This window comes from Methylotenera mobilis 13 (assembly GCF_000384255.1).
Lineage (GTDB): Bacteria > Pseudomonadota > Gammaproteobacteria > Burkholderiales > Methylophilaceae > Methylotenera > Methylotenera mobilis_B.
Map to the genome: position 1 here is coordinate 2,238,435 of NZ_KB913035.1, position 115,343 is coordinate 2,353,777.

Here is a 115,343-nt window from a genome sequence, read left to right on the forward strand (position 1 = left end):
ACTGCTGTTACGGTTAGCTGAAATTGCTGCAAATAGACCGTACATCACAGCCATTGCACCAATTGCAAAAATAAATGGATGTTGCTGTGCAATCGCAAAATTCATGCTCATGCCGATAAAAGCACCAATCACTGTTGGAATCATTGTCAAACCCAACAGCGCGTATGTATTACGCAAGACTCGATTCGTCGCTAACTGTGCCGACTCTGAACGACCTAATACTGGGGTGTTGTCTAACATTATTTATTTCCTTTATATTAAAAATACTACTAACACTAAGATACCTATTAAGGCTATAAGTTTCAAGTAAAATTTATAGTTGAAACAGTCTAAAACGGGAAACCCATAGCTGAAAGTATGTAAGCCATTAATAACAACATAGCCCATACAAAAACTGTCATTGATATGCTTCTTTCGCTTTCTGAATTTGTATAGAAAAAGTGTCCATATAAAGTTGTAAACCTATTCATACCCAACATAAAACCTATTATTGCAGGCAAGATTATAGACACTAGCAATAAATAATTACCTGGTACGCCATAAAGTAAACGGACAGGATTCTTAAAGTAAAGAATATACTTTCTTGCTCCACTGAATATTAAGGACAGTACGATGATGATGCTAAAATTAAAAGCGATAGGCGCCAATATCGCTGTACCCAACCTATCTAATAGACTAGGTTTTTCGTCATCTTGTAAGTGATTGGCTTTATTTTGCATCACATTATTTTTAATAGCTTATTTCATTGTTGGCTTGGATTAGTCTATTCACCTAAGTAAACAGCTCACCCTCTACAACACCAACCTGTGCGACTTGATGCACTGCCCGAACAAACTCAGCACTTTCATGCAGTGCATCCATCGTTAATGGGTGCCTATGCCCATGCATACGTGCTAATCGGCTCAGGCTTTGTGCGGAGATAGTCCAGTTTAGATTGTCCAACAGCTCATCTGCCATGGCTGGCTGATTGCATAACAACACCATATCACACCCTGCATTAAGTGCTTCTAAAGCACGTGTTGTGACATCACCGCCTGCGGTTGCTGCTTCCATGCTTAAATCGTCACTAAAAATCACACCATTAAAGCCTAAGCGTTCTCGCAATATTTTTTGCAACCAGCGCAGTGAAAATCCAGCAGGTTTATTATCCACTTTAGCGTAAATCACATGGGCAGGCATAATCGCCTGAATACCATCATCAATCAGCATTCTAAACGGTTGCATATCGTGCTGTGCAATCTGGTCAAACTCACGCTCATCCACTGGCATACTCACATGCGAATCTGCGACCACAAAACCGTGCCCTGGAAAGTGCTTACCAACGGCCGCCATGCCGCCTTTTTTTAAACCTTGCATTAGTGCATACGCTAAATCACTAATCGCTTGTGAATTTAGATGAAACGCACGGTCGCCAATGACTAAGCTATCCCCATAATCCATGTCCAGCACTGGCGTGAAGCTAAAATCCACACCATGTGCACGTAGCTCTGCCGCTAAAATCCAACCCGCTTCTGTGGCTAGCTCTTTGGCTTTTTTAGGATTTTTATCCCAAATCTTACCGAACTCGCGCATGGGTGGAATTTTAGTAAAGCCATCTCTGAAACGCTGTACACGTCCGCCTTCATGATCAACTGCAATCAACAAGGGCGGTTGACGTACTGCATGAATACTTGCAGTAAGCGCTTTAAGCTGTGCATTATTTTCATAATTACGTTTAAATAGAATTACACCACCAACGAGTGGGTGCTTTAAACGTCGTATGTCGTCATCGGTTAACTCTGTGCCAACAACATCTAACATGACTGGACCTAAACTCATGCAATCTCTTTTCTTAATCTGGTTTTCTAACATCTAAAGCGTCGCGCAAATAGTCTCCGCCTAGATTAATGGCTAAAATCAAACTCATCAAGCATCCGCCTACAATTAATACATAATGCGGCGCAATTAACATATAGCGCACAGCATCTCGCAACATCGCGCCCCACGACGCATCTGGCGCCTGTATCCCTAAACCAAGAAATGACAAGCTAGCCTCTGCAATCATGACGCTCGCTAAGCTATAAGTGGCTTCTACCACTAAAATAGAAGCTAATAAAGGCAATATATGCCGAAACAGTAATCGCGGCACCCCTGCACCTAATGACTCTGCGGCCTGCACGTGTTGGCGATGACGCAAACTTAAGGTCTGTCCACGCGTTAATCGCGCATAACTGACCCAACCTGTTAGACATAAAGCCATGATTAAGTTGCCAAGCCCAGGGCCAAGCACGGCAGCAAAAGCGATGGCTAATAAAATACCAGGGAACGCTAAAAAAATATCGGTTATTTGCATCAGCACGGCATCTACCCTGCCCCCGTAGAATCCAGCCAGTAAGCCGACAAGCACGCCGATTGTCATCGTCACGCCAGTGACGATGAGCGCGACCAAGAACGATACTTCAACCCCACTTAACACGCGCGCTAAAATATCACGGCCTAAATCATCAGCGCCAAACCAATGCTGGGCAGTAGGTGATTGTAAAATCACCTTGAGATCAATCGCATTAGGGTTAAGCTGAAGTACATTGCCAAGCAACACAGCGATAAGCCAAAACGCTAAAATTGAATAGGAAGTAAATTTCATTGAATAGTCTTACGATTAACGTCCTTAAGCATGGCGAACTCTTGGGTCGGCCAATCGATATAAAACATCCGTAGCCAGATTCACCAGCACATAACTTAAAGCAACAATCAGCACGCAAGCTTGTGTGACAGGATAATCACGTTTTTCTATACTCTCCACCAGTAATCGCCCCACACCATCCCAGCTAAAAATGGTTTCGGTAATTACCGTACCAGCAAGCAAGCTACCCATCTGCAAACCAACAATCGTAATAATCGGCAACAATGCTGCACGCAAGGCATGACGCAATATCACGGTTTGCTCACTTAAGCCTTTAGCGCGTGCAGTACGAATATAATCATCGTTTAACACCTCTAGTAAACTGGTGCGTGTCATCCGCGTAAGAATTGCGCTTAAGCCAAAACCCAAAGTGACGGCGGGTAAAATAATGGATGAGCCTGAGTCCATCCCACTCACTGGCAACCAACCCAACCAGACTGCGAATATGAGCATCAATACTGGCCCAAGCCAGAATGCAGGCATCGCTGACAAACGCACAGAAACGATGGTCACTATAAAATCTTGCCAGTGCCCAGCTTTAAGCGCGGCAAAAATACCTAGTGGCACACCCACCACAATACCAATCAATAAGGATAGCAAGGCCAGTTTCAAAGTGGCAGGATAACGTGCTTGAATCAGATCAATAATCGGGGTTTGCGTATGAATAGATTTGCCAAGGTCACCTTGCGCCAGCTTTGCCAAATAGCTGCCAAACTGCTTAACCAGTGGCTGGTCCAGCCCTAAGTCCGCACGTAACGCTTCTCTATCTGCCATGTTTGCCGACTCGCCCAACATGACATCGACAGGATCGCCTGGTACCAAATGAATCAGCAAGAAAGTAAGTAGCAATACGCCAAAAATGACTGTCAACAAGCTCGTTAAACGTTTGATGATATTCATCGACGTTGCTCACCATATCGATAGTGATGATTGATTAATGACATACACACTAAATAATACTGTTTCAGCACTTGGCATGCTATAGTAACCCTTAAAAAAATCAGCATTACTCAGCAATCATCACAGAAGTGCCTACTGGCACCATATTAAACAACTCAACGATGTCAGTATTGCGCATACGGATGCATCCGTGCGAGTCAGGACTTCCAACGGCAACACTATCAGGCGTGCCATGGATATAAATATAGCGTTGCATCGTGTCTACATTGCCTAATCTATTTTTACCTAGCTCGTTACCAGATAGCCACAAGATGCGGGTCAGTATCCAGTCTCGCTCAGGAAATTCCGCCATCAATTCCGGTGTACAGATTTCACCTGTTGGCCTACGGCCGACAAATACGGCATTGAGTGGCTGCTGATCGCCGATTCTGGCGCGAATGATATGTGCGCCTAGTGGCGTACAACCGCTATTTTTCTCGCAACCTACGCCATTAGCCGCGCTGGATATCGCGTATTGCGCTTTCACCTTACCCGACTCATCAAGCAAGGTTAGTTTCTGTTGCAGAATAGAAATATTAATGTGCATATTTACGTATTGTAGCTAAATCGTCCCAGTTGCCATCTGATTTTGGTAAGTAGTTGCTGATTTCTTTATTAAACACCGCAAACTGCCCCTCATACCATAGTGGAATATAAGGCAATTGTTCATGAATTCTGTCGGTTGCCGCCTGCCAGTCCTCTTTTGCAAGCAAGCTATCTAACTTTGCATCTGAAAACCGACCACGATTAAACCCATTAGGCGGAAAATGATTGGTACTAAATACTTTGGTATAGATTTCAGGTGTTTTGATACCCACCCAAGTGAGCCCAAACAATTGGAAATTGCCTTGTTGGACATCTTCAAAAAATGTACCCCAGTCTAAACTCCGAATCTCCAACTCTATCCCAGCAGGGCGCATTTGCGCTTGCAATATTGTTGCGATACGCACGCGTTGCGCATCTGTAGAAGTTTTATAGACAAGCTTGATTGGCAAACTAAGCCCAGCTTCAGTGAGTAAGCGTTTAGCAAGCTCGGGGTTGTAATCATAAGCTTTTAAATGATGGTTACCAGCATAATGCTCTGGCGGCAAAATGGCACCTGCAATACGCGTGTGATTAACCATGACTTTATCAATTAAAGCTTGTCGATCAATCGCATGTGCAATGGCTTGCCTTACTTTAAGGTTGCTTAGCACAGGGTCTTGCATATTCAGGCCCAAATAGGAGTAATTGGCGCCTAGGCCAGTCTTTACAGTGACCTCAGGCTTGGTTTGCAGGTACTTTACCAGTTCAGCAGGTAGCTCGCCTTGCAACAAATCAGTTTCACCGCGTAATAACTTCAGCACACGCACAGTCGGATCTTTCACTTCACTGAGTGTAATAATTTGCCCATCAGCGACTCTACGCAACACTAACTTGTTATTCTTTTCAACAAAAGCCAGTGGGCCACTCCCTATTGGGTAGCGCGCAAAGTCATGCTGTTGTTCAAGTAACCGTTTCGGCATAATCCCGATAATCAATTTCTCTGCAAAATAGGGGTCTGGCTGTTTAAGATAAAAAGTCAGATGGTCTTGATCGTGCACGGTGATTTTTTGAATATTGGCATACTCAGCGCTGAGTGGTGAATTAGCCAATTGGATAATCGCATCATAAGTCGCTTTTACGTCCTCAGCATTAAGCGGCTGTTCATTGTGAAATAGTGGGCGCGGTGACCTTAAAGAAACAAGATATTCAGTTGCACTGACCATCTGCCATGATGCCAATTTAGGGGTTGGTTTAAAGTGTTGATCAAAATCGACCAGGGGCTGATAAATTAATCGAATCACACGCTCAGATGCTGCATCTGTCGCCACTCTGGGATCTAAACTTAACGGCGCTTGAGATAGCGCAAAGTGAATAGGTGCTAATTGATGCACACTCGCATCTTTACTTGTATCTTCTCTTGCAAAATCACAGGCAGTAAGCTGCAAAAAACAGATTACCAATAAAAAATTCAATACTTTCATGTGCGGTAGTTTACTTGATTTACAAAAGTTAGGATTCAAACTAGCCAATGAAAACAGCCTTTTCTAAAAATTTTTGAGTTCTATTCATCTACATTTAATTTTTTGAATCGCAAACGATTTGATTTGAATCAAATGCCATAAACCAAAGCTGCGACAAAATGCCACGTGTAAACTCGCAATAAATTATTAATGGCATTTTAAAAGCACTTTGGGGGAGAACTAAATGCAAGTCTCGAATTCGCAATCAAACACGTATAACGACTCCGTTATACGGCAATTTTCTATCATGGCCGTGGTTTGGGGCGTGGTCGGCATGTTGGTAGGCGTGATTATCGCCGCCCAACTCGTTTGGCCTGAACTTAACCTAGGCTTACCTTGGACCAGTTTTGGTCGCTTACGTCCACTACATACGAATGCAGTAATTTTTGCATTTGGTGGCTCCACCTTATTTGCTACTTCATATTATGTGGTGCAAAGAACTTGTCATACAACTCTATTCCTACCATCGTTAGCCAAGTTTACATTCTGGGGTTGGCAATTAGTCATTGTCGCCGCTGCTATTTCTTTACCGTTAGGCTTCACACAAGGTAAAGAGTATGCAGAGCTAGAGTGGCCAATTGATTTGCTAATTGCAGTTGTATGGGTGTCTTATGCGATTGTGTTCTTTGGCACGATTGGTACACGTAAAGTAAAGCATATTTATGTTGCAAACTGGTTCTTTGGTGCGTTTATTCTGACCGTTGCTTTATTACACATTGTGAACAGCGCGGCAATGCCAGCTAGCATGATGAAATCATACTCAGCTTACGCTGGTGTACAAGATGCAATGGTGCAGTGGTGGTATGGTCATAACGCGGTTGGTTTCTTCTTAACCGCTGGTTTCTTGGGCATTATGTATTACTTTGTGCCGAAACAAGCAGACCGTCCTGTGTATTCATACAGTTTATCTATTGTGCACTTCTGGGCATTGATTTTTACTTATATGTGGGCGGGTCCTCACCACTTACATTACACCGCTTTGCCTGACTGGACACAGTCATTAGGGATGGCGTTCTCATTGATTTTATTAGCACCAAGCTGGGGCGGCATGATTAACGGCATGATGACCTTATCAGGCGCATGGCACAAATTACGTACAGACCCGATTTTACGTTTCATGATTGTTTCATTGTCTTTTTACGGTATGAGTACGTTTGAAGGCCCAATGATGGCGATTAAAACTGTTAACTCACTTTCACACTACACAGACTGGACAGTTGGTCACGTTCACTCAGGTGCTTTAGGTTGGGTTGGCTTGGTTTCAATGGGTGCAATCTACTACATGATTCCACGCTTATTTGGTCAAAAACAAATGCATAGCATTAAAGCGATTGAGTTGCACTTCTGGCTTGCAACAGTAGGTATTGTGCTTTACATCGCAGCACTTTGGATTTCTGGCGTGATGGAAGGTTTAATGTGGCGCGCTATCAATACAGACGGCACACTTACTTACACATTTGTTGAGTCTGTGAAAGCAAAACAACCTTACTACATCATTCGTATGTTGGGTGGTCTGCTCTATCTAAGCGGTATGACTATCATGTTGTGGAACGTTATTAAAACAGCAACCAGTGGTAAAGCTGCTACAGCCACTATTCCACCAGTTGCTGCTCACGCTTAAGGAAAACAATCATGTCTAATCAAGATAAAAATACTGGCTTCAGCCACGAAAAAATTGAAACCAGCAACTTTCTGATGATTGTGCTGATATTGGTCGTCGTTGCGTTTGGCGGGTTGGTAGAAATCGTACCGTTGTTCTACCAAAAATCAACGACTGAGCCAATTAAAGGTTTAGAGCCATACACACCAGTGCAACTTGCTGGACGAGATATATACATTCGTGAAGGCTGCTATAACTGCCACTCACAAATGATTCGTCCGTTCCGTGCTGAAACATTGCGCTATGGCCATTACTCTGTCGCTGGCGAATTTGTTTACGATCACCCATTCCAATGGGGTAGCAAACGTACTGGACCAGACCTACACCGCGTAGGTGGTAAATATAGTAATGAATGGCAACGTATTCACTTAATTAACCCACGTGATCTTGTACCTGAGTCAATTATGCCAGCTTACCCTTGGTTGGAAACAACCAAAGTAGATGCGGCCTCGCTTGCACCAAATATGCGTGCATTACGTGCAGTTGGTGTGCCATACACAGACGAGCAAATTGCAGGTGCGGCTGAAGAAGCCAAGGATGTATCAGAGTTAGATGCGGTGATTGCTTACTTGCAAGTATTAGGCACACATCTTAAATAACTTATCTTAAATATTAAGGGAGCAATACCATGGATATCAATACACTACGGATTCTTGCCACTATTGCTAGCTTTGTTGTGTTTCTGGGCATCATGGGTTGGGCTTGGAAACGCCGCAATACATCAGACTTTAAAGAAGCAGCTAATCTGCCCTTTACTAATGATTAAAGTTTAAAAGACAAAATAAACACTTTTTAAAACTTCGTTTTAGAAGTTTAGAGGAAAACAAAATGAGCGACTTTACCAGTAGTTTTTGGCCAATATTCATTACGGTGATCTCTTTGGCCGGTGTATTTGGTTGTGCATTGTTACTATGGGTAACTAGCAAAATTAAAGCTAGTAGCCCAAATGGCGACAATACCAACGGCCATGTGTGGGATGAAAACCTACGCGAAATGAACAACCCATTACCGCGTTGGTGGGTATGGATGTTTATTATCACGATTGTGTTCTCATTGTTTTATTTCTTAGCTTACCCGGCACTGGGTGGCTATACTGGCAAGTTGGGCTGGTCACAAGTAGGTCAATATGAGCAAGAAATGGCTGCAGCCAATGCAAAAGTTGCACCGATTTATGCCAAATTTGCGGCAATGCCAATTGAAGAGCTTGCTACAAATAAAGAAGCGCAAGCGATTGGTGAGCGTTTATTTATGAACAACTGTGCGCTATGTCATGGCTCTGATGCACATGGTAGCAAGGGTTTTCCCAATTTGACTGATAACGATTGGATTCACGGCGGTAGCGCTGAGAAAATCAATGAAACCATCACTAATGGTCGAATTGGCATGATGCCTCCAATGGCTGCTGCAGTTGGTAATGAAGAAGATGTGAAAAATGTAGCTAACTACGTACTTAGTCTTTCATCCAGCAAACATGACACTGCACGCGCTGCGCTCGGTAAAGAGAAGTTTGCAGCCTGTGCAGCCTGCCATGGTGCAGATGGAACAGGTAATCAAGCAGTAGGTGCACTTAACTTAAGTGACAACATCTGGTTACATGGTGCTGGCGAAGAAGCGATTATTAAACGCATCAATCTTGGCGTAACAAACCAAATGCCTGCACAGTCAACTAAATTCTCACCTGAGCAAATTCATGTATTAACTGCTTATGTATGGAGTTTATCTAACAACGCTAGTCAACAATAAAGGTATTCACATTTAATATGAGCAATACTAAAGACCCGAAGGCCTCAACAAGTGCATTAAATGCGCCTAGCGAGACAACTGTGATTAATTTGTACGCTGCTGCTGAGAAAATATATCCGCGCAGCACCTTCGGGTTCTTTACTAAATGGCGCTGGGTCATGATATGGCTCACGCAAATAGTTTTTTACGGCATTCCTTGGATTGAATGGGGTAGCCGCCAAGCTTTATTATTTGATTTAGAAGCGAAACGCTTTTATATCTTTAACTTAGTCTTATATCCGCAAGATCTGATTTACCTCACTGCAATTCTCATCATTTCTGCCTTATCATTATTTTTATTCACAGCGATTGCTGGTCGGTTATGGTGCGGCTATACATGCCCACAAACGGTCTATACCGAAATATTTCTTTGGATTGAAGCAAAAATAGAAGGTGACCGCGCCGCGCGAATGAAGTTAGATGGTGCTGGAATGTCCAGCAAGAAACTCATTAAAAAAGGGGCGAAGCATTTTGTATGGATTGCTTTTGCCTTATGGACTGGCTTTACATTTGTAGGCTACTTCACACCAATTCGTGAATTAAGCACTTCAGTAATGAATATGAGCCTTGGGCCATGGGAAACATTCTGGATTGGATTTTACGGGTTCGCAACATACGGTAACGCAGGATTCATGCGTGAACAAGTATGTAAGTATATGTGTCCTTACGCACGGTTCCAAAGTGCAATGTTCGACGATGATACGCTAATCGTCACTTATGATGAAGCACGCGGTGAACCTCGCGGTAGCCGTTCACGGAAGGCTGATTTAACCAATCAAAACTTAGGTTCCTGTATCGATTGCAGCATGTGTGTGCAAGTGTGCCCTACTGGCATTGATATCCGTAAGGGATTGCAATATGAGTGTATTGGTTGTGGCGCATGTGCCGACGTTTGCGACACCGTCATGGATAAAATGGGCTATGCACGTGGATTAGTTAAATACTCAACACAAACCGCAATGACCAATGGTTGGTCACATGCTCAAATGTTAAAACGTATTTTACGCCCGCGTGTGATGATTTATGCAACCGTACTGGTTTTACTAGTGGTCACTTTATTAACGAGTTTATGGTTACGCTCTCCATTTAAAGTAGATGTCATTCGTGACCGTGGTGTCATGGCGCGTTTAGCTGAAGGTGGAATGTTGGAAAATGTATATCGACTACAGATTATGAATGCAACAGAATCTACTCAGCATTACCAACTCAATGCTACGGGCCTTGATCAACTCGTGATTCAGTCAGATGTGTTAGACATCAATCATACGGTAGCAGTTAATCCTGCTGAGTCCCGTGGGGTTCCTGTCAGGTTGCAGATTCCAGATGGATCAATGAAGTCTGGCTCACATACAGTCACATTTGAAATAAAAGCCACAGAGAGCGATGATGTTGTCACTGAGAAATCTATATTTCTAGTGCCAAGATAATCAGTATTAAATAATCAGTCCCTAAGTATCAATATTTAGATAAAAATTATTTAGGCCAACAGCACTTAGAAAAGCAGCATTTAGATAAATAGGCATAAAGTGAATATTTTCATCACGTCAGTGATGTCAATCAAACAATATAAACTGTTTTAATTAGAGGTAAATATGCGCAATATAAACAGCAGTGAGTTAAGTACCGAGATCGCATCAAAAGCATGGTGGCATTACGGTCACATGTGGCTGGTGGTTGGCGGCCCACTCACGGTGGTTGTGGCATCATTTATCACGCTCTACTTTGCGATCAAAGTACCAGATCCAGTAGTTGATGTAGATTACTACCGCAAAGGTATTGAAATTAACAAAACATTAGAAGGTAGACACGATGGTTTAGTGCCTGCCATTCAGGGGCGAAACCATGCTGCTACGGGGATAAAACCTAGTCAGCCTTAGCTATCAATGCTAATCGCAAAGGTAGCGAAGAGAATTAAATTTAAAGTTACATGACTTCCTAAATTTCAGACTAGCCTTGCAAACCTACCCATGAAACTATGCCTACACAGCAGTAGGCGCAGTTAGCATCCAAGTTAAGCTCATGTTTATATTTAGTATTTAATACTTTTATAAAATTGATGCCATCAAAAACCTGCTAATATTATCGGTAAGTGATAAGCATTAGGTTGATGACGCCAGTAGATACATTTAGTTGATAACAGGCTTAAAGGAGAATGACCGATGAGCGAAAAAGCAAACACCAATGTACTATCTACACAAGAACTGACACTCATCCATCGCTACTGGTCAGCATGTAATTACCTCGCGGCAGGCATGATTTACCTACGAGACAACCCCCTTCTAAAGCAGCCGCTCAAGCCAGAACATATCAAGCAACGCTTACTTGGACATTGGGGCTCTAGTCCAGGACTAAGTTTTGCTTATGTACATATCAACCGCTTAATCAAGAAGTTTGATCTGAACGCCGTCTTTTTAGCAGGTCCAGGGCATGGTGCGCCTGGTGTGTTAGGCCCAATTTACTTAGAGGGCACTTATAGTGAGGTTTACCCAAACAAAAGTGAAGATGAAGAAGGCCTAAAGCACTTTTTTAAAGAGTTCTCATTTCCAGGTGGTATCGGTAGCCACTGCACCCCAGAAATGCCGGGCTCAATTCATGAAGGTGGCGAGCTAGGGTAATCCCCCCATTTTTAGCATTGACTAAAAGTAGAGTTAAGCGGCCATAGCCAACCGCTGTATTGGTGTTATCCCGCCCAAGGCCATGTTTGGACGTTCGTGATTGTAACGCCACATCCATTGAGTGGCGTATAGTCTTACCTCATCTAAATCTTGCCAGTGATATTGCGATAGCCATTCATAACGCACTGTACGGTTAAATCGTTCAATATAAGCATTCTGTTGTGGCTTGCCTGGTTGGATATAACTAATTTCAATCCCACGTCTTGCAGCCCAAGCTTGAATAACACCACTGATATTCTCAGGGCCGTTATCACAGCGCAACGTACTTGGCTTACCCCGCCATTCAATGATCTGATTTAATGCGCGAATGACTCTTTCAGAAGGTAAGGATAGGTCAATTTCAATACCCAGTGACTCCCGATTGAAATCATCAATCACATTGAACAATCTAAAGCTCCTGCCATCTTGCAATTGGTCGTGCATGAAATCCATCGACCATACCTGATTCATGCCCATCGGTACAATCAGCGCATCTGGTTTCTCGCGCTTGAGGCGCTTTCTTGGCTTGATACGTAAATTAAGCTCCAACGTCTTGTAAATGCGATAAACGCGCTTATGATTCCAGCTGTATCCCTTGACGTTACGTAGATATAAAAAACACAGACCAAAGCCCCAGTTGCGATTATTGTCAGTTAACTTTAGCAGCCAGTCGCTGATGTACTGGTTCTCAGCAGAAAGCTTTGGTTGATAACGGTAGCAGTTCACGCTGATATTAAACATCGCACAAGCCAATCGAATGGATACCGTCTTTTCTGTGACCGCTTTAACTGCCATCTCACGACGCAGAGATGGCTTTACCACTTTTTTGTGATGGCTTCTTGCAGAATCTCTGACTTTAATCTTTCTTCAGCGTACATCTTCTTCAACCGAGCATTCTCAAGTTCAAGCTCTTTCATGCGCGACATCATGGATACTTCCATCCCGCCATATTTTGCACGCCATTTGTAAAAAGTAGCTGAGCTTATACCAACCTCTCTACATAGCTCAGGAACAGGTAAACCACCCTCCACACGTTTTAATGCATCAATAATCTGACTGTCTGTAAATTTCGAGTGCTTCATTTCGTAAATCTCCCATTAGTGGAAATTCTACTTTTAATCGTTACTTTTTGCTGGGGGGATTACCCTAGGCTATAGTATTTCACATGCATTTGGCGCAGCTTATGACAACCCAGACCTGCTAGTTACCGTCATGGTTGGGGATGGCGAATCTGAAACAGGCCCACTTGCCACTTCTTGGCATTCTAATAAGTTTCTTAACCCCATTCGTGATGGCGCTGTATTGCCAATACTGCACCTCAATGGCTATAAAATTAACAACCCCAGTATTCTTTCCCGTATTTCACACGATGAAATTAAACATCTCTTCATGGGGTACGGATGGACGCCGCATTTTGTAGAGGGTAGCGACCCGAACACCATGCATCAAAAAATGGCTGCCACACTAGACCAATGCATTAAAGAGATTAAAGCAATACAAAAAACAGCACGCGATACTAACAATCCCAAACGTCCACTGTGGCCAATGATCGTGTTACGCAGCCCTAAGGGCTGGACAGGTCCCCAAGAAGTTGACGGGCACAAAGTAGAAGGTTTCTGGCGGGCGCATCAAGTACCGATGAGCAACATTAAGGATAACCCTCAACATCTAACGCAACTAGAAACTTGGTTACGGAGCTATCAACCAGAAGAGTTATTTGATGAAAATGGTCAATTAAATGCCGAGCTAAAATCCCTTGCCCCGCAAAAAGAACGCCGTATGAGTGCGAACCCTCACGGCAACGGCGGCTTGTTGCGCAAAGCATTACGTATGCCTAACTTTAACGACCACGCACTTGCATTAGAAGCGCCCGGAAAGATTTCCGCACCCAATACAAAGCCACTGGGTAAATTTCTACGCGATATCATGCAAAAAAATATGCAAAACTTTCGCGTATTTGGCCCAGATGAAAATAGCTCAAATAAACTTGATGACATCTATGAGGTAAGTAAAAAAACTTGGCTAGCCGACTACTTGCCAGAAGATGCCGATGGCGGCGAGCTATCTCCAGATGGTCGTGTCATGGAGATGCTATCTGAGCATACTGTTGAAGGCTGGTTAGAAGGCTATTTACTCACGGGTCGCCACGGTTTCTTCTCAACTTATGAGTCTTTTGTACACGTCATTGACTCGATGTTTAACCAACATGCAAAATGGCTAGCCATGTCTAAAGATGTGCCATGGCGCGCACCTATTTCATCTTTAAATTTACTCATCACCTCTACAGTATGGCGGCAAGATCACAACGGCTTCACGCATCAAGACCCAGGTTTTTTAGACATTGTGGTGAACAAAAGCCCAGAAGTCACACGTATTTACCTACCACCCGATGTGAACTGCTTACTGTCAGTGGCAAACCACTGTCTTAATAGCACAGACTACATCAATGTCATTGTTTGCGACAAACAAAAGCATCTGCAATACTTAAATATAGACGCGGCCATTGAGCACTGCACAAAAGGTCTAGGTATATGGGATTGGGCAAGTAACGACCAAGGTGAAGAGCCAGACTTAGTGATGGCGTGTGCGGGCGATATACCCACCAAAGAGGCGCTGGCGGCAACTTCGTTATTACGTGAGCATTTTCCACAAATTAAAGTACGCTTCATTAACGTCGTAGACCTGTACAAATTGTCACCACAAGTTGAGCACCCCCATGGCTTATCTGATCGTGAGTTTGATAGCCTGTTTACTACGAACAAGCCTATCATCTTCAACTTCCATGGCTATCCATATCTGATACATCGCCTTGCCTACCGCAGAACCAACCACGGCAATTTGCATGTTCGTGGCTATAAAGAGAAAGGCAGTATCAACACCCCATTAGAACTCGCTATACAAAATCAGATTGATCGATTTAGCTTAGCGATTGATGCAATTAATCGCATCCCGTCCCTACAAAAAATTGGCGGGCATGTTCAAGAAAAACTACGCAACAGACAAATTGAATGTTGCCGATACGCCTATGAACATGGCGTTGATCTACCAGAAGAAGACGAGTGGACATGGAAACACTAAATACACTCACCATCAATTGTGGCTCATCCAGCCTCAAGGCCAGCTTGTTTCTGGCAGATGGTCAACGTATTAATTATTGCTACAGGCAAACCCCAGATCAGAAGCATGGTAACTATCACGCCAAAGCGTTTGAGCAATTACTAGACGACCTGAAAATATCTCTTAGGATAGATGCCAAGTCATCAAAAAGGCAGACGCTGTTAATTGGTCACCGCTTTGTGCATGGCGGTGACATTGCCGAAGCTGCCAGACTGATTGATGCCAATGAACGTAGCAGGCTTGAGAGCATCACTCACTTAGCACCGCTCCACATGCCAAGTAACCTGCAAGGTGTGGATATTTGTACGCAAGCGTTTGCACATCAATTTAAATTAATTCAAGTCGCCTGTTTTGATACAGCCTTTCATCACACCCTTTCAGAACTAGCCTATCGCCTCCCAATACCCAAAGCACTCGATTATCGGCGCTATGGCTTTCATGGGCTTAATTACGCAAACATTGCACAACAACTAACCCAGCACCTTGGTGCAACTGCCAATGGCCATATTGTGATTGCGCATCTTGGCAATGGTGCCAGTTTATGCCTGATTAAGAATTTACGCTCTATTGATACCAGCATGGGCTACTCCCCTGCGGGTGGCATTCCAATGGCAACACGTAGCGGAGATATTGACCCTGGGGTGATGTTAGAGTTGGCAAAAGACCACGACTATCATGCACTTTCAGAACTTGTTTATCAAAAAATGGGCTTATTGGCACTATCAAATGGTGAAAGTAGCGATATGTCAGCTCTAATTGAAAGTAATAGCGCTCACGCCAAGTTTGCAATTGCTTTTTTTACAAGGCAAGTTAGGGCTACAATAGGCGCATACGCAGCAAAAGTGGGTGGGCTTGATGCCATTGTCTTTACAGGTGGCATTGGAGAACACTCTGCATTAGTACGCGCGATGATTTGTGATCATCTTGAGTTTATGGGATTCAAATTAAATATTGAAAAAAACCAACAACATGCCACAGTGTTAAGCAACATGGATTCAAAACCTATTTTGATGATTCCAGCCGATGAGGAAGCAGAAATTGCTAGATTAGCCTATAGTTTCAGTCATCTATAGTTTTAGTGATTAGGCAACGCTTGATTGAGGAGAGTAACATGCAACCCATTACCCATGTAGTCGCAGGTACTGATTTTTCAGCAGAAGCAGATTTGGCAGTCAATCGTGCCGCCTTAATTAGTAAAGCACTTGGTGCAAAACTGCATCTGATCCATGTAGTACATCCGCTTGATCTATACGCGGGCTCAGAGCTTTCCTTCAGTTTTCAAACACACTACCAACAAGCACAGCAAGAAATAGTCAAAACGCAAATAGACACCATGGCATTTAAACTACGGGAGCAATTTAACATTTCCGTAGAAGCAGCAACCCGCATAGGACGTGCGCATACAGAAATCTCTCATTATGCTGAGCAAGTCCATGCTGGGCTGATTGTAGCAGGCGCTCAAGGTGAGCATACCTTACTTGAAAAGCTCCTAGGCTCGACCTGCTCTAGGCTGATGGCAGTGTCCAAAAGCTCAATTCTGATTGTTAAAAACAAAGACATCACAACGCCGCCATATAGGCACGTCATCGCGGCAGTTAACTTCACAGCTGGCGCGGAGAAAGTGCCTGCACTCACACGGACAATCGCGCCAGATGCACAAATCGAAGGTTTGCTGATATTTGATACCAATCAGGAAGCGCATATGTACAAGGCCGGCATGAATGAAGCATTATTACAACAGTACCGCACTCAAGCGTTAGCAGATGCAGATAGCAGACTCAGTGCAATTTTTAATGAGCAGGCCCTTGGTACAAAAGTATCGAGAACAATACTGTCTGGCTACCCGTCACAAAGTATTTGTAATCATGCAAAAACGCAGCGCGCTGATTTAATCACGATAGGTAAAAATGAGAAAAGCGGGATTGAAAACTGGTTACTTGGTAGTGTAAGTAAAGGTGTGGCCTATTCTGCAACCTGTGATGTACTTTTAACCAACTAAGAATACTGATTTAAAAACTACAACGATGACGACAATTAATTAAACAAGCCGCTCCACAGAAACAGGATGCACAACACTACCAGAAAGCTCATATGCAGAAATATTGGCAATGGTAGTACCGGCAATCTCTGTTAATGCCTCATTAGTAAAGAATGCCTGATGTCCAGTAATGACTACGTTGGGAAACGTCAATAAGCGCGCAAATACATCATCATGAATAACGGTACTGGATAAATCCCTGAAAAATAGATACTCTTCCTCTTCGTACACATCCAGCCCTAAACTACCAATCACACCAGACTTTAATCCACGAATAATCGCACGAGTATCAATGACAGCTCCGCGACTAATATTAATCAGCATTACCCCAGCCCGCATCTGCTTAATCGCTTTTTCATCAATTAAATGATGAGTTTCAGGCGTTAATGGGCAATGCAAGCTGACAATATCACTATTACTTAATAGCGTTTGTAGTGCCACATAAGTTGCACCTGCCTCTATACACTTTTGGTTGGGATATGGGTCAAACGCTAATACCCTACATCCAAATCCCGACATGATTTTTGCCACGCACTGACCAATTTTACCTGTGCCGATGACACCAACAGTTTTGCCATGCATGTCAAAACCGAGCAATCCATCTAATGAAAAATTAGCCTCTCGTACACGTGCGCTAGCACGGTGAATCTTACGATTCAGCGTCAACATTAAGGCAACAGCATGTTCAGCTACTGAATGTGGTGAATATTCTGGTACGCGTGCCACAGTAATACCATGTAGTTTTGCGGCCTCTAAATCGACATGATTAAAACCTGCACAGCGCAAAGTGATTAACTGCACACGCTGTTTTGCTAGAATTGCAATCACTTCAGCATCAAGTACGTCATTCACAAAGACACACACAGCTTGCGCACCCTCGGCAGCAAAGGCAGTCGTTGAGTCGAGTCTAGGCTCTAAGTAAACCAGTTGATGCTGACCCGCATTGGCTGAATCAAGATAAGTTTTGTCGTAAGATTTAGTGCTAAATACAGCAACGCGCATTTTTACTCACCATCATGAAATAAACCAACCAAAAACGCCAGCAACGCCTCAACGCAGTCCAATATGATGTATTAACCAAGCAACATCATCATGGGCTAATATGCACAGTGATACCATGCGCGCGAATACGCTGCCCCATTGCTTCAAGCCACTCAGCAGGTAAGCGTGACAATCTATCCACTTCAACTTGCTCTGAGCGACGTGCAAGCCCATAAAGATGCACACCTTTAATGACATCCTTTGCTTGACTAACCAGAGTAAGGTAATCATTGATATCAGCGTCACTTGGCGGCAATCCATCTAAGGAAAACATGCAGGTTTGTATATAGGTTGGGCAAGCGATCGCACACTGTCTTAAGCGTTGTAGATGACTCTCTGGATTTAAATTCACATCGTTCACACGTGCAATCGCATCCTTAGAGCCACCATCTACTTTAAACCAAACCTCGCCATTCAGCTTTGCCAGATGCTTCATGCTCTCAAGTACCAAGGGTTTATCCATCAAGCTCCCATTGGTGATAAGCCTGACTTTAATCTTTCCAAGTAGGTCAAAATCACGCAATACCTGTTCTACTAGTGTCAGCACTTGTGGAAACTCTTTTGCACTGGTTGGCTCACCATTACCTGAAAATGCAATGTCTTTAAGCTGACGATCCTCTTCATTCACGTGCTGTTGCATAAAATCACCATGCAACACGTCATGAAGAAACGCTCGCAACTCTTGCTCTAGGACATCTAACTCAATAGCGGGAGGCGATCCTCTAGTAAGATTAGGCACATTGCAATAGATACAACGCCAATTACACGCGTTATTGACATTAAGATTAATGCCAACAGACACACCACCAGCACGCCGTGAAATCACTGGATAAATATACTTAAGCCCGATTACATCTCGGTTATGGTCTGTAGTGGTAAGATGAATTTTTGTGGTCATGCAGGAATTATTACTTTTAAGTCTTAGATTTTAAGTCGTAGGTTGACGTGAAAATACGCCATTAAAATGTGTAAAACTCTAGAGCTATCCACTAAAAGTAAGTTTGTGGATTGAATATTTTTTTTAACGCCTCTGGTGCCAATATTTTAACGTAACGCTGTTTTACCTCAATAATACCTTCTTCGCTAAACTTAGAAAAAGCGCGACTGACTGTTTCTAATTTAAGACCGAGATAGCTCCCGATTTCTTCGCGCGTCATCCTTAATACCAATTCAGACTGAGATAAGCCTCTGGCATGCAAGCGCTGCAAAAGATTCAGCAAGAATGCAGCTAAACGCTCTTCAGCGCGCATATTACCTAACAACATCATCACACTATTTTCACGCACAATTTCACGGCTCATAATTTTATGTACGTGTCTTTGTAATGCAGGTAATTCACGGGAAAGGTCTTCCACTGTTGCAAAAGGCATGACGCAAACTTCTGCGTCTTCCAATGCCACAGCATTACAGTTATGGCGGTCACTGACAATACCATCCATACCAATGATTTCACCGGCCATTTGGAAGCCAGTTACTTGCTCTCTGCCATCCTCGCTGGTCACACAGGTTTTAAAAAAGCCAGTACGAATTGCATAGAGAGAAGTAAAGGTATCTCCACTATTAAATAGTAGCTCCCCCTGTTTCACGCGGCGGCGCTTTTCAACGACTTCATCAAGTCTTTTCATTTCGTCGACGTTAAAACCGACAGGCATACAAAGCTCGCGCAGATTACAGTTTGAGCAAGCGACTTTAATGGCTTCTGGATTTAAAACAGGTTGCATGATGTGCCCATTGATACGATTTTAATAAGGATACCGCTTTCAGCAGTTTGCCGCCAGTGAATTAAATAATCATTATTCATAATTATCTTTTGATGTGTATCAAAGTTCTTTTGTGGCAACAGTGGCAAAGTAGAGTCCTGTAGTTTGCCCTGTAATTTTAGATATTGGAAATAACAATAATGATGCTCTGTAGCTAGGCGAACTACACCAAAAACCTAGCTTAAGCTAGGAAGATGTCGCCATATTACAGAGTGTATTTTATATTTACAGGATAAACCAAACGGTTTAGGAGTCACAATTATGGTTGCCAACAATACAATCAACTTTCCTAGTCATCAACCAAGTAACACTAAGGTTGAAGAAAAAAGTATCGCACCGACGCTCACACCAGAAACCTTACAAAAATTTGACGTTTCAGGGCCTAGATACACCTCCTACCCAACGGCAGATCGATTTGTTGAAGCATTTACTGAAGAGTCTTATAAGCAAACCTTAGCGCAACGTCGTATTGGTGGCTTAACACTACCTTTATCTATTTATGTACATATCCCATTTTGTGAGTCACTCTGCTTTTTCTGCGCTTGCAACAAAATCGTCACTAAACATCACGAACGTAGCGCCGAATACTTAAGGTATCTAAGTCGTGAGATTGATTTGCACGTTGAGCACTTAGGGGCTGGTCAAACCATCTCACAATTACACCTGGGTGGTGGCTCACCCACATTCTTCAGCGATGACGAGTTAAGCGAATTGATGGCAATGATACGTCGTAGCTTTGTGTTGGCGCCTCATGGAGAATACTCGATAGAGGTTGACCCACGCACGGTTAACGAACAACGCTTGGAGCATTTAGCATCACTTGGATTTAACCGCCTCAGTTTTGGTGTTCAAGACTTTGATCCAGAGGTACAAAAAGCAGTGCATCGCATTCAGCCTGCAGAACAAGTATTCTCGTTAGTGGAAGCCGCACGGCGCTTCAAGTTTGATTCAGTCAACGTGGATTTGATTTACGGATTACCTAAGCAATCACCAGAATCATTCTCAAAAACTTTATCGCAAATTGTGGAACTGAGACCTGAAAGAATCGCACTATATGCGTATGCACACCTGCCAGAGCGCTTCAAACCTCAACGCAGAATTGATGCTTACGAGCTACCAGCCGCATCAGCAAAAATTGCGATGCTTTCCAACGCGATTTCTACATTCCTTAACGCAGGTTATGTGTATGTAGGCATGGACCACTTTGCCCTACCTACAGACGCGCTAGCCATCGCCAAACGTCAAGGCCGACTACATCGCAACTTCCAAGGCTATAGCACACAACCAGATTGTGACTTAATTAGCCTAGGCGTTTCTGCTATTGGTCGTGTGGGGGCAACTTATAGTCAAAACGCTAAAACACTAGAAGAATATTACGACTTTCTTAATCAAGGTCGATTCCCAATCGTACGTGGCTTAGCATTAACAAGGGATGACCTTGTACGCCGTGCCGTGATTATGGCAATTATGTGCCAAGGTGAGTTGCAATATGAATCTATTGAGCTTGCTTACATGATTAACTTTAAAGAATACTTTGCCTCAGAGCTAGAATCACTTAAAGAGCTAGAAAAAACCGGCATGATTATCTTAGAAAAATCAGGCCTGCAAGTCACCGATTTTGGCTGGTTCTTTGTCCGTGCGGTAGGCATGATTTTTGATCGCTATCTACAAACCGATCGCAATCGTGCACGATTTTCTAAAATCATCTAAACGACAACTTAAGCACTAACACGCCACTTGTACTTAATTTGCAATGGATGCTGATTAAGTGCATCCGAGCACCAGTAAGTCCTTATATTCTCAGCGTGGCTGCCTGCTCACCAGTTAAACATAGCATCAATGACTAATCATTGCCCACGACAAACACAACTTAATTTAATATCAACGCCACATCAAGCCAAGTAGCCTCCATGATGCGTTAACGCCGCTCTAGTATTAATTGGACAATTTAATTTTAGTACTAGGCATAGTTGCGACTAGATTAAGTTTCACACAACCCACAGAGGCTTAATTGAAAACCAATCTGCATAAAATATAGATAAAAAAAGCCCCTGCTTCTAGGACAACAGGGGCAAATGTGGAGCCTTAAAATCTTTGATTAAATTGTTATTGTTTTAACGCATTGCAAAATTAGCAATTAGAATTTTTTACCAATACCGATACCGACAACCCATGGATTGATATCTAGTGAGTCAATTTTTTCCCAAGCACCAGTATTATTAGCGCCCAGTCTAGCTTTAACATCCGTATCTATCGTTACATATTTAACATCAGCATTAATTAACCAACCGTCTTTCAAGTTAATATCAACACCAGCTTGCAATGCGTAACCCCAGCTATCTGAATCAATTTTGATTGAGTTGCCAGCACGAGCACCGCTAGAAAATTTTAATTTCTTGTCAAGCATATTCGTATAATTAATACCAGCACCTACGTATGGGTCAATCATTTGGTCTGGATTAAAGTGCCATTGCAAAGTTAATGTAGGTGGCAAAAGATTAACGCTTCCTAAGTCTTGGTTGCCTACCGCACCTGCTGAATCATCTTCAATACTAACGTTATGGCGTGTACCTAAAGCCAAAATCAATTCTGCTGCAATGTTTTTTGTGATGTAGTAAGAGATATCTAACTCAGGAATTACTTTGTCACTAACAGTTAACTCTGCACCAGGAGATAAAACAGTACCGAGACTAGCTTGATTAGTTTTCGTGCCTAAACGGCTATCTTCATTTGGGCTAACATTGACAGCACGCGCACGTACTACCCAATCACCCGCTTCAGCTTGCGCTAACATTGGGGCAAAAGCTGCAGCGATTGCCAACACTAATACTGACTTATTCATTTTTCACTCTCCACTTAAAAATAAATTAACTAATGCAAATTCGATGGACGAATTATATTGAGCTAATTTCAGATGCAATTTGATTTGCATCAAGTGAAGCCATGCTAAATTTAAGATGTTGCTTTTTTACAACAACTAGTGATTCAGCGTGAATAATGCAATAGACTCGACATGAGAAGTATGTGGAAACATATTAATCACACCGGCAGCCTTTAACTGATAACCTTTTTCATTTACTAACACACCAGCATCACGTGCTAGCGTGGCAGGGTTACAAGAAACATATACGATAGACTCAGGCTGATTGTTAGCATCTAGTGATTTAACCAACTCAAACGCCCCATCACGTGGTGGATCAACCAACCATTTATTAAAACGCCCTAGGCCAGTTAAGGATTCAGGTGTCATTTTAAACAAATCAGCCACGCCAAATTTGACGTGATTAATTTCATTTAACTGTGCGCTTTCGTTTGCACGGTCAACTAAGTTTGCTAGCCCTTCTAGACCCAACACCTGCGCACCACTGCGTGCGATAGGCAATGTGAAATTACCAATGCCACAGAAAAAATCGGCAATTTTTTCGCCAGCCTTAGGCGAAAGTAATTGCATTGCGCGCCGAATCATCACCTGATTAATTTGCGGGTTAACTTGTGTAAACTCATTAGGTTTAAATGGGTACTTCAAATCAAACTCTGGCAGACTGTAACTGAGTACAGAGCCATTTAAAGGGTAAAAAGGCTTAATGGTATCTGGCCCTTTGGTTTGCGTCCAAACCTGAACCCCATGATCATCGGCAAATGCTTTGAGTAGAACTTCATCTTGCGCTGTTAACGGCCCCATAATCCGCAGAATCAAAACAATGACAGACTTACCAGCTTGCACACTGTCATTTGGCTCAGTAGCATCAGGCTCACCCACCGCTAATTCGATTTGAGGTAACTTATCTCGAATACTTAGCTGGACTATCAAATCCTGTAGTGGTGCAATCAGCACAGAAACTTCTGGTACCAAGACTTCACAGCTATTCATGTCCGCCACAAAGCGCGTTGATTTTTCGTTAAATCCAACCAATACACGCTGCTTTTTCTCTACATACTTAACACTTAGGCGCGCCTTATGGCGATAACCCCAAGTAGGCCCATAAAGTGGAGGTAACATATTTTCAGCTTTTACTTTGCCGATATGCCACAAATCACTCTCTAGCAAACGCTGCTTTGTTGCTACCTGCGCTGCAAAATCTAAATGCTGCAGTTTACACCCGCCACACAGACCAAAATGCGGACATTTTGGCGTGACGCGTTGATTGGACTGTTTTAACACCTCCACCACGTTAGCCACTTCATAGCTCGGTTTAATCCGGTGCGACTGAAAAGTAACCTTTTCACCTGGCAATGCGCCGTCAACAAAAATCGTTTTACCTTCATAATGGGTAACACCACGACCCTCTTGGTCTAATGATTCAATCACAGCCGTTAAAATTGGGGCCGGTATATTTTCAGCTTGTGCTTTACTTCGTCTTTTTCTCATAGGTTAAATTTTACCGCAGAGCTTGTATTAGAGGAAATTATCTTATTTTGATAAACTGGATATCAACACATTAATTTCAACCAAACCTCAACAATAAGAAATGACTTTTCTCATGAATATAAAAAACTTTTTTGTCTCAATTGCTTTCATTGGGATAGCTCTATTTCAAGTGGTCTATGCAGCCGAACAACAATCTCGCACCACAAAAAATGGCATTCAGTATCTAACAGGCGGCATTGGTCATGAAGAAGTGGTTGAAATGCGGGCACATGCAAAAAAATTCACGCTAAACTTAATATTCTCAGAAGGTGAAGATGGGCACTCGGCTACTGCGATTAACGTCAATATTTACAATGCTCAGAATGAGTTAGTCTTTAGACTAAAGAATGCTAAACCAATGCTATACGTCAATTTACCAGTAGGGACTTATACGATTCTGGCAACGAACAATGGTGAAAAGCTGCGTTATAAATTAACGATTGAGGCTAATAACAATCAGAAAGTCATTCTTAACTGGAAAGAAGCAAACCCAAGCAACATGCCTGAAGAAACACTTTAATCAAACAACATCGTGATTGTTGACTGCTAGGCAAAACAAAAATTAAACTTCTTTATCAAAAAAATCAATAAAAACCATCAGGAAATCAACGTGCTGCTGACCAAATCACCACTGTTCATCGTAACCTTACTTCTTGCTGCATGCGCGGCACCACAAACTCGCACACCTAATATTAATAACGAAACCACCAACGCTGAGGCGAAGAAACAACAAGAACTTGTAGTTGAAGATTACATGAGTAACTATAAGAAACTACAAAATGTTTCTTCACGAATTATTACTAATGGCAGCGACTTATGCGGTGATAAAACTGCTGGCTATTATGGATTTAACTACTGGAATCAAGATGGTTTTAAACCCGCTTGGAAAGAGGTCACTAAGTCTAAATTTAATTTAGATGAGCGTTTTAAGATTCTGCATGTCGTTGAAAAATCTCCTGCTGAAAAAGCAGCGCTAAAAGAAGGCGATATTTTAGTGTCAATCAATCACTGGCTAGTACCGATTGGCAAAGAGGCAGATAAGCAATTAGCACAAAAACTAGCAGAACAAGCGAAGAGTCTATCCCCTGTAGAAATGTCAGTATTAAGGGATGGTAAAGAACATAAAGTATCTATCACACCAGTAAAATCCTGTGATTTTCAAGTACATCTAGCGCCAGACGACACTAAAAATGCTTATGCGGATGGTAAAAATATTGTGGTTTATAAGGGGCTAATGGACTTCTTTAAAACTGATGAAGAGATGGCACTAGTCGTTAGCCATGAACTTGCACACAACGCAATGCATCATATCGATGCAAAAAAGAAGAACGCTACCGCTGGTGGAATATTTGGCTTATTACTGGATATAGCCGCAGCCACTGCTGGCGTTAACACAAATGGTGACTTTAGCAGATTGGGCGCTGGTATTGCTGGCAATGCATATTCTGTTGAGTTTGAACAAGAAGCCGACTATGTTGGCTTATATGTCATGCAAAAAGCTGGCTTTAATATCGACAACGCTGCTGGCTTTTGGAGAAGAATGGCGATTAATAACTCACAAGCAATCACCACAAAATCCTCTCATCCTACAACACCTGAGCGGTTTGTCGCGATTGAAGAAACCGTAAAAGAAATTAAAGGGAAGCTTGAAAAAGGGGCTCCGCTGAATCCTGAGTTAAAGAAATAGGTCCTGAGTTAAAAAACAGCCAGTTTGCTTATTGCACTTTCCCATCATGCGCTATTTCCACGCCGCAAGGAACTCTGTCCAATGCGGCGCGGTATAGCCTGATAAAGTATCCCGCACTAAATTAATTTCTGCTTCGTAAGCCTCAGGTGTCAAGTGGCCGCGCATCAGTTGGAATCTCAAGTAAACCAGATGCGTATTAGCTACGTCTGTTTCACAATAATCTCTAATTTCCGCAATCTGTCCTGCCTTGTAAGCATCCCACACTTTACTGCCGTCCATCCCTAACTTCCCAGGAAAACCACACAGCTTGGCCAAATCATCTAATGGCGCATTGGCACGCGCATTAAACATCGCCATCACATCCATCAAATCTAAATGACGGCTGTGATAACGGCTAATATAGTTGTTCCACTTAAACTCCTTGTCGTCTTCACCTAAATCCCAATAACGGCTCGCGTTAATCCCATGGATTAGCCCGCGATAATGCAGCACAGGCAAATCAAACCCACTTCCATTCCAAGAGATAATCTGTGGAGTGTACTTTTCTATCCCATCAAAAAAACGCTGGATAATTTCAGCCTCAGATGAATCTGGGTCGCCTAGCGTCCATACTTTAAACTGCTTACCTTCACGCAGCGCACATGAAATAGCGCAGATTCTGTGCTGGTGTAGCGGCAAAAACTCGGTACCATTTTGCTGGCGCCGTTGATGTAGGGCAATATTGGCAACATCTTCATCAGAGGTGTTCACAGGTAAGTCTAGTAAAGTACGCAAACCATCTGTATCTGGAATGGTTTCAATATCAAAAACTAAAGTAGGGGTCATGGTTAGGGCTTTATTAAAATCTCAGGAGACGCGGAGTAAATGAATCTCAACTATTTTTTTGTCCAACCACCTGCACCCTGCACCCACCATCCACCTTGTGCTTTATCAATCCAACGGGTTGCAAAAGTGCTTTGAATTTCAGCCTGCCACTCTGGATGACCATTGGCTGTGGCAATTTCTTTATAAAGCTTGGCACGGTCTGCATTTTCAGCAGTTACTACGCCATTGAGTGAAGCCCGATCTTTTAACGGCACTGCGTTAGCGTCACGTACAGCAACCATACCGTCTTTGGTTAAGCCAACAGCCCCGCTTGCATAATGTGGCGCAAGCTGTGCGTGGCGAGATTGCATACTGCCCTTAATGGCTGAAATCGCTGGCGTGTTAACTTCTAGGTCTGCCGCTGCAACCACCATCTGACTTGCAAACATTGCGCCTATTAACAACAAACTGAATAACATTTTTTTCATGATCATTCCTTTAACTGGATTATTTATTTTGCTTAAACTCATGTTTAAAGTGAGTTTTTAAAGCTAATCTGCAACTGACTACAGGCTCTAAAACCTACTAAGGCTCTAGATATTACTGAGGCTCTACCGTATTAGTGCTTGGTTTCTCTGCACCATTTTTAAGTTGCCATACATCATCAATAATTTTGTCTGCGGCTTTTTCTGCCGCAGCTGCGGGAAAATAAATATTAATAGTGACACAAGCAGGTAAGGCGCATGCCAACACCAAAGCGATCGACCAATTTTTCATTACTAAATCCTTTATGATTTAATGTGTTACTTTAAAACGAATAAAAACTAGAAAACTATAAATCCTAGTGAGTAATTAAACACTGCCAGACTTAAATTAAACGAAGCCCAGAATTCACCTCGCACTAGCGATTACTAAAGCGCCAGACCTATTTAACTTAATAAATTACTTAATTACAGCCTTACTATTGCCATCAGTCACACGCTTCACCCGCGCTAATAGCTCACTCCAGCCTACTGTTTGATTGTACCCCATCACTGTAATGGCAGGGATACCACTTCCTTTAACGATGATATACCCATGTGCGGTTGACTCAATGCCGCCCATTTCACAAATATCGTTGCGCAATCGACAGCTTAATCCCATTTTCCCATAATTAAATTGCTCAAAAAATCGCAAAAAACTGCGTTGTACAGCTGCCGCTGCGCCACTGCCGCCTAAAGCCGAAATATTTTCTACCGCACGTTGTGATATCTTTTTCGGGTATTTGCCTGGGCTGCTTTGCAACATGGCATCAAAGGTCACGGGCTTCCAGTTCTGTAGCGCTAAGGCTTTAATATCACCATCTAACTTACCTTCAATCGCGCCAAACGAGAATGTTCTCGTCAGCTCACCTAAATCCAGATTCCTGAGAGCAATTTCTGCATTTAGCTTTGGGGCGATTCCCAATGGGGTATCCATCGTCAGCTGGGTTACTGTTGCTGTACCGTTAAACACATTCAGCACCACACTACCATCCGTGGTCAATATGCCACCGCTATACGTCACTAGGGGAATTTCAGCAGAGGCTTTACCTAACATACGCGGCAACTTGAGCTGTGCTGTAAAGTCTGACATCGATATCGGTTCTAATTTTGCACTGAGATGCCAATACCACTCATCACGGATACGTGCTGCGGATACATTAGATAAACTCAAGGCGCCATCCAGCAACGGCAACCGGATATTAGGCGACGTCAACGAAAAACGATTTACCTCAGCATTCATCTCAGTTTTGCCTAAAGGTAAGTTGAGTAAGCTTCCGTGGTCATAACTTAACTGAACAGGGTTAGACGCCTCATAGCTCCATGGAATATTGGCATTTAGCTGATAAAACGCAAATTTATTGTTGATATCAACAATATCGACATGATTGAGTTTCAATGCAAATGACTGTAACTCTGCATTTTTCATTTTAAGCGCCAAGGCTGCATCACCTTCAATCGTGGCGTTATTGAAAGCAGTGTTGCCTAACAATGGCTTAAACAGCAAAGGATAAGCTGCACTTAGATTTAGTTTAGGGAGCGTGGCGTTTAAATCAAGTAATTTAGCATCACTTAGGCGTATCACCCCGTCTAGGTCTAACTCGCCCACCCGATTAATTTTCAAATGCGCATGGTTAACATGCAGCAAGTCATCTTTCAGGATGCCGTTAGCCGCTACAGTATGGCCGCCACTTTCTATATAAAACGGCTGCCAAAACACTTCGCCAGCTTGCCAATCCAAAGAGGTTTGCCATTGCCAACCTTGTGCTTCCTGCTTTAGCGCAATACTAAGCGTGCCATTCAGCTTTTCTGCTGCATGCAATCCCGCCTCATCACTAAAACTCCCGTTTTTTAAATTAAAAACCGCATTTAAATCCAACTGATGATGAGTAAATAAGCGATTGATTTCTAAATTAAAAGGCAAATCCACACGTTTACCTTTTAATCGTCCATTGATGCAACGCGCTTCTACTGTATTAAGACTTTTGGGTAGATCACAAGTTAAATCAAACTGCACCCAATCTTCAGGTTTACTCTGTGCATCAGCCTTTGCAGGCTTTAACGCAGCATGCAAAGTGACCGTAGGTTTAGGCTGATTAAGGCTAACTTTTAAGGCGATATTTTTTGCATCTCCCATCGCATGCTCAACATGTGCTGCGCTGATGGAAATTTCAGAAACCGCCTGTGCAAAAACGCTATAACAACCTAAACAAAGGAAACTAACAAGGCGGCTTAGAGCGTTCATCTAACGATTAAGTTACGATGGGTAAACACCAGTAGAAAGGTAGCGATCACCTCGGTCACACACAATGCTAACAATCACAGCATTCTCTACTCGCTTAGATAATTGCAAGGCCGCATATAAAGCACCTCCAGATGAAATACCTGCAAATATTCCTTCCATGGTGGCTAACTTGCGTGTTGTATTTTCTGCATCTTTCTGACCTACATAAATCAATTCATCTACCGCGTTAGCATTGTAAATTTTAGGCATGTATTCTTCTGGCCATTTACGAATACCAGGGATTTGTGCACCCTCTTCAGGTTGCACCCCTACAATTTTGATATCAGGATTTTGCTCTTTCAAAAAACGCGAGGTACCCATAATCGTACCTGTCGTCCCCATACTAGATACAAAGTGTGTTACTTTACCCTCAGTATCACGCCATATCTCAGGGCCTGTGCCTTCATAATGTGCTAAGGGGTTATCAGCATTACCAAACTGGTCCAGCACAATGCCCTCACCTTCTGCCTGCATTTTCATGGCAACATCGCGAGCTAACTCCATACTGCCATCCTTGGGTGTTAGCACTAACTCTGCACCATACGCTTTCATACTTTGGCGACGCTCTATGCTTTGGTTCTCAGGCATCACCAACACCATTTTATAGCCACGCATTGCAGCAACCATTGCAAGCGCAATACCAGTGTTACCGCTCGTTGCCTCAATTAAGGTGTCACCAGGCTTAATATCCCCACGGGCTTCTGCACGCGTAATCATCGAATAGGCAGGTCTATCTTTCACTGAACCAGCTGGATTGTTACCCTCAAGTTTCAATAAAATAGTGTTAGTGGTATTGCCAGCCATTCGTTGCAACTTAACTAACGGAGTATTGCCAACAAAGTCGTCTATCGTTTTATACATTAAATAATTTCTCTAACTTTTGATGTTATTGATGATTCATTGCAGTTATTTTTTGGTAGCTAGCTTTTTATTACTGTTTAACTTTGCTAAAAACACTGCATATAGCCCAAAACCGATAAATGCAATCAGCGACATTTGTGGAATGGTCAACCCTAAAAATGTCCAATCAATGGCGGCGCAATCGCCAGTGCCTTTAAAAACCAGCGTCAATGCTTTTTCTAAGGGAAAGTTCTCAAACATATAATCAAAACCCACACCGCAGTCTGCAATCATTTCGTCTTTATGTGCTTGTATCCACCAATGACGCACAGCAACACCTGCGCCGCCCAATGCCGTAATCACTTGCAATAGCGACTGTAGCTTTAAGCACTTAGGCAACAACGCTGCTAACAAGAACAGTACGCCTAAAGACATAAACACAATACGCTGTGAGATACACAAAGGACATGGCTCCAGACCGTATTGTGTCTGTATCCACAATGCCAGCCCAACCAATCCAAAGCATCCGACAAAACCGAGTAAATAACCTGTGCGACCTATAAGAATTTTATTTAGCATGTTGTCCATCACGATATAATCTTAAAAAATCATTTTAACGGATTAAGCCCATTTTGACTGACTTCGCTACAAATTTATCTCAGGAAAACGCACTCAATACTAAAGTACTGACTGTTAGCGAGCTGAATCGTTTGGCAAAAAATATTCTTGAGCAAAGCTTCCCTCTGTTTTGGGTATCAGGTGAGGTATCCAACTTTACACGCGCAGCGAGTGGGCATTGGTATTTCTCATTAAAAGATGCAGGCGCACAGGTGCGCTGTGTGATGTTTAAAGGTCGCAACAGCTATGTAGACTTTACGCCGCGCGAAGGCGATAAAATTGAAGCTCGTTGTACTGTTACCTTATATGAAGCACGGGGTGACTTTCAGCTTACCGTAGAGTTTGTACAGCGTGCTGGCTTAGGTGCTTTGTTTGAAGCATTTGAAAAACTTAAAAGAAAACTCAGCAGTGAAGGCTTGTTTGATACGAATATCAAACGTGCGATTCCTAAAAACCCTCAACAAATTGGGATTGTAACCTCAGCTGATGCCGCCGCATTAAGAGACGTGCTGGCCACGCTCAAACGCCGCATGCCTAATATCCCGATTATTATCTACCCTACCCCAGTGCAAGGCAAAGGCGTTGCTCAACTCATCGCCAATGCCATCAACACCGCCAATGAGCGGGCAGAATGCGACGTACTGATTATTTGTCGCGGGGGTGGCAGTATTGAGGATTTATGGCAATTTAATGAAGAAGTGGTCGCACGTGCCATTGCAGGCTGCACAATTCCAACCATTAGTGGGGTTGGCCATGAAACAGATTTCACCATTTGTGACTTTGTGGCGGATATTCGTGCAGCAACGCCAACAGCGGCTGCCGAGCTTGCAACGCCCTCACGCAGCGACATGCTTAACCGTATCAATCAGTTAAAATTACAACTAACAAAAAACATGCAATTTTTGCTTAACCAGAAAAATCAAGCACTGGACTATTTAGCACGCAGATTAATCTCGCCAGCGCAACAAATAGCACAACAAAAAGCCCAAGTCACACAAATAGCTTACCGTTTAAATAACAGCATCCATCAACATTTGCGAAGCAAACAACAAACTTTATTACGTCTACAGCAGAATCTGCAACATTTAAATCCTAAAGCGGTACTTACTAGAGGTTATGCCTTAGTGCAAACTAAATCTGGGGGAGTCATCAGCGCTGCATCACAATTAAAAAGTGGAGATGAAGTGACACTAACCTTAGGTATTGGCTCCGCGGATGCAACGGTTAATGCTATTAGGAATGAGTAAACTACTTGTTCAATACATAGTATAAACGCACAAAGTTTCACCCATGTGCGTTATAAATTTTCGCCAGAATTTAGCGATATTCTCTAGATTACTTACCTATTTGATTACCGATCACACCACCTACCGCCGCGCCACCAACCGTACCTAACGCACTACCACCTGTCAACACCGCCCCAGCAACGCCGCCAACTCCGGCACCGATTGCAGTATTTTTATCACGTGCGGACATGCTACTACAGCCAACCACGCTTAATAAAACAAAGGTCATCATTACATTGGTTACATACTTATTTGTCGTGTTCATCACTTAGCCTCTTTTCTTACATTTATAACAAGAATTATTGTTATATAAAACCATTTCCATCTGCGACTAAATGAGACTTCACTCAGTGAGAGTCACTAAAATCTTAATTAAATCAAACAGTCACTGACATGAAATTCATCTTCGACCATGTCAGTATAATCATTATTCATGATTAACTAATCACTGTCTGTGCGGTACAACACATTGCGAAAAAAATAATTTGTGCAATCCAAAAATCAAAGTATGCTTTGTCATAGCATGACCAAATAATCCGCTATACTGAGCATTATTCGTTGCGCTGTCATGGCGATCGTTTGAGCACTAGTCGATTATTGGCGATTCAATGATCGTGTTAACATCGTGGAGATTATTCAAATTACGTCAGACCCTCACCAAAACCATCTGTTAGCCGCTTTACTTGAAGTTGACTACAACAGGCTGGCACCAAATCTTGAGCTGGTAGAAATGCCACTAGGCAAAGTGTTATATGAGTCCGGTGAAAAGCTAAAATATGTGTACTTCCCCACCACCTCTATCGTATCTTTACTCTATATTCTAGAAAATGCTGCATCTGCAGAAATCGCCATGATAGGCAACGAAGGCATTCTTGGTATTTCTATCTTTATGGGCGGAGACACCACTCCCAGTCAGGCGGTTGTTCAAAGTGCTGGTTATAGTTATAGAATGCAAGCGCAGTTACTAAAAAATGAGTTTAACCGCGCAGGGCCTGTCATGCGGCTTTTATTACGCTACACTCAAGCGCTCATTACTCAAATGACTCAAACAGCAGTCTGCAACCGACACCACACAATAGAACAACAATTATGCCGATGGCTATTACTTAGCCTAGATCGGTTATCTGCCAATGAACTCATTATGACGCAAGAGTTGATTGCTAATATGTTAGGCGTTCGCCGCGAAGGGGTGACAGATGCTGCAGGAAAATTACAACATGCAGGTCTAATTAAATATAGTCGAGGTAGAATACTTGTATTAGACAGACCAAGCTTAGAGGAACGAGCTTGCGAGTGCTATCAAGTTGTTAAAAGTGAGTTTGACCGACTACTTCCCTCTATACATGCCATAGCAAAATAAAGGGGATGATTGGTTAAATAAGGGTTACTCACCTTGTTTTAATTAACGACGCCCTATCAACAAACCAATCACGATACCTACACTAGCCGCGAACCCCATCGCACGCCAAGGATTTTCATGCACATAGGCGTCAGTCGCTTTAGTAGCAGCTTTTGCACTTAACAAAAGCTCAGTTTGCAGACCATCCAATCTAGCACGTACTCGACTTATTGATTTCTCTGATTTTGCACGCACTTCTGCTAGCTTTTTGTCGCCAGTATCTATTGTTGCAGCCAATAAAGCTTCTGCATCAAGCATCACCTCTTTAATCTCACCGACCAATTGATTTGAATGAAACTGATTAGAAATATTATCCATGTATAACTCCATTAATTTTAAAGATTATTTGCGCGTTATCAGCAGTGCAACACCAGCAACCATCGCCAAAACGCCTGCCCATACTGGGATATTGACGGTTTCTGACTCTTTTACTGATAACTCTATCGGGCCAACTTTCGCTTCATGTGTATCTTTAGTATAGGTAAAACTACCATAAGCTAAACCTAAGCCACCTGCCACAAGCAGAATAACTCCTAACCATTTGACTGTATTCATTGAACCACCACCTTTAAACATTATTACCATCTTGTGCTACGATAAATCAAAAATAGGCTTAAATGACAAGCCTAAATCTAATAGTCTGCGCTTAAACTACAGTCGCCGACCTTGAATCAAACGCACCAATATAACCACCACTGCAATCACCAATAGCAGGTGAATTAAACCACCCATGGTATAAGCAGACACCAAGCCTAACACCCAAAGAATAATTAGGATTATTGCAATTGTTTCAAGCATTTTCATCCCCTTAATTACAACTAGATTTAATCGCTAATCTAATCAAAGCGTTGATCCAAGTTAATCATTTATTTTTTAAGATGCATGTCATTTTTTACTGATTTCACACCATTAATTTTGCTTGCTACATCCACGGCCTTGCCAATGTCAGATTCAGAATTAACAAAACCACTTAACTGAACAACACCTTTAAAGGTTTCAACATTAATCTCTGATGATTTTAGATTTTCATCATTTAATACTGCGGCTTTTACCTTAGCAGTAATCACGCTATCATCAATGTACTCTCCCGTACCTTCACTTTTACTTGTTGATGCACAACCTACCAACACCGCTAGTGTTGCAGCAAGAAAAATGTTCACTATATATTTCAGTTGTTTCATCGTAATCTCTCCATATCAATTAAATATCGTCATACAAACCTTATTGAATCAACTAAAAATTGATAGCCAAAGATTGATAACTTAGTATGTTGACATTCAACGCTGACAATTAAGAGTGAAGTTACTCTCTCAACTTACCAAGCTTTTGAATTCACCAAACTTACCCTATCATCCGCCTAAAACTAACTGAGCTCTGTGCGATATCGCACATAAGGCTGCATTACATGATTGATATGATCTCTTCACTAAAAACAGTAACACTTCACACATAATCATTGGTTTAGTAAGAAAATTGGCTGATAATAGCCAACTTAATTATTAATGCTCATTAACACCATAATGTCATCAACCCCTAGCAGCAACACCAAACGCTCAGCACTCACACTTGCCGCACTTGGCGTGGTGTTTGGCGATATCGGCACAAGTCCTCTGTATACACTTAAAGAAGTCTTTTCAGTCGGGGTGCACCCAGTTCCGCTGACCGAAATCAATATGTTCGGTATTTTGTCGCTCATTGTTTGGGCGCTTATTCTGGTTGTGTCTATTAAATATGTCGCGTTTATTATGCGAGCAGATAACCGCGGTGAAGGTGGCATCATGGCGCTGCTAGCGCTCGCCAGCCGCAACGTGGCGGACGACGCAAAAAAACAGCGCAATATTATGTTGCTAGGGATTCTAGGCGCCTGTATGTTTTATGCCGATGGCATTATTACACCGGCCATTTCTGTGTTATCAGCTGTCGAGGGATTAGAAGTCGCAGCCCCTATTCTGCACCCGCTGATACTCCCCATTACATTAGTTGTGCTCTTCCTATTATTTTGGGCGCAAAGCAAAGGCACTGCCCTGGTTGGCGCTTTTTTTGGGCCTATTATGCTACTTTGGTTTAGCACATTAGCCATACTGGGTATTAATGGCATCATGCAATACCCGACGATACTGAACGCCCTTAATCCAATTTATGCCATTCACTTCTTTCAATTAAGCCCATGGATCGCTTTTGTCGCGTTAGGTGCTGTGGTGTTAGCTGTTACGGGCGCGGAGGCACTGTATGCAGACATGGGACACTTTGGACGCTCCCCCATCCGATTGGCCTGGTTTGGTTTTGTCTTACCTGCATTAATCCTCAACTACTTTGGGCAAGGTGCTTTAATACTAAAAAACCCAGAAACCGTTAAAAACCCATTTTATTTACTTGCACCAGAGTGGATGTTATTTCCACTCATCATCTTAGCAACATTGGCCGCAGTGATCGCCTCTCAAGCAGTCATTACTGGTGCATTTTCTGTGTCACGCCAAGCATTACAACTGGGCTTTTTGCCGCGTATGCATGTGTCACACACATCTGAAAGCCAGCAAGGTCAAATCTACATGCCACGAGTCAATTGGGGGCTCATGCTCGCAGTCATGGTGCTAGTGATTGGATTTGGCTCATCTGGTGATCTAGCAGCAGCTTATGGGATCGCGGTCACAGGCGATATGATTATCACCACACTACTAGCAGGCATTGTGTTCCACAATCTTTGGGGCTGGAGCAAACTACGCACTGGCGCGTTAATCGCCATATTTTTAACTGTTGATATTGCATTCTTTAGTGCAAACGTACTTAAAATTCCAGATGGTGGATGGGTTCCTCTTATCATTGGTGTCATTATTTTCACTTTGATGATTACTTGGAAAACTGGTAGAACCATGCTTTACAAGCATCTTAAAAATGAAGCGATGGCCCTAGACCCATTTATTGAAGCAATCAGCGCACACCCTCCCGCACGCGTATCGGGTACCGCGTTATTTATGACACCAAATCCAGAGGGTGTGCCACATGCCATGCTTCACAATTTAAAGCACAATAAAGTACTGCATGAAAAAGTCGTCATATTGACGGTTAAGTTTTTAGATTTCCCACGTATTCCTGTGGAAGATCGGGTGACGGTTGAAGTGTTACCGCACGAGTTTTACCGTGTCACAGTGCATTACGGATTTAAAGACGAACCAGACTTACCAAGAGATTTGGCTTTATGTGCAGAAAAAGGTCTAGTATTAGAAGCAATGGATACTTCTTACTTTATTGGTAAAGAAATTTTAATTGCACATGAATCATCCGAAATGGCTTACTGGCGTAAAAAAATATTTATCGGCCTATTTAGAAGCGCAGAAACGATTACCAACCAATTCAAACTTCCGCCTAACCGCGTCGTTGAACTTGGCACACAGGTGACCTTCTAAGCTGATAAGATTAAATGTAAAGTTTGTTTAATTACCGCACAGCATTAAACCAAAACAGATATAGCGCGTTAACACTTAAATAAATCATACGGATTAATAAAAATGACTCATCTATTTACAACCAAAAAGTTTAGCATACTGATCGCAGCTATTTTAATAGGGCATTTAAGTAGCTGCGCTACTACTACAAAAGACAGCGTATCTGGGGTAAGCCGCTCACAGTTGCTACTGTTACCAGAATCACAAGTCACAGACATGTCAACACAGGCGTACACCCAAACACTGCAAGAGGCTGAAAAGAAAAAAACCCTCAATGCCAACAAAGCACAGCTTGATCGCGTGCGCAAAATCTCTAACAGACTCATTGCGCAAGTCGGCGTATTTAGACCAGATGCTACCCAATGGAAATGGGAAGTGAATGTAGAAAAGAACGATGAGCTTAACGCCTACTGCATGCCGGGCGGAAAAATCATGGTGTATACAGGCCTAATTGATAAATTAAAAACCACTGATGATGAGCTAGCGGCGGTCATCGGGCATGAAATCGCTCATGCACTGCGTGAGCATGGGCGTGAACGCATGTCTCAAGCGTATGTTCAGCAATTTGGCTTGCAAGCACTAGGCGTAGTGCTATCCTCAAGCACTAGCGCTGCTATTGGTAATGCTTCAGTACAAGCCGCAAGTATGGGCTCACAATTATTCTTTGCGCTTCCTAATGGGCGTGAGCAAGAGCGAGAGTCTGACAGAATCGGCCTAGAACTCGCTGCACGTGCAGGTTATAACCCTGATGCAGCGGTAACACTATGGCAAAAAATGGAGGCACAAGGTGGTGCAAAACCACCTGAATTTTTAAGCACTCACCCGGCTAGTGCAAGTCGTATTGCAGAATTGCGCGCACTTGCGCCTAAAGTAAGACCACTGTACGACGCTGCAAAAAAATAATCCCGATTGAAAGGTATTCGTTAAAGCGCACAGCGTAAGTTGTGCGCTTTATTTTTGGGCTATTGCCCTGTTTGAGTTAAAATGTCGCATTGTTCAATTTACCAACTTATTCAAAATTAATAGAGACTTTTATGGACCCACGTCAAAGCATTATCGAAGCCGCGTTTGAAGACCGCGCAAACATTAATCCTAGCAACGCATCTGCTGAAATAAAATCAACAGTAGCCTCTGTGATTGCAGATTTAGATAGCGGAAAACTACGTGTTGCTAGCCGTGTTGCTGATACGCAACAATGGGAAACACACCAATGGTTGAAAAAAGCAGTATTGCTTTCATTCCGCTTGGATGACAACGTATTGATGGATGATGGTGTTACTAAATATTTTGACAAAGTTCCACCAAAATTTGCAGATTACTCAGAAGAAGACTTCAAAGCAGGCGGTTTCCGCGTAGTACCTAACGCTATTGTACGTCGCGGCTCATTTATCGGTAAAAATGCGGTATTAATGCCTTCATACGTTAACATTGGTGCTTATGTAGGCGAAGGCACAATGGTAGACACATGGGCTACAGTAGGCTCATGTGCTCAAATCGGTAAAAATGTACACTTGAGCGGCGGCGTAGGCATTGGTGGCGTATTAGAGCCAGTACAAGCCGGCCCAACTATTATTGGTGACAACTGTTTTATCGGCGCTCGCTCTGAAGTGGTTGAAGGCGTGATTGTTGAAGACAACTGCGTGATTTCAATGGGTGTTTACATTGGTCAATCTACCAAAATCTACGACCGCGAAACAGGTGAAGTATTCTACGGCCGTGTACCAGCTGGCTCTGTTGTAGTGTCAGGTAACTTGCCATCAAAAGATGGCAGCTACAGCCTTTACTGTGCAGTGATCGTGAAAAAAGTAGATGCTAAAACATTAGGTAAAGTAGGCATTAACGAATTACTTCGTGGTATTTAAGCTTTAAGAAAAGCCCAAAATATAATGCTTACCCTTTATGGCATTCCCAATTGCAACACCGTTAAAAAAGCCCGCACTTGGCTTGATGAAAATGGTGTTGCCTATACTTTTCATGATTTCAAAAAATCAGGCATTGATGCAGTAACGATTCAACAGTGGCTGACCCAATACCCCTGGGAAAAACTGATCAACCGTGCTGGCCTTACTTGGCGAGGTCTTGATGACGCCACCAAATCCAGCATTGCAGATAACGCATCTGCCACAGCACTCATGCAAGCGAAAGCCTCAGTCATCAAACGTCCAGTACTTGTGAAAGAGAGCAACGTCATTTGCTTGGGCTTCGATGAAAACATATACAGAGAAACCTTTAAATCATGAGCTCAACTTTAGCGTTAGCAATCGACCTTCTACAACGTCAATCTAACACGCCACTAGATGCTGGCTGCCAAGAGCTGATGATTTCACGTTTGGAACCATTGGGCTTCAAAATCGAGCGCATGCGCTTTGGTGACGTTGATAACTTTTATGCTCGCCGTGGCACATCCGCTCCACTACTCGTATTTGCAGGCCATACAGACGTGGTGCCAACAGGCCCATTAGATAAATGGCACACCCCTCCGTTTGAACCAACCATTAAAGACGGCATGCTCTACGCGCGCGGTGCAGCAGACATGAAAACCTCTTTGGCTGCGTTTATCACCAGTATTGAAGCGTTTGTGGCTGAAAATCCAAATCATCAAGGTTCTATTGGCTTATTAATCACTTCAGATGAAGAAGGTATCGCGGTTAACGGTACCGTCAAAGTGGTTGAAGCACTAAAAGCACGTGGTGAATTGATTGATTACTGTATCGTTGGTGAACCAACCAGTAATAAAAAAGTGGGTGACATGATTAAAAATGGTCGTCGCGGCTCACTTTCTGGCAATTTGGTGGTTAAAGGGATACAAGGCCACATTGCTTATCCGCACTTAGTCAAGAACCCGATTCACCTAGTGGCTCCCGCTATTAAAGATATGGTGGAGACTGTATGGGACAACGGCAACGAGTATTTTCCACCTACCTCTTGGCAAATATCCAACATGAACGGTGGCACTGGCGCGACTAATGTTGTGCCAGGTGAAGTAGAGATTCTATTCAACTTTAGATTCTGCCCGGAACTTGATGGCGCAGGTAGCACTGAACAAAACCTTAGAAGCCGCGTGCACGCAATTTTAGACAAGCATGCACTGGAGTACAGCCTAGAATGGGAATACTCCCCTCCTTACATCACGCCACGCGGCAATCTTGTAGAGGCCATTTCTGGTGCAATTGAGCAGGCTTACGGCATTACGCCAGAACTCTCTACAACGGGTGGCACCTCTGACGGCCGCTTTATCGCAGACATTTGCAAACAAGTGATTGAGTTTGGTCCGCTCAATGCAACCATCCATAAACTAAATGAATGTGTAGGCGTTGCAGATATAGAACCACTCAAACAAACCTATCAATTAACCATGGAAAAGCTTTTAAAATAGGTCGTTAAAATATATAGCGCTGTTCAATAAGAACAGCCGCACATTTTAGACGCTCAATACAATCGCTGACAAGAAACAATGACCTACAATCAAGAAACCACCGAACTACTGACAATCCGTGATTGGCTCAGATTTGCAGTAAGTCAATTTGAAGCCTCTGACATTTTTTACGGGCACGGCACTGATAACAGTTATGATGAAGCGGTGTGGCTAGTGATGGGGGCGTTGCATCTACCTCATGACACACTGAACAATTTTTTAGACGCAAAACTCACCAATAGCGAACGCAATAAACTTGCCAGCTTTATTGAACAACGTATCACTAAACATACACCAACCGCCTATCTGCTGAAAGAGTCTTGGCTGCAAGGCTTTAAGTTTTTCGTTGATGAGCGCGTACTAATTCCACGCTCATTTATTGCTGAACTGCTGGTTAATGATGGTTTACAACCTTGGATTGAATTCCCAGAACTAATTAATAGCGCTGCCGATATTTGCACTGGTAGCGGATGTTTAGGTGTGTTGCTGGCTGATGCATACCCAGAAGCGAGTGTGGATGTTATTGATATTTCTCAAGATGCAATTGATGTATGCAATATCAATATCAAAAATTATGGCTTAGAAGACCGTATCACGGCAATCAAGTCTGACATGTTTAGCCAACTTAAAGGTAAACAATACGACTTAATTATTAGCAATCCACCATACGTAGATGCACCATCTATGGCAGCGTTACCTGCAGAATATCGCAATGAGCCACAACTAGCACTTGGCAGTGGTGATGCCGGCTTAGATCATACACATACCATTTTGCGTGAAGCAGCAAACCACCTTACCGACGATGGTGTGCTAATCGTTGAAATTGGCCACAATCGTGATGCGCTTTTAGAGGCATATCCAGACCTACCATTTACTTGGTTAGAGGTATCTTCGGGTGATGAGTTTGTATTTTTACTCACTCGCGATCAGCTGCAATCGATATAGCAATCAGCTGTATGTTCAAAAGCCTGCATAACCTGCATCAGGCAGAAGGTAAGTTTTTGCTTTCTGCAATGCTGGTATTTCACTCGCTACTCCCAATAGCGGCTCAGGCAGAGCACGCCCATACAGACCAACCGGATTTAACACAAGCATCGCTCGAGCATTTACTTCAACTGGAAGTCACTACAGCGTCGAAAATTGCTCGCCAAGTCAGTGATGCACGTTCCGCTGTGAGCATTGTCACTGCAGACGATATCAAAACTTACGGCTATCGTACATTGGCAGAAATTTTAAGTAGTATGCGCGGACTTAACATTACCAATGACCGTTCCTATGACTTTCTTGGTGGCCGAGGCTATAGCAGCCCTGGCGACTATAGTGGCCGTATCATGTTGCTGGTAGATGGTATACAAATGAATGACAATGTATACAACCAGTCTTACCTAGGCAACGATGGCATCGTCGATACTGAACTAATAGAGCGGGTAGAGTATGTGTCAGGACCAGGCTCTGTTGCTTATGGTAACAATGCGTTTTTTGGCATCATTAACATTATCACTAAAAATGGAAATGATTTTAATGGTGGCCAAACTGCACTCTCAACAGGAAGCTATAACACGCAAAAAGCGAGAGCTACTTATGGAAAGCGACTAAACAATGGTATAGATTTAGTCGTTTCTGCATCAGGACTTAATAGCGAAGGCCAGTCACTTCGCTTTCCCGAAACTAACAATGGGGTTGCTCGACACTTAGATTCGCAGCAAAACCAACGTCTATTTACCAAAATACAAGATGACTCTTGGTCAGTTAATGCAGGCTATAGTAGCCGTTATAAGGAAATTCCTACTGCACCCTATGGTGCAGATTTTAATCGTAGATACGCTTATGATGATACAACTAAGTTCATATCAGGCCAGTATCACAGCAACCTGTCAAACCATCTTAAAATTTCTCTACAAACAGATTACAGCGACTACTTCTATGACGGAAGATCTACCTTTAGCGGTGAGAAGGTATTAGAAAATGCAACTGGTAGAAAATGGGGAACAGAAGCAAAATTTTTCGCCAGCTGGTTTACAGGTCACCAACTCATTTTTGGTGCTGCATATCGTGACGATTATGAAAGAAAAATCTCTACCCCTGCGATATCATCTAATCGTGGGCGCCAAAGCACAAGCCTATATCTGCAAGATGAAATCACCTTACGCAACAATCTGTGGCTTAACTTAGGCACACGATATGATTACTTCACAGATGATGGCGATGCTATCTCACCTAGTATTGCTATTATTTACGAGCCAATTCCATCATACACATTACGCTTATCGCATAACGTAGGTCATCGCACACCTACCGCATATGAAAAGTATTTTGCTGATGGTCACGCTCAAACACCTAATTACGATCTTAAAATGGAAAAAGTATCAGCGACAGAACTGATTGCAGAGCGTCGTTGGAGTAATCGTTCACGTCTGCTTGCTACAATATATCAACAATCTACTGACAACATGATTAGTAGTACGGCTTATAACAACATCCAATACTTTAATGCAAGCGGCACTTACACGCACGGCATCGAGTTTGAGTTTGAGCACCATGCGGAAATGGGCACCCATGTGCGCACAAGCTATGCTTACCAAAACTCCAGAGATGCTGAAGGTGAATGGGCAGCAAACTCACCGCACCACCTGGCTAAATTAAACCTATCCGCACCGCTATTTCACAGCGCACTAAGAGTAGGTCTAGAATTACAGGCAGTCTCCAGACGAACATCTGCACTGAATCAAAATGCTAGCGGCTATGCTATTAGCAACATCACCATCAGTGCCAACCAAGTATTGCCTCATCTGGATGCAGCGTTAACAGTACGCAACGTATTTAACAAACGTTATGACCATATTGCACCAGACTACATTTCACCCATCGCTTTTGTAGCACAAGATGGTAGAAACCTCTGGCTACAATTAACTTACGGGTTTCAATAACAATGCGTCGGCTAGCTTGCTTGATAGTCGCACTGGTTGGCCTACCGTTTGTATCCATTGGCATTGCTGGGCCCTTACCTGAATACGCCATGAAAGCGGCGTTTGTTTATAATTTCACGCTTTTTACTGAATGGCCAACGCTGCCGAACAACACACTAAAAATCTGCACCCTAGAGTCAGATGCATTAAAACATGAGCTCGAAAAATTTAGAATCCATCAACCGCATGGTGCAACACTACTCATCAGTAAAATATCCAATATTGAAGCAATCAAAGATTGTCAGGCACTTTATCTCTCTGAAGAAGATAAACAGCGGATTCCAGTGATATTGTCGCTATTAGAGAACACACCAGTACTCACAATTACCGACGTACCTGAACTGATGGGCAAAGGTGTGATGATTGGCATCAAAACCGACAATAAACGTATTGTTTTTGAAGTAAATACTCTGGCTGCAAAAAAATCCAATTTATACTTAAGCTCAAAATTACTGAGCCTAGCAAAAGTGGTTTATTAAGGCATAATCAGTTTACTAGCTAATTTAATCATTCATGTTGCTACAAGATTTAAAAATTGGAAATAAACTACTGCTGATTAACCTGATTGCGGCGAGCATTTCAATGATGATGCTCGTCATTTGTATTGCAATTATCGCTTTCCATAGCAACCGAACCAATTTGATTCACGACCTTAATGCAGAAGCGCATATTCTCAGTGAAAATTTAACGGCGTCGCTTGCTTTCAACGACACAAAATCGGCACAAACACTACTAGAGGCTTTGCGCTGGTCGCCCCATATTAAACAAGTAGTGATATTAGACAACCAAGGTATTCTATTCTCTAAATATCCATCAGACAGCACTCTGACATTGAATGAGGCTGATACATTATCAAGCTACCTGTCTAGCGTCTCCATCCAGCAACCCATTAAAATAGGTAAGCAAGAAGTTGGCCGAATTCAGATGAATGCAACACTAGAACATGTCTACAGCCAACTACAAAAATTCCTACTACTCACCATGTTCTCAATGTTGCTAGCGGGAATACTAGGTGCGTTTATGATTCGACGTTTACAAAAGTATTTAACAAAACCAATTATTGGTCTGACTAAGTCCATGCGGCTCGTTTCCAGCACTGACAATTACGCATTACGTTTTAACTTAGAGAGTAAAGATGAGCTAGGTGAATTAGCTACTGGTTTTAACACCATGTTAAGCACTATCCAGTCACATGAAGCTGAGTTAGATTCAGAGCTAGCTTTACGCATGCAGGCTGAAAACCGTCTTCAGCAACTTGCTTATTATGATGAAGTCACCAAGCTTCCTAATCGCCATCATTTCAATGAGAGAATGGCAAAAGTAGTCGCATCGTCCTTAGAAAACAAGGTACTTTGCTGCATCATGGTGATAGATCTTGATGACTTCAAAATAGTGAACGACACGCTAGGACACCATATCGGCGATGATTTGCTTTATGCTGTTGGTGAACGACTAAGCCATGATCTGCGCGTAGAAGATATACTCTGCCGTATTGGCGGTGATGAGTTTGCTTTAATCTTGGACAATCTACCCAGCATCAAGCACGCCCAACACGTTGCACAAAAAATCATTCGGCTAATGGCACTTCCTTTTATATTAGAGGACAGAGAAGTATTTATCGGCGCCAGTATTGGTATCAGCTTTTGCCCTAATGACGCAACCAGCATCCCGGTTTTGCTACGTAATGCAGATACAGCAATGTACAACGCTAAAAAGCTTGGGAAGAACTATTGTCAGATGTATCTACCAGAAATGGAAGCCAAAAATATCCGACGCTTTGCACTGGAGAGCGCATTGCACCGCGCATTAGATAACAAAGAGCTGTTTTTGCACTACCAACCACAAATTGATATCAAAACTAATCAAGTCACTGGCTTTGAGGCATTATTACGCTGGAACAATCCAGAACTTGGCCTCATCAGTCCCGTGGACTTTATCCCACTCGCTGAAGATATTGGTCTGATTATTCCAATCGGTGAATTTGTTTTATATCAAGCATGTCTACAATCTCAGCAATGGCGGGAGCGTTATCAAATTGATACCGCCATGAGTGTTAATTTGTCTGGTCGCCAATTAATACAAACCAATATTGTTGAGCGCATCATTAGTATTGTGAACTCAACCAGACTGCCCTCTCATCTAGTGACTATCGAGTTAACAGAAAGTATCCTGATGGATCACTCAAAAGAAACGCTTAGTAAGCTTGAAAAGCTATCGGCATCTGGCTTTACAATTTCTATTGATGACTTCGGTACTGGATACTCCTCAATGAGCTACCTCAAACGCTACCCGATTGATATTCTAAAAATTGACCGTAGCTTTGTGTCTGACCTCCCTGATGACGCTAATGACGTGGCAATTACTCAGGCGATTATTGCACTAGGTAAAAACTTAGGGATGAAATTGGTGGCTGAAGGTGTTGAAACTGAAGCACAACTTGCATTTCTAAAAATACATCACTGCGACACTGCGCAGGGCTACCTACACAGCCGCCCTATTCCTGCAAATGAAGCTGAACATTACCTGATTGCGCTCAGCGAAGCTAAACATGACGTCGCAATAGAAAAGAATCTAATTTAAAACACTACCAAAAATTTAATTTTCTGACGACTTTTGCGCCCTTCATGACATGATTACTGCTCATCACTAAAAATGCTCTCTCATACTAAAATAATCTAAATAATCACATTGCGCCTATAATTCAACCTTATATCGAGGCTAATTCGCATAAATAGCAGAAAGTGCACTAAAGTCAGTCATAATCACGACTCAACAAGCAGTAAATTGTATTTATACACAACTAACACCAAGGCTATACCATTTTGAACAACACCCCAACCATTAGCTGGCAAGAAGCTGGCAAAACTAAAACCAGTATCTGGCACTCTGAAAATGAAACACCCGCACCTAAAAAAGTACAAATTGCGGATGACACAATCAAAGCAGATGCCGCATATAAACTATGCTGTGAAGGTACTGCGCTTTTATGGCGAGGGGACTTTCAAAATGCAAAACAGCTGATGCAGGCCATTTCCCGCAGAATAGACCGCCCAGGTAAAAAACCTAAAAAAGCGCCTGCCAATATGACCGAGGCCTTCCATTTACACCGCCAAGCCCAGTCTCAAAAGGCTAGAATTTTAGGGATGCTATTATTGGAAGTGAGCGTCGGCTACCACATCAACCTACGCCGTGCACCAGATATCAAAGCCGCCTGTGAGCATGCTTATGGTAAAAGTACACAATCATTTATCGTGTCTTTACGTGAAATCTTAGGTTTAATCGGCGCTTATGAGTGGAGCAAAAATGGCGTAGAAATTAGCGTCATCAACAATAAAATTCACCCAAGCTACGGTGTGTTTTCACCGATACGTGGTGAGTACTTAACGCTAGTTGATACAGCACCATTACCTACCACTTGCACGACGGCGTTTGACATTGGTACCGGCACCGGCGTGCTGGCAGCGATACTGGCAAACCGGGGCGTAAAAACGGTCATCGCAACCGACAACTCGCAACGTGCTTTAGACTGCGCGCAAAAGAACATCAATCAGCTTGTCATGAAAAATGCAGTGACAGTTCTCAATGCTAACTTATTTCCAGATGATTCCTATGGCAAAGCTGACCTGATTGTATGCAACCCGCCATGGTTGCCAGCAAGACCAAGCTCAGTGCTAGAATCTGCAATCTATGATGAAAATAGCCAAATGTTAAAAGGCTTCTTAACGGGCCTTCAAGCACATTTAAACGACACTGGTGAAGGCTGGTTAATACTTTCAGACTTTGCTGAACACTTAGGCTTAAGAACACGCGACGAACTACTAGCGTGGATAAGCGCAGCAGATTTAAAAGTGATTGATAAAATGGATACAAAGGCATCGCATAACAAAACACTTGATGCTAGCGATCCACTACATGCCGCAAGAAAAGCTGAAGTCACTTCATTGTGGCGACTAGGTAAAGCTTAACCCTCGTATTTAAAATGCAAATGCGGCGCATGGAGAATCCTTGATCTAATCGAAAAAAGGGCTAAAGAATAAACCTTTAGCCCTTTTTTACGAATAGACCCAAACCAGACACAACTCTTATATAAACTTATCAACTGAACAGAGTCATAGTCTCTAGTTTTTTTTAAAAATCAGCAATACAAACTAACCACGCCCACGATTTCTATCACTCTTCTTCTGCATCTGTGGCGCACTTAAATCACTCGTCTGGCGCACGCGTCGATTTGCAGCGGGTCTTCTTGGTGCTGGTTTCTTAGTAGCAGGACTACGTTTAGCCTCTGATTTCCCACGATAACCTTTAGTCTCACCTTCAGCAGCGTCACGAGGTGGTCTGTCTAATGCACTAATACGCTGTTTACGTACTTTAGGCGTAAATACCGCCGTTGACTTCAATTTCTCGCGTTGTGTTAATTGCCTTAACGGCGCCTTAGGTACTGGTAGATCTGCCCACTCTAATAAACCAACGACTTCTTTTTGTTCTAATTTAAGCATTTTTCCGCGTTTAACGCGTGGCGGCAAGTTCACTGGGCCAAAGCGTACGCGCATTAATCGACTTACTGGCAATTGGAACGCTTCAAACAATCTACGCACCTCACGGTTACGGCCTTCACGCAAAATTACTTGATACCAGTGATTAGCGCCCTCACCACCTTGTGGAATGATACTGTCGAAATTAGCGGGTCCATCCTCAAGCTCAATGCCTTCTTTAAGTTGCGCAATTTGACCTTCTGTCAGTTCACCAAAAATACGTACCGCATATTCACGCTCAACCTCATAACGCGGGTGCATAAAACGATTAGCCAACTCGCCGGAAGTGGTAAATATTAGCAGACCGCTCGTGTTCATGTCTAAACGACCAATCGCAATCCACTTGCCATTTTTCACTTTTGGCAACTTATCAAACACGCTGGCTCGGCCCTCGGGGTCATCCTGACTAACAATTTCCCCCTCTGGTTTATGGTAAATCAAGACTTGTGGTAATTCAGCCTCAAACGGCAAACGTAATGGACGACTATCCAAACGCACCACATCATGCTCAGTCACACCCGCACCTACTGTGGCTACCTGACCGTTAACAGTCACACGTCCGCTAGCAATCAACTCTTCCATATCGCGGCGCGAACCCAAGCCAGCAAGCGCCAACAGCTTATGTAATCTTTGTGTTGGTACCGCTGGCGCATTTGGATCAACTGGTAGTGGCGTGAAGTTTGTAGTTGGTCTGCGTACGGGACGTTGCGGATCGCGTTGTTGCTTAAAAGGACGTGCCATGATAATTCGCTAATTTGATTGAATGTTGCAATTTTACCGCAGATAAAGTGAATCGCAGTAGATAAAATGGATTAATCACGACTTCTAGTGATTTGACAGATGCTTAAGCTTATTTACATCATTTCAGCGATGTTAAAGATGCTCACTTACGTTAAAGAAACGTACTATATTTCGCCCTGCACGAAAGCATCCATCGGGGGCAACTCTGCTAAAGAGCGCAAGTTAAAATCATCTAAAAAATGTTTGGTTGTTGCGTATAAAGATGGGCGCCCAGGCACTTCGCGCTGACCGACCACATCAACCCAATCACGCTCTTGTAGCTGCCGCATGACGTTTGGGTTGACCGTCACTCCGCGAATCTCTTCAATATCCCCACGCGTGACTGGCTGACGATAAGCAATAATGGCTAGGGTTTCCATCACTGCACGGGAATACTTAGCCTGCTTTTCAGGATTAAGTCGTGTGAGATAAATCGAATATTCTTCTCGTGCCTGAAATCGATACCCAGAAGCAACCTGCACTAACTCCATGGTACGCTCTGTCCAGTCCTGCCTTAACTCATCAAGTAGCATACGCAGGGTTGCACGTTCCATACGCTCAGCAAACAAACGTAACATATCATCTAAAGACAAGGGCTGATGCGAGGTAAGCAATGCTACCTCGAGTACATTTTTCAATTCACGAATATTACTGGTTTCACTCATCGCCGTTTATTTGCACATAAATAGGTGAAAAAGCCTGTTGCTGTGTAATTCGTAATAACCCCTCACGAGCAAGCTCTAATATTGCCAAAAAACATACAACCAACTTCGGTATACCGTCATTCACCACATCAAACAGTTGAGTAAACTCAAGCATGCGGTCAGATTTAAGGCGCCGTAATATCATACTCATATGCTCACGCACTGAAAGTTCAGCACGCCCAACTTTGTGATGCTGAAAATGGCTAGCCCGTTTTAGGACATTACGCCATGCTTCGGCAAGGTCATCTAAACTTACTTCTGGTGGTTTTACCAAACTGATATGCTGGAAATAAACACTAGCTACATGAATGCCATCACCGACTTTAGGCATTTCATCTAATCGCTGCGCAACAAGCTTAATTGCTTCATACTCCATCAAGCGCCTCACCAATTCAGCACGTGGGTCATCCTCTTCCAAGACTTCTGTAGGCTTGGGTAATAACATGCGTGACTTAATTTCAATCAGCATCGCTGACATGAGTAAATAGTCACCAGCCAGCTCTAGCTTAATGGCACGCATTTTCTCTACATACACCATGTATTGGCGAGTTAAATCCGCCATTGGAATATCAAGAATATCTAAATTGTGCTTGCGAATTAAATACAGCAGTAAATCCAGAGGCCCTTCAAAGGCGTCTAAATACACCTCTAATGCATCAGGTGGAATATACAAATCCTTGGGTAAGGTCGTAAATTCCTCACCCTTGATTTTTGCATTGAGTGGGGTATCTATCAAAGCAGTATGCGCTAGTTGTAATTTAAACCCATAGCATCACGCACATCACGCATGGTTTCGCGTGCAAGCTTTCTGGCACGCTCACAACCATCAGCAACGATATTTTTCACCAGTGTTGGGTCTTCAGCGTATTCCGCAGCGCGCTCTTGAATCGGTTTCAACTCTTTTAACACGCCTTCAATCACTGGCCCCTTACATTCAATACAACCGATGCTAGCGCCTTTGCAGCCGGTTTGCACCCAATCCTGGGTAGACTTATCTGAGTAAATTTCATGCAGTTGCCAAACAGGACATTTTGCAGGGTCACCTGGATCCGTACGGCGAATACGTGCAGGGTCAGTCGGCATGGTTTTGATTTTCTTAGCAACACTATCTACATCTTCACGTAATGAAATCGTGTTGTTGTAAGATTTAGACATTTTCTGACCGTCTAACCCTGGCATTTTTGATGCAGGGGTCAGTTTGTAATCAGGTTCAATCAGAATCATCTTGCCGCCACCCTCAAGGTAACCAAGCAAACGCTCTTTATCGCCCATGCTCATGCCTTGTTGTTCTTGAATCATGGCACGTGCCGTCTCTAACGCCTCTTCATCACCGCTTTGTTGGTAGGCGGTACGCATTTCCTGATAGAGCGAACCACGTTTGCTGCCAAGTTTTTTAATAGCAGCTTCTGCTTTCTCTTCAAAACCTTTTTCTTTGCCATAAATATGATTAAAACGACGTGCAATCTCACGTGTAAATTCAATATGCGGGATTTGGTCTTCACCCACAGGCACTTGTGTTGCCTTATAGATCAAGATATCTGCACTTTGCAGTAATGGATAACCTAAAAAGCCATAGGTTGATAAATCTTTGCTTGATAATTTCTCTTGCTGATCTTTATAGGTAGGTACGCGCTCTAGCCAGCTCAATGGGGTAATCATTGAGAGCAATGTATGCAGCTCAGCATGCTCAGGCACGCGAGATTGAATAAAAATAGTTGCACTGGCAGGGTCAACCCCAGCAGCTAACCAGTCAATCACCATTTCCCACACGCTCTCTTCAATCACTTCAGGGGTATCGTAGTGCGTAGTTAAAGCATGCCAATCGGCAACAAAAAACAAACATTCATGTTCATGCTGCAAGCGTATCCAGTTTTTCAACACACCGTTATAGTGCCCTAAATGCAGATTTCCTGTAGGGCGCATGCCCGATAAAACGCGTTCTATTGCCATGTGATGAAAAACCCTAAAATAAATATGTGCTTATTATACTAACTATGCTTGTAAAACAATCATACAAAACCTACAAAATACTCACCAGCAAGCCATTAACAATAGCGATCAATGGTTGCAATATGCTCCCTAGTACACCAGTAAATAAAAGTACAATCAAAATAACAAAACCATACGGCTCAATATTAGCGAAAGGTCGCGCATAACGATAGGGGAGCAAGCTCACCGCAATTCTACCGCCATCCAGCGGCGGCAAAGGTAGTAAATTAAGCACCATGAGGATGACATTAATCGCAACACCAGCTTTAGCCATGAGCGCTAAAGGGTTAGCAATTGCTTCTGGCGCAAACACAGAATACTTAAGCGCCAACACCCAAAACACAGCCATTACAAAGTTTGAGGCTGGCCCTGCTGCTGCAACCCAAAGCATATCTTTTTTAGGATTACGTAAGCGGCCAAAATCAACAGGAACAGGTTTTGCCCAACCGAATAAAATACCACCCAGCATAATGGTGAGGGCCGGTAGCAAAATCGTACCAAAAGGATCAATATGTTTAATCGGATTAAGGGTAATCCTCCCTGCATTAAAGGCAGTCATATCTCCGAAATGCTTTGCCACGTAGCCATGTGCGGCTTCGTGCACCGTGATGGCAAAAATCACGGGTAACGCATAAATCGCTATTTTTTGTATTATCGTTAATTCCATCAACGGCTCTATCTTTAATTGTTAAGCAGGCATTTATCAGCTAGAGCGATTAACGCCAACAAGCTAATGCCTAATCAATCCATTTTAAAAAGAAAATGGGCTTAGGTCGCCCAAACCTTCACGAATCAGCACAGGACTATCCCCTGTTAAATCAATCACCGTAGTCGCGCCAGCTTCACAATGCTCGACTTCAATCACCAAATCCACGACATGCTCCAGACGTTCACGAATCTCCCATGGCACCATCATCGAGGTGTCTTCCTCGTTTGGCAGGCTTAGCGTCATGCTTAGCATCGGTGTATCTATCGCCTCTAACAAAGCTTGCACTACATGATGGTCAGGCACACGGATGCCTATTGTACTGCGCTTAGGATGCTGCAATTTACGGGGCACTTCACGTGTAGCATTTAAAATAAACGTATAAGCACCTGGCGTATTCGCTTTCAAGAGGCGAAACTGACTATTGCTTACCACCGCATAATTACCTAGCTCACTTAAGTTTCGGCACATTAAGGTAAATAAATGTTTATCATCTACCGCACGAATTTGACGTATACGCATTTGCGCATCCGCATGCCCAAGCATACATCCTAGCGCATAACCAGAATCTGTAGGGTAAACAATCACACCGCCTTTACGCAAAATATCAGCAGTTTGTGCAATTAAACGTGGCTGAGGGTTACTCAAATTAATATTAAAAAATTGCGACATGTATCCCTATTTTCTATCTGTTTATTCGTTACGATTACTGTACATTTGGCAATTTTTGAACACTAGTCAAACTCTGAATATCCGCCCAATCATGCCATACAGGAACACAGCCACTTGGCAAGGCTGGCAGACGACCCATTTCCATAAAGCTAATGCCTTTACCATGATAATCTGAACCTTGTGATGCTTTCAAACCAAATAATTGCGCATATTTTGCATACTCAACATACTGTGCGGCAGTGTGGCTTCCAGTCACTACCTCAATGGCCGAGCCACCAAGTGCTCTGAACTCTTCAAGCAACAATAACATATTAGTTCGCCGTATATCATAGCGCCCAGGGTGGGCCAACACAGCAACACCTCCAGCGTTTACAATCAAACTAACGGCTGATTCTAAATCCATCCATTGGTGATCTACAAAGCCAGGCTTGCCTTTTACCAGATATTTTTTAAATACAGACTTAGGGTCTTTAGCGTACTTATGTTCCACTAGAAAACGTGCAAAATGCATACGTGTCAGTATGCTTTGTTTAGCATATGCTGAAGCCCCTTCAAAACTGCCATGAATCCCAGATTTTTCTAAACCCGAAGCCATCTGTCTTGCTCTATCTAGCCTACTTTGCCGCACTGAAGCTAATTCCGTCTTTAGCGCCTCATTATCCACATCAATATTTAATCCTACGATATGCAACGTGCGTTTCTTCCAAGTAACAGAAATCTCCACACCGTTAATCAACTGGATACCATGCAAGCGAGCAGCTTGACTTGCCTCAGACAAGCCACTGATGTCATCATGATCCGTCAACGCTAACACATTAACGCCATGTTCTGCCGCATGCGCAACTAGCTCGGTTGGAGAAAATAAACCATCAGAAATATTGGAGTGTGAATGTAAATCTATCATTAAACGATTAGTAATAAACGACTTGCGCCAGCTCAACCCCTAAGAAAGCATCTACCACTAAGACGTATCTAGCATTTTAATCAATTAAAATTACGCCTTGCAGATGAGTAACTATAATAGCAAAATAGCACATTCGGCTAAAGTATTGTTTTTAGATTTGTTTTAGCGTCTAGCTTAGCAACTAGGCATGCTAAATTTTCATTTATTTAAGTTATCTTTTATTTAAGCCATCCTTTATTAAAGAGTGAATATGAAGTTTCTGTTTGATTTATTTCCCGTTATTTTGTTTTTTGTTGCTTTCAAATTTTTTGGTATTTTCACTGCAACGGCAGTGGCAATTGTTGCAACACTCGCACAAATTATTTATGTCAAAATCAAACATGGCGTTGTTGAAAAAATGCTATTACTCAGTGGTGTCATCATCACCGTGTTTGGCGGCGCAACGTTGCTACTTAAAGACCCGACATTTATTCAATGGAAACCAAGCATCTTATATTGGTTGTTTGCAGCGGGATTACTCGCGTCTCAATTTATCTTTAACAAGAATCCAATGCGTAGCCTAATGGAAAAACAAGTCAAACTACCAGACAATGTCTGGTCTAATCTCAACATCGCTTGGTCACTACTCTTCACTGCACTTGGTTTTATTAACCTATATGTAGCATTTAACTACTCGCAAGATACATGGGTAAACTTTAAGCTTTTCGGCATTACCGGCATCATGTTTGGCTTTATTATTGTGCAAACCATCATGATAAGTAAATACCTACCAAAAGAGGACAGCTCAATAGAGAACAAAAATGGAGATGCTGAATAATGTGGTATGCCATCATTGCTGAAGACACTCCCAACAGCTTAGAAAAAAGATTAGCCGCTAGGCCAGAACATCTTAGTAGATTGCAGACACTGCAAAATGCAGGTCGATTGCTTCTCGCAGGTCCTTTTCCAAGTATTGATAGCAACGACCCAGGCCCTGCAGGGTTCTCAGGAAGTTTGATCGTCGCTGAATTTGCAAGCATTGAAGAGGCAACCACATGGGCAAACAACGACCCGTTCGTGGCTACTGGCGTTTACGGCAAAGTAACAGTGAAACCTTTTAGAAAAACACTACCCTAACTAACTAGATTGAACATAACTTATCCACAATGATTGATGAAATTAAAAACCGCCTACAGGCTTTAGCGCCTACCTCTGTTGATTTAATAGATGAAAGTGCTCAGCACGCAGGCCACAAAGGCAATGGCGGGGGCGGTCACTACAAACTCAATATCACAAGCTCGCATTTTTGTGGTAAATCACAGATAATGCGTCATCGCCTTGTTTATCAGGCGCTTGCTGACTTAATACCACACAAGGTTCATGCACTGAGTATTCATGCAATTGCAACAGATGAAATTTAGAATACGTGACTAGTTTGTTAACTAAATTTAATACTCTAAAATTTAATACTTAAGGATTCTTTACTAATGAAATTCACCCAAACATTAATTGCCGTTGCTATTCTATCAATGACTCCATCAGCTTTCGCAGCAGATGCAGTCGCAACAGTAAATGGTAAGCAAGTTAAACAATCACTCTATGACGTTATCGTAAAAGACGTCACTGCAAACGGCCAAAAAGTTGATGCAAATACCAAAGCCGCCATTATTGATGAACTTGTCAGCTCTGAACTTGTGTATCAAGAAGCCCAAAGACTAGGCTTAGATAAACAAGCTGATTATATTGCACGCGAAGAACTAGCAAGCCGCAAATTACTTACTAGCGTTTTTTTACAAGACTATGTTAAAAAACACCCTATTTCTGATGCTGACACAAAAGCCGCTTACGAAAAATACAAAACTGCTTATGGCGACAAAGAATACAGTGCTCGTCATATTCTAGTGAAAACAGAAACAGAAGCTAAAGATATTATTGCGCAACTTGGTAAGGGTGGCGACTTTGCAAAAATTGCAAAAGAAAAATCTTTGGATCCAGGCTCAAAAGAAAAAGGTGGTGACTTAGGTTGGTTCTCTCCAGCTACGATGGTTAAGCCATTCAGCGACGTGGTTGCTAACTTGCAAAAAGGGGCGACTTCAAACACGCCTGTGCAAACTCAATTTGGCTGGCATGTTATCAAACTGGTTGATACTCGCGCAGCTCAACCGCTAGCTTATGACAAACTAAAAGACGGTTTACAAAAAAACCTGCAGCAACGCAACTTAGAAAAACTCATGAGCGACTTACGTAGCAAAGCAAAAATAGACGTTAGCAAATAAATCTAAGCTTAATTGAAAGGCTCCAGTGATGGGGCCTTTATTTCTTAGATAACACTCGCTATTTTTTGGTCGTCACCTGCACTTTCCTTTAAATTATGCGATAATAAGAATTGTTATCATCTACAAAATGCATCATTATCACTATATGCAATTTTTATCACAACTAAAAGCCGGACAACGAGCTATTATCTCTGCCATAGAAGCTGATGAATCTTTGTTTCATCGCCTATCGGCGCTGGGTTTTCGCGTAGGAAAACCTTTAAGCATCATGCGCCGCGCCAGCTTCAACGGCCCACTACATGTGCGCCTTGGCACTACAGATGTCATACTGCGTGTCAAAGAAGCCGACCGCATTCAAATCAACGCAATATAAAGTTAAAAAGATGAAGCGTATTGCGCTACTCGGCATGCCGAACACTGGAAAATCCACGCTATTTAATCGCATCAGCGGTGCTTCTGCACGCGTAGGCAATTGGCCTGGCATCACCGTTGATTTAATGAGCGCAAAAATATTGCTAGGCGGCAATATTGTCGAACTGATTGATTTACCTGGCATTTATGATCTTCACGGCTTTTCAGAGGATGAACAAGTAGTCAGGCACTTCATCACAAACAATCCAGTCAATTTATTGGTGGTATTGCTTAATAGTACGCAAATTGATCGTCAGCTATCACTGTTATTACAAATTAAAAAACTGGGCTTTCCAATTGTGCTAGCGCTAAATATGGCGGATGAAGCCAAGCGCGCGGGCATTACGATTGATACAGAAAGTTTAAGTCAAACCCTAGGTTTGCCGGTTATCCAGATTAGTGCAAAATATGGTGATGGTTTACCAAAAGCATTAGAAGCTGCCACGTCTATTATCAATCAGCAAAGTACGACGACTAACCCACAAAGCATTAGTTTGCTACTTCAAGAAGACCATGATATTGAGCATGAAATGCATGAGCTTATTCAGCAGCATGTTCAAATTCCAGCAACACTGACTGATGATACAACCGACAAGATAGATAAAGTGCTATTGCATAAATGGTTCGGTTTACCACTCTTTTTTGTTGCCATGTTTTTACTGTTTCAGTTTATCTTTACAGTAGGTGCACCTATACAAGATGGCCTAGCTTGGTTGTTAGACTTGATTCGTGCTGACTTGCTAGATCCTCTCTTTGCCAATTCACCTAAGTGGTTAAGTGGGCTGATGTTAGATGGTGTTTATAATGGTGTAGCTACCGTGGCAGCATTCGTGCCCATCATTATTTTATTTTTCTTAGTGATGTCCATGGTAGAAGACAGTGGTTACTTATCTCGCGCGGCTTTTCTAATGGATGCAATTATGGCAAAAATGGGCTTAGATGGCCGTGGTTTTGTCATGATGCTCATGGGCTTCGGATGTAACGTGCCAGCCATCATGGGCACAAGAATCATGCGCTCTCGTAGCATGCGCTTACTCACCATGCTCGTTATCCCGCTTTCATTGTGCTCAGCCAGAATGCAAGTATTTATCTTTATGATCGCAGCGTTATTTAGCCCAAGCTATGCACCATTAGTACTATTTTCACTATACGTGATGAGCTTCTTCACCATGTTTTTAACGGCGGTCTTATTCCAGAATCAATATAAAAATACAGAGCCTTTTATTTTAGAATTGCCGCCTTATCGCTTCCCAACCCCTCGCCAGATTGTGCTAAGAGGCTGGCATGAAGTGAAGCACTTCCTTAATAGAGCGAGCAAATTTATCGTATTTGGCGTTGTGCTAGTATGGTTGCTGACTAACTTCCCTAGCAACGTGGCTCCCGCAAGCGTAGAGACCTATGCTGGACAAATCGGCGTATTCTTTGCCCCAATACTTGACCCAATCGGCATTAATCATGAACTTGCGATTGCACTAATTTTTGGCTTTGTTGCTAAAGAAATTGTGGTGGGTGCACTTGCCGTCATATATGGTTTGCAAGGTGATGCACTGATGGCACAAATGGCAACGCAAATCGACTGGGTTCAGGCGATGAGCTTTATGCTATTCACGTTGATTTATACGCCGTGTCTATCTACGATTGCAACGATTAAAAATGAATCCAAAAGCGCTGCCTTTATGTGGCTATCCATCGTTTGGTCTTTAGGCCTCGCGTGGATTATCAGCTTTGCTTTTTACCAAAGCGCGCGTTTACTCGGGTTTTAAGGCCGCTACAATCAGGATTAGCCATCAACATGATGGCTAATCCTGAGACTGTCTCGTCATAAAATCTAGCTCTAGTCATGACATAGCTTTACAATGTGGCATGAGTAATCAAGCCTAAGCCGCATTAAATCGTGACCAACCCATCTCATATTATTTACCCTGCTAAAGTTGCCATCATCGGCGGCGGTCCTGCTGGTTTAATGGCAGCAGAAACCTTAAGCCTCGCAGGTATCCACGTAGATCTATACGATGCGATGCCTACCGTGGGGCGTAAATTTCTGATGGCTGGTAAAGGTGGTATGAATATCACTCATTCAGAAGCTTCAACTCCTTTCCTGTCACGCTATGGCACCCGCCAAGCGCATATTGCCCCACTCCTTAACGTCATGGAGCCACAGGCACTACGTCAGTGGATACATGCGCTTGGAATTAACACGTTTGTGGGCTCCTCTGGTCGTGTTTTTCCAACGGACATGAAAGCCGCTCCGCTATTGCGCGCTTGGTTACATCGTTTACGTGAAGCTGGTGTTAATTTTCATATGCGCCACCGCTGGATCGGTTGGGACAATCGTAAACTAAAGTTCAGCGCTCCAAATGGAGAAGTAACGTATGAAGCCGATGCGGTTGTATTCGCTTTAGGTGGTGGTAGCTGGGCACGGTTAGGCTCAGACGGCGCTTGGGTCAAGTTATTTAATCAGCATGGGATAGCAGTATCAGCATTAAAACCTGCTAATTGTGGCTTCAATACCAATTGGAGTGAACACTTCACCTCTCGTTATGCTGGATCACCGCTTAAGACTATCGCAGTATCAACGATTGATGAGCACGGTCAGTATCACCGTAAACCAGGTGAATGTATGGTGACAGCACATGGTATTGAAGGTAGCTTAATTTATGCACTCTCTGCGAACATTCGTAACACAATAGATAATTATGGCGAAGCGACCATCTATTTAGATCTACTACCTGACAGACCATTAGAGCAGGTACTTGCTGATGTGAGTCACCCTCGCGGCTCACGCTCGCTATCAAGCCACCTCCAAAGCAGGCTTGGTGTCAAAGGCATTAAAGCAGGCATACTAAGAGAGCTGGTATCAGCTGAGGACTATACGAACCCGGTTAAGCTAGGCAACGCAATTAAATCCCTTCCACTAAAGCTAACTTCAGCACGCCCCATTGACGAAGCGATTAGCAGTGCTGGCGGTGTTGATTTTGAATGCTTAAATGAGCAACTAATGATAAAAGCATTACCAGGTGTATTCTGTGCTGGAGAAATGTTAGATTGGGAAGCCCCCACTGGTGGCTATTTACTGACGGCGTGCTTCGCATCTGGGCGCAGCGCTGGCTTGGGCGTAATAGACTGGTTAAAAACTAACAATTAGCCTTGTACATTATGCGCAGCTAACAGTTATGTTCGAAACATAAAATAAACAGCGGCCATCAAACAAAGCCCCGCCCATAAGAAATCAAGCTTCATTGGCGCTTGCATATAAAAGACTGCAAATGGAACAAATACGCTGAGAGTAATCACCTCTTGCAATATCTTAAGCTGCGCGAGCGACATGACAGTAAAACCTATACGGTTTGCCGGCACCTGAAACAAATACTCAAGGAGGGCAACACCCCAACTAACGAGTGCAGCAATTATCCAAGGTTTATTATTCAGGTTTTTTAGATGGGCATACCATGCAAACGTCATAAATACGTTAGAAATGGTGAGGAGTAGGATTGTTTTTAAAATAACGGGCATAAGCTAGCAGTACCTAGATTTCAGTTAGCCTAAGCAGGGCATGTTTACTCACGTTGGTGCAGCATAGTCGCATCTTAAACGTGTCCATGCCCAATCAATCACTAAACTGCAGCTTCGCCTGTTTCGCCTGTTCTGATACGCACAACTTGCTCTATGTTACTCACAAAAATCTTGCCATCGCCAATTTTACCGGTATGGGCTGCAGTAATAATAGCGTCAACCGCAGGCTCAACAATGGCATCTGCTACCACTAGCTCAAGTTTGATTTTAGGTAAAAAATCAACCACATACTCAGCACCACGGTACAGTTCAGTATGACCCTTTTGGCGACCAAAGCCTTTTACCTCTGTTACTGTTAAGCCATTTACACCAATTTCAGAAAGCGCCTCACGCACTTCATCCAACTTAAACGGCTTAATAATCGCTTCGATTTTTTTCATACCAGCAAACTCCTAAAAGTATTTAGTTTCTATAATTGTATTAATTTATCACTTACAATGCTCTTACTTTATATAGTAGATAATTGCTAACTATATTAATCTTTATTAAATCTATACGCTTAGTTTAATCTAGTTTTCCAATATTCGCTTAGCTTAGCGGTAATCGGGTAACGCCTGTCTTTACCAAAACCTTTGTCAGTAATACGCACCCCTACAGGCGATTGCCTGCGCTTGTACTCATTTCTATCAATCATCGCTATCACCCGATTAACATCTTCAATCGGGTAGCCTAACGCCACAATGTCTTTGCGAGACAAGTCGTCTTCAACATAGGCTTCAATAATGGCATCTAGTACATCGTATGGGGGCAAGCTATCTTGATCAACTTGGTTGGCTCTTAGTTCTGCAGACGGCGGACGTGTGATGATGCGTTCAGGAATAACGCTTGAAAGCTGATTACGATACGCACATAGCTGGTATACCAAAGTTTTAGGCACATCCTTTAGTAGCGCAAAGCCACCTGCCATGTCGCCATATAATGTACAGTAACCGACAGCCATTTCACTCTTGTTACCTGTGGTGACGACAATACTGCCAAATTTGTTTGATATTGCCATCAACAACATGCCACGTATACGCGCTTGCAGATTTTCCTCAGTAGCATCGAATGGCATATCCCCGAATTGTGGGGACAATGCTGTTAGATACATGTCATATAAGGGTTTAATTGCAATCTCACTATACTCAACGCCCACAATATCAGCCATTTCACGCGCATCATTCACACTGATATCAGCGGTAAATTCCGATGGCATCATCACTGCATGTACTTTATCTGCGCCAATAGCATCTACCGCTATTGCTAACGTTAAAGCAGAGTCAACACCGCCAGACAACCCAATCACTACGCCAGGAAAACCATTCTTATTCACATAATCAGCAAGCCCTAGCTTCAATGCATGATAGACAGTCGCCTCAAGTGGTAAATTTTTTGTCATGTTGCCATGCAATGGCTGAGCATGCTCAAAATCAACAACTTCCAACTGAGACTCAAATGCAGGCAACTCACACATCAACTCGCCTTGAGCATTTAATACAAAAGAAGCACCATCAAACACAAGCTCATCCTGCCCACCGACCATGTTGACATAGACGATAGGTAAACTATTCTCGACAGCCCGTTGCTTTAATACCTCAAGCCGAGTGTTCTGCTTTTTCATATGGAATGGTGAGCCATTCATGGCGACTAATAACTCTGCGCCTGCCATTTTTGCAAGCAAAGCAGGTTTTGACTCCCACACATCAGCGCAAATCAGCACACCAAGCTTAACACCACAGTGATTAAATACTAACGCCTCAGACCCAGAAACAAAGTAGCGCTCTTCATCAAACACACCATAGTTTGGTAATACCTGTTTATGATAAGTAGCAACAACATGGCCACCTTCTAACACTGAGGCTGCATTAAAACATTGCTCTCCTTGTTGGTGCGGATGGCCGACAATCACAGTAATGTCTGGCAGTTGCTTGGCTAGTACAAGTAATGCATCTTCACAAGCTAGCAAAAAATCTGGTCGTAATAATAAATCTTCAGGAGAGTAACCACATAATGAAAGCTCTGGAGTCACCACTAAGGTTGCGCCCTGCTCTTTTGCTAAAGTAGCACTAGTGACGATTTTTTTCGCATTGCCAGCTATATCTCCGACAATACAGTTCATTTGCGCGATTGCAATTTTCATTGATAAATAGCTACTTTAAATTGATAGAAACAATACAGTTGATACGTTTAATAACTACCACCCGCGTCTTTAATCAACTTGATTATTTCTGTGTGCTGCCCTTTAAGGGCATACACTAAAGCGGTTAATCCGTACTGGTCTTTGGCCTTCACTTTTGCCTTATTCTCTAGCAACAACTTCACCAGCTCAGTGTCTCCGTTATCTACAGCAACATGGAGTAAAGGCGTACCTTGTGAATCAAGATTGTTCACGTTAGCACCGGCGCTTACCAACACACGAACAACTTCTATCTGCTTCTTTTTGACAGCCCACGTAAGCGCTGTCCATTTTGATGAATCTTTTTGATTAACCTGTGCACCGCGCTTTAATAGAAAATCTACGACTGGGGCATGCCCTTCACGCGCAGCGATCATCAGTGCAGTAACCCCAAAGCCATCTTGCTTATGTAAATCAACTTTGTTATCGACCAACACTTTAACCGTTTCAACATCACCACTTTTAGCAGCGTGCATGAGTACCGTTTTACCATCATCGCTTTTAATGTTGACATCAGCGCCATGCTTTACAAGCAATGCAACTGTTTCTGCATAGCCAGATGAAGCAGCTAGACCAAATGCACTCCAGCCTGCACCATCTCTCGCAGAGGAGTCAGCCCCCAACTCTAATAGTTTTTTCACACTCGCTACATGATTTTTTTTGGCGGCAAACATTAAAGCGGTCCATGCATCATTATCCTTAGCATTAATGTCTGCGCCTTTTGCGACGAGCGCAGCAACCACATCGGCATTATCTTTACGAGCAGCATACATTAATGCCGAAATACCCTCATCGTCTTTAATATTAGGATTAGCGCCACTTGCCAACATTGCATTGACCGTTGCGACATCACCTTTTGAAGCTGCCGTGAGCAGATAAGCGACATCTTCTGCACCATACGCAAGCGAAACTGACATCAGTGTTGCTAGTAGTAAGGTAAATAAACGTGTGACCAAAGTTTGCATAGATTTCACTCAGTTATCGCTCTCTAAATCAAAGATTTTTCTGACGCATTGCAGCGAGAACGGCTTCGCCCAAGCCTGCTGGTGAACTCGCAACGACAGCACCAGCTACTTCTAATGCTCGAATTTTATCCGCCGCTTTACCACTACCACCAGAGATAATCGCACCAGCATGTCCCATACGTTTACCAGCCGGCGCTGTTTGGCCTGCAATGTAAGCGGCAACAGGTTTGCTCACGTTACTTTTAATGAATTCAGCTGCAGCCTCTTCGTCAGAACCACCGATTTCACCCACCATAATAATAGCTTCGGTTTCAGGGTCAGCCTCAAACATTTCTAAACACTCAATAAAGTTGAGTCCTTTAATAGGGTCGCCACCAATGCCGACACAAGTGCTTTGCCCCAGATTTAATGCAGTTGTCTGATGCACCGCCTCATAGGTGAGCGTGCCTGAACGAGACACCACACCGACCTTTCCGCGTAAGTGAATGCTACCAGGCATAATACCGATTTTGCACTCATCTGGCGTAATCACACCTGGGCAGTTTGGCCCAATTAAACGCGTGCCATTGGCTTTCAATGCTGCCTTCACATTGAGCATATCTAATACAGGGATGCCTTCAGTAATACAAATAATCAGCTCAATCCCTGCATCGCTTGCTTCTAAAATAGAGTCTGCGGCAAATGCTGGCGGCACATAAATAACACTGGCATTTGCACCTGTTGTACGCACAGCATCGCGCATAGTATTAAACACTGGCAGATCCAAATGTAATTGACCACCCTTACCTGGAGTGACTCCGCCGACCATTTTCGTGCCATAAGCAAGTGCTTGCTCAGAGTGGAAAGTCCCTTGTTTACCAGTAAAGCCTTGGCATAATACTTTGGTGTTTTTATTGACTAAGATACTCATGCCACCACCGCCTTTACTGCTTGCTGTGCTGCATCTGTTAGCCCCTCGGCAGAAATAATATTAAGCCCGCTTGTTTGCAACATTTTTTTACCTAAATCCACATTAGTACCTTCTAAACGCACAATCACAGGAATTTGCATACCCACTTCACGCACCGCAGTAATAATGCCTTCTGCGATAATATCGCAACGCATAATACCGCCAAAAATATTCACTAAAATTGCTTTCACATTGCTATCAGCTAAAATAATTTTGAACGCCTTAGCGACAGTTTCCGCTGTTGCACCACCGCCTACATCCAAAAAGTTAGCAGGCATGCCGCCATGTAACTTGATCAAGTCCATAGTCGCCATCGCAAGACCAGCACCGTTGACCATACAGCCAATATTACCGTTAAGCGCGATATAGTTTAAACCTGCATGATGCGCAACGGCTTCTTTGCTATCTTCCTGACTCCAGTCACGTTGCTCAGCGAGTGCTTTTTGACGATACAAGGCATTGTCATCGACGCTCATTTTGCAATCTAGCGCAAAAAGCTTGCCGTCAGTGGTCACCACCAACGGGTTAATTTCCAGCAAAGCCAGATCATTGTCTTTAAACAAACGGTATAAGCCTTTTAACAATTTAGTAAAAGCGCCTATCTGATCACCACTTAAATCAAGCTTGAAAGCTAAATTTCGTGCTTGAAAATCAACCAAACCATTCAGTGGATCACAAACTTCTTGCAGAATTTTATCTGGGCTAGTCTGTGCAATCTCTTCAATATCCATGCCGCCAGCGACCGACGCCACCACTACGACACGCTCTAATGTTCTATCCACGAGCATCGATAAATAAAGTTCACGAGCAATAGGTAACGTTTCTTCAATCAACACTTGATTAACTGGCTGACCATCAGGCGCATTTTGATAAGTGACTAGCGTTTTACCTAATAACTCATTTGCTACATTTTGAGCCTCGGTAGCAGATTTCACCACTTTAACACCACCCGCTTTACCGCGACCGCCAGCGTGCACTTGCGCTTTAACTACCCAACCGTCACTAGCGATTTCGGTTGTGACGCCTACCGCTTCTTTCGCAACTGCGACGACTTGCCCACGAGGCACTGGAATACCATATTTTTGAAGCAACGTTTTGGCTTGATACTCATGCAAATTCATAAAAATAGCTCTATTTAAAGGTTATGCACATTTTCTCGCAATTCAGAGAAATGCGCTAGAGAAACAAGGAATAAGTGAGCGAGCGGGATGAAGTGCTAGGCGCACGGAACACAGAAACCGAGATAGTATGTAGTATACAGCGAGGTTGCGAGTACCGCGCAACGAAGCAATTCGCCTGCGTAGCCATTTACTCCGTGTTTCTTTAGCAAAGTAATGTAAATTGATGCCATTAATGAAGTGGATAGTCGAGTGTATAATAAAACTTTACGTTTTGATTGTTTACTTATGCGTTTAGTTGTTCAAGGCTCAGCCATTACTTTTGCACATTTAGCTCATATTCACCAACTCTGTGCCTCTAGTGTCCAGTTTGTTCAAATTGCACAACATGGCTACTATTTAGCCAATCAGTCTGAAACAAACCCATCCGTTCAGCAGTTTTGTGCTGATCAAAAAATTGACTGCGCTTACGTAGAAAACAATCAATTTATTCAAAACTTTGGCCTATGTGTAATGGATATGGATTCAACACTCATCAGTATTGAGTGCATCGATGAAATTGCAGATATGGTCGGCTTAAAACCCCAAGTGGCTGCCATTACAGAGCGCGCCATGCAAGGTGAGTTGGATTTTGCGCAAAGCCTACGCGAGCGTGTGGCATTGCTGAAAGGCCTGCAAGAATCGGACTTGATGCGTGTGCTTAACGAACGCCTTAAACTGAATCCAGGTGCGCAACAATGGATAGATACCTGCAAAGCGAACAATATCACTACCTTGCTGGTTTCTGGTGGCTTTAACTTTTTTGCTGACCGTGTGAAAGCCATGTTAGGGCTAGATTACGCAGTAGCGAATACATTAGAAATTATTGACGGCAAACTAACAGGTAAAATTTTAGGCAATATTGTTGACGCGCAAACAAAAGCAGATGAGTTAGTTAAACTGTGCGAGCGCTTAGGCTTGAACGCATCACAAACCATTGCAATTGGTGATGGCGCAAATGACCTAAAGATGATGTCAGTTGCTGCGGTGGGCGTTGCTTACCATGCAAAACCAGTGGTGCAAGCACAAGCAACTTATGCGCTCAATTTTGTTGGGTTGGATGGCGTTATCAACTTATTTGCAAGCTAACTCCAATTCTAAATCATTCGTGTCGTTGTTGCCTTTGGCTCGCCTAGACACGAAGATTTATAAAGGGATAAGGCATTACAGCAGCGCCAGCTCTGCTTCAGTAAATCCAGCTTTGCGCCTAGCCTCTAAATTAAAAGGCTTACGTAAGGTTGGCGCACTATACCGCTGAGCCAATTCTGCATAAGCTGAAATAGGCTCAAACCCACGTTGAACACATAACCAATTAAACCAAGTATTACCTATCAATACATGCCCGATTTCATCGCGCAGGATAATATCTAAAATCGCCGCAACTTCGGCATCACCGACTTGCGCAAACTTATTACGTAATGCAGGGCTGGCGTCTAAACCACGCGCTTCCATCGTACGTGGAACCAGCGCCATCCTTGCCAGCACATCACCCTTAGTCCGCTCAGTCATTTCCCATAGGCTATTATGTCCGTTAAAATCACCATATTGGTAACCTATTGTTTTTAAATAAGCATTCAGCATACCAAAATGATAAGCCTCTTCGGCCGCCACTTTTAGCCAATCTGCGTAATACTCACTAGGCATATCAGCAAACCGCCATATAGCATCTAGCGCCAAATTAATTGCATTAAACTCAATATGTGCCAACGCATGAATCAGCGCCGCACGGCCCTCAACTGTTCGCATAGAGCGTTTACCGACTTCTAATGGTGAAACCAGCGTAGGTTTTTCGGGGTGGCCAGGGATTGTTTGTATGCAAACCAACTCGGCCTCAGTATCAAGTTGCAATAGGCCCGACTGCCAAGACTGGTAGAGCGCTGATACTTTTTCAACTTTTTGGTCTAGGCTACATTCAGCTAAGCAACTTAACGCTTGTAGCCTTAGTTCTTGCATCTATTTATTCCGCCCTTCAAAACCTGATACCTTTATACGTTTGACTGCTAAAAAACTGGTCGAACATTCCTATTTGTTGTTAATTACGTGATGAGGAAAGTGGGATAAAATCCAGTTCGCCAGCTTTCATATCTGGCACCAATAGATACCGTTCATCCTTTGTGATTGCAATATCTGCAGCAGCCTGATAGCCAGACCTCACCAAAGTAACATCACCCATCATATTCACACTAAAGACTTTGCCATTTTTCCAGTCACTCACATACATGACGCCACTGGAGTGATGCACGACACCATCACCGCCACCAAAACCCTCAGCCAGATCAGACAGTGCGCCTGTTAACGTATTTAAGCTATACAACACGCCTGATGTAAAATCCACATAAATCAAATGATTACCTGTATCGTCTGCAAGTAAACCATTAGGGGCTTTTACACGTGCATCTTGTATGTCTTTAATTAACAGCTTAACTTCACCACTCGGCGCAACTTTATAAATAGCAGCCCCTTTACCAGTATTAAATAGATCACCGCTATCACTCACATATAAGTTACCTTGCAAGTCTGACTCTAAATCGTTTAAAAAATATGGCACATTTGGAAACGCTGTCGCAGGGACAAACACACTGACCTGACCGTTGGGTGTAATTTTAAGCACTTTGGTTTTATCAGCGACATACAGGTAATCACCAATAATAACCAAACCTTTAGGGTCATCTAAGCCACTCGCAAAAACAGCCACGCTTCCATCGTTATTCACAACCCTAATTTGCCCATCGCCATCTTTACCAAACTCGTTAATTTCTGAGATGAAAATTCTGCCATCTTTTGCTTGAACCACAGACTCTGGTGTTTTTAAGCCTGTGATTTTTTTGGATGCATAATTCATCGGCTTTGTAGTTTGACACCCAACAATTAGGGCAGCAGCCATGATCATCGCGCTGAATTTGATATATGTTGTTAGCATGATTACCTCTATTAAAAGTGTTGCCCTACTGTCGGGGTTGGCCTAACTAGCACCGACATCAAACAAGGTCTAAAAGGACATTGCTCTGATTTTTTTCGTCGGGAACAAAGTCACCATACCACAAGGTGTGCTTTCTGCCGAGCTGGATTGAGCTTGACTACTCATACGTGCTTGTAAAGCAGCATCAGCTTGCATCTTAGCCACCACATCAGCGATAGCAACCGCGTAAGCTTCTTCTATAGAAGCCTCTGTCTGCATACTTAAAAAGCCTCGCACTTGGGACTTACCTACATACTCACCCAGATGCTCGCCTATGCCTTTATAAACATCGGCAGTCACTTCACCATAAAACAACTGCACTTGTGGGTTATAAAATAATTTAGGCTGTAACCAAACTAAGGCTTTACCAGACTGATTGACCTCACACATGGCAACATCCCCATACGCATCACTGAGTTTTGCCATGGCTAGCTTTTCAACAATAGGGCCTTGATATAACCAATAATCATGGTACGGGTGCCAAAGTTTGATTGGATTTGTATAATCCACTGGCTGAATATACATCAGCAGTTTTGATGACGACTGACGATCAACTTCTGCAGCCGCGTATGTGTTAATACTGGCACCCATTGCTAACAAGGTGATTAATTTAATAACATTTAATTTCATTCAGTTTCCCTACTTACTTTTATAACTAACACGATAAATAATATTGGCTTTGTCATCAGACACGTAAAGCGCGCCATCAGCACCTACGGCAACATCAACAGGTCGACCCCATGCCTGCTGGTTTTTTAACCATCCTGTTGCAAAATCTTCCACCTCAGTCGGCTCATTGGCCTTAAACTTCACTCTCATCAACTGATAACCTGCTGGCTGTTTGCGGTTCCATGACCCATGCAAAGCCAAAATCGCATCAGCTCTATAGGCAGACGGCCAATTAGTTTTATCTAAAAAGCTAATGCCTATAGGTGTTGTATGTGACTTAAAACTGACAACTGGTGCTTGTGTCGTTTCACAAAAGCCAACAGACCCCTTAAAGTTAGGATCTTCAATCTGCGTACCAGTTTCCTTGCTACCACCCCAACAATGAGGCCACCCATAATGCTTGCCAGCCTCTATCTTATTTAGATGCTCCGGTGGCACCTCATCATTAACAGCACCGCCAAGGGTATTACTCCGATTATCAGCACCATTGTTTGTTGCATACATCGCACCTGTGACAGGGTGCCATGCAAAACCCTGTGAGTTACGTAATCCACGTGCAAAAATCGCTGACTGCTGATGTCGCCCTAAGGTTACTAACGCGCCAGCAGGCTTGCCTTCTATTGTATATCTGAGAATCGTTGCGCGCATAGGTTCATTTTCTAAACATACATTACAACTAGAGCCCACATTGATATACAAAAAACCATCTGGACCTAATTTAACATTCTTGAGTGTATGCCCACCTGTCGGTAGGTTAGAAATAAAGGCTTGAGGTTTAGTCCAGCTTCCTTGCGTTTGGTTGACTTTCACCACCCCATCTTGATTGGCAATTAATAAAGTATCGCCAACAAAAGCAATTCCTTGTGGTGCATTCAAATCATGAGCGACAGTTACTATCTCATCCGCAACCCCATCACGATTATGATCAGGCAACATGACAACACGATGGCTAGCAACTGCAGACACATAAAGATTCCCTTTTGCATCAAAAGCCATCATCCTTGGGCCAGATAACTGCTCACCATTTTTGGTGTTTATGTCTGCAAATACCTCAATTTTGAAGCCCGCAGGAAGTTGAATATCAGCTACCCCGTTAGCCCAAGCAGGCTGCATAGCGAGCAAGACAAAAATCGTTACTAGCCTTACGTGGATTTTTGATTTAGACATGAAAAGATTGAGGGCATGGTGCATTTTAATGGTCGCGGTCTTTACAATACTTGATTAACAAAAGCCAAGATTTCCAATATTTAAGATGACAAAAACTCACGATACTTAAAGCCCATGATCGCTAGAAGACAATACGCTACGCCATACTAAATTAAGTCAAAATATCTGACCATATATTGTGTGCCCAGGCTTTAGCGTATGCGCCCTCTTTATCAGACGGTACCAATGAGACACCGCCGCCTTCCGCTGACACCATAATTTTTTTTGCGGCATCGTATCGATAAACATTCGCTACATGCATGGCTTGTTTATCATCAACAAAACTATAGCAAGTGTTCGCGAATACTGGCATAGGGTCAGGCGCTCGGCCTTGCATCAACTCAACAACAGCACTAGCACACACACGAGCCTGTGAAGTTGCCATGTGTGCTGACTTTGGTAACCCAGACGCAACACTATCACCGATCACATGCACATTCTTTATTTTTTCAGATTCATAACTTAAAAAATCAACCTCACACCACGGATAATCAGATTCCAGTAAATCTGCCATTTGCGCCGGCTTACCAGCACGCTGCGGGGGAATCACATTCAACACATCCGCTTTCACCTGCTCAAACTCGGTACTCACAGTTTTAGTGGGCACATCCACGGAGACAACTGCACTATCGTGACGATAGTCAATCATACCGCTGTAAGTACTGGCCCAAACTTTGGTAAATAGCCCTTTTTTAGACACAATCTCAGCATTAGCATCCAGCACAATAATCTTACTATTTGGCTTATGGTTTTTAAGATAATGAGCTACTTGGCAAACACGCTCATATGGGCCTGGCGGACATCGATACGGTGCTTTAGGAATTGTCATCACAAACACACCACCGTCGGGCATTGACTCTAGCTGTTGTCGCAAGTAAACCGTTTGCCAGCCAGCTTTCCATGCATGCGGGATTTGCTTCTGCGCTTCAGTCGTTTGCAACTGCGGCATGCTGTCATAGATAAAATCTACGCCAGGCGCAATAATCAAGCGGTCATAAGTGATATCGCCTCGCTGCATGGTCACTTTTCTAGCGCCAGTGTCGATTGCAATCACACTATCTTGCACCCACTGAATCCCATGATTTTTTTTCAGCAAGTCGTAGCCAAAGGTCAAGTCGTTAATCTGCTGACTGCCGCCCAATACCAAATTACTTAATGGGCACGAAACAAACTGCGGTGACCTCTCAATGACAACCACCTCGATACCACCCATACTCCACATACGAATATACTTAGCTGCACTTGTGCCTGCATAGCCGCCACCAATGATCACCACGCGCCCGATTGGTGACCTTTTACCCATGGCACCTGCATATGGAGCGAACGATAGCGCGCCCAACGCTGCAGCTGACTTGATAAAATCACGGCGATTAAAACCATTAAAGCTACTCATCTTGCACCGCCTTGAGCGTTTGGGTTGCTGGCATCTGACGCTTTATTTTTTTCTGATGCGAGAAATAATCTGCCAACTGATTAATCTCCTCAAGACTTAAACCACTAGCATGTCGGTGCATCACTGTCGCTTGGCGCGCACCACTTCTAAAATCAGTGAGTCGCTGAACAATATAAGCTTTATCCAACCCAGCCAGTGTGGTGGCATCAAACTCAGCATTGAAGGTCACCGCATTACCCTGCGTGCCATGGCACGCGGCACAAGACGCTGCTAACGTTCTAGTATGTAATGCCTGCCCCACATAAACAAAACCCTCAGTTGCTTTACCCTGACTAGGCAAAATAACTGAGGATATAAGCATGAGATTTAAAAGAAATTTGTTCATGGGATCTTAATTAGTTGATAAACTCCACTACGAACCATTCTATCTAATCATAATTCAATAGACTCATGATTTAATCTCATTCAAATGACTAAATCACGTGCCTAATCAATTTTAAAGACTAGAAACATTTATCTTCTAAACAGCCATCATCTTTAACACCAAGTGAAGTTAACAACTCGACCATTTTAGTGTTACCTTCATCACGTACTGCGCGAATAATCGAAACATCTGCACGCATTTTAATATTGATATCAGCGCCTTTAGTTGCTAAAAACTTCACAACTTGATCATGACCGCCAAATGCTGCCATATGAAAAGCCGTATTTTTGCTGATTGGGTGTTGGTAATCTAACTCTGCACCGCGCTCAACTAATAACTGAACCACTTTAAGCTGACCTTTAGTTGCTGCAATTTGTAATGCAGACCAACCAAAAAACTTGTCATTCGGTTTAGCATCGCCATCTAAATATTTCTTCACTAATTTAACGTCACCATCACGTAGAGCTTCTGTGTAACGCATATGGTCATCGTCTGTTAATTGCGCCATTGATGCCAATGGAAAACTAAAGGCTAATGCTAAAACAAGTGTTCTAAAAAAATTCATGCTGCTTTTCTCCAAAATCATTTATTAAAATTTATTTCTGTCGCTATCAAACAGTACTGATTAAAACAATTACTTTTCAAGCTTATTTAAAGCCATGATTAACAAAGCCTTAGCTAACAAATCATATGTTTAAGCAATGTATTTTCTTGCATTGCGGAACATACGAATCCAAGCACTATCCTCAGTGTCGTCAGAACGTTGCCATGTGTTTTGCACATTGCGAATCACACGTTCAGGATGTGGCATCATAATACTAAAACGCCCATCTGTGCTGGTTAATCCAGTGACACCCTGCGGTGAACCGTTTGGATTAAACGGATACATCTCAGTGGCTGTCGATGCATGATCAATAAAGCGCATCGTCACTAATTTCTGTGCTAACAGTTCATTGACAGCGTTAGTCTGAGAAAATTCCGCAAAACCTTCACCATGTGCAACCGCGATTGGCATTTTGCTGCCAGCCATGCCGTTAAAGAAGATAGAAGGAGACGCTAAAACCTCTACCATGCTTAAGCGCGCTTCAAATTGCTCTGATTTATTTTTCACAAAGTGTGGCCAATGTGCCGCACCAGGAATCAACTCGCGCAGATTGCTCATCATTTGACAGCCGTTACATACACCCAACGCAAAACTATCTTGGCGATCAAAAAACGCAGAGAACTCATCACGCGCACGTGCATTAAATAAAATAGATTTAGCCCAGCCCTCACCCGCACCAAGCACATCACCATAAGAGAAGCCACCACAGGCAACTACACCTGCAAAGTCTTTCAGTGATACACGGCCTGCAATAATATCGCTCATATGTACGTCATAAGCGGCAAAACCAGCACGGTCAAATGAAGCGGCCATTTCCACATGGCCATTCACACCTTGCTCACGCAGGATTGCCATTTTAGGACGCGCACCTGTTGCAATGTAAGGCGCAGCAATATTTTCACTTGGGTTGTAAGTGAGTTCTGCAAACAAACCACGATCTGCATCATTCAGCAGACGGTCGTATTCTTGTTGCGCACTCACTGGGTTATCACGCAGTTTTTGCATTTGGTAGGTGGTTTCAGACCACATACGATGCAAGTTAACGCGCGTATCAGCAAATACTACCTGCCCATTTTGTTTAATCTCAATTTGGTTCGCGGTGGTCACTTCAGCCACCACATGAGCCAACCCATTGAACTGCGCAACAATCGCTGGTGCATCTTCTGCACGCACTTGAATCACCGCACCTAGCTCTTCGTTATACAGCGCATCAACAACACTGCCTTGCAAGCTAGAAACATCCACATTTAAACCACAGTGCCCAGCAAACGCCATCTCAACCAAGGTGGTAAATAAACCACCATCAGAACGGTCATGGTAGGCCAAAATCTTGCCTGATTTATTCAACTGCTGAATCGTATTGAAAAAGTGTTTTAATTGCTTAGCATCATCAACATCTGGTGCTACATTGCCAATTTCACCATATACCTGCGCAAGGCTTGAGCCACCCATGCGATTTTTGCCTGCGCCTAAGTCAATCAGAATCAACTTAGAAGCAACATTGGTTTGCAATTGTGGCGTGAGTGTTTTACGTGCATCAGGTGTCGCGGCAAATGCTGTCACCACTAATGAAATGGGTGAGGTTACAGACTTGTTCTGACCATCATCATTCCATACCGTCTTCATGCTCATCGAGTCTTTACCAACGGGGATACTGACGCCCAATTGTGGGCATAGCTCCATCCCCACTGCTTTCACTGTTTCAAACAGAGCAGCATCTTCGCCAGCATGGCCAGCTGGTGCCATCCAGTTGGCTGAAAGTTTTAAGTCGCTGATGTCATCAATCAAGCTTGCTGCAATGTTAGTAATAGATTCACCAATTGCCATACGGCCAGATGCTGGTGCATTGACCAATGCGAGCGGTGCTTTTTCGCCAATGGCAAACGCTTCGCCACAGTAAGTTTCATAGCCAGCCAACGTCACGCCAACGTCAGCCACTGGCACTTGCCATGGACCAACCATTTGCTCACGCGCCACCAAGCCAGTCACAGAGCGGTCACCAATGGTAATCAAGAATGTTTTATCTGCAACGCCTGGTAAACGCAACACACGCGCTGCCGCGTCTTTCAAGTCGATTTTGCTGGTATCAAAGGCTTTAAGTGTTTGCACCGTGCGTTTCACGTCACGCGTCATTTTTGGTGGTTTACCTAGCAATACAGATAAATCCATATCGACTGGCTTGTTGTCAAAATGACTATCAGCGACCGTTAAGTGGCGCTCTTCTGTAGCGTAACCCACCACTGCATAAGGACAGCGCTCACGCTCACAAATCTCTTTAAAACGCGGTAAGTCTTCCTGTGCAATCGCCATGACATAGCGCTCTTGCGCCTCGTTACTCCATAGTTCGCGTGGAGACATGCCAGGCTCTTCGTTATTCACATCGCGCAATTGGAACATGGCACCTACGCCAGCATCGTTCACTAACTCTGGGAATGCATTTGAAATACCGCCTGCACCTACGTCATGAATACTTAAAATCGGGTTGTTTGCACCCAACTGCCAGCAACGGTCAATCACCTCTTGCGCTCTGCGCTCCAACTCAGGGTTACCGCGTTGTACAGAATCAAAGTCTAAGTTTTCAACGTTGCTGCCTGTATCCATACTAGATGCAGCACCGCCACCCAAGCCAATCAGCATTGCTGGGCCGCCTAGTTGAATCAGTGCGGCACCCGCTGGGATTGGGTTCTTTTTAGAGTGTTGTGCAGAGATATTACCAATACCCCCCGCCAACATAATTGGCTTATGGTAGCCACGCACTTCAGTATTGCCATTTGCACTTGGTGCTTCAATTTCCAAGGTACGGAAATAGCCAGTAATGTTAGGGCGACCAAACTCGTTGTTATAAGCCGCACCACCTAATGGGCCATCCACCATAATTTGTAATGGTGAAGCAATACGGTTTGGTTTACCGTAAGCGGCTGATTCCCAAGGTTGCGTGAAATTTGGAATATTCAAGTTAGACACTGAGAAGCCAGCCAACCCTGCTTTAGGTTTAGAGCCGCTACCTGTTGCACCTTCATCACGAATCTCACCACCCGCGCCAGTTGCAGCACCTGCAAATGGAGAAATTGCGGTTGGGTGGTTGTGTGTTTCCACTTTCATCAAGAAGTGCATGTCTTCTTCAATAAAGCGATATGCGCCATCTTCAGCTGGATAAAAACGTTTGGTTGGCTCGTTCGCTTGCTGACCTGCCACAATTGAAGCGTTATCAGAGTACGCGACCACTGTTTTACCTGGGTTTAATTTGTGCGTATTGCGAATCATCGCAAATAGAGACATCTCTTGTTGCGCGCCATCAATCACCCAATCTGCATTAAAGATTTTATGACGGCAATGCTCAGAGTTTGCCTGTGCAAACATCATCAACTCAACGTCAGTTGGGTTACGCTGCATTCTAGTGAAGTTATCAAACAGATAATCCACTTCATCAGGCGACAATGCCAAACCCATCTCGTTATTGGCTTGATCAAGTGCTGCCTTACCGCCTTGCAACACATCGATGGTGCTTAAAGGTTTAGGCGTATCGGTATGGAACAACTTGCCAGCATCTTGCTTGTTATCAAACACTGATTCTGTCATACGGTCATGCAACAACGGCAACAACAACTTACGTTCATCTGCTGTTAATGCTTGACCATTTTTTGTTTGTACATAGTAAGCAATGCCGCGCTCTACGCGCTGAGTAGCTGGCAACCCACAATGCTGCACAATGTCTGTGGCGCGTGAAGCCCAAGGAGAAATCGTACCAACGCGCGGCAAGACTAAAATGAATTCACCGCTAGGCTCTTCCGCCTGCATGCTAGGGCCGTACGTTAAAATTTGGTTCAGCGTATTTTCTTGCTGGGCTGATAGCTCACCATGCACCCATATAAAATGCCAAAATTCAGCGTAAACATGCCCAATATTCGGGCAAATTTCACTTAGTTTATTTTGAATTTTTTCAATTCTGAAAGGTGATAAAGCAGCACTGCCACGCAGGCTAATCATTTGTAGGTTTGGATTAGATTGGCTCATTAAACTCAGCTAAATATCAAGGACATAAATAAACCAAGATTTTAACAGATTAGCGCCTGTTAAGTCGCTAATCTGGCAGGCAAATTAATGAAGATATTTTCAATCTCAATCACATGTAGAGGTACGGTCAACCACCTAAGCGCAAAAACTGGAAAATGCTTTGGGCATCAGTAAACATATTAAACGCATGAAACTAGCAGCACTTTACTCATCGCACAAAGCGTTAAAACTTGATTCTAAGGTTGCGTTTGGCTAGTGAGCCACTGCCTGCGCCAGAAAATCAACAACATCACCAAGGCAATACCACCCATGATTGCCAACGCCCACCAAAAGCCATTTGGCTCGGCAATCCACGGCATATATTGAAAGTTCATGCCAAAAATACCAGCAATCAGCGTGGCTGGCATAAACAGCATAGCCACCACCGTTAATGCGCGTAATTCCAGATTCACACGGTTACTGACGCTCGTCATGTAAATATCCATCAGCCCGCCCAACCCGTCACGAATAGACTCTAAAGACTCAATAAAGTTAACAGTATGGTCGTACACATCGCGCAAATAAGGGATTGTCGTTACGCTAAAAAACCCGCTTTCATTGCGAGTAAGGTGATTAATCACTTCTCTTAGCGGCCAGACGACACGGCGCAACTCAATACTGGCACGTTTTAATTGATGAATACTGTGCAATTGCGTAATACTGGGTTTTGCTAACAAAGCGTCTTCAAGCTGCTCGCTATCGTCGCTCATTTCTTCTAGTACGTTAAAGTATTTATCAACAATACTATCCAGTAGTGAATAAGCCAGATAATCGATACCTAGCGCACACATGGGTGAATGCTCGGCGCGCAAACGCTCACGCACAGGCGCAAACGCACCAGTAGAACGCTCTTGAAAAGTAAGTAGGAAGTTACGTCCGAGCACAAAGCTAATTTGCTCGGAGCTAACAGACATTGTGGCTTGTTCGTAATAAAAATGACGCGTTTCGAAAAACAAATAATCGCTAAACTCATCAAGCTTAGGGCGTTGCTCGGTATTCAGAATATCTTCCAACACCAATGGATGCAAATTAAACACAAGGCCAATCTGCTTAATCAGCTCAACATCATGAATCCCATGGACATTTAACCACAGCTTTTTTGAGGTATCGGCATTTAAACCTGCTAAGGCATCCACAGTAATCGTCTGCTCTTGCATGCCAGATTCGTCATAACTCATCAGCGTAAGCTTAGGCACACCTAAGCTTGCAATATCCTCATCACCTTGCCCAACATAGACTAACGACCCTGGTGGCAAACCAATCTTTTTGGCATGCTGTTTTTTTCGCTTATGTAGTCGTGGCTTTTTCATCAGTCGCTATCTATGCAAAGTGAATACAGCTACCGTAACAAAATTTAACCTTCATGACCAGCTTGATGGCTTTCACCCGTAGCAAAAAAGTGACCGCCTGCAACATGGTGAATCGTGCGCAAATCAGGATACCCCTCAAAATGCCACTTGCCATTTGAAAACACCCGCTCATCCGCATAAGCTGCCACCACTTCGGCAACAAATAAATCATAAGTGTTTTGAATATGCGGCTCTGGGATGATTTTACACTCCAGCCATGCCACACAGCCTTGAAGCAACGGCGCGGTGATGTGCGTTGAAGCAAAAGTATCTAAACCATACTCAGCAAACTTATCTGTACCATGTAAATCTCGCCCAGAGTTAGTACCCACTTTTTGCACCACCTCAATTTGCGCAACACACGGCACATTAATCGCAAAAGTACCTGAAGCCTCAATCAACTCGCGGGTATAGGTGTTTTTATCAATCACTACAGTGACTTTAGGTGGGTCGAAATCTAGCGGCGTTACCCATGCGGCCGCCATGATGTTTTGTTTGCCATTGTGAGCAGAGGAAATAAGGACAGTGGGGCCGTGATTTAGGAGGCGGTAGACGAGACTGAGATTAATAGATTTAATCATATTTATTACTATGGAAGGTTAACACCAACCATCAAAGCTGCAGACTTTAAAACCTCATAAGCTGGTTTGAGGTCTGCGGTCAAACTTATCGAATCACCTACAGCAGAAATAAAAGATTTAATTTTCGAAATATTAGGTTTTACTTTTTTTAACTCATTAATTCCATCATCAACAATTTCAATAACTTCTGATTTGTCGCTACTAGGCAAAGACTCAATAGAAAGTAACTTCTCTTGGATAAGTGTAAAAGCTCTTAAAACTTCCGGAACAGATTGAGGATTTACTTGCTGAGTTACATTTGCTGTTGAACCGCTTCCAGTTTGAATTGCCCCAATATTGGAGTTGTGGAAATTGTAAACTTGGGAGGGTGAATAAGGAGTTGCTTTGGGAGTAGAATGTTTTAGTTGCACGAGAAAAAGCTCAATTTCTGTATAAATTTTATTTAACACAGCACCCCTTGCTTTACCAACCTCATCTGGCAAAGATGCCAAATTTTGCATTCGAGCCTGTTTTGCAGCCTCTAAAACTAGAGAACTCAAACTTTCAACTTGCTCAGGTAAATGTTTGCTAACAATAGATTTTAATTGTTGTTCTAGATTTTTATCATATTCAATTTCAATAGTTTGAATACATCGAAACAAAATTTCCCAAATGAACTCGCCTCGCTCTGAAATAGCTTGTGCGCATGCTTTTTGAACCATTAAAACAAGAGTGCTACCCCTAAGCATGCCTCTTTTAGATAACTCTACACGTATTTTAGCAATATCTTCACTAAGTTTATCTTCTTGTTGCTCACTTGCAAGCTGTATTTGCCTATCAGCAATACTAATTAATTCATCCTCTAGCAATTAACACTCCTTTGAGTTATTTTTGCCAAGCATCCCGTAAAGTCACCGTCCTATTAAACACAGGCTTACCCGCCACGCTATCTTTTTTATCCGCAACAAAATAGCCATGACGCTCAAACTGGAAGCTTTCTTCTGGTTGTGCGTCTTTCAAGCTCAGCTCTAACTGCGTGGTAATCACTTGTACTGAGTCTTGATTGATATCAGCCAAGAAATCACGGTCGCCTTCGCCTGGATGTGCTTCTTTAAACAGGCGGTCATATAAACGTACTTCTGCTTCGTATGCATGCGCCACGCTCACCCAGTGAATATTGCCTTTTACTTTCACGGAATCAGACCCTGGTGTACCTGATTTGGTATCTGGCAGATATTCGCAATGGACAACGGTCACGTTGCCATCGGCATCTTTTTCGCAGCCTGTACATTTCACGACATAGCCGTAACGCAGGCGCACCATGCCATCTGGCGTTAACCTAAAGAAGCCTTTGCTTGGCACTTCCATAAAGTCTTCACGCTCAATCCAAAGTTCTTTAGTGAGTTGTACCGTACGTTTACCCAACTCTGGTTTGAGTGGGTGGTTAGGGGCAAAGCAGTCTTCACTTTGAGACTTTCCATCAGAATCTAGTGGGTAGTTATCAATCACTAGTTTGATTGGGTCTAACACCGCAATACGGCGCTCTGCATCCACGTTTAACACTTCGCGCATGCAATCTTCCAAAATCGTGTATTCAATCCATGAATCTGCCTTGCTGACTCCGATACGATCAGTAAATAATTTAAAGCCAGCTGGTGTATAGCCACGGCGACGCGCACCCGCAAGCGTTGGTAAACGTGGGTCATCCCAGCCGCTTACGTGTTTTTCTTCTACTAATTGAATCAATTTACGTTTTGAAAGCACCACATAGGTGAGGTTTAAACGTGCAAATTCATATTGTTTCGGCAGTGGATGTGCTAATAAACCAGCTTCTGCTAAGCGCTCTAATAACCAATCGTAAAATGGACGTTGGTCTTCAAACTCTAGCGTACAAATAGAATGGGTAATGCGCTCGAGTGCATCTTCAATTGGGTGAGCAAAAGTGTACATTGGGTAAATGCACCATTGATCGCCAGTGTTATGGTGATGAGCACGTCTTACACGGTAAATGGCAGGGTCCCGCATGTTGATGTTAGGTGATGCCATGTCAATTTTAGCGCGTAGCACCATGCTACCATCCGCATGTTTACCATCACGCATCTCACGGAAGCGTGCCAAATTGTCGGCAACACTGCGGCTGCGATAAGGTGAATCTTTACCCGCTTCAGTTAACGTACCGCGATTAATACGCATCTCGTCTGCACTTTGCTCATCTACATAAGCATGGCCAGTTTCAATTAGGCTTTCAGCCGCGCGGTACATTAAGTCAAAGTAGTTGCTGGCAAAGTACAAGTTTGTTTCGTTGGCATTATCCCAACCAAAACCTAACCATTTCACTGCGTCTGAAATGCTATCGACGTACTCTTGGCTTTCTTTCTCTGGGTTGGTGTCATCAAAACGCAAATGACAAATGCCGTCAAAATCACGCGCTAAGCCAAAGTTTAAGAAAATAGACTTCGCATGCCCAATATGCAAATAGCCATTAGGCTCTGGCGGAAAGCGCGTGCGGATTTTAGCAACATCGACAACACCCGTGTCTTGATGTGCCGCATCGCCTGGGCTACCTGCCCATTTTTTGGTGGCGTATTTATTTTGAGAAAGGTCTTTTTCAATAATCGCGCGGATAAAGTTAGAGCCAGCAGGAATCGGTGTTTTTTCAGATGACATAGCAACAAATTCAATTTAAGTTGCCTCTATTTTACACCAGCTTACTCGCTTGTATGAGCACCTGTAGAAATTGATTCGATGCACGTCAATTCAAACCATTTTCGCCACATCAATCCTCAAGGATTCTTGAATAAATCAGCGTTAAATATCGTCAAACGAGGCTTATCAACATGCCTATGCTAAACTTAGCCCATGATGAACAGCTTAACTTTCCCTATTTTAAAATTGCTCGCAGATGGTAAATTTCATTCGGGTGAGGCCATTGCACAACATTTTAATGTAAGCCGTGCCACTATTTGGAATGCATTACAACATGCAGAGAGCTTAGGTATTGAGGTTTTTTCAGTGCGTGGTCGAGGTTACAAGTTACCGCAAGCGCTCACGTTGCTAGACAAGCAAGCCATCGTCAACAATATGAGCCCACAGAACGCATGGCTGAATGTAGAGGTCTTTGACACGCTACCTTCTACCAATAGTTATTTGATGCAAAACATGAGCGCAAAAACGCATGGCACTTGCGTAGTCACCAATTTACAAACCAGCGGGCGGGGCAGACGTGGCCGTGAATGGCAAGCCAGCCTTGGCGCAAGCTTAACTTTCTCACTGTTATGGCGCTTTCAATGTGGTGCAGCAGCGCTCTCTGGTTTGAGCCTAGCAGTGGGTGTAGCACTCATTCGTGGACTACATGAAATAGGCGCAACAGAAGCCAAGCTTAAATGGCCTAACGATATACTGGTCAATCAGCAAAAATTAGCAGGCATACTCATTGAGCTGCAAGGCGATATGGAAGGCCCAAGCACAGCGGTTATCGGCGTAGGTATCAACTTACAATTACCCGAAAGCGTGTTACAAAAAATAGACCAGCCAGCCACCGATTTACACCAAATATTAGCGCACACCATCAACCCTAACTCAGTCATGGCAATTCTACTGAAACACTTGGTAGATGTGTTATTCACATTTGAGAGCACTGGTTTTGACGAACTGCGTGATGAGTGGGCCAAGCATCATGCTTACCATCAACAAGCTGTACGCATGCTGATGCCAGATGGCAGCGAAGTGAATGGTGTCGTGCAAGCAATTAGCGAAAACGGCTCGCTTATTGTTGAAACAGCCAATGGCCTGCAAAAATTCATGTCGGGGGAAATTAGCTTGCGTAGCTATACCGCCACGCAAGCCTGAAGAACTTACTACAAACTTAATATTTAAGTGTAAGCCCTACGTTCACAGAGCGCCCCATACCTGGCACTGATACACCATGAACAACTCCCGTCCCCATGGTTGCTCCCTGGCCAAGATATGCGCCACCAAGTGGATCGTAGTAATGTTTGTCGAAAATATTCTCCACACCTAAATCCAATCGTGTGCTTTTCCAATCATAACTTGTATAAAAATTAAGCAATGTAAAGCCTGCAGTCTTTAGCTCTTTACGAACGGATTGAACATTGTCTTTACTATCCACTAACTTCGCTTGAATCTTGTTAGACCATTGACCAAACTGATGCTCTAAAGTCAAAGTGGCATTCAATGGCATGATGTTATACAAATCATCATCTGTTGTATTGTTCTTACCGCGTAAATAACTTAAAGACCCTGTCGCATCAAACCTGCCCACACCAGTGTTCTGCGCTAAAAGCATTTTCACTGACACATCTATACCGTATGTTCGTGCAGACTGATTATCCAGACTTAAATTCACAAAACCATCTGTTCTGGTAGCGCAGGCTTTGCCAACTTGGGCACATGCCACAGCATCAATATAATCATCAATATAAGTGAAATGTGGCGTTATCTTTAGATGCCAATTCTGTTGAGTTGCATCATGCCAGTTGCCTGAAACACTTAATTTATGAGCAGTTTCTGGCTTTAAATTCAAATGACCAACATAGCCATTGCCATCGCCATACAGGTTATTCATGTTCATCACCATGGTATTGCTGTTCGACCATGCAAATCGCTCATACACATTGGGTGAGCGAGTCTTCATTGCGTAGCCTGCCTCAAAGGTTTTTTCTGCATCTGGTGTAAAACGTGTCATCGCTGTTATATCAATATTGTTGTCAGTTTTTGAGCGGTCTGCGGCATTAAATGCTCCTGGAATAGTTGCTGGATTGCTGGGATCACCATAACCCACCATGCCGCCCACATTGTTATAGCCCTGCACCTTACCAGCGTCCATCTTCACTGTACTACTGCGCAAACCTAGTTGAGAAAACCACTGCTCAGTCCATTTTGCATCCCACTCTGCAAACACATCATAGCGATCCCGTTGACCATTACTAATATTCCAAAAAGCATTTGGCCCCATCATGGTGTTCGTGCCAATAGTTGCAGGGCTTTGAGATGGATTCCACCAGTCATCTAATCGATATCGTTGAAGCTCTGCCCCCACACGCAAAGTATCACGCTTTGAAAGATTAAAATCACCCTTGATAGTCAACCCTGTGGTTTTGCCTTCAGTGTCCATTGGCATACCCGGTGCGCCGCTATAAAAATATTGTTTATCATCACCGAACTGCATGCTATGACGTGTTCTTTCATGGTATGCACGCGCTTCTAACCTACCCCATTCATATTTACCCTGATAGCTTAAATTGTACTGCTCACTCTCATTACCTGTCATATCCATACGCTGATTTACAAAGCCTTGATATGGGATATCTTGCAAGCCTAGTTTAAACTCAAGCAAGTGATTTTCATGTTGCAGACCAAAAGCTAAAGCATGATTGCGTGACTCATAGGCAGTTGAACCAACTTCACTGCCACTTAACGACCCTCTTAATAAAGCAGATTGACCAGCGGGTTTAAACTTACGTCCTGCTTTGTAATTATCAGCCTCAACCGTAGAGCCTGTATATCGCATATAAGCTTGATCATTGGCGACACTGGTAGATATGTTCATACCACGCGCATGATTATTACTGCGGTAAAAAGTATTAACCTTACCTTCTATCAACAACCCATGCCCAGGCTCTGCAAACTCTGCAGATTTTGAATCAACCTTTATTGTGCCAGCGATGCTATCACCCCCCATACTCACTGGCGTAATGCCAGCAAGCACTTCTATTGCGGCTACATTAGCAGGGTCTATATATGAAAGTGCTGGATTCATATGATTTGCGCAACTGGAGATTAAATCCATCCCATCTACTTTGATGCGAATACGATCATCTGCCAAACCGTGAATGACAGGCAAGCTGGAAACACCGCCTGCACGATACAAACTTACACTAGGCTCAATCCGCAACAAGGCGGCAGTGTCACTTGTATTCAGTACATGAGATTTATCTTTTGGCAACCTCTCAGCAACAACATCAACACTAGGCAAATCCAAATGCTCTGCATATGCTGCCAACGGATAAATGCCGATTAAGCATGATGTTAAAACACTAGGGACAAAAACACTTGGTGTTAAAATAGTAGAAATTATCGTTTTTTTCTTTAACAAACATTGCCTCATATCCTCGCCCCTAATTAATATGTGGCGCGGATTATACGCTTTGGATAAATTACTGGAATGTGGCATATTGTCGCATCAGCGTGCGTAAAAATGGTGTTAACAATAGATGCTGGCAATACAAAAACAAAATGGGCTTTGTTTGATGAGGACAGAAAAATCATCCATCAAGGCGCATGTTTCAACGCACAAATCCTCACTGCCAACATACTGCCTGACTCGCTAACTTGTGACCAGATTGTGATTTCAAATGTCGCAGGTGAAGCCCATGCGGAACGCTTACAGCAACGCATAAGCACTTACCCAGCAACAACCTTCTGGCTGACTGCTAGCAAACAATTAGGCCATGTGATTAACAACTACAACATGCCAAAGTTACTAGGAAGCGATCGTTGGGCTGGGTTAATTGCCGCGTGGTACATGCAACATGAAACATGTGTAGTGGTGAATGCTGGCACGGCAACCACAATAGACGCAGTAGTCAGCACTGAAATGAATGGTGAAACTTTTGGCGTGTTCATTGGCGGCATGATATTGCCAGGCATAGATCTGATGCAGCAAGGCTTAGGTGCCGCAACAGCTCAACTACCAACATCCACAGTTGATGCAAAGACTAACCCGCAAGTAATGATTAGTCCATTTGCTACAAGTACCGCCAATGCAATTTACAGTGGTGCGGTGAATGCAACAATAGGTGCAATTAAACAAATGACGCAATCATTAGAAAAAGAATATCTGCATACACCTAAACTAATCATTAGTGGTGGAAATGCAATGGTATTACAACAAAATCTCGCAGATGAAAATTCAACTGACGTCGCTATCCCACAAAAAGAAAAAACTGTTACGATTGTAGATAACTTAGTATTGCAGGGCTTATATCTGCTTACAATACCGGCAATCCAACAAACCACGCAAAGCGCACTGTAATGAAATATATTTTTTGGCTATTGGCATTAATCAACATTGGCTTGTTTGGCTACTTCAATATTGATGTTGTTTTACCAAAATCAGCTCAAACTCAACAAGCAGAAATCTCCCCAGAAAAAATAAAAATCTTGTCGCAACAAGAAATTGACGCGATCAAAACTACTAAGAAGGCCGAAATTGCTCAGCCGCTACCAGTGGTTGATGTCTGTTTTGAATGGAGCGTTTTCTCGGATACCAACCTAACTAATGCACAAACGGCATTAGAAAGCTTAGCGCTGCAATCAATAGTCAAAGAGCAATCGACACAAGAAGCAAAGCGTTTTTGGGTATATAGGCCACCTTTTAAATCAAGCACAGAGGCACTAAAAAAAGCAGCTGAATTAAGGGATAGTGGAATAACAGATGTTTTTGTAGTACAAGAGCCTAGATGGAAAAATGCTATTTCGTTTGGGATTTTCAGTGATGAGAAATTGGCGATTAACTTGCAAAAGGAACTGCAAGCCAAAGGAGTTAAGAACGTTGAAAAAGCCTTGCGCACCCAGGGCAAAAGTTATTCCAGCTTATTGCTGAAAAACCTGACTGAAAATGAAATTGCTGAAATCAAAAAACTAAAACCAAACTTCCCAGCAGCTGAGCTTAAAGAAGTTAGCTGCGACGCACTTTAAAGCATTGACTAAACTCACCCAGCTTAAATCAACTAAGCCAAATTCATGAATCCTGGTTAATCTGGAAATAACTTACCTGGATTTAGGACATTATTTGGATCAAAAGTTAATTTGAGTGACTTCATTAAACTCATTGTGGTCGCATCAATCTCGCGTGGCACAAATGGGCGTTTTGCCATACCAACGCCATGCTCACCAGATAAGGTGCCCTGCAAAGAGAGCACCAAACTAAACACCTCATCTAAACACTGATAAGCACGTTTCATTTCATCAGTATTATCTGGATTTACCAGCAAATTCACGTGAATATTTCCATTACCTGCATGGCCGAAATTCACATTCGAGATTTGGTGAAGCGCAGCAAGCTTCTCTAAACCAGTCAGCAACGCAGGCAGATGAGAAACTGGCACTGCAATATCTTCATTAATCTTCTTAGGCGCAATATCTTTTAGCAATGCAATGGAGACAATGCCTTACGTGCAGCCCACAAGGCTTTAGTATCATGCGCCGGTTTTGCTTCAATCAGTCCTGCCACTTGGCATGCTAGCAAAATGGCATCGGTTGCTTCAACAATCTCCTGTTGCGAGCCGTCCACCTCAATCATTAAATAAGCACGTGCATTTTCAGGTAGTAAATTTTGATGACGGCTGCGAATCAGTGTAAGCGCCCCATTATCTAAAAACTCTAAAGCACTAGGCGTATAAGGTTGCGCCATAATGGCCGCAATCGCTTTGGCGCAACTTTCTGTGTCAACAAATTCGGCCGTGATTCCGCCCGTATGCTTGGGTAAAGGTGTCAATTTGAGCGTGGCCTCACAAATCACGGCTAATGTACCTTCAGAGCCAACCAACAAGCGGGTTAAATCATACCCCACCACCCCCTTACTAGTGTAGCAGCCGGTTTTAATGATTTCACCCTTACCGGTCACCGCTTTTAAGCCAAGAATATGGTCGCGTGCCACACCGTACTTCACTGCGTGCGGTCCTGCCGCACAAGTCGCCAAATTACCGCCAATGCTACAATAGGCAGCACTTGAAGGGTCCGGCGGCCAAAAGAAACCGACAGGTTTAATCTCATCTTGCAATACTTGGTTCAATACGCCAGGCTCAACAATCGCCATACGATTATCAGGGTCAATACTGATAATTTTATCCATGCGCTCTAACGAAAGAGCAACGCCGCCCGCTTCAGGGACACTACCACCAGCAGTACCAGTGCCACGCCCACGCGGCACCACAGGTACTTTATGTGCATTGCAAAGCAAGATGACACTTTGTACCTCTTCTATCGTGAGCGGAAAAACAACAGCAATAGGGCTATGATAATTACGGGAGTTATCGTAAGCGTAGGCATAGCAATCTACGGGGTCGGTATAAACTCGATTATGAGGGAGTAAGCGATTAAGTTCAGCTAAGAAACTCTTGTGCACAGCGTTAATCATGGAAGAAAGTTTCGAATATTATCTACGATTGTTGTTTTATCGCTTGATGAGGGTGGTTCTACAGCAGGTTTACCAAGCACCACTTGGCCACTTTTACTTCCCCAACGATCAAACACTAAGTTTTCACCCATAATGATTCTTATCCAATCAGGGTAACTATAAGCGTTGCCATTGTGATGATCTAACAATGCACCAACACCTCCTCCAAAAAACACATTACCGATCATCCCATCGTTAGCACGAGAAATAACTGTCGCATATCCAGTTAACTCACCGTCTTTTTCGCAAGTAACTAATAAATTCTGATCTGAGCGATGTATGGTAAGTGTCCCCGAAGTAAATGCAACCCAATCACCATACTCATTTTTAGCTCTGCATTTAGCATTACTAACAAACGAATTGTCTTTTGAATAAGTCTCAATCTGCATACGCTGATAAGTATCTTTAGTGAGTGATGCACAGCCACTAAATATCATTAGAATCAGCACTAAAGAACTATATTGAAATAACTTCTTCATTGGCACAGCCTTATTGAGTTAAAACTAGCCTGCATATTTTAGGTATATCAGGCTAGTTAGGCGTTGAAACAGCTTAGGGACAAAATTACTAGAGTAAGATTAGTATCTTAGCACTTAATATCCTAGCGTTTTTTAATATACAAATCGGTGATGGTGCCCTCTTTCATCTCTGCCGCAAAACACACAGTTTCAGATAAAGTTGGGTGTGCATGAATCGTTAACCCTAAATCATGTGCGTCTGCGCCCATTTCAATTGCCAACACCGCCTCTGCTAACAGCTCACCAGCATTAACACCCACGATACCAGCACCAATCAAACGATGTGTTTCTTTATCAAAAATCAGCTTAGTAGCACCCTCAGTGCGCGCAATCGATAAAGCACGACCGCTAGCCGCCCATGGGAAGCTAGCTTTTTCGATGGCGATACCTTTGGCCTTGGCTTCAATTTCGGTCACACCCACCCAGGCCACTTCAGGGTCTGTATAAGCAACTGATGGAATCACAGAAGCAACAAACTCTACTTTTTCACCAGCAATCACTTCTGCTGCTACTTTAGCTTCATGCGTTGCTTTATGTGCAAGCATAGGCTGACCTACGATATCGCCAATCGCAAAAATGTGCGGTACATTGGTACGCATTTGTTTATCTACGTTGATAAAGCCGTAATCATCAACAGCCACACCTGCATTTTCTGCGCCAATGTTTTTACCATTTGGACGGCGACCTATCGACACTAAGACGCGGTCATATACTTCAACGCCTTTTGGTGCGTCTGCATTGCCATTCACGCCTTCAAAGGTGACATGAATACCATCTTTCTTAGGCTCCATCTTTGCCACTTTGGTATTGAGCATAATCGCTTCAAAACGTTTTTCCATACGCTTTTGTAATGGACGAACAAGGTCACGGTCACAACCTTGAATCAGTCCATCAGTAAACTCAACAACGCTTACCTTTGAACCTAATGCATCGTATACTGTACCCATTTCAAGGCCAATAATCCCACCGCCAATCACTAACATTCGCTTAGGCACATCCGCCAGAGCCAAAGCACCTGTAGAATCCATAATGCGTTCATCTGCATCAACACCCGGGAATTTAGTCGCTTGTGAACCGGCTGCAATGATTGCATTTTCAAAACCTATTGTTGTCACTTTGCCATCTGCTGCTGTCACAGCAATTTGGTTGGCGCTCGTAAACTTGCCTACGCCTTGTACGACAGTGACATTTCGTTGTTTCGCCATTGCGGCCAATCCACCAGTCAACTTGCCAACTACATCGTTGGCTTTCCAATTGCGCAACTGTTCTAAATCTACTTGCGGCGCACCGAAACTAACACCATGGTGACTAGACTCTTCAGCTTCAGTAATGACTTTTGCAGTATGTAGCAAAGCTTTAGATGGGATGCAGCCTACATTCAAACAAACACCGCCCAATGTTGCATAGCGCTCAACCAACACGACTTGCTTACCTAAATCTGCCGCGCGGAAAGCCGCCGTGTAACCGCCAGGACCACTACCTAACACCACCACTTGTGTATTGATATCGCTAGCGCCGACTGCAACAGTTACAACTGGAGCAACAGCAGCTACAGTTGGTGCCACCGTTGGAGCCGTAGCAGGTACTGGCGCCTCAACCTTCGCTGATGCCACAACTTCAGCAGCTTCTACTAATAACATCAGTGACCCTTTTGCTACCTTGTCACCTACTTTAACTTTAATTTCTTTTACAACACCAGCATGTGAAGATGGAATATCCATAGAAGCTTTGTCAGATTCCACAGTAATCAAAGAATCCTCTTTAGCAATTGTGTCACCAGTTTTGATCAGTACTTCAATCACGTCAACACTATCAAAGTTACCGATATCCGGCACCAATACTTCAACTAAATTACTCATGCATACCCTTTGTAAACTTTGGTTATTTTTTGCAATTTTAACATCAAACCTCTCATTTTATCGCGTACTAACATGCAATAACCTTGCTGCAACACAGCAATATCGACAGCTAATTACACTAATGCCGAGCAAAAAACCTAAAGCGTAGTGAGTACCTTAGCCAAAATTTGAATAACTAGCCTAACGAGGCTCAATCGCATAGGCTAAAGTTTATGTGTGCGATTGAGCGTTGACAACACTAAGCAAAAATCAACGATTAGTTAATAGAAAATTGAAACTGATCGATAGGCACAGGTTTACCAAACAAATAGCCCTGATAAAGCCTACAACCATAATCTTTCAAAATGGCCAATTCAAGCTCAGTTTCCACACCTTCAGCAATCACATTAATACGGAAGTTGTTCGCCAAATCGATAATCGTCTTGACCATAATTGCATCGTTAGGGTCATATGCCAAATCTCGTACAAAGCTCTGATCAATCTTCACCTGATCAAGCGGTAATTTTTTCAGATAAGAAAGCGAAGAATATCCCGTACCAAAATCATCCAATGACAACCTGACGCCTAGCGCTTTAAGGGCATGCATTTTCGCAATCACCTCATCAACATCTTCCAAAATCACACTTTCGGTCAACTCAAGCTTCAAACGAGAGGCATTAACCTCATGCTTCATAATCGCCTGATGGACAGATTCTACAAAGTCTAGCGACCTGAATTGATGAGCACTCACATTTACCGCAATAATTAAATGATTTTTCTCAAAACTTTTTGCCCACTCAGCAAGTTGAGAACAAGCCGTATCAATCACCCAATGTCCGATATCAAGAATTAACGTAGTCTCCTCTGCAATTGGAATAAACTCCACTGGAGAAACAATACCTCGTTCAGGGTGTATCCACCGAATCAAAGCCTCAGCACCAATCGGACGGTTATTATCATCTACTTGTACTTGGTAATATAGTGCTAGCTGTTGCTTGTCGATTGCATATCTCAACTCAGCCTCCAAACTAGCGCGGATACTTAATTTTTCCTGCATAACCGGATCGAAGAATCGTAATGTGTTCCTACCAGCTTTCTTTGCCTGATACATTGCAATATCAGCTTGCTTCAACAGCTCTTCAATTTCGTACTCTTCACCGCCGAATAAAGTAATTCCTATACTAGAAGTACTCTGATATTGGTGAGCCCCGAAGACACAAGACTCATGTAAAGCCAACAAAATCTTATTAGCAATCTGCTCAGCAATAGCTGCAGCCTCTGAAGCAGACTCCTCCAAGGCCTCAAGTACAACAACAAACTCGTCACCACCAAAGCGGGCTACCGTATCGCCTGCACGTACTGCACTACTGAGCCTATCAGCTTGAAGCTTAAGCAACAAATCACCGGTACTATGCCCTAAGGTATCATTCAGCACTTTAAAGTGATCTAAATCAATGAACAACAATGCCCCTTTTTTACCAGAACGACTACTTACAGAAAGCGCCTGACGCATACGATCTAATAGTAATAGTCGATTAGGTAAATTAGTGAGTGGATCATAAAATGCCAAATGCTCGATTTTCTCAGAAGATGCCTTACTTTCACTGATATCAGTAAAGACAGAAACGTAGTTAGTTACCTTAGCATCTGTATCTTTAACTGCTGATATAGTCATGCGCTCGGGATAAATCTGCCCGTTTTTGCGTCGATTCCAAATCTCACCACACCACATACCGGCTGCATTAATTTTTTCCCACATCGCTTCATAGTATTTATCATCATGGCGACCTGAACTTAGCACACTTGGCTTCTTACCAACCACATCATCAGCACTGTAGCCAGTAATTTCAGTAAATGCTGAGTTAACCTGAAGAATTAAACAGTCAGCATCTGTTATTAAAATACCATCTGATGATTCAAAAGCCGTTGCAGCGATACGCAAAGATGACTCAGCCTTTTTAAGATCAGTAATATCTGTAGAAATCCCACACAAACCCCAAACAGGAGATTCAGGACCACCCTCATAAATCGGTGTCTTAATTTGCCAAAAAATATGTTTCTGTTGATCATGTGAGATTGCTTCAATTTCTTCGTAAGCATCTTGCCTATCTTCAATCACTCGCTTATCAACGTCTTTGACTTTAGCAAGCGTCTTTATTGAAAAATACAAGCGCTCATCTATCGAAGGTAACTCATCCAACGAACAATTAAAAAAATCCAACGTCATGCGATTAGCATAGGCATACTTTCCGTTGATATCTTTAATATAAACAAAAGCGGGAATATGATCCAAAGCTTCACTTAATCGATGACTTTCATTTAAAGCTGATGTTAACTCAGCGGTTCTCTGCTCCACCCGACTTTCTAGCTCAGCATGCGAGCGGGCTAATGCCTGATTGAGAAGTTGTAAACTTTGTGCAGACGGTGCTTTAAGTGCCAAAGGCATAATGCGCCAAAGCGCGACAGCAGTGGTAAAAGAGATGACGGCAGTAAAAGCTTTGGCATACGCACTAGCCCAGTATGAAGGTTGCCAAATATTGAGAATGTCAAAGATGTGCGTTACACCACAAGCGACAATAAACATCCCAAAAACAACCATTAACCACCTGTATGGAATATCTGGCCGTTTTTTAGCAAAGTACCATAATGCAAATGGAATGGAAAAATAAGAAAGCGCAATCACTGCATCTGAAACCACTAAAGTCCAAAGTAACGCTGGATTCCAAGTCAAACAAAAACCATGTGGAAGCAATGACTGCCCACCTAACGTCTGACCAATCCAATCCATATTGTCTCCAAGTTATTGGTTTTTCACAGTAAGTGAATTTACTAAAAAGTCGTTTCTACTAAAGACCGCCACTAGAGGTAGTTTGTTCAGATTAAAATGAAAACGACTATTTCAAATTAACTTTAGTCCATAATCCGTTTATCAGCAATCTCAAATAAGTAAATTAGATTGTTATTAAGTTTATTTTTTCGTCAAACTGAATCTACCTTGTCATCAATCTGACCTCAAAACAAAAAGGACTGATTTGTATGTTCACAAATCAGTCCTTTAGTCGGTCAATCCAAAACGAACCAGGCAATGTCTCACTAACTTAGAGCAACAACCTACGTACATCACTCAGCATCATACGCATATGGCTTGTAAATCGTGCTCCATCTGCACCATCAATCACACGATGGTCATATGACAATGACATCGGCAAAATCAAACGTGGTTCAAAACCGTTCGTATCTTTGTTATACACTGGCTGCATAGATGAACGTGAAACGCCCAAAATAGCAACTTCAGGGCAATTGATAATGGGTGTAAACATGGTGCCACCGATACCGCCTAAGCTAGAAATAGTAAAGCATCCACCCTGCATCTCTTCCACTTTCAATTTGCGCTCACGTGCTTTTGCAGATAAGTCCATTAAGTCACGCGCAATATCTAGCACGTCTTTTTGGTGCACATCACGTACTACTGGCACTACCAAACCATCTGGCGTATCGCAAGCAAAACCGATATTGAAGTAATTCTTCAATATCAAATTATCGCCATCAGGAGAAAGTGAAGCATTAAAGTTAGGGTATGCTTTCAACGCATTCACTGAAGCTTTAATTAAGAACGCAAGCATCGTAAGTTTAACGCCACGTTTTTCAGCATCAGCCTGCATAGACTTACGGAAATCTTCCAAATCAGTAATGTCAGCTTCATCAAATTGGGTCACATGCGGTGCAGTCACCCAATTGCGGTGTAAATTTGCCCCTGAAAGTTTTTTGATTCTTGATAGCGGCTTAGTTTCCACTGCACCAAACTTACTAAAATCAATCACGGGCATTGGCAATGCAGCTAATCCACTTACACCAGCCCCCATATTCTCAGTACGAGGTTTTGCTAACTCACCTTTCACATAAGACTGTACATCACTTTGTAAAATACGGTTTTTAGCCCCAGACCCAATGACCAATGCTAAATTGACGCCTAATTCACGCGCAAATTTACGAATCGAAGGGCTAGCATGCGACAACTTGCCAGATACGACAACAGCGCTCTCACCGACAGGTGCTGGTTGCTGCGTTGGTTGTACAGGCTTAGGTGGCTCAGGTGCGGGCCTTGTAGGCTCTGGAATTGCCACCTGAGGCGCCTCTTCAACAGCAACTGCAGTAGGCTTAGCCTCGATGACAGGTGCAGCAACCGTTTCAGTCACATCCATCGTCATTAGCAAGGTACCCTGAGCAGCCTTGTCACCAACCTTGATTTTCACTTCCTTCACAACGCCAGCAAAAGGCGCAGGAATATCCATAGAAGCTTTATCAGACTCAACCGTGATTAGCGAGTCATCTTTAGCAATCACGTCGCCAGCCTTAATTAATACTTCAATTACATCCACACTATCGAAGTTACCGATATCAGGGACAAAAATATCTTGAACTGCCATCTATGTATATCCTTAAACTGTCGTTGGGTTTGGCTTATTAGCGTCCAAACTGTATTTTTTAACCGCTTCAGCCACTTTAGCAACTGGGAACTTACCTTCATCACTCAAAGCTTTTAACGCAGCAACAACCACATAGTAGCGGTTCACTTCAAAGAAATCACGTAAAGCTTCACGGCTATCTGAGCGACCAAAACCATCTGTACCAAGTGCTACAAACTTATTTTGTACAAAACGTTGAATCTGCTCTGCAAAACTCTTCATGTAGTCAGTAGAGGCAACAACAGGTCCCTTAGCATCTTTCAAACAAGACGCAATATAACTGACTTTTTGCGTTTTCTCTGGATTCAACATATTCCAACGGTCACATTCCAAGCCTTCACGACGAAGCTCAGTAAAGCTAGGTACACTCCACACGTCCGCAGAGATACCCCAGTCTTTTTCCAACAACTCCGCAGCGGCAATCACTTCGCGAAGAATCACACCACTACCCATCAGCTGTACTTTTTCACCCTTAGCTTTAGATTTACTAAAGCTGTACATCCCTTTAAGAATGCCTTCAGCACTGCCTTCTGGCATCGCTGGGTGGGTATAGTTTTCATTCATCAATGTAATGTAGTAGTACACATCTTCTTGATTTTGCACCATACGACGCAAACCTTCTTGAATAATCACAGCTAATTCATAAGCAAAGGTTGGGTCATAAGAAATGCAGTTTGGAATAGTTGCAGACATCAGATGACTATGGCCGTCTTCGTGCTGTAAACCTTCACCGTTTAAAGTAGTACGGCCAGCCGTTGCACCTAACAAGAAACCTCGTGCACGAGAGTCACCTGCCATCCACGCTAAGTCACCAACACGTTGGAAACCAAACATTGAGTAGTAGATGTAGAAAGGAATCATTTGTACACCAGTTACAGAGTATGACGTTGCCGCAGCTAACCAGCTAGAGAATGAACCCGCCTCGTTAATACCCTCTTCCAAAATCTGACCATCTTTCGACTCTTTGTAGTACATCACTTGATCAGAATCTTGCGGCTCATACAATTGACCTTGGCTCGCGTAGATACCCAATTGGCGGAACATACCTTCCATACCAAAAGTTCGGGCTTCATCCGGCACGATAGGCACAACATACTTACCAATTTGCTTGTCACGCACCAATGTAGACAAGATACGTACAAACGCCATGGTCGTAGAAATTTCACGATCGCCTGTTGCTGTCAGCATGTTTTCAAATGCAGACAATGGCGGAACAGTTAGCTCATTACCTTTACGACGGCGTTGTGGCACGAAACCACCCATGGCTTCACGGCGTGATGCCATATATTTCATTTCAGGTGAATCTTCGGCTGGCTTGTAGAAACTCAAACTTTCGACTTGTTCGTCTGTTAATGGTAAGTCAAAGCGATCACGGAATTTCTTAAGTGATTCGATATCCATACTTTTTTGTTGGTGTGTGGTGTTTTGACCTTCACCAGCGTCACCCATGCCATAACCTTTAACAGTTTTAGCCAAAATAACAGTTGGTTGACCTTTATGATTTACTGCAGCATTGTAAGCAGCAAACACTTTATGTGGATCATGACCACCACGGTTTAAGCGCCAAATATCTTGGTCACTCATTGCCGCCACCATTTCTTTCAGTTCTGGATACTTTCCAAAGAAATGCTCACGTGTATATGCGCCACCTTTTTGCTTAAAGTTTTGATACTCACCGTCAACACACTCCTCCATGCGTTTTTTCAGCAAGCCATCCTTATCCATCGCCAACAATGGGTCCCAATAAGAACCCCAGACCACTTTCAATACATTCCAGCCAGAACCACGGAAGTCAGACTCTAACTCCTGAATGATTTTGCCATTACCACGTACTGGGCCATCTAAACGCTGTAAGTTACAGTTGATGACGAAAATCAAGTTATCAAGTTTTTCACGGCTCGCTAATGAAATCGCTCCTAATGACTCAGGCTCGTCCATTTCACCGTCACCACAGAACACCCACACCTTACGATCACTCGTATCTGCAATACCACGGTCATGAATATACTTCAGGAAACGCGCTTGATAAATACCGGCTAAAGGTCCTAAACCCATCGACACTGTTGGGAACTGCCAAAAATCTGGCATCAACCAAGGATGAGGATAGCTAGGTAAACCATTGCCACCAGTTTCCTGACGGAAGTTATCCATTTGCTCCTCGGTAATGCGGCCTTCTAAAAACGCACGGGCATAAACACCAGGTGATGAGTGTCCTTGGAAATACACACAGTCGCCACCAAAGTTCTCATTCGGTGCACGGAAGAAGTAATTAAACCCTGTGTCATACAAAGTAGCCGCTGATTGGAAGCTTGCAATATGCCCACCAACACCAGGCGACTTCTCATTCGCACGCAACACTGTCATTACCGCATTCCAGCGCACTAATGCGCGCACTCTGCGCTCCATTTCAGGGTCACCAGGTAACTTTGCCTGCAAATGGGTTGGAATGGTATTTAAATATGCAGTAGTTGCTTTGTAAGGTAAGTTACTACCTGAGCGACGCGCTTTATCAATCATCGCCTCTAATAAAAAATGTGCACGTTCCGTGCCTTCATTTTCAATAACGGCCATTAGTGCATCAAGCCACTCTTGAGTTTCTTGACTATCAATATCGGGATTATTCAAAGGTGTGTTCAATGACATTCAGTTGTAGCTCCGTGTAACCATACCTGCTAATTCATTTAATCTTATTGCACTTATTAATCTTAATTCCACTTAGCTAGAGAAAATCATCAGTAAGCATAATGTTCAATCGAATAATGAAACAAAAACAGATACAGCGTGTCTGAAATACCCCGCATTTAAAATGCGTTGCAATTTAATTTTTTGTAAAACAGTAGTGTGGCTTTTTTAGTGGTTTTGGTCAAGTTTACTAGCGTTTTTTAAACATTTCGCACATGTATCTTATATATAATCACTACATTTACTATAAGACTACAAGGACAAACAATGTCAGCTAAATTACGACAAAATTCAGCTATTGCAAACGAAAATACATTAAAAGATAGCAAACATATGCTTTTTGTGCTCTCTAGTATTGATGAAAAAAACATTCCATTTAAAGAAAATTTAGATACAAAACTCAAACGCATTAAATCCAAGCTTAATGACTTAAATAAAACACCTCTAGTGATAGACCTACCTAACGGTGGAATCGCTAGTTACGTCATATTAGATAGTCAATTAAATATGTTTCAGCGCCACAGTTTACTGCGCAAGGCAATTAAACCTATTATTGCGGAACAGGCAGAGAAAATCGACATTTGCGTCTTTGGAGAGGAAACTGTAAAAGAAGCCCATGCATGTGCGGCTTATTATGTTGCAACAGTCAATGCCACCGAATTACCCTCTAGAAAAAAAGAACACAAACAACATATCCTAAAATGTGTAACTATTCATGGATATAAAGCTGCACATGACTATACCTACGTTAATGCGCGTGTGGCAGGCAATACATTGTGCCGCGAACTTACCGTTACACCTCCAAATGAATTAACACCTACACTATATCGTCAAAAGATTGCCAAACTAGCCTTGGATTATGGCTGGCATCACAAAGAGTACGATATAAATACGCTTAAGAAACTAGGCGCAGGCGCTTTTATTACTGTAGCACAAGGGTCAGACCAGCAGGATGCTGCAATCGTACATTTAACGTACAACCCAGCTAATGCAAAAAAGCATATAGCAATTGTCGGCAAAGGTATTTGTTTTGACACCGGTGGACATAACCTCAAACCAGCAAAATACATGCTGGGGATGCACGAAGACATGAATGGCTCTGCAGTAGGTCTTGGTATCTTGCTAGCCGTAACGCAAATGCAATTACCTATCAAGCTAGACTGTTGGCTGGCTATCGCAGAAAACCATATTGGCCCTAATGCTTTTAAACAAAATGATGTCATTACCGCATTAAACGGTATGACGATAGAAGTGGTACATACTGATGCAGAGGGCAGAATGGTCTTAGCTGACACATTAACACTCGCATCTCGCAAGAATCCAGATCTAATCATTGATTTCGCAACACTAACAGGTAGCATGATAACTGCGCTTAGCAATCGAATGAGTGGGGTAATTACAAATAGACCAGAATTAATCAACATGATAACTAATGCTGGCATGGTAGCTGGAGAGCGTGTTGTTTCATTTCCATATGATGACGACTTTGACAGTGAGCTAGATAGCGATATTGCAGATATTAAACAATGTACACTAGATGGCGAAGCTGATCACATTCATGCCGCACGCTTACTAGGAAAATTTATTGAAAATGATACTCCATGGATACACACAGATCTTTCATCAGCAAACCGTAAAGGTGGATTAGGCGCTGTAGAATCAGACACAAATGGATTCGGAGTGGGATTTGGCTTAGAACTTATTAAACACTTGATGGATTGATTAGATTTTTGATTACAACACTAATGACTAACGACCAAATCATCAAGACTAATTTGATATATACATTAACCATTACATAAGCGTATATTGAACATATTATTCATAACACTAAAGCTGTAGAAAATCAGCTCTGATCATATCGACGGGAAGGTTAAACCTATATGAGCGAATCTAGACGATTTACACGCATTCATTTCGATGCAGAAGTACAGCTACATATACATTTAATAGATGATATACATATAGCGCACTTAATAGATATATCGCTTAAAGGTGCGCTCGTTGAAACAGATCGACCGATAACAACCTATATCAAAGAGCGCAGCTGCATTATGACGCTCACTCTTGACGCGCATCAACAAAAAATCACTATGCAAGGAAAAATAATTCATCATGAAGGGTCACTGATAGGTTTAGAGTCTCTACATATCGATTTAGATAGTATTACAAACCTACGAACGCTTATTCAGCTGAATACAAGTGATGATAAGCGCTTAGAAACAGAACTTAGTCACATGCTAACAAACTATGAGAATCTTAATATATCGAGGAACAAAAATTAAGCACTCCCAGCGCAATCCACGGTAAATCGCTATATTTTTCGGACATAAAAAAACCCCACTACATGCGTAATGGGGTTTTTGGTATAAATAGCTTGGCAGTGACCTACTTTCGCATGCAAAAAGCATACTATCATTGGCGCTGGTTCGTTTCACGGCCCTGTTCGAGATGGGAAGGGGTGGTTCCAAACCGCTATGGCCGCCAAGCATAACTGGTGTCTCGCATGTTTAAACTTCAAACACACAAGCGATTATGCTGTGTTGCCGTCTCATTTTCATGAGGCGTCTGTAACAAATTGGAAGAAGTAAAGTCTTCATACCTTTAGGTATGGTGTCAAACGGGGTATTGATTACATTATCTTACTTTAGTACAACCATAGACTCGAACATGTTCAAGTTTTAAGGTTATAGGATCAAGCCTCACGAGCAATTAGTAACGGTCAGCTTAACGCATTACTGCGCTTCCACATCCGTCCTATCAACGTCCTGGTCTCGAACGACTCTTTAGGGGGGTTAAACCCCCAGGGAAATCTCATCTCAAGGCGAGTTTCACGCTTAGATGCTTTCAGCGTTTATCTCTTCCAGATTTAGCTACCCGGCTATACCACTGGCGTGATAACCGGTCCACCAGAGATCTGTCCACTCCGGTCCTCTCGTACTAGGAGCAGGTCCCTTCAAATTTCCAACGCCCACGGCAGATAGGGACCAAACTGTCTCACGACGTTTTAAACCCAGCTCACGTACCACTTTAAATGGCGAACAGCCATACCCTTGGGACCGGCTACAGCCCCAGGATGTGATGAGCCGACATCGAGGTGCCAAACTCCCCCGTCGATATGAACTCTTGGGAGGAATCAGCCTGTTATCCCCAGAGTACCTTTTATCCGTTGAGCGATGGCCCTTCCATACAGAACCACCGGATCACTATGACCTGCTTTCGCACCTGCTCGACCTGTCCGTCTCGCAGTCAAGCAACCTTATGCCATTGCACTATCAGTACGATTTCCGACCGTACCTAGGTTACCTTCGCACTCCTCCGTTACTCTTTGGGAGGAGACCGCCCCAGTCAAACTGCCCACCATACACGGTCCCCAGTCCGGATTACGGACCTAGGTTAGAACCTCAACAACATCAGGGTGGTATTTCAAGGTTGACTCCACGATATCTAGCGACACCGCTTCATAGTCTCCCACCTATCCTACACAAATCTTGTCAAAGTCCAATGTAAAGCTACAGTAAAGGTTCATGGGGTCTTTCCGTCTAGCCGCGGGTAGATTGCATCTTCACAAACATTTCAACTTCGCTGAGTCCCGAGAGGAGACAGTGTGGCCATCGTTACGCCATTCGTGCGGGTCGGAACTTACCCGACAAGGAATTTCGCTACCTTAGGACCGTTATAGTTACGGCCGCCGTTTACTGGGACTTCAATCAAGAGCTTGCACCCCATCATTTAATCTTCCAGCACCGGGCAGGCGTCACACCCTATACGTCCACTTTCGTGTTTGCAGAGTGCTGTGTTTTTATTAAACAGTCGCAGCCACCTTTTCACTGCAACCCCATCGGCCTTCGAGAGTAAATCTCTACAACCTACCGGGGCGCACCTTCTCCCGAAGTTACGGTGCTAATTTGCCGAGTTCCTTCTCCCGGGTTCTCTCAAGCGCCTTAGAATTCTCATCCTACCCACCTGTGTCGGTTTGCGGTACGGTCTCTATACAACTGAAGCTTAGTGGCTTTTCTTGGAAGCATGGTATCAATCACTTCACGTACAAGTACGCTCGTTATCACGCCTCAGCATTGACTCTCCGGATTTGCCTAAAGAATCTGCCTACACGCTTGAACCGGGACATCCAACACCCGGCTGACCTAACCTTCTCCGTCCCCACATCGCATTGTATACAGGTACAGGAATATTAACCTGTTTCCCATCAGCTACGCATCTCTGCCTCACCTTAGGGGCCGACTCACCCTGCGCCGATGAACGTTGCGCAGGAAACCTTGGGTTTTCGGCGAGGGAGCTTTTCACTCCCTTTATCGCTACTCATGTCAGCATTCGCACTTCTGATACCTCCAGCATTCCTCACAGAACACCTTCGCAGGCCTACAGAACGCTCTCCTACCATGCATACATTCCGAAGAATGCAGCATCCGAAGCTTCGGTTACGTGCTTAGCCCCGTTACATCTTCCGCGCAGGACGACTCGACCAGTGAGCTATTACGCTTTCTTTAAATGATGGCTGCTTCTAAGCCAACATCCTGGCTGTCTATGCCTTCCCACTTCGTTTTCCACTTAGCACGTCATTTGGGACCTTAGCTGTCGGTCTGGGTTGTTTCCCTCTTGACCACGGACGTTAGCACCCATGGTCTGTCTCCCGTAATTGCATTTCTCAGTATTCGGAGTTTGCAATGGTTTGGTAAGTTCTTATGAACCCCCTAGCCATAACAGTGCTCTACCCCCGAGAATGATATACGAGGCACTACCTAAATAGTTTTCGGAGAGAACCAGCTATTTCCAAGTTTGTTTAGCCTTTCACCCCTATCCACAGCTCATCCCCAAATTTTTCAACATTTGTGGGTTCGGACCTCCAGTACCTGTTACGGCACCTTCATCCTGGCCATGGATAGATCACTTGGTTTCGGGTCTACACCCAGCAACTAGACGCCCTATTCGGACTCGCTTTCGCTACGCCTCCCCTATCGGTTAAGCTTGCTACTGAATGTAAGTCGCTGACCCATTATACAAAAGGTACGCAGTCACGGAACAAGTCCGCTCCCACTGTTTGTATGCATACGGTTTCAGGATCTATTTCACTCCCCTCCCGGGGTTCTTTTCGCCTTTCCCTCACGGTACTGGTTCACTATCGGTCGATTACGAGTATTTAGCCTTGGAGGATGGTCCCCCCATGTTCAGACAAGGTTTCTCGTGCCCCGCCCTACTTGTCGTTACCCTAGTTCCACACACGGGATTTCGTATAAGGGGCTATCACCCTCTATGGCCGGACTTTCCATTCCGTTCTACTATCGCATGTGCTAAAAATAACAGGCTATTCCATGTTCGCTCGCCACTACTTACGGAATCTCGGTTGATTTCTTTTCCTCGAGCTACTTAGATGTTTCAGTTCACTCGGTTTGCCACCATCTCCCTATATATTCAGGAGCGGTTACCCTTGCGGGTGGGTTTCCCCATTCGGACATTTCCGGATCAAAGCTTATTTGCCAGCTCCCCGAAACTTTACGCAGGCTATCACGTCCTTCATCGCCTGTAATCGCCAAGGCATCCACCATATGCACTTATTCGCTTGATCCTATAACGTTAAAACCTGAACCCTTTTTAAATTCAAATTCCATGATGCATGAGACATCCGTCATAGGTGTTTCTAAAGCAACTTCGTCATTATTCCAAGGTTATAGAATAATGACTGGTTTATCTTACTTCGCTTGTTTTGCTTAATTTAATAAGCTTAAGAACTTTCATTCTTGAAACTGAGCAGAAGCAAAATGTTTCGATTTTGCAATCAATTACTACCCATTTTGAATACACACATATCATCACAATAATGTGTATTCACTTTACTTCTTCCATTTTGTTAAAGAACAGTCTAGTTAAAAACTAGAAGCAAAGATTGTTTTTACAAACAACACTTGCTTCTAATTTCTTACTTACAACATCAATACTTGGTGGAGGATAACGGGATCGAACCGTTGACCCCCTGCTTGCAAAGCAGGTGCTCTCCCAGCTGAGCTAATCCCCCATTTTCAGGTGAATCTGGTGGGTCTGGATGGACTCGAACCATCGACCCCCGCCTTATCAAGACGGTGCTCTAACCAGCTGAGCTACAGACCCTCAAGGTTTACTAGCGTTTCCGCCAATGTTTGGTCAATCATTGATGCTGCTGACTACTAACAACTGATAAGTGTGAATGCTTGCAAAGTAAAGACGTCTCTAGAAAGGAGGTGATCCAGCCGCACCTTCCGATACGGCTACCTTGTTACGACTTCACCCCAGTCATGAATACTACCGTGGTAATCGTCCTCCTTGCGGTTAGACTAACTACTTCTGGTAAAACCCACTCCCATGGTGTGACGGGCGGTGTGTACAAGGCCCGGGAACGTATTCACCGCGACATGCTGATCCGCGATTACTAGCGATTCCGACTTCATGTAGTCGAGTTGCAGACTACAATCCGGACTACGATCGGCTTTCTGAGATTGGCTCCCCCTCGCGGGTTGGCAACTCTCTGTACCGACCATTGTATTACGTGTGAAGCCCTGGCCATAAGGGCCATGAGGACTTGACGTCATCCCCACCTTCCTCCGGTTTGTCACCGGCAGTCCCATTAAAGTGCCCAACTAAATGATGGCAATTAATGGCAAGGGTTGCGCTCGTTGCGGGACTTAACCCAACATCTCACGACACGAGCTGACGACAGCCATGCAGCACCTGTGTTAACGTTCTCTTTCGAGCACCAATCCATCTCTGGAAAGTTCGTTACATGTCAAGGCCAGGTAAGGTTTTTCGCGTTGCATCGAATTAATCCACATAATCCACCGCTTGTGCGGGCCCCCGTCAATTCCTTTGAGTTTTAATCTTGCGACCGTACTCCCCAGGCGGTCTACTTCACGCGTTAGCTGCGTTACTCATGGATTTTACTCCACCAACAACTAGTAGACATCGTTTAGGGCGTGGACTACCAGGGTATCTAATCCTGTTTGCTCCCCACGCTTTCGTGCATGAGCGTCAATATTATCCCAGGGGGCTGCCTTCGCCATTGGTATTCCTCCACATCTCTACGCATTTCACTGCTACACGTGGAATTCTACCCCCCTCTGACATATTCTAGTCTTGTAGTTTCAAACGCAGTTCCCAAGTTGAGCTCGGGGATTTCACATCTGACTTACAAAACCGCCTGCGCACGCTTTACGCCCAGTAATTCCGATTAACGCTTGCACCCTACGTATTACCGCGGCTGCTGGCACGTAGTTAGCCGGTGCTTCTTATCAAGGTACCGTCATTAACACAGTTTATTCGACTGCATCGTTTCTTCCCTTGCGAAAGAGCTTTACAACCCGAAGGCCTTCTTCACTCACGCGGAATGGCTGGATCAGGCTTTCGCCCATTGTCCAAAATTCCCCACTGCTGCCTCCCGTAGGAGTCTGGACCGTGTCTCAGTTCCAGTGTGGCTGGTCGTCCTCTCAGACCAGCTACTGATCGTCGCCTTGGTGAGCTTTTACCTCACCAACTAGCTAATCAGATATCGGCCGCTCCATTAACGCAAGGTCCGAAGATCCCCTGCTTTCCCCCGTAGGGCGTATGCGGTATTAGCCAACCTTTCGATTAGTTATCCCCCATTATTGGATACGTTCCGATACATTACTCACCCGTTCGCCACTAATCATTCTAGCAAGCTAGAAATCATCGTTCGACTTGCATGTGTAAAGCATTCCGCCAGCGTTCAATCTGAGCCAGGATCAAACTCTTCAGTTTAATTTCTGACTATTACTTTTTCCTCTTGCGAGGTGGTTATTTCGCTTTTGCTTTATTACTTAAGATAATTAAGTAATGACTCAAATTCATTTCAAGGTCTGTGTGATTCTTGTTACCAAGAACCGTTACATATTTGTCATAAATTTAAGTGTAAGCACTTGTTTTTCTGAGTCTGAACTTAATGCCAATCAACTAAGTTAAATTTTAATGTAAACACTAAAACAAGTTAGTTGCGATTAAGTCAGCTGCTTTATTCACAAGCACCCACACTTATCAGTTGTTATATTGTTAAAGAACTTTTTGTTTCCGTCGTTACGCTTTGCGTTAACGAGGTGCGCATTATACAGAGCTTTTAACGCTCGTCAACCTTAATTTCGTAATATTTACTAATTAAAATTAACCGTACTTTTTACTACGCCTTCTACTACATTCTACTTTTCGCTAACGTTGTTTCGTCAGCGAGGTGCGCATTCTACAGCGCTTTAAACTTTGGTCAACCCCTATTTTGAATCTGTTACATAATTGTTACATTTTAAAAATCAGGGCTTACACAAATAGAAACGCCCCGTCATTTACATGACAGGGCGTTTGGTATAAATAGCTTGGCAGTGACCTACTTTCGCATGCAAAAAGCATACTATCATTGGCGCTGGTTCGTTTCACGGCCCTGTTCGAGATGGGAAGGGGTGGTTCCAAACCGCTATGGCCGCCAAGCATAACTGGTGTCTCGCATGTTTAAACTTCAAACACACAAGCGATTATGCTGTGTTGCCGTCTCATTTTCATGAGGCGTCTGTAACAAATTGGAAGAAGTAAAGTCTTCATACCTTTAGGTATGGTGTCAAACGGGGTATTGATTACATTATCTTACTTTAGTACAACCATAGACTCGAACATGTTCAAGTTTTAAGGTTATAGGATCAAGCCTCACGAGCAATTAGTAACGGTCAGCTTAACGCATTACTGCGCTTCCACATCCGTCCTATCAACGTCCTGGTCTCGAACGACTCTTTAGGGGGGTTAAACCCCCAGGGAAATCTCATCTCAAGGCGAGTTTCACGCTTAGATGCTTTCAGCGTTTATCTCTTCCAGATTTAGCTACCCGGCTATACCACTGGCGTGATAACCGGTCCACCAGAGATCTGTCCACTCCGGTCCTCTCGTACTAGGAGCAGGTCCCTTCAAATTTCCAACGCCCACGGCAGATAGGGACCAAACTGTCTCACGACGTTTTAAACCCAGCTCACGTACCACTTTAAATGGCGAACAGCCATACCCTTGGGACCGGCTACAGCCCCAGGATGTGATGAGCCGACATCGAGGTGCCAAACTCCCCCGTCGATATGAACTCTTGGGAGGAATCAGCCTGTTATCCCCAGAGTACCTTTTATCCGTTGAGCGATGGCCCTTCCATACAGAACCACCGGATCACTATGACCTGCTTTCGCACCTGCTCGACCTGTCCGTCTCGCAGTCAAGCAACCTTATGCCATTGCACTATCAGTACGATTTCCGACCGTACCTAGGTTACCTTCGCACTCCTCCGTTACTCTTTGGGAGGAGACCGCCCCAGTCAAACTGCCCACCATACACGGTCCCCAGTCCGGATTACGGACCTAGGTTAGAACCTCAACAACATCAGGGTGGTATTTCAAGGTTGACTCCACGATATCTAGCGACACCGCTTCATAGTCTCCCACCTATCCTACACAAATCTTGTCAAAGTCCAATGTAAAGCTACAGTAAAGGTTCATGGGGTCTTTCCGTCTAGCCGCGGGTAGATTGCATCTTCACAAACATTTCAACTTCGCTGAGTCCCGAGAGGAGACAGTGTGGCCATCGTTACGCCATTCGTGCGGGTCGGAACTTACCCGACAAGGAATTTCGCTACCTTAGGACCGTTATAGTTACGGCCGCCGTTTACTGGGACTTCAATCAAGAGCTTGCACCCCATCATTTAATCTTCCAGCACCGGGCAGGCGTCACACCCTATACGTCCACTTTCGTGTTTGCAGAGTGCTGTGTTTTTATTAAACAGTCGCAGCCACCTTTTCACTGCAACCCCATCGGCCTTCGAGAGTAAATCTCTACAACCTACCGGGGCGCACCTTCTCCCGAAGTTACGGTGCTAATTTGCCGAGTTCCTTCTCCCGGGTTCTCTCAAGCGCCTTAGAATTCTCATCCTACCCACCTGTGTCGGTTTGCGGTACGGTCTCTATACAACTGAAGCTTAGTGGCTTTTCTTGGAAGCATGGTATCAATCACTTCACGTACAAGTACGCTCGTTATCACGCCTCAGCATTGACTCTCCGGATTTGCCTAAAGAATCTGCCTACACGCTTGAACCGGGACATCCAACACCCGGCTGACCTAACCTTCTCCGTCCCCACATCGCATTGTATACAGGTACAGGAATATTAACCTGTTTCCCATCAGCTACGCATCTCTGCCTCACCTTAGGGGCCGACTCACCCTGCGCCGATGAACGTTGCGCAGGAAACCTTGGGTTTTCGGCGAGGGAGCTTTTCACTCCCTTTATCGCTACTCATGTCAGCATTCGCACTTCTGATACCTCCAGCATTCCTCACAGAACACCTTCGCAGGCCTACAGAACGCTCTCCTACCATGCATACATTCCGAAGAATGCAGCATCCGAAGCTTCGGTTACGTGCTTAGCCCCGTTACATCTTCCGCGCAGGACGACTCGACCAGTGAGCTATTACGCTTTCTTTAAATGATGGCTGCTTCTAAGCCAACATCCTGGCTGTCTATGCCTTCCCACTTCGTTTTCCACTTAGCACGTCATTTGGGACCTTAGCTGTCGGTCTGGGTTGTTTCCCTCTTGACCACGGACGTTAGCACCCATGGTCTGTCTCCCGTAATTGCATTTCTCAGTATTCGGAGTTTGCAATGGTTTGGTAAGTTCTTATGAACCCCCTAGCCATAACAGTGCTCTACCCCCGAGAATGATATACGAGGCACTACCTAAATAGTTTTCGGAGAGAACCAGCTATTTCCAAGTTTGTTTAGCCTTTCACCCCTATCCACAGCTCATCCCCAAATTTTTCAACATTTGTGGGTTCGGACCTCCAGTACCTGTTACGGCACCTTCATCCTGGCCATGGATAGATCACTTGGTTTCGGGTCTACACCCAGCAACTAGACGCCCTATTCGGACTCGCTTTCGCTACGCCTCCCCTATCGGTTAAGCTTGCTACTGAATGTAAGTCGCTGACCCATTATACAAAAGGTACGCAGTCACGGAACAAGTCCGCTCCCACTGTTTGTATGCATACGGTTTCAGGATCTATTTCACTCCCCTCCCGGGGTTCTTTTCGCCTTTCCCTCACGGTACTGGTTCACTATCGGTCGATTACGAGTATTTAGCCTTGGAGGATGGTCCCCCCATGTTCAGACAAGGTTTCTCGTGCCCCGCCCTACTTGTCGTTACCCTAGTTCCACACACGGGATTTCGTATAAGGGGCTATCACCCTCTATGGCCGGACTTTCCATTCCGTTCTACTATCGCATGTGCTAAAAATAACAGGCTATTCCATGTTCGCTCGCCACTACTTACGGAATCTCGGTTGATTTCTTTTCCTCGAGCTACTTAGATGTTTCAGTTCACTCGGTTTGCCACCATCTCCCTATATATTCAGGAGCGGTTACCCTTGCGGGTGGGTTTCCCCATTCGGACATTTCCGGATCAAAGCTTATTTGCCAGCTCCCCGAAACTTTACGCAGGCTATCACGTCCTTCATCGCCTGTAATCGCCAAGGCATCCACCATATGCACTTATTCGCTTGATCCTATAACGTTAAAACCTGAACCCTTTTTAAATTCAAATTCCATGATGCATGAGACATCCGTCATAGGTGTTTCTAAAGCAACTTCGTCATTATTCCAAGGTTATAGAATAATGACTGGTTTATCTTACTTCGCTTGTTTTGCTTAATTTAATAAGCTTAAGAACTTTCATTCTTGAAACTGAGCAGAAGCAAAATGTTTCGATTTTGCAATCAATTACTACCCATTTTGAATACACACATATCATCACAATAATGTGTATTCACTTTACTTCTTCCATTTTGTTAAAGAACAGTCTAGTTAAAAACTAGAAGCAAAGATTGTTTTTACAAACAACACTTGCTTCTAATTTCTTACTTACAACATCAATACTTGGTGGAGGATAACGGGATCGAACCGTTGACCCCCTGCTTGCAAAGCAGGTGCTCTCCCAGCTGAGCTAATCCCCCATTTTCAGGTGAATCTGGTGGGTCTGGATGGACTCGAACCATCGACCCCCGCCTTATCAAGACGGTGCTCTAACCAGCTGAGCTACAGACCCTCAAGGTTTACTAGCGTTTCCGCCAATGTTTGGTCAATCATTGATGCTGCTGACTACTAACAACTGATAAGTGTGAATGCTTGCAAAGTAAAGACGTCTCTAGAAAGGAGGTGATCCAGCCGCACCTTCCGATACGGCTACCTTGTTACGACTTCACCCCAGTCATGAATACTACCGTGGTAATCGTCCTCCTTGCGGTTAGACTAACTACTTCTGGTAAAACCCACTCCCATGGTGTGACGGGCGGTGTGTACAAGGCCCGGGAACGTATTCACCGCGACATGCTGATCCGCGATTACTAGCGATTCCGACTTCATGTAGTCGAGTTGCAGACTACAATCCGGACTACGATCGGCTTTCTGAGATTGGCTCCCCCTCGCGGGTTGGCAACTCTCTGTACCGACCATTGTATTACGTGTGAAGCCCTGGCCATAAGGGCCATGAGGACTTGACGTCATCCCCACCTTCCTCCGGTTTGTCACCGGCAGTCCCATTAAAGTGCCCAACTAAATGATGGCAATTAATGGCAAGGGTTGCGCTCGTTGCGGGACTTAACCCAACATCTCACGACACGAGCTGACGACAGCCATGCAGCACCTGTGTTAACGTTCTCTTTCGAGCACCAATCCATCTCTGGAAAGTTCGTTACATGTCAAGGCCAGGTAAGGTTTTTCGCGTTGCATCGAATTAATCCACATAATCCACCGCTTGTGCGGGCCCCCGTCAATTCCTTTGAGTTTTAATCTTGCGACCGTACTCCCCAGGCGGTCTACTTCACGCGTTAGCTGCGTTACTCATGGATTTTACTCCACCAACAACTAGTAGACATCGTTTAGGGCGTGGACTACCAGGGTATCTAATCCTGTTTGCTCCCCACGCTTTCGTGCATGAGCGTCAATATTATCCCAGGGGGCTGCCTTCGCCATTGGTATTCCTCCACATCTCTACGCATTTCACTGCTACACGTGGAATTCTACCCCCCTCTGACATATTCTAGTCTTGTAGTTTCAAACGCAGTTCCCAAGTTGAGCTCGGGGATTTCACATCTGACTTACAAAACCGCCTGCGCACGCTTTACGCCCAGTAATTCCGATTAACGCTTGCACCCTACGTATTACCGCGGCTGCTGGCACGTAGTTAGCCGGTGCTTCTTATCAAGGTACCGTCATTAACACAGTTTATTCGACTGCATCGTTTCTTCCCTTGCGAAAGAGCTTTACAACCCGAAGGCCTTCTTCACTCACGCGGAATGGCTGGATCAGGCTTTCGCCCATTGTCCAAAATTCCCCACTGCTGCCTCCCGTAGGAGTCTGGACCGTGTCTCAGTTCCAGTGTGGCTGGTCGTCCTCTCAGACCAGCTACTGATCGTCGCCTTGGTGAGCTTTTACCTCACCAACTAGCTAATCAGATATCGGCCGCTCCATTAACGCAAGGTCCGAAGATCCCCTGCTTTCCCCCGTAGGGCGTATGCGGTATTAGCCAACCTTTCGATTAGTTATCCCCCATTATTGGATACGTTCCGATACATTACTCACCCGTTCGCCACTAATCATTCTAGCAAGCTAGAAATCATCGTTCGACTTGCATGTGTAAAGCATTCCGCCAGCGTTCAATCTGAGCCAGGATCAAACTCTTCAGTTTAATTTCTGACTATTACTTTTTCCTCTTGCGAGGTGGTTATTTCGCTTTTGCTTTATTACTTAAGATAATTAAGTAATGACTCAAATTCATTTCAAGGTCTGTGTGATTCTTGTTACCAAGAACCGTTACATATTTGTCATAAATTTAAGTGTAAGCACTTGTTTTTCTGAGTCTGAACTTAATGCCAATCAACTAAGTTAAATTTTAATGTAAACACTAAAACAAGTTAGTTGCGATTAAGTCAGCTGCTTTATTCACAAGCACCCACACTTATCAGTTGTTATATTGTTAAAGAACTTTTTGTTTCCGTCGTTACGCTTTGCGTTAACGAGGTGCGCATTATACAGAGCTTTTAACGCTCGTCAACCTTAATTTCGTAATATTTACTAATTAAAATTAACTTATATAACACACCATTAATACTTGGTTGCGGGAACAGGATTTGAACCTGTGACCTTCGGGTTATGAGCCCGACGAGCTGCCAGACTGCTCCATCCCGCGTCCGGCTCGACATCACTTATTACATGTTGCGTCGAGAGGTGAGACTATAGCAAAGGTAGATCACTTCTGCAAGAGCTATTGAGAGAAATTATGATAAATACCGACTGCGTATTGAACGATATCTGACAATATCTATACATATTAGTCACTTAGTTAAAGTTAAGCCATTAACGCACGGACACGTGCCAAATCACTTTCTGTATCGACACCTGCAGCAGGGGCATTTTCAGAGATGGTAACTGCTATTTTATAGCCTTGATATAAGACGCGAAGTTGCTCTAAACATTCATATTGCTCTATTGCAGCAGGTGCAAGATTTGCGTACTGCTTTAAAAAGCTAGCGCGGTAAGCATAAATGCCAATATGTCGATAGGCAGGGAGACCTTCTGCAAGCACCTCATCTTGAGCGAAAGTATCTCTAGGATATGGAATCGGCGCTCGACTAAAGTACATCGCATTTCCATTAACATCCATGACAACTTTAACAACGTTTGGATTTGCAAAGTCTGACTTGTCATGAATAGCGTGACATGCTGTTGCCATTACTGCATCAGTATTAACAGACAAGGCCGTTGCAATCTCAACAATAAGCTTGGCGTCTATCAGCGGTTCATCGCCCTGCACATTGACGATAATCGCATCATCATGCCAACCTTTAATGGATGCAACCTCTGCAATACGATCCGTTCCACTGACGTGATTTGCATCGGTCATCACTGCGGCGCACCCATACTGACCCACTGCATCAACTATGCGTATGTCGTCTGTCGCAACTATTACTTGTTTAGCGCCACTAAGCAAAGCACGCTCAGCCACCCATACCACCATCGGTTTTCCTGCAATATCAAGCAAAGGCTTACCTGGCAATCTGGTGCTCGCGTGGCGCGCAGGGATGACTACATAAAACTCAGGTACAGCTTGTGATGAATTATGCAATTTCTTCATCATCCGCTAGTTTACGTGCTTCATCTTCTAACATAACAGGAATGCCATCACGCACTGGGTATGCCAAACGCGCTGATTTAGAAATCAGTTCATTCGTCGCTTTGTTATAAACCAAAGGCCCTTTTGTCACTGGGCAGACCAAAATCTGTAAAAGCTTTACGTCCATTTAATTTCTCAATTTATCTAGTTTATTTAATACGTCAGTCAATAGCCGCTTGTCAATTTCCGCTCTAACTGGCAACACCCAAAAGTTAGTTCGTGCAAATGAGGTGCATTTAACAGCATCTTTCTCAGTCATAATGACGATATCCGTATCGATATCTTCAAAGTCTTGAGAAGAGTATTGATAATGATCATTATATGCTTTGGATTTAAAATGCAAACCCATCGTCTTTAGCTGGAGGAAAAATCGTTCAGGATTACCGATACCTGCAACTGCAGTGATGGATTTTCCTGCAAACTCTGCTGGGCTTAATTCTAATTGGCGATTATGAAGGTTGTAGAAGGTGCTTGCCTGCAATTGCATTTCAATAGGCACTGGTGTGACAACTTGACTTGCGCTCGACTGACGTCCATTACCAACAACAACATCGACCGTTTTTAATCTGCTTATAGGCTCACGTAAAGGCCCTGCTGGCAAAAGGGCTCCGTTACCAAAACCTGTCAGAGCGTCAAAAACCACTATTTCAACATCCCTTTGCAATGCGTAGTGCTGCAAACCATCATCACTAATAATAATATTGCACTCTGGATGCGCTTTTAAAAGTGCAAGTCCTACCTCCACGCGTTTAGCCCCGACAAACACAGGGCATACTGTGCGCATGGCAATCAACACTGGCTCATCTCCAACAGAAGAAGGGTCGCTATCAGGAGACACAGATGCCAACCCAGTCAAACTACTTCCATACCCTCGACTAATAATTCCTGGCTTATAGCCAGCTAACTTTAATTGCTCCGCCAACCAGATCACTAAAGGTGTTTTTCCAGCGCCGCCTACATTGATGTTTCCAACAACGACGACAGGAACATTTAAATTGTAGCTGTGAAAAAGACCTAATTTATATAAGAATCTTCTTAAAGTTACGACTATCGAAAACAACCAAGAAATAGGCAAAAGCAACAAATGCCACAGCGTAAAAGTGAACCACTGCTTTTGCAACCAATTAGCCATTTAAGTCACACTTAGGCGCTAAACTGCTTGTGATATAACTTTGCATAATATCCATCAAGCTTCATCAGCTCATCATGTGAGCCGACTTCAACGATATGACCATGCTCCATCACCATGATGCGGTCTGCATTTTCGATGGTGCTTAATCTGTGCGCAATCACGATACTGGTGCGATTAAGCATTAGTGCATCCATTGCTTGTTGAACATGCTGTTCAGACTCTGTATCTAAGGCTGATGTAGCTTCATCTAACAATAAAATTGGTGCGTTCTTCAGAATAGCGCGCGCAATGGCAATACGTTGACGCTGGCCGCCAGATAGCTTCACGCCGCGATCACCAATTTCATTTTGCAACCCATTAGGTAATTGCTGGATAAATTCCCAGATGTTAGCGGCTTTAGCTGCCGCTACCACCTCTGCCTCGGTTGCATTACGCAACACACCATATGCAATGTTATTAAAAATGGTATCGTTGAATAAAATAATATCCTGGCTAACCAACGCAAATTGCTGACGCAGGTTTTTAAGTTGTATTGCTCGGCAATCGATACTATCTAACAATACCGTACCATGCTGCAACTCATAAAATCTAGGGAGTAAATTTACTAGAGAAGTTTTACCACCGCCAGAACGCCCGACTAAAGCAACCTTTTCCCCAGCCTTAATAGTAAAACTTAAGTTATCTAATGCAGGCTTTGGTGTATCTTCATAATGCAAAGTAACATTTTTAAACTCAATATCGCCTTTTGCCCGATCTATGGTTAGTTGCCCTTGGTCCATTTCTGGCTGGCTATCGATCACATCAAAAATACTTTGCGCAGCGGTTAAACCAACTTGTAAGTCCTCATTAGCAGCAGCGATGTGTTTAATTGGAGAGATAAGCATGAGCAATGCGCCAACAAAAGCAGCAAACTCGCCTACACTAAAATTGCCAATCGCATAATAAATCACCAAGCCCAACGCTAGCGCAGCAAACAACTCAACAATAAAGCTACTCAAGCCAGCAATGCGTGCCACTCGTAATTCAATTTTTCGATTGTTAGAAACAATTTGAGAAAAACGGCTATATTCAAAATCTTGTGCACCAAAAATCTTTACGATTCTCTGGCCTGCAATCGCCTCTTCTGCAGACTTGGTCATTTCCCCCACGCTGTGCTGCACTTGCTTTGCATTTGCCTTTAATTTTGGCGTCATTTTTTTCAAATACAATGCGATAAAAGGAAGTACGATTGCAAAAATTAATGTTAATCGCCAATCCAGATAGAGCATGTAGCCAATTAAACCTACGACCGTCAATAAATCACGCATCACGTTCATCCATGAACGGGTGGTCGCTGTTGAAAGGCGCTCTACATCATACGTAAACTTGGAAACGATAGAGCCTGCTGATCTGGCATCGAAATAATGCACTGGTAAAAGCATTAATTTAGAAAACATTTCCTTACGGAAGTCTTCAACTACGCGCCTAGCGACAACGCGCATGCAATAAGTAGAGACAAAGCCTGTTATGCCTCGCGCCACCATCAATGCAATCAACATTAAGGGCAACAGTATCGCCTGATCAGCTGTTTTTTTAACGAAGCCCTCATCAGTAACTTGCTTAATCAATGCAAGAAATGCAGTATTACTTCCAGCCAGTAGTACTAGCGCAACTATACTGATCATGAAAACGTATTTGTAATGCCATGCATAGTGAAACAAACGCAAATATAAAACTTTTGCGTTTGATACATGCACGATATCGTGCGCTTTAGATTTGGATTTTTTTAGATTTGAGTTCGACATGAGCTAACGTCGATAAGGATTAATAAGAAATGATAGGATTGAGGTTATAAAAACTCAAGATCCCGATTGCACTTGTGTAGCAAATGTAATTCTTGTGTACCCTGCAACACGTGATGCTTCCATCACATTAACGACAGACTGGTGTGTA

At 43.4% G+C, this 115,343-nt stretch carries 97 protein-coding genes, 5 tRNA genes, 6 rRNA genes and 2 pseudogenes (2 of these 110 cut by a window edge); 38 read left to right on the forward strand and 72 right to left on the reverse strand.

What is annotated here, in order from left to right:
- The 7 genes from A391_RS0110585 to A391_RS0110615 all read right to left on the reverse strand — a co-directional run.
- A protein-coding gene (locus A391_RS0110585; protein ID WP_019899270.1) for a Bax inhibitor-1/YccA family protein crosses the window boundary here: on the reverse strand, positions 1-240 show its beginning. 450 nt of this gene lie to the left of the window's left edge; 240 of the gene's 690 nt are visible here — the first part of the coding sequence; the start codon lies at positions 238-240; its stop codon lies beyond the left edge, outside the window.
- Positions 241-329: 89 nt separating this feature from the next.
- Positions 330-719 carry a hypothetical protein gene (locus A391_RS0110590; RefSeq protein WP_019899271.1) on the reverse strand — a complete coding sequence of 130 codons (390 nt, stop codon included), beginning with the start codon at positions 717-719 and terminating at the stop codon, positions 330-332.
- A gap of 52 nt (positions 720-771) precedes the next feature.
- On the reverse strand, positions 772-1,818 hold the full coding sequence (nagZ, locus tag A391_RS0110595; protein WP_029144128.1) for a beta-N-acetylhexosaminidase: 1,047 nt from the start codon (positions 1,816-1,818) through the stop codon (positions 772-774).
- Between the two features lie 13 nt (positions 1,819-1,831).
- Positions 1,832-2,623 carry an ABC transporter permease gene (locus A391_RS0110600; RefSeq protein WP_019899273.1) on the reverse strand — a complete coding sequence of 264 codons (792 nt, stop codon included), beginning with the start codon at positions 2,621-2,623 and terminating at the stop codon, positions 1,832-1,834.
- 24 nt (positions 2,624-2,647) lie between these two features.
- Complete coding sequence (gene nikB / locus A391_RS0110605) at positions 2,648-3,562, reverse strand: nickel ABC transporter permease (protein ID WP_019899274.1); 915 nt, start codon at positions 3,560-3,562, stop codon at positions 2,648-2,650.
- A 106-nt stretch (positions 3,563-3,668) separates the two neighbouring features.
- Positions 3,669-4,148 carry a L,D-transpeptidase gene (locus A391_RS0110610; protein ID WP_019899275.1) on the reverse strand — a complete coding sequence of 160 codons (480 nt, stop codon included), beginning with the start codon at positions 4,146-4,148 and terminating at the stop codon, positions 3,669-3,671.
- Positions 4,138-5,607 (reverse strand): ABC transporter substrate-binding protein, encoded by a 1,470-nt coding sequence (locus A391_RS0110615; RefSeq protein ID WP_019899276.1) that lies wholly within the window; start codon positions 5,605-5,607, stop codon positions 4,138-4,140. The genes A391_RS0110610 and A391_RS0110615 overlap by 11 nt, the downstream gene beginning before the upstream one ends.
- A 223-nt stretch (positions 5,608-5,830) precedes the next feature.
- Here A391_RS0110615 and ccoN point away from each other — a divergent pair, with 223 nt between their 5' ends.
- The 7 genes from ccoN (at position 5,831) to A391_RS0110650 (ending at position 11,703) form a co-directional block, all read left to right on the forward strand.
- The gene (gene ccoN / locus A391_RS0110620) at positions 5,831-7,267 is read left to right on the forward strand and encodes a cytochrome-c oxidase, cbb3-type subunit I (RefSeq protein ID WP_019899277.1); all 1,437 of its coding nucleotides are present in this window, start codon (positions 5,831-5,833) and stop codon (positions 7,265-7,267) included.
- A gap of 11 nt (positions 7,268-7,278) precedes the next feature.
- The gene (gene ccoO / locus A391_RS0110625) at positions 7,279-7,905 is read left to right on the forward strand and encodes a cytochrome-c oxidase, cbb3-type subunit II (RefSeq protein WP_019899278.1); all 627 of its coding nucleotides are present in this window, start codon (positions 7,279-7,281) and stop codon (positions 7,903-7,905) included.
- 29 nt (positions 7,906-7,934) lie between these two features.
- Positions 7,935-8,072, forward strand: coding sequence for a cbb3-type cytochrome oxidase subunit 3 (locus A391_RS0110630; RefSeq protein ID WP_019899279.1), 138 nt, complete (start codon positions 7,935-7,937; stop codon positions 8,070-8,072).
- Positions 8,073-8,134: 62 nt separating this feature from the next.
- On the forward strand, positions 8,135-9,049 hold the full coding sequence (ccoP, locus tag A391_RS0110635) for a cytochrome-c oxidase, cbb3-type subunit III (protein ID WP_019899280.1): 915 nt from the start codon (positions 8,135-8,137) through the stop codon (positions 9,047-9,049).
- Positions 9,050-9,066: 17 nt separating this feature from the next.
- Complete coding sequence (gene ccoG / locus A391_RS0110640; RefSeq protein WP_019899281.1) at positions 9,067-10,515, forward strand: cytochrome c oxidase accessory protein CcoG; 1,449 nt, start codon at positions 9,067-9,069, stop codon at positions 10,513-10,515.
- A gap of 165 nt (positions 10,516-10,680) precedes the next feature.
- Positions 10,681-10,965 carry a FixH family protein gene (locus A391_RS0110645; RefSeq protein WP_019899283.1) on the forward strand — a complete coding sequence of 95 codons (285 nt, stop codon included), beginning with the start codon at positions 10,681-10,683 and terminating at the stop codon, positions 10,963-10,965.
- A gap of 282 nt (positions 10,966-11,247) precedes the next feature.
- Positions 11,248-11,703, forward strand: a complete 456-nt coding sequence (locus A391_RS0110650; protein ID WP_019899284.1) for a hypothetical protein — start codon at positions 11,248-11,250, stop codon at positions 11,701-11,703.
- Positions 11,704-11,736: 33 nt separating this feature from the next.
- Here A391_RS0110650 and A391_RS0110655 read toward each other — a convergent pair.
- Positions 11,737-12,824 (reverse strand): IS3 family transposase gene (locus A391_RS0110655; RefSeq protein ID WP_088177624.1). Its coding sequence is split into 2 segments (ribosomal slippage): positions 11,737-12,572 and positions 12,572-12,824, totalling 1,089 coding nucleotides; the frame shifts between segments, so codons are not numbered across the junction.
- A 55-nt stretch (positions 12,825-12,879) separates the two neighbouring features.
- On the opposite strand from A391_RS0110655, the pseudogene A391_RS13970 reads away from it, so the two are divergent.
- The 3 genes and pseudogenes from A391_RS13970 to A391_RS0110675 all read left to right on the forward strand — a co-directional run.
- Positions 12,880-14,820: pseudogene (locus A391_RS13970) on the forward strand (phosphoketolase family protein); the annotation flags it as partial.
- The gene (locus A391_RS0110670) at positions 14,808-15,932 is read left to right on the forward strand and encodes an acetate/propionate family kinase (protein WP_019899288.1); all 1,125 of its coding nucleotides are present in this window, start codon (positions 14,808-14,810) and stop codon (positions 15,930-15,932) included. The pseudogene A391_RS13970 and the gene A391_RS0110670, both read left to right, overlap by 13 nt.
- A 38-nt stretch (positions 15,933-15,970) precedes the next feature.
- Positions 15,971-16,858, forward strand: a complete 888-nt coding sequence (locus tag A391_RS0110675; RefSeq protein ID WP_019899290.1) for a universal stress protein — start codon at positions 15,971-15,973, stop codon at positions 16,856-16,858.
- 39 nt (positions 16,859-16,897) lie between these two features.
- Here A391_RS0110675 and A391_RS0110680 read toward each other — a convergent pair whose 3' ends face one another.
- From A391_RS0110680 to fnr, 3 genes are all read right to left on the reverse strand, one after another.
- Positions 16,898-17,899, reverse strand: a complete 1,002-nt coding sequence (locus tag A391_RS0110680) for a 2-hydroxyacid dehydrogenase (RefSeq protein WP_019899291.1) — start codon at positions 17,897-17,899, stop codon at positions 16,898-16,900.
- Between the two features lie 88 nt (positions 17,900-17,987).
- Complete coding sequence (locus tag A391_RS0110685) at positions 17,988-18,836, reverse strand: radical SAM protein (protein ID WP_019899292.1); 849 nt, start codon at positions 18,834-18,836, stop codon at positions 17,988-17,990.
- A gap of 91 nt (positions 18,837-18,927) precedes the next feature.
- Positions 18,928-19,659, reverse strand: a complete 732-nt coding sequence (gene fnr / locus A391_RS0110690) for a fumarate/nitrate reduction transcriptional regulator Fnr (RefSeq protein ID WP_019899293.1) — start codon at positions 19,657-19,659, stop codon at positions 18,928-18,930.
- Between the two features lie 300 nt (positions 19,660-19,959).
- On the opposite strand from fnr, the gene hemN reads away from it, so the two are divergent.
- Positions 19,960-21,408: an oxygen-independent coproporphyrinogen III oxidase gene (gene hemN, locus A391_RS0110695; protein WP_019899294.1), complete on the forward strand. Its 1,449-nt coding sequence runs from the start codon at positions 19,960-19,962 to the stop codon at positions 21,406-21,408.
- 427 nt (positions 21,409-21,835) lie between these two features.
- Here the strand turns inward: hemN and A391_RS0110700 are convergent, their stop codons facing one another.
- Positions 21,836-22,540 carry an OmpW/AlkL family protein gene (locus tag A391_RS0110700; RefSeq protein ID WP_019899295.1) on the reverse strand — a complete coding sequence of 235 codons (705 nt, stop codon included), beginning with the start codon at positions 22,538-22,540 and terminating at the stop codon, positions 21,836-21,838.
- Between the two features lie 135 nt (positions 22,541-22,675).
- Positions 22,676-24,067 (reverse strand): 23S rRNA (uracil(1939)-C(5))-methyltransferase RlmD, encoded by a 1,392-nt coding sequence (rlmD, locus tag A391_RS0110705; protein WP_019899296.1) that lies wholly within the window; start codon positions 24,065-24,067, stop codon positions 22,676-22,678.
- Between the two features lie 112 nt (positions 24,068-24,179).
- Between rlmD and A391_RS0110710 the strand changes: the two genes are divergently transcribed.
- Together A391_RS0110710 and A391_RS0110715 are read left to right on the forward strand one after the other, a co-directional pair.
- Positions 24,180-24,626, forward strand: a complete 447-nt coding sequence (locus A391_RS0110710) for a hypothetical protein (RefSeq protein ID WP_019899297.1) — start codon at positions 24,180-24,182, stop codon at positions 24,624-24,626.
- Positions 24,627-24,716: 90 nt separating this feature from the next.
- Positions 24,717-25,793: a M48 family metallopeptidase gene (locus A391_RS0110715; protein ID WP_019899298.1), complete on the forward strand. Its 1,077-nt coding sequence runs from the start codon at positions 24,717-24,719 to the stop codon at positions 25,791-25,793.
- 51 nt (positions 25,794-25,844) lie between these two features.
- On the opposite strand, the gene A391_RS0110720 is transcribed toward A391_RS0110715, so the two are convergent.
- The 6 genes from A391_RS0110720 to A391_RS0110745 form a co-directional block, all read right to left on the reverse strand.
- Positions 25,845-26,618, reverse strand: coding sequence for a 3'-5' exonuclease (locus A391_RS0110720; protein WP_019899299.1), 774 nt, complete (start codon positions 26,616-26,618; stop codon positions 25,845-25,847).
- Between the two features lie 50 nt (positions 26,619-26,668).
- A complete protein-coding gene (locus A391_RS0110725) occupies positions 26,669-27,085 on the reverse strand; it encodes a YdbL family protein (protein WP_019899301.1) in 417 nt (138 codons plus the stop codon).
- 112 nt (positions 27,086-27,197) lie between these two features.
- Positions 27,198-27,374 carry a hypothetical protein gene (locus A391_RS14515; protein ID WP_019899303.1) on the reverse strand — a complete coding sequence of 59 codons (177 nt, stop codon included), beginning with the start codon at positions 27,372-27,374 and terminating at the stop codon, positions 27,198-27,200.
- Between the two features lie 165 nt (positions 27,375-27,539).
- On the reverse strand, positions 27,540-29,363 hold the full coding sequence (locus A391_RS0110735; protein WP_019899304.1) for a hypothetical protein: 1,824 nt from the start codon (positions 29,361-29,363) through the stop codon (positions 27,540-27,542).
- Positions 29,364-29,375: 12 nt separating this feature from the next.
- The gene (gene cysM / locus A391_RS0110740; RefSeq protein WP_019899305.1) at positions 29,376-30,263 is read right to left on the reverse strand and encodes a cysteine synthase CysM; all 888 of its coding nucleotides are present in this window, start codon (positions 30,261-30,263) and stop codon (positions 29,376-29,378) included.
- Positions 30,264-30,308: 45 nt separating this feature from the next.
- The gene (locus A391_RS0110745) at positions 30,309-30,821 is read right to left on the reverse strand and encodes a disulfide bond formation protein B (RefSeq protein WP_029144131.1); all 513 of its coding nucleotides are present in this window, start codon (positions 30,819-30,821) and stop codon (positions 30,309-30,311) included.
- 53 nt (positions 30,822-30,874) lie between these two features.
- Between A391_RS0110745 and xseA the strand changes: the two genes are divergently transcribed.
- A complete protein-coding gene (gene xseA / locus A391_RS0110750; protein WP_019899308.1) occupies positions 30,875-32,107 on the forward strand; it encodes an exodeoxyribonuclease VII large subunit in 1,233 nt (410 codons plus the stop codon).
- Between the two features lie 88 nt (positions 32,108-32,195).
- On the opposite strand, the gene A391_RS0110755 is transcribed toward xseA, so the two are convergent.
- Positions 32,196-32,411 (reverse strand): glycine zipper 2TM domain-containing protein, encoded by a 216-nt coding sequence (locus tag A391_RS0110755; RefSeq protein ID WP_019899309.1) that lies wholly within the window; start codon positions 32,409-32,411, stop codon positions 32,196-32,198.
- 360 nt (positions 32,412-32,771) lie between these two features.
- On the opposite strand from A391_RS0110755, the gene A391_RS0110760 reads away from it, so the two are divergent.
- Positions 32,772-33,506: a Crp/Fnr family transcriptional regulator gene (locus A391_RS0110760; protein ID WP_019899311.1), complete on the forward strand. Its 735-nt coding sequence runs from the start codon at positions 32,772-32,774 to the stop codon at positions 33,504-33,506.
- 42 nt (positions 33,507-33,548) lie between these two features.
- Here A391_RS0110760 and A391_RS0110765 read toward each other — a convergent pair whose 3' ends face one another.
- The 4 genes from A391_RS0110765 to A391_RS0110780 form a co-directional block, all read right to left on the reverse strand.
- Positions 33,549-33,863 (reverse strand): DUF883 family protein, encoded by a 315-nt coding sequence (locus A391_RS0110765; RefSeq protein WP_019899312.1) that lies wholly within the window; start codon positions 33,861-33,863, stop codon positions 33,549-33,551.
- A 24-nt stretch (positions 33,864-33,887) separates the two neighbouring features.
- Positions 33,888-34,100 (reverse strand): hypothetical protein, encoded by a 213-nt coding sequence (locus A391_RS0110770; RefSeq protein ID WP_029144133.1) that lies wholly within the window; start codon positions 34,098-34,100, stop codon positions 33,888-33,890.
- A gap of 96 nt (positions 34,101-34,196) precedes the next feature.
- Positions 34,197-34,343, reverse strand: a complete 147-nt coding sequence (locus A391_RS14460) for a lmo0937 family membrane protein (RefSeq protein WP_019899314.1) — start codon at positions 34,341-34,343, stop codon at positions 34,197-34,199.
- A 68-nt stretch (positions 34,344-34,411) separates the two neighbouring features.
- Complete coding sequence (locus A391_RS0110780; protein ID WP_019899315.1) at positions 34,412-34,726, reverse strand: BON domain-containing protein; 315 nt, start codon at positions 34,724-34,726, stop codon at positions 34,412-34,414.
- Between the two features lie 339 nt (positions 34,727-35,065).
- Here A391_RS0110780 and A391_RS0110785 point away from each other — a divergent pair, with 339 nt between their 5' ends.
- The 10 genes from A391_RS0110785 (at position 35,066) to A391_RS0110830 (ending at position 47,334) form a co-directional block, all read left to right on the forward strand.
- Positions 35,066-36,949, forward strand: coding sequence for a potassium transporter Kup (locus A391_RS0110785; protein ID WP_029144134.1), 1,884 nt, complete (start codon positions 35,066-35,068; stop codon positions 36,947-36,949).
- A 102-nt stretch (positions 36,950-37,051) separates the two neighbouring features.
- Positions 37,052-37,891: a M48 family metallopeptidase gene (locus tag A391_RS0110790; protein WP_019899317.1), complete on the forward strand. Its 840-nt coding sequence runs from the start codon at positions 37,052-37,054 to the stop codon at positions 37,889-37,891.
- A 131-nt stretch (positions 37,892-38,022) separates the two neighbouring features.
- The gene (dapD, locus tag A391_RS0110795) at positions 38,023-38,850 is read left to right on the forward strand and encodes a 2,3,4,5-tetrahydropyridine-2,6-dicarboxylate N-succinyltransferase (protein WP_019899318.1); all 828 of its coding nucleotides are present in this window, start codon (positions 38,023-38,025) and stop codon (positions 38,848-38,850) included.
- Positions 38,851-38,874: 24 nt separating this feature from the next.
- The gene (locus A391_RS0110800; RefSeq protein WP_019899319.1) at positions 38,875-39,228 is read left to right on the forward strand and encodes an ArsC family reductase; all 354 of its coding nucleotides are present in this window, start codon (positions 38,875-38,877) and stop codon (positions 39,226-39,228) included.
- Entirely contained in the window at positions 39,225-40,364 is a 1,140-nt protein-coding gene (dapE, locus tag A391_RS0110805) for a succinyl-diaminopimelate desuccinylase (RefSeq protein ID WP_019899320.1), read from the forward strand. The genes A391_RS0110800 and dapE overlap by 4 nt, the downstream gene beginning before the upstream one ends.
- A gap of 78 nt (positions 40,365-40,442) precedes the next feature.
- Complete coding sequence (prmB, locus tag A391_RS0110810) at positions 40,443-41,348, forward strand: 50S ribosomal protein L3 N(5)-glutamine methyltransferase (RefSeq protein WP_019899322.1); 906 nt, start codon at positions 40,443-40,445, stop codon at positions 41,346-41,348.
- Between the two features lie 11 nt (positions 41,349-41,359).
- A complete protein-coding gene (locus tag A391_RS0110815) occupies positions 41,360-43,330 on the forward strand; it encodes a TonB-dependent receptor plug domain-containing protein (protein WP_019899323.1) in 1,971 nt (656 codons plus the stop codon).
- Between the two features lie 20 nt (positions 43,331-43,350).
- Positions 43,351-43,848 carry a YfiR family protein gene (locus A391_RS0110820; protein WP_157261354.1) on the forward strand — a complete coding sequence of 166 codons (498 nt, stop codon included), beginning with the start codon at positions 43,351-43,353 and terminating at the stop codon, positions 43,846-43,848.
- 34 nt (positions 43,849-43,882) lie between these two features.
- Entirely contained in the window at positions 43,883-45,949 is a 2,067-nt protein-coding gene (locus A391_RS0110825; RefSeq protein ID WP_019899326.1) for an EAL domain-containing protein, read from the forward strand.
- Between the two features lie 242 nt (positions 45,950-46,191).
- Positions 46,192-47,334: a N5-glutamine methyltransferase family protein gene (locus A391_RS0110830; RefSeq protein ID WP_019899328.1), complete on the forward strand. Its 1,143-nt coding sequence runs from the start codon at positions 46,192-46,194 to the stop codon at positions 47,332-47,334.
- Between the two features lie 183 nt (positions 47,335-47,517).
- Here A391_RS0110830 and A391_RS0110835 read toward each other — a convergent pair whose 3' ends face one another.
- The 7 genes from A391_RS0110835 to A391_RS0110865 all read right to left on the reverse strand — a co-directional run bounded on the left by A391_RS0110835 (position 47,518) and on the right by A391_RS0110865 (position 53,656).
- Positions 47,518-48,642, reverse strand: coding sequence for a pseudouridine synthase (locus A391_RS0110835; RefSeq protein WP_019899329.1), 1,125 nt, complete (start codon positions 48,640-48,642; stop codon positions 47,518-47,520).
- 164 nt (positions 48,643-48,806) lie between these two features.
- A complete protein-coding gene (gene scpB, locus A391_RS0110840; RefSeq protein WP_019899330.1) occupies positions 48,807-49,346 on the reverse strand; it encodes an SMC-Scp complex subunit ScpB in 540 nt (179 codons plus the stop codon).
- Complete coding sequence (locus A391_RS0110845; protein ID WP_019899331.1) at positions 49,339-50,121, reverse strand: segregation and condensation protein A; 783 nt, start codon at positions 50,119-50,121, stop codon at positions 49,339-49,341. Before A391_RS0110845 ends, scpB begins: the two co-directional genes overlap by 8 nt.
- An 11-nt stretch (positions 50,122-50,132) precedes the next feature.
- A complete protein-coding gene (locus A391_RS0110850) occupies positions 50,133-51,335 on the reverse strand; it encodes a tryptophan--tRNA ligase (protein ID WP_019899332.1) in 1,203 nt (400 codons plus the stop codon).
- Positions 51,336-51,405: 70 nt separating this feature from the next.
- A complete protein-coding gene (locus A391_RS0110855) occupies positions 51,406-52,041 on the reverse strand; it encodes a site-2 protease family protein (protein ID WP_019899333.1) in 636 nt (211 codons plus the stop codon).
- A gap of 84 nt (positions 52,042-52,125) precedes the next feature.
- Entirely contained in the window at positions 52,126-52,752 is a 627-nt protein-coding gene (locus tag A391_RS0110860; protein ID WP_019899334.1) for an L-threonylcarbamoyladenylate synthase, read from the reverse strand.
- A gap of 34 nt (positions 52,753-52,786) precedes the next feature.
- Positions 52,787-53,656, reverse strand: coding sequence for a 3',5'-nucleoside bisphosphate phosphatase (locus tag A391_RS0110865; RefSeq protein ID WP_036316801.1), 870 nt, complete (start codon positions 53,654-53,656; stop codon positions 52,787-52,789).
- Positions 53,657-53,906: 250 nt separating this feature from the next.
- On the opposite strand from A391_RS0110865, the gene A391_RS0110870 reads away from it, so the two are divergent.
- From A391_RS0110870 to A391_RS0110900, 7 genes are all read left to right on the forward strand, one after another.
- Positions 53,907-54,473, forward strand: coding sequence for a septation protein A (locus tag A391_RS0110870; RefSeq protein WP_019899336.1), 567 nt, complete (start codon positions 53,907-53,909; stop codon positions 54,471-54,473).
- Entirely contained in the window at positions 54,473-54,772 is a 300-nt protein-coding gene (locus A391_RS0110875) for a YciI family protein (protein WP_019899339.1), read from the forward strand. The genes A391_RS0110870 and A391_RS0110875 overlap by 1 nt, the downstream gene beginning before the upstream one ends.
- 29 nt (positions 54,773-54,801) lie before the next feature.
- Positions 54,802-55,056 (forward strand): BolA family protein, encoded by a 255-nt coding sequence (locus tag A391_RS0110880; RefSeq protein WP_019899340.1) that lies wholly within the window; start codon positions 54,802-54,804, stop codon positions 55,054-55,056.
- Between the two features lie 66 nt (positions 55,057-55,122).
- A complete protein-coding gene (locus A391_RS0110885; RefSeq protein ID WP_019899341.1) occupies positions 55,123-55,911 on the forward strand; it encodes a peptidylprolyl isomerase in 789 nt (262 codons plus the stop codon).
- A gap of 145 nt (positions 55,912-56,056) precedes the next feature.
- Positions 56,057-56,284, forward strand: a complete 228-nt coding sequence (locus tag A391_RS0110890; RefSeq protein WP_019899342.1) for a FeoA family protein — start codon at positions 56,057-56,059, stop codon at positions 56,282-56,284.
- 10 nt (positions 56,285-56,294) lie between these two features.
- Positions 56,295-58,085 (forward strand): ferrous iron transport protein B, encoded by a 1,791-nt coding sequence (gene feoB, locus A391_RS0110895; RefSeq protein ID WP_019899343.1) that lies wholly within the window; start codon positions 56,295-56,297, stop codon positions 58,083-58,085.
- Between the two features lie 131 nt (positions 58,086-58,216).
- Complete coding sequence (locus A391_RS0110900; RefSeq protein ID WP_019899344.1) at positions 58,217-59,467, forward strand: TIGR03862 family flavoprotein; 1,251 nt, start codon at positions 58,217-58,219, stop codon at positions 59,465-59,467.
- A 26-nt stretch (positions 59,468-59,493) separates the two neighbouring features.
- Here the strand turns inward: A391_RS0110900 and A391_RS0110905 are convergent, their stop codons facing one another.
- From A391_RS0110905 to sucC, 6 genes are all read right to left on the reverse strand, one after another.
- Positions 59,494-59,835 (reverse strand): DMT family protein, encoded by a 342-nt coding sequence (locus A391_RS0110905; protein WP_019899345.1) that lies wholly within the window; start codon positions 59,833-59,835, stop codon positions 59,494-59,496.
- Between the two features lie 101 nt (positions 59,836-59,936).
- On the reverse strand, positions 59,937-60,275 hold the full coding sequence (locus A391_RS0110910) for a P-II family nitrogen regulator (RefSeq protein WP_019899346.1): 339 nt from the start codon (positions 60,273-60,275) through the stop codon (positions 59,937-59,939).
- 119 nt (positions 60,276-60,394) lie between these two features.
- Complete coding sequence (locus A391_RS0110915; protein ID WP_019899347.1) at positions 60,395-62,014, reverse strand: NAD+ synthase; 1,620 nt, start codon at positions 62,012-62,014, stop codon at positions 60,395-60,397.
- Positions 62,015-62,061: 47 nt separating this feature from the next.
- A complete protein-coding gene (locus tag A391_RS0110920; protein ID WP_019899348.1) occupies positions 62,062-63,015 on the reverse strand; it encodes an ankyrin repeat domain-containing protein in 954 nt (317 codons plus the stop codon).
- A gap of 28 nt (positions 63,016-63,043) precedes the next feature.
- On the reverse strand, positions 63,044-63,925 hold the full coding sequence (gene sucD / locus A391_RS0110925; protein ID WP_019899349.1) for a succinate--CoA ligase subunit alpha: 882 nt from the start codon (positions 63,923-63,925) through the stop codon (positions 63,044-63,046).
- Entirely contained in the window at positions 63,922-65,085 is a 1,164-nt protein-coding gene (gene sucC / locus A391_RS0110930) for an ADP-forming succinate--CoA ligase subunit beta (protein WP_019899350.1), read from the reverse strand. The genes sucD and sucC overlap by 4 nt, the downstream gene beginning before the upstream one ends.
- A 285-nt stretch (positions 65,086-65,370) precedes the next feature.
- On the opposite strand from sucC, the gene serB reads away from it, so the two are divergent.
- Positions 65,371-66,210, forward strand: coding sequence for a phosphoserine phosphatase SerB (serB, locus tag A391_RS0110935; protein WP_029144136.1), 840 nt, complete (start codon positions 65,371-65,373; stop codon positions 66,208-66,210).
- 75 nt (positions 66,211-66,285) lie between these two features.
- Here serB and A391_RS0110940 read toward each other — a convergent pair whose 3' ends face one another.
- The 12 genes from A391_RS0110940 to A391_RS0110995 all read right to left on the reverse strand — a co-directional run bounded on the left by A391_RS0110940 (position 66,286) and on the right by A391_RS0110995 (position 81,005).
- Positions 66,286-67,074 (reverse strand): ferritin-like domain-containing protein, encoded by a 789-nt coding sequence (locus tag A391_RS0110940; RefSeq protein WP_019899352.1) that lies wholly within the window; start codon positions 67,072-67,074, stop codon positions 66,286-66,288.
- A gap of 79 nt (positions 67,075-67,153) precedes the next feature.
- A complete protein-coding gene (locus A391_RS0110945; protein ID WP_019899353.1) occupies positions 67,154-68,041 on the reverse strand; it encodes an SMP-30/gluconolactonase/LRE family protein in 888 nt (295 codons plus the stop codon).
- 69 nt (positions 68,042-68,110) lie between these two features.
- A complete protein-coding gene (locus A391_RS0110950) occupies positions 68,111-68,710 on the reverse strand; it encodes a hypothetical protein (RefSeq protein WP_019899354.1) in 600 nt (199 codons plus the stop codon).
- Positions 68,711-68,719: 9 nt separating this feature from the next.
- Positions 68,720-69,916: a PQQ-dependent sugar dehydrogenase gene (locus A391_RS0110955; RefSeq protein WP_019899355.1), complete on the reverse strand. Its 1,197-nt coding sequence runs from the start codon at positions 69,914-69,916 to the stop codon at positions 68,720-68,722.
- A 151-nt stretch (positions 69,917-70,067) separates the two neighbouring features.
- The gene (locus tag A391_RS0110960) at positions 70,068-71,348 is read right to left on the reverse strand and encodes an NAD(P)/FAD-dependent oxidoreductase (RefSeq protein ID WP_019899356.1); all 1,281 of its coding nucleotides are present in this window, start codon (positions 71,346-71,348) and stop codon (positions 70,068-70,070) included.
- On the reverse strand, positions 71,341-71,733 hold the full coding sequence (locus tag A391_RS0110965) for a c-type cytochrome (protein WP_019899357.1): 393 nt from the start codon (positions 71,731-71,733) through the stop codon (positions 71,341-71,343). Before A391_RS0110965 ends, A391_RS0110960 begins: the two co-directional genes overlap by 8 nt.
- Before the next feature lie 118 nt (positions 71,734-71,851).
- Positions 71,852-72,337 carry an ankyrin repeat domain-containing protein gene (locus A391_RS0110970; RefSeq protein WP_019899358.1) on the reverse strand — a complete coding sequence of 162 codons (486 nt, stop codon included), beginning with the start codon at positions 72,335-72,337 and terminating at the stop codon, positions 71,852-71,854.
- 129 nt (positions 72,338-72,466) lie between these two features.
- The gene (gene purL, locus A391_RS0110975) at positions 72,467-76,390 is read right to left on the reverse strand and encodes a phosphoribosylformylglycinamidine synthase (RefSeq protein WP_019899359.1); all 3,924 of its coding nucleotides are present in this window, start codon (positions 76,388-76,390) and stop codon (positions 72,467-72,469) included.
- 236 nt (positions 76,391-76,626) lie between these two features.
- The gene (gene corA / locus A391_RS0110980) at positions 76,627-77,739 is read right to left on the reverse strand and encodes a magnesium/cobalt transporter CorA (protein ID WP_019899361.1); all 1,113 of its coding nucleotides are present in this window, start codon (positions 77,737-77,739) and stop codon (positions 76,627-76,629) included.
- Positions 77,740-77,783: 44 nt separating this feature from the next.
- Positions 77,784-78,359, reverse strand: coding sequence for a flavin reductase family protein (locus tag A391_RS0110985; protein ID WP_019899363.1), 576 nt, complete (start codon positions 78,357-78,359; stop codon positions 77,784-77,786).
- Positions 78,360-78,367: 8 nt separating this feature from the next.
- Positions 78,368-79,207 carry a hypothetical protein gene (locus tag A391_RS0110990; protein ID WP_019899365.1) on the reverse strand — a complete coding sequence of 280 codons (840 nt, stop codon included), beginning with the start codon at positions 79,205-79,207 and terminating at the stop codon, positions 78,368-78,370.
- A gap of 16 nt (positions 79,208-79,223) precedes the next feature.
- The gene (locus A391_RS0110995) at positions 79,224-81,005 is read right to left on the reverse strand and encodes a glutamine--tRNA ligase/YqeY domain fusion protein (RefSeq protein ID WP_019899366.1); all 1,782 of its coding nucleotides are present in this window, start codon (positions 81,003-81,005) and stop codon (positions 79,224-79,226) included.
- A 192-nt stretch (positions 81,006-81,197) separates the two neighbouring features.
- Between A391_RS0110995 and birA the strand changes: the two genes are divergently transcribed.
- Positions 81,198-82,187 carry a bifunctional biotin--[acetyl-CoA-carboxylase] ligase/biotin operon repressor BirA gene (birA, locus tag A391_RS0111000; RefSeq protein ID WP_019899367.1) on the forward strand — a complete coding sequence of 330 codons (990 nt, stop codon included), beginning with the start codon at positions 81,198-81,200 and terminating at the stop codon, positions 82,185-82,187.
- Between the two features lie 16 nt (positions 82,188-82,203).
- Here the strand turns inward: birA and A391_RS0111005 are convergent, their stop codons facing one another.
- Positions 82,204-84,453, reverse strand: a complete 2,250-nt coding sequence (locus A391_RS0111005; protein WP_019899368.1) for a TonB-dependent receptor — start codon at positions 84,451-84,453, stop codon at positions 82,204-82,206.
- A 69-nt stretch (positions 84,454-84,522) separates the two neighbouring features.
- On the opposite strand from A391_RS0111005, the gene A391_RS0111010 reads away from it, so the two are divergent.
- The gene (locus A391_RS0111010) at positions 84,523-85,392 is read left to right on the forward strand and encodes a type III pantothenate kinase (protein WP_019899369.1); all 870 of its coding nucleotides are present in this window, start codon (positions 84,523-84,525) and stop codon (positions 85,390-85,392) included.
- The gene (locus A391_RS0111015) at positions 85,392-86,057 is read left to right on the forward strand and encodes an SPOR domain-containing protein (protein ID WP_019899370.1); all 666 of its coding nucleotides are present in this window, start codon (positions 85,392-85,394) and stop codon (positions 86,055-86,057) included. Before A391_RS0111010 ends, A391_RS0111015 begins: the two co-directional genes overlap by 1 nt.
- Positions 86,058-86,113: 56 nt before the next feature.
- Here the strand turns inward: A391_RS0111015 and A391_RS13975 are convergent.
- The 6 genes and pseudogenes from A391_RS13975 to aceE form a co-directional block, all read right to left on the reverse strand.
- Positions 86,114-87,498: pseudogene (locus A391_RS13975) on the reverse strand (FAD-binding oxidoreductase).
- Complete coding sequence (locus A391_RS0111025; RefSeq protein ID WP_019899371.1) at positions 87,495-88,016, reverse strand: hypothetical protein; 522 nt, start codon at positions 88,014-88,016, stop codon at positions 87,495-87,497. The pseudogene A391_RS13975 and the gene A391_RS0111025 overlap by 4 nt, the downstream one beginning before the upstream one ends.
- Before the next feature lie 122 nt (positions 88,017-88,138).
- Positions 88,139-89,914, reverse strand: coding sequence for a dihydrolipoyl dehydrogenase (gene lpdA, locus A391_RS0111030; protein WP_019899373.1), 1,776 nt, complete (start codon positions 89,912-89,914; stop codon positions 88,139-88,141).
- 256 nt (positions 89,915-90,170) lie between these two features.
- The gene (locus A391_RS0111035) at positions 90,171-92,681 is read right to left on the reverse strand and encodes an EAL domain-containing protein (RefSeq protein ID WP_019899375.1); all 2,511 of its coding nucleotides are present in this window, start codon (positions 92,679-92,681) and stop codon (positions 90,171-90,173) included.
- Positions 92,682-92,991: 310 nt separating this feature from the next.
- Positions 92,992-94,320 (reverse strand): dihydrolipoyllysine-residue acetyltransferase, encoded by a 1,329-nt coding sequence (aceF, locus tag A391_RS0111040; RefSeq protein WP_019899377.1) that lies wholly within the window; start codon positions 94,318-94,320, stop codon positions 92,992-92,994.
- A 12-nt stretch (positions 94,321-94,332) separates the two neighbouring features.
- Complete coding sequence (aceE, locus tag A391_RS0111045; protein ID WP_019899379.1) at positions 94,333-97,002, reverse strand: pyruvate dehydrogenase (acetyl-transferring), homodimeric type; 2,670 nt, start codon at positions 97,000-97,002, stop codon at positions 94,333-94,335.
- Between the two features lie 306 nt (positions 97,003-97,308).
- On the opposite strand from aceE, the gene A391_RS0111050 reads away from it, so the two are divergent.
- Positions 97,309-98,763, forward strand: a complete 1,455-nt coding sequence (locus A391_RS0111050) for a M17 family metallopeptidase (RefSeq protein WP_019899380.1) — start codon at positions 97,309-97,311, stop codon at positions 98,761-98,763.
- Between the two features lie 161 nt (positions 98,764-98,924).
- Entirely contained in the window at positions 98,925-99,326 is a 402-nt protein-coding gene (locus A391_RS0111055) for a PilZ domain-containing protein (RefSeq protein ID WP_019899382.1), read from the forward strand.
- 90 nt (positions 99,327-99,416) lie between these two features.
- On the opposite strand, the gene rrf (A391_RS0111060) is transcribed toward A391_RS0111055, so the two are convergent.
- The 16 genes from rrf (A391_RS0111060) to A391_RS0111135 form a co-directional block, all read right to left on the reverse strand.
- Positions 99,417-99,530 (reverse strand): 5S ribosomal RNA (gene rrf / locus A391_RS0111060).
- A 202-nt stretch (positions 99,531-99,732) separates the two neighbouring features.
- Positions 99,733-102,625 (reverse strand): 23S ribosomal RNA (locus A391_RS0111065).
- Between the two features lie 371 nt (positions 102,626-102,996).
- A tRNA-Ala gene (locus A391_RS0111070) sits at positions 102,997-103,072 on the reverse strand.
- Positions 103,073-103,087: 15 nt separating this feature from the next.
- A tRNA-Ile gene (locus tag A391_RS0111075) sits at positions 103,088-103,164 on the reverse strand.
- Between the two features lie 103 nt (positions 103,165-103,267).
- Positions 103,268-104,805 (reverse strand): 16S ribosomal RNA (locus tag A391_RS13980).
- Between the two features lie 600 nt (positions 104,806-105,405).
- A 5S ribosomal RNA gene (gene rrf / locus A391_RS0111085) occupies positions 105,406-105,519 on the reverse strand.
- 202 nt (positions 105,520-105,721) lie between these two features.
- Positions 105,722-108,614 (reverse strand): 23S ribosomal RNA (locus A391_RS0111090).
- Between the two features lie 371 nt (positions 108,615-108,985).
- Positions 108,986-109,061: transfer RNA gene (locus A391_RS0111095), tRNA-Ala, on the reverse strand.
- Between the two features lie 15 nt (positions 109,062-109,076).
- Positions 109,077-109,153 (reverse strand) — tRNA-Ile (locus tag A391_RS0111100).
- Positions 109,154-109,256: 103 nt separating this feature from the next.
- Positions 109,257-110,794, reverse strand: a 16S ribosomal RNA gene (locus tag A391_RS13985).
- Together the 16S, 23S and 5S rRNA genes with 5 tRNA genes alongside form the textbook arrangement of a ribosomal RNA operon.
- Positions 110,795-111,218: 424 nt before the next feature.
- A tRNA-Met gene (locus tag A391_RS0111110) sits at positions 111,219-111,295 on the reverse strand.
- 159 nt (positions 111,296-111,454) lie between these two features.
- Positions 111,455-112,240, reverse strand: coding sequence for a 3-deoxy-manno-octulosonate cytidylyltransferase (gene kdsB / locus A391_RS0111115; RefSeq protein WP_019899383.1), 786 nt, complete (start codon positions 112,238-112,240; stop codon positions 111,455-111,457).
- A complete protein-coding gene (locus tag A391_RS0111120; protein WP_019899384.1) occupies positions 112,224-112,406 on the reverse strand; it encodes a Trm112 family protein in 183 nt (60 codons plus the stop codon). Before A391_RS0111120 ends, kdsB begins: the two co-directional genes overlap by 17 nt.
- Positions 112,407-113,411 (reverse strand): tetraacyldisaccharide 4'-kinase, encoded by a 1,005-nt coding sequence (lpxK, locus tag A391_RS0111125; RefSeq protein ID WP_019899386.1) that lies wholly within the window; start codon positions 113,409-113,411, stop codon positions 112,407-112,409. It lies immediately after the preceding gene.
- A gap of 11 nt (positions 113,412-113,422) precedes the next feature.
- A complete protein-coding gene (msbA, locus tag A391_RS0111130; protein WP_019899387.1) occupies positions 113,423-115,195 on the reverse strand; it encodes a lipid A export permease/ATP-binding protein MsbA in 1,773 nt (590 codons plus the stop codon).
- 54 nt (positions 115,196-115,249) lie between these two features.
- Positions 115,250-115,343, reverse strand: partial view of an ExbD/TolR family protein gene (locus A391_RS0111135; protein ID WP_019899388.1) — the final stretch only. The gene runs 332 nt beyond the window's last position; the window shows 94 of its 426 coding nt (coding positions 333-426); its start codon lies beyond the right edge, outside the window; its stop codon occupies positions 115,250-115,252.

What these genes read in the sequence shown, in the direction of transcription:
- A391_RS14460 (WP_019899314.1), bottom strand. Translation starts at nt 34,343, where the DNA reads ATGCTTGAAACAATTGCAATAATCCTAATTATTCTTTGGGTGTTAGGC.
- A391_RS0110985 (WP_019899363.1), bottom strand. Translation starts at nt 78,359, where the DNA reads ATGATTAAATCTATTAATCTCAGTCTCGTCTACCGCCTCCTAAATCAC.
- A391_RS0111035 (WP_019899375.1), bottom strand. Translation starts at nt 92,681, where the DNA reads ATGGATTGGATTGGTCAGACGTTAGGTGGGCAGTCATTGCTTCCACAT.
- A391_RS0110880 (WP_019899340.1), top strand. Translation starts at nt 54,802, where the DNA reads ATGATTGATGAAATTAAAAACCGCCTACAGGCTTTAGCGCCTACCTCT.
- A391_RS0110765 (WP_019899312.1), bottom strand. Translation starts at nt 33,863, where the DNA reads ATGGATAATATTTCTAATCAGTTTCATTCAAATCAATTGGTCGGTGAG.
- A391_RS0110800 (WP_019899319.1), top strand. Translation starts at nt 38,875, where the DNA reads ATGCTTACCCTTTATGGCATTCCCAATTGCAACACCGTTAAAAAAGCC.
- scpB (WP_019899330.1), bottom strand. Translation starts at nt 49,346, where the DNA reads ATGAGTGAAACCAGTAATATTCGTGAATTGAAAAATGTACTCGAGGTA.
- lpxK (WP_019899386.1), bottom strand. Translation starts at nt 113,411, where the DNA reads ATGGCTAATTGGTTGCAAAAGCAGTGGTTCACTTTTACGCTGTGGCAT.
- lpdA (WP_019899373.1), bottom strand. Translation starts at nt 89,914, where the DNA reads ATGAGTAATTTAGTTGAAGTATTGGTGCCGGATATCGGTAACTTTGAT.
- A391_RS0110675 (WP_019899290.1), top strand. Translation starts at nt 15,971, where the DNA reads ATGCAACCCATTACCCATGTAGTCGCAGGTACTGATTTTTCAGCAGAA.
- A391_RS0111025 (WP_019899371.1), bottom strand. Translation starts at nt 88,016, where the DNA reads ATGAAGAAGTTATTTCAATATAGTTCTTTAGTGCTGATTCTAATGATA.
- A391_RS0110600 (WP_019899273.1), bottom strand. Translation starts at nt 2,623, where the DNA reads ATGAAATTTACTTCCTATTCAATTTTAGCGTTTTGGCTTATCGCTGTG.
- A391_RS0110910 (WP_019899346.1), bottom strand. Translation starts at nt 60,275, where the DNA reads ATGAAAAAAATCGAAGCGATTATTAAGCCGTTTAAGTTGGATGAAGTG.
- A391_RS0111050 (WP_019899380.1), top strand. Translation starts at nt 97,309, where the DNA reads ATGTCAGCTAAATTACGACAAAATTCAGCTATTGCAAACGAAAATACA.
- birA (WP_019899367.1), top strand. Translation starts at nt 81,198, where the DNA reads ATGATGAACAGCTTAACTTTCCCTATTTTAAAATTGCTCGCAGATGGT.
- A391_RS0110610 (WP_019899275.1), bottom strand. Translation starts at nt 4,148, where the DNA reads ATGCACATTAATATTTCTATTCTGCAACAGAAACTAACCTTGCTTGAT.
- A391_RS0110875 (WP_019899339.1), top strand. Translation starts at nt 54,473, where the DNA reads ATGTGGTATGCCATCATTGCTGAAGACACTCCCAACAGCTTAGAAAAA.
- A391_RS0110955 (WP_019899355.1), bottom strand. Translation starts at nt 69,916, where the DNA reads ATGTCTAAATCAAAAATCCACGTAAGGCTAGTAACGATTTTTGTCTTG.
- kdsB (WP_019899383.1), bottom strand. Translation starts at nt 112,240, where the DNA reads ATGAAGAAATTGCATAATTCATCACAAGCTGTACCTGAGTTTTATGTA.
- A391_RS0110720 (WP_019899299.1), bottom strand. Translation starts at nt 26,618, where the DNA reads ATGACCCCTACTTTAGTTTTTGATATTGAAACCATTCCAGATACAGAT.
- A391_RS0110680 (WP_019899291.1), bottom strand. Translation starts at nt 17,899, where the DNA reads ATGCGCGTTGCTGTATTTAGCACTAAATCTTACGACAAAACTTATCTT.
- A391_RS0110870 (WP_019899336.1), top strand. Translation starts at nt 53,907, where the DNA reads ATGAAGTTTCTGTTTGATTTATTTCCCGTTATTTTGTTTTTTGTTGCT.
- A391_RS0111015 (WP_019899370.1), top strand. Translation starts at nt 85,392, where the DNA reads ATGAAATATATTTTTTGGCTATTGGCATTAATCAACATTGGCTTGTTT.
- A391_RS0110920 (WP_019899348.1), bottom strand. Translation starts at nt 63,015, where the DNA reads ATGCAAACTTTGGTCACACGTTTATTTACCTTACTACTAGCAACACTG.
- feoB (WP_019899343.1), top strand. Translation starts at nt 56,295, where the DNA reads ATGAAGCGTATTGCGCTACTCGGCATGCCGAACACTGGAAAATCCACG.
- A391_RS0110650 (WP_019899284.1), top strand. Translation starts at nt 11,248, where the DNA reads ATGAGCGAAAAAGCAAACACCAATGTACTATCTACACAAGAACTGACA.
- corA (WP_019899361.1), bottom strand. Translation starts at nt 77,739, where the DNA reads ATGAAAAAGCCACGACTACATAAGCGAAAAAAACAGCATGCCAAAAAG.
- A391_RS0110645 (WP_019899283.1), top strand. Translation starts at nt 10,681, where the DNA reads ATGCGCAATATAAACAGCAGTGAGTTAAGTACCGAGATCGCATCAAAA.
- A391_RS0110965 (WP_019899357.1), bottom strand. Translation starts at nt 71,733, where the DNA reads ATGAACAAATTTCTTTTAAATCTCATGCTTATATCCTCAGTTATTTTG.
- prmB (WP_019899322.1), top strand. Translation starts at nt 40,443, where the DNA reads ATGACCTACAATCAAGAAACCACCGAACTACTGACAATCCGTGATTGG.
- nikB (WP_019899274.1), bottom strand. Translation starts at nt 3,562, where the DNA reads ATGAATATCATCAAACGTTTAACGAGCTTGTTGACAGTCATTTTTGGC.
- A391_RS0110700 (WP_019899295.1), bottom strand. Translation starts at nt 22,540, where the DNA reads ATGAATAAGTCAGTATTAGTGTTGGCAATCGCTGCAGCTTTTGCCCCA.
- ccoO (WP_019899278.1), top strand. Translation starts at nt 7,279, where the DNA reads ATGTCTAATCAAGATAAAAATACTGGCTTCAGCCACGAAAAAATTGAA.
- A391_RS0110890 (WP_019899342.1), top strand. Translation starts at nt 56,057, where the DNA reads ATGCAATTTTTATCACAACTAAAAGCCGGACAACGAGCTATTATCTCT.
- A391_RS0110945 (WP_019899353.1), bottom strand. Translation starts at nt 68,041, where the DNA reads ATGCTAACAACATATATCAAATTCAGCGCGATGATCATGGCTGCTGCC.
- A391_RS0110865 (WP_036316801.1), bottom strand. Translation starts at nt 53,656, where the DNA reads ATGATAGATTTACATTCACACTCCAATATTTCTGATGGTTTATTTTCT.
- A391_RS0110995 (WP_019899366.1), bottom strand. Translation starts at nt 81,005, where the DNA reads ATGTCATCTGAAAAAACACCGATTCCTGCTGGCTCTAACTTTATCCGC.
- A391_RS14515 (WP_019899303.1), bottom strand. Translation starts at nt 27,374, where the DNA reads ATGAAAAATTGGTCGATCGCTTTGGTGTTGGCATGCGCCTTACCTGCT.
- sucC (WP_019899350.1), bottom strand. Translation starts at nt 65,085, where the DNA reads ATGAATTTGCATGAGTATCAAGCCAAAACGTTGCTTCAAAAATATGGT.
- nagZ (WP_029144128.1), bottom strand. Translation starts at nt 1,818, where the DNA reads ATGAGTTTAGGTCCAGTCATGTTAGATGTTGTTGGCACAGAGTTAACC.
- rlmD (WP_019899296.1), bottom strand. Translation starts at nt 24,067, where the DNA reads ATGAGAAAAAGACGAAGTAAAGCACAAGCTGAAAATATACCGGCCCCA.
- A391_RS0110860 (WP_019899334.1), bottom strand. Translation starts at nt 52,752, where the DNA reads ATGTCGCAATTTTTTAATATTAATTTGAGTAACCCTCAGCCACGTTTA.
- serB (WP_029144136.1), top strand. Translation starts at nt 65,371, where the DNA reads ATGCGTTTAGTTGTTCAAGGCTCAGCCATTACTTTTGCACATTTAGCT.
- hemN (WP_019899294.1), top strand. Translation starts at nt 19,960, where the DNA reads ATGGTTGCCAACAATACAATCAACTTTCCTAGTCATCAACCAAGTAAC.
- msbA (WP_019899387.1), bottom strand. Translation starts at nt 115,195, where the DNA reads ATGTCGAACTCAAATCTAAAAAAATCCAAATCTAAAGCGCACGATATC.
- A391_RS0110790 (WP_019899317.1), top strand. Translation starts at nt 37,052, where the DNA reads ATGACTCATCTATTTACAACCAAAAAGTTTAGCATACTGATCGCAGCT.
- A391_RS0110850 (WP_019899332.1), bottom strand. Translation starts at nt 51,335, where the DNA reads ATGGCAATAGAACGCGTTTTATCGGGCATGCGCCCTACAGGAAATCTG.
- A391_RS0110960 (WP_019899356.1), bottom strand. Translation starts at nt 71,348, where the DNA reads ATGAGTAGCTTTAATGGTTTTAATCGCCGTGATTTTATCAAGTCAGCT.
- purL (WP_019899359.1), bottom strand. Translation starts at nt 76,390, where the DNA reads ATGAGCCAATCTAATCCAAACCTACAAATGATTAGCCTGCGTGGCAGT.
- A391_RS0110970 (WP_019899358.1), bottom strand. Translation starts at nt 72,337, where the DNA reads ATGAATTTTTTTAGAACACTTGTTTTAGCATTAGCCTTTAGTTTTCCA.
- A391_RS0110855 (WP_019899333.1), bottom strand. Translation starts at nt 52,041, where the DNA reads ATGGAATTAACGATAATACAAAAAATAGCGATTTATGCGTTACCCGTG.
- A391_RS0110835 (WP_019899329.1), bottom strand. Translation starts at nt 48,642, where the DNA reads ATGGCACGTCCTTTTAAGCAACAACGCGATCCGCAACGTCCCGTACGC.
- A391_RS0110780 (WP_019899315.1), bottom strand. Translation starts at nt 34,726, where the DNA reads ATGAAACAACTGAAATATATAGTGAACATTTTTCTTGCTGCAACACTA.
- A391_RS0110785 (WP_029144134.1), top strand. Translation starts at nt 35,066, where the DNA reads ATGTCATCAACCCCTAGCAGCAACACCAAACGCTCAGCACTCACACTT.
- A391_RS0110950 (WP_019899354.1), bottom strand. Translation starts at nt 68,710, where the DNA reads ATGAAATTAAATGTTATTAAATTAATCACCTTGTTAGCAATGGGTGCC.
- A391_RS0111055 (WP_019899382.1), top strand. Translation starts at nt 98,925, where the DNA reads ATGAGCGAATCTAGACGATTTACACGCATTCATTTCGATGCAGAAGTA.
- A391_RS0110940 (WP_019899352.1), bottom strand. Translation starts at nt 67,074, where the DNA reads ATGCAAGAACTAAGGCTACAAGCGTTAAGTTGCTTAGCTGAATGTAGC.
- A391_RS0110755 (WP_019899309.1), bottom strand. Translation starts at nt 32,411, where the DNA reads ATGAACACGACAAATAAGTATGTAACCAATGTAATGATGACCTTTGTT.
- cysM (WP_019899305.1), bottom strand. Translation starts at nt 30,263, where the DNA reads ATGTATAAAACGATAGACGACTTTGTTGGCAATACTCCGTTAGTTAAG.
- aceF (WP_019899377.1), bottom strand. Translation starts at nt 94,320, where the DNA reads ATGGCAGTTCAAGATATTTTTGTCCCTGATATCGGTAACTTCGATAGT.
- A391_RS0110815 (WP_019899323.1), top strand. Translation starts at nt 41,360, where the DNA reads ATGTTCAAAAGCCTGCATAACCTGCATCAGGCAGAAGGTAAGTTTTTG.
- dapD (WP_019899318.1), top strand. Translation starts at nt 38,023, where the DNA reads ATGGACCCACGTCAAAGCATTATCGAAGCCGCGTTTGAAGACCGCGCA.
- A391_RS0110710 (WP_019899297.1), top strand. Translation starts at nt 24,180, where the DNA reads ATGAATATAAAAAACTTTTTTGTCTCAATTGCTTTCATTGGGATAGCT.
- A391_RS0110590 (WP_019899271.1), bottom strand. Translation starts at nt 719, where the DNA reads ATGCAAAATAAAGCCAATCACTTACAAGATGACGAAAAACCTAGTCTA.
- A391_RS0110915 (WP_019899347.1), bottom strand. Translation starts at nt 62,014, where the DNA reads ATGAAAATTGCAATCGCGCAAATGAACTGTATTGTCGGAGATATAGCT.
- A391_RS0110630 (WP_019899279.1), top strand. Translation starts at nt 7,935, where the DNA reads ATGGATATCAATACACTACGGATTCTTGCCACTATTGCTAGCTTTGTT.
- ccoG (WP_019899281.1), top strand. Translation starts at nt 9,067, where the DNA reads ATGAGCAATACTAAAGACCCGAAGGCCTCAACAAGTGCATTAAATGCG.
- fnr (WP_019899293.1), bottom strand. Translation starts at nt 19,659, where the DNA reads ATGCAACCTGTTTTAAATCCAGAAGCCATTAAAGTCGCTTGCTCAAAC.
- A391_RS0110670 (WP_019899288.1), top strand. Translation starts at nt 14,808, where the DNA reads ATGGAAACACTAAATACACTCACCATCAATTGTGGCTCATCCAGCCTC.
- A391_RS0110770 (WP_029144133.1), bottom strand. Translation starts at nt 34,100, where the DNA reads ATGAATACAGTCAAATGGTTAGGAGTTATTCTGCTTGTGGCAGGTGGC.
- A391_RS0110905 (WP_019899345.1), bottom strand. Translation starts at nt 59,835, where the DNA reads ATGCCCGTTATTTTAAAAACAATCCTACTCCTCACCATTTCTAACGTA.
- aceE (WP_019899379.1), bottom strand. Translation starts at nt 97,002, where the DNA reads ATGTCATTGAACACACCTTTGAATAATCCCGATATTGATAGTCAAGAA.
- A391_RS0110825 (WP_019899326.1), top strand. Translation starts at nt 43,883, where the DNA reads ATGTTGCTACAAGATTTAAAAATTGGAAATAAACTACTGCTGATTAAC.
- A391_RS0110735 (WP_019899304.1), bottom strand. Translation starts at nt 29,363, where the DNA reads ATGAACGCTCTAAGCCGCCTTGTTAGTTTCCTTTGTTTAGGTTGTTAT.
- ccoN (WP_019899277.1), top strand. Translation starts at nt 5,831, where the DNA reads ATGCAAGTCTCGAATTCGCAATCAAACACGTATAACGACTCCGTTATA.
- A391_RS0111120 (WP_019899384.1), bottom strand. Translation starts at nt 112,406, where the DNA reads ATGGACGTAAAGCTTTTACAGATTTTGGTCTGCCCAGTGACAAAAGGG.
- A391_RS0111010 (WP_019899369.1), top strand. Translation starts at nt 84,523, where the DNA reads ATGTGGCATATTGTCGCATCAGCGTGCGTAAAAATGGTGTTAACAATA.
- A391_RS0110725 (WP_019899301.1), bottom strand. Translation starts at nt 27,085, where the DNA reads ATGAAAAAAATGTTATTCAGTTTGTTGTTAATAGGCGCAATGTTTGCA.
- sucD (WP_019899349.1), bottom strand. Translation starts at nt 63,925, where the DNA reads ATGAGTATCTTAGTCAATAAAAACACCAAAGTATTATGCCAAGGCTTT.
- A391_RS0110745 (WP_029144131.1), bottom strand. Translation starts at nt 30,821, where the DNA reads ATGCTAAATAAAATTCTTATAGGTCGCACAGGTTATTTACTCGGTTTT.
- ccoP (WP_019899280.1), top strand. Translation starts at nt 8,135, where the DNA reads ATGAGCGACTTTACCAGTAGTTTTTGGCCAATATTCATTACGGTGATC.
- A391_RS0110615 (WP_019899276.1), bottom strand. Translation starts at nt 5,607, where the DNA reads ATGAAAGTATTGAATTTTTTATTGGTAATCTGTTTTTTGCAGCTTACT.
- A391_RS0110685 (WP_019899292.1), bottom strand. Translation starts at nt 18,836, where the DNA reads ATGACCACAAAAATTCATCTTACCACTACAGACCATAACCGAGATGTA.
- A391_RS0110885 (WP_019899341.1), top strand. Translation starts at nt 55,123, where the DNA reads ATGAAATTCACCCAAACATTAATTGCCGTTGCTATTCTATCAATGACT.
- dapE (WP_019899320.1), top strand. Translation starts at nt 39,225, where the DNA reads ATGAGCTCAACTTTAGCGTTAGCAATCGACCTTCTACAACGTCAATCT.